Below are 115,343 nucleotides of genomic sequence, written 5' to 3' on the forward strand. Positions count from 1 at the left end.
TTTTCCGATGCACTCCTCTTTTTTCCAACCATATATCTCTTCAAATGCAGGATTGACGGCAAGCAGCTTTTGGTCAAGGCTGAATACTGCAATCGCATCTTGAGCATGTTCAAAAAATAAATCCAAATAACCGTCTTTCGAGGAAAGAGTCATGCTCATAACCTCTTTTTCAATGAGCAGCTTTTTCATTTGGGGGCCGATTTTTACAGTGATGATGAAGAGTAGCAGCACGACAATAAGAAATAAGAAACTGAAATGGATTACTAATTTTAGATCTCTCGTCGGATGGAAATATGGACCTATGATCTGTAATAATACGATCAATTCAATAGCCGTTAAGACCATCATGATAATGTGCAAGTATTTGTCGCTAAAGACGAGAGACATGATAATAGGAAAAAACAAAAAGAAAAGATAGGGAAAATCTGCGTCGACAAACAGCAAGGAAAGAATATAAAAATTGCTTCCCATGATAATTAGCCAGCTAATTATTTTTTGGTTCGGTTTTCCAAAATGCAGAAGACCAAAAAGGCTGAGGTTGAATAGAGCTCCAGCTGCAATTGGCAGTACATATAACGGTTGGTCATAGAAAGGTGAAGCGAGTAGTTGAAGGAGAACGATAAAACTGAAAGAACCGACGAGATAGTTATTTTTTTTAGAGTGAAGGGCGTGACCGTTTTCCATTGCTGCACCTCGGAAAGTAGTAGTATTATAAGTATCATACAACATTTGTTTTATAATGGAAACAGAAGTTTCAGAAAAAGAAAAGGGGAATGAGAGATGCATCAATTTAATGAATCAAGAACGACTGAATTATTAAAAAGACTAGTTGAAACCCCAAGTCCATCGGGCTTCACTGAAAAAGTCATGCAAGTCATCGCCGACGAACTTGGGGAAATCGGAGTCCCATTTAAACGGACGAATAAAGGCGCTGTTATCGCAACTTTGACAGGGAAGGATGATTCACGTCATCGTCTGTTGACAGCGCATACGGATACGCTTGGAGCGATGGTGAAGGAAATCAAAGGCAATGGAAGGCTGAAATTGGCGATGATTGGCGGGTTTAACTGGAATGCGGTGGAAGGTGAGTATTGCCATATACATACTGCTTCCGGAAAGGACTTCCGCGGGACGATTTTGATGCATCAGACCACAGTCCATGTCTACCGGAATTCTGGAACGGCAGAAAGGAATGCCGACAATATCGAAGTGCGGATCGATGAGAAAGTGACGAACGCTGCCGAAACGAGAGCGCTTGGCATTGAAGTGGGAGATTTTGTTTCGTTCGATCCAAGATTTGAAGTGACGCCAACCGGTTTTGTCAAATCAAGGCATCTTGATGATAAAGCGAGTACTGCCCTTTTGTTGGAGTTGATACGTTCATTGATGGAAAATGAAACGGAACTTCCGAATACGACTCACTTCTACATCTCGAACAATGAAGAAATCGGTTATGGCGGGAATTCAAATATCCCGAATGAAACCGTAGAATATATCGCTGTCGATATGGGGGCGATTGGTGACGGGCAAACTTCTGATGAGTACACCGTATCGATCTGTGCGAAAGATTCAAGCGGGCCGTACCATTATGCGCTGACTAGGCATTTGACGGATCTATGTGAAAAAGAGAGTATACCGTTCAAGTTAGATATATATCCTTATTACGGATCCGATGCCTCTGCAGCAATACGTGCGGGCTTCGATGTACGTCATGCACTGTTCGGTCCTGGTATCGAATCCTCGCATGCATTGGAAAGGACTCATGTCGATTCATTAAGAGCGACATCACAATTGTTGCATGCATATGTACTATCAGAAATGTTGAACTAATAATTGTTGGAAGGTGGCCTCGGTATGGAGACCCATTATTTATTTTCAAGTTTACCGATCAAGAGAGTGGAAGGGGTTTTACCCGATATCGTAACGGATATTGCAGTCGATTCGCGCTCAGTCAATGCAGGAGGCGTGTTTGTCTGCATAAAAGGGTTCACTGTGGATGGACATGCATTCGTTTCGAAAGCGATTGAAAATGGAGCAAGAGTGATTGTGGCTTCCAGTCCTGTCGAAGCTGATTTGGACAAGGTGGCGGTCGTCTACGTGGAAGACACGTCAAGGGCAATCTCTTTGCTGGCGCCCCGCTTCATGAACTTTCCTTCAAAACGTATGACGATGATCGGCGTTACGGGAACGAACGGAAAAACGAGCGTTGGCAATATGCTCCATTCCGTATTGCAACATGCTGGTGAAAAATCTGCAGTGACGGGTACAATTGGCTTCAATTTGGACGGTGTTTTATTTGAAACTGAAAATACGACAGCGGATGTGCTGACGACACAGCAAATGATCAAGCAAGCGGCTGATGCAGGGTGTTCCACGATGACGATGGAAGTTTCTTCTCATGGGCTTGTGGAAGGAAGACTGGCGGGCACCGAATTTGATATTGCGGTCTTCACGAATTTATCGCATGACCATTTGGATTTCCATGGAACGATGGAGAATTATGGGCATGCAAAAGGACTTTTATTTGCGCAGCTTGGACAGGACCTTGCGCAGGCGAAGTACGGCGTCGTCAATGCGGATGACCCCTGGGGAGAGCGAATGAAGGAAATGACCTCCTTCCCGGTATTTACATACGGAATTCGCAATGATGCTGATTTCCGTGCAATGGACATCAACATGACTGTCGATAGCACTTCATTCTATTTGGAATCGCCGGTTGGAGGCTTCGACGTCACGATGGCGCTTATTGGAGAATTCAACGTCTATAACGCTCTCGCGGTCATTGCGGCCTTATATGCAAAGGGACTTGAGATGGATGTAATCCTCGAAGGGTTGGCAGTCATTCCTTCTGCAAAAGGCAGGATGGAGAAAGTCGATACGGAGTTGCCGTTGACCATTTATGTCGATTACGCACACTCACCTGATGCAATCGAGAAGGCGATCCAAGCAGTGTTGCCTTATAAAGATGCCGATAGCAAATTGATATTCGTCATTGGGACAGGCGGTAACAGGGATCGTATTAAACGTCCGATCATGGCAGAGAAGGCATCGATTGCCGATTATGTCGTGCTGACGACGGATGACCCGAGAGATGAGGCATACGAAACGATTTTGTCCGAGCTTGAAGCAGGCATGCAGCACAATCAATATGCGTGCATCGGGGATCGAGAGGAAGCCGTCCGTCATGCCGTTTCTGTCGCGGAGGAAGGGGATATTATCATCTTTGCCGGAAAAGGCCATGAAGACTTTCAAATCATCGGCAGAGAAAAACTTCCCCATTCCGACGCAGAGATCGCATTGGATGAGGCGGAGAAGAAGTTCGGCAGAGGTTATATAGAGAAATAGGAAAATGAAGAGCTATCATATGAGATAGCTCTTTTCCTTTTAGTAAAAGACTTTGCGCAATGGAGAAAAAATTGTTGAAAATGATTTGCAATCTGTCTATGCTTAGAAAAGTGGAAAAGAAGGAGTTCAGACAAAATGGAAAAACCTATACATGAAGAGATTGCATCACGGCGTACGTTTGCAATCATTTCCCACCCGGATGCCGGGAAAACGACGATGACAGAAAAACTGCTCTATTTCGGCGGTGCCATCCGTGACGCAGGTACCGTAAAAGGAAAGAAGACAGGAAAATATGCAACATCAGACTGGATGGAAATTGAAAAGCAACGTGGAATTTCAGTAACTTCTTCCGTGCTGCAATTCGACTACGACGGAAAGCGTGTCAATATTCTCGATACACCTGGACACGAAGACTTCAGTGAAGACACATACCGTACATTAATGGCGGTAGATGCCGCTGTCATGATGGTCGATTCGGCAAAAGGTATCGAACCTCAGACACTCAAACTATTTAAAGTCTGTCGGATGAGAGGTATACCGATTTTCACGTTCATGAACAAAATGGACCGCCAAGGGAAAGAGCCTCTCGAACTGATGGAAGAGTTGGAAGAGGTACTCGAAATTGACTCATATGCGATGAATTACCCGATCGGCATGGGCAAGGAGTTCATCGGTGTCTATGACCGTTACAATAATCGCATTGAGCAAGCTCGTGTCGAAGGAGACAGTCATTTCCTTCCTTTAAATGAAGAAGGGGAGCTTGCAGTCGAGCATCCGATGACGGAAACTTCCTATTATAAGCAAGCGCTTGAAGACGTACTGCTCTTAAATGAAGCAGGCAATGAGTTTGACGTGGAAAGAGTCGCCAAGGGAGAATTGACGCCTGTGTTTTTCGGCAGTGCCTTGACAAATTTTGGAGTGCAGACATTTTTGGAAACATTCCTTCAGTTTGCACCACCTCCGCAACCGAGGAAAACGAAGGACGACCAGCTTATCGATCCGAATTCAGAGGAGTTCTCCGGGTTCATTTTCAAAATCCAGGCGAATATGAATCCTGCTCACCGTGACCGGATCGCTTTTGTACGGATTGTATCGGGCGGATTCGAAAGGGGGATGTCGGTCACAGTCCCACGAATTTCGAAAACGATTAAACTATCACAGACTACACAATTTTTAGCTGATGACCGCGAAACGGTAAATGAGGCAGTTGCAGGGGATATCATCGGTCTATATGATACGGGGAACTACCAAATCGGCGACACTGTTGTCGGAGGGAAGTCAAATTTCCTATTCGAAGCGTTGCCGCAGTTCACGCCAGAGCTGTTTGTTCGTGTCACAGCGAAAAACGTCATGAAGTCGAAGCATTTCCATAAAGGAATCCTTCAGTTGGTCCAAGAAGGCGCAATCCAATATTACAAGACGTTGCATACAGAAGAAGTTCTATTGGGCGCCGTCGGTCAACTCCAATTCGAAGTGTTCGAGCATCGTATGAAAAACGAATACAACGTGGATGTCCACATGGAGCATATCGGCTCCAAAGTCGCCCGCTGGATTGAAAATGAAAGCGATGTGAAAGATTCGATGACGGGGCAGCGTTCCATGCTCGTGAAGGACCGTTATGACAATCTCGTCTTCTTATTCGAAAATGACTTTGCACTACGTTGGTTCGGTGATAAATTTCCGGATATTCGACTGTACAGCTTGCTATAAATACTCTGTTCAACCGGGAGACTCGATATTTCAAGTCTTCCCGGTTTTTTGTTTGTTGGAAATTAAATGAGAGATGGTTTTAATGATTCGAAGGTCCCGAAATGACAATAAAAGTCGGGAAATGATTGATAAATTCGGGGAAATGATTGATAACCTCCGATGAATGATCGATATCCCTAGGGAAATAATCGATACCTGTATGGAAATGATCGAAAACTTTCCGAATCTGTTTATGAGGGATAACCGAGGCTCGGAATTGATGTTACCGTCATCTTTCAATATGATAGTAGTAAGCGTTTTGCAGACGAAAGGGATGTGCAAATGAAAATCAGTGATTTTTCCATAAAACGACCTGTCTTTACGATTGTGACGATTTTTTTAGTCATCATCCTAGGGGCAGTTTCCTTTTTCAAAATTCCGGTGACGCTCATTCCAGAGTTGAACCCACCGGTAGCAGTCGTCGTCACCAACTATCCGGGTGCCTCTTCCACGGAAGTGAGTGAGAAACTGACAAAGCCGCTGGAGGCAAGCTTGTCTACTGCCCCTGGCTTGAAATCAATGCAGTCGTCTTCACAGGAAGGTGCCAACTTCATTCTGCTCATGTTTGACTGGGCTACAAAAATTGACGATGTGCAACTGGATATTATGCAACGAATCAACCAAGTGCCTATACCTGAAGGCGCTGATGCCCCGAGGTTCATGAAATTCGACCCTGCACAGTTTCCGGTCATCCAATTATCACTTCGAACAAATTCAGAAAAAGCCGATATACGGGAAATCGCCGAGCGTCTCGAAACGGAGCTGCGCAGGACGAAGGGGGTCGCCAGCGTTACCGTAACAGGTAAATTGGTGGAAGAGGTCCAAGTCATTTTGGATCAGAAAAAGCTTGAGAATTTCGGACTTGTTCAGTCGGACATTGTACAAGCAATCCAAGCGAACAATGTATCGATGCCCGGAGAGCCGATTGAAACGAACGGCGGAAAGCAACTGACGACAAGAATCATCAGTTCATTGACGACCATCGATGATATTAGAGAAATCATGGTAGGCGTCAATCCAATGACCGGAGGAAAAGTGAAAGTGAAAGACATTTCGGAAGTTGCTTTGCTTGAAGCGAAAGCAACTTCCGAAACGAGGGCGAATGATCAACAGGCAGTTCTCATGTCGGTTCTGCAGGAATCAGGTGCAAATACGGCAACGGTGTCGACAGCTTTCAAAGATGCATTGGATCGTTTACTTGCCCAGGAGGAATACGAAGGTGTCGAGGCGGATGTTTTGTTTGACCAAGGTGACTATGTGAAACTTGCCGTCGGAAATATCGGCCAATCGCTATTGCTTGGCGGACTATTTGCGATGATCGTTCTGTTTTTATTCCTACGGGGAATCAAAAGCCCAATCATTATCGGCATTGCAATCCCTTATTCTGTCGTCGTTACATTCGTGCTCATGTTTTTCGCTGACTTCTCGCTTAACATCATGACGCTTGGCGCGTTGGCGCTCGGAATCGGGATGTTAGTTGACAATGCGATTGTTGTCATCGAGAATATCGAACGGCATATAGCGATGGGGAAAGATCGTACAGAAGCAGCAAGGGATGGGGCGAAAGAAATCAGTGGAGCGATTACGGCTTCAACGTTGACGACGCTCGCCGTCTTTGTACCCGTCATTTTCATCAGCGGCTTGATTGGGCAGATCTTCACGGAATTCGCGTTGACAATATCATTCAGCCTATTTGCATCCCTTGTCGTCGCATTGACGGTCGTACCGATGATGGCGAGTCGGATGCTCACAAAGCCCACGGGGAATATCGAAGCGAGAAGGCGCCGTTCGAAGACGTTAAACAGGTTTGAACGATCGGTCAAATGGTCACTGCGCCATCGTGCATTCGTGCTAGTAATGACACTCGTCCTTCTACTAGTCAGCGGCTTCGGCTTATTCAAGGTCGGTACGGAATTCCTTCCGCCTACAGATGAGGGGTTCTTCAGCATTTCTATTAAGATGCCGAATGGCGCATCGTTGTCATCTACAAATGAAGTTGTGAAAAAGATTGAGACCAGGCTGAAAGAGGAAAAAGATATTGACGTTTATGTAAGTCTGATCGGAGGTACGCAACAAAGCATGGCGCAAGGGGGGTCAGAATCGGATCGGGCCGAAATGTATGTCAAGCTTGCACCCCTTAAGGAGAGGAAGCGTTCGGTATTCGAGTTTGTTGATGCTGTTCAACCCGATGTGCTTGATCTCGTAGGTGAAGAAGCAAACGTAAGCTTTGAAATGCAGACCGCAGCTGGATCCAGTCCGAATACATTATCCTTTACATTGAAAGATACGAATGAAGCAAGGTTGAACGAATCGGTTGCTAAACTTGATAAAGAGCTGCGGAAAATGGATTCGGTACTTGAAATATCCAATAATCTTCAAGATACAGTCGAGGAAATCCATATTGAAGTAGACCGTGAAAAGGCAGCCGGCCTTGGACTGGCACCTTATCAGATAGCGCAAACCGTAAATTCGATTACACGCGGGCAAGCAGCTTCACAATTCGTTGATAAAAAAGAGAATGTAGTATCGGTCATTGTCCAATATGATGAAAAGTACCGCAACAGCATTGACAGGCTGAAGCAAATTAAGTTGAGAACTCCATCAGGAACTTTCATCCCGCTGAAGGATGTCGCATCGATTTCCATTGCAGAAGGGCCGGTTTCCATCCAGCGGGTTGACCAGGCCCACTCTGTCTCCTTCAATGTAAAGTATGAATCGTCATTCTCTTTAGGGGATATGACCGATAAAGTGAATGGAATCGTGAAGAAGATCGATTTGCCGGAAGAGACGGAAATGTCTTATGGGGGCGATCGGGAACTGTTCGAGAGTGCGATCGATGATATGCTTATGGCGATTGTTCTCGCCGTAGTTCTCGTCTATATCGTAATGGCTGCACAGTTCGAGTCTTTCAAGTATCCATTTGTCATCATGTTCTCTGTGCCGCTCATGGTGATTGGGGTGGCGTTAGGATTATTCGCCACGAATACGCCTATCAGTGTGACTGCTGTCATCGGAATTCTTGTCCTTGTCGGCATAGTCGTCAATAACGGAATTGTTCTCGTCGACTATATTAACCAACGGAAAGAGAGCGGGATGTCTTCTTACGACGCCATTATCGCTTCTGTGAGGGATCGTGTACGTCCTATCCTGATGACCGCCTTGACGACGATCCTAGGGCTGTTGCCATTGGCGCTCGGCATCGGCGAAGGGACGGAAATGAATCAGCCGATGGGGATTGCTGTCATCGGCGGGTTGATCAGTTCTACATTCCTTACGTTGTATATCGTTCCGATCATCTATAGTTTGTTCGATCGGCAAACGAGAAGACGTGCGATTGAGGTTGAATAGATCTAAAAACTCCGGAGATGACTCTCCGGATTCAGACTGTAGACAAAAGGGTTGGAAATCATAGATTTCCAACCCTTTTGCTTAAAAATGTAAATTTTAACTGTCAGTATACTGAAATAACGTTGATTTCCGTTCCGGGCGGACGCTTTCCGGGGGGCTTGCCCTCAGCCTCCTCGTCGCTTCGCTCCCTGCGGGGTCTTCACGTTGCGCTTATCCCCCAGGAGTCGCCGCCCTACACTCCAATCAACTAGAAATCCTTTAAGATATGGGGATTATTTCAGCCTCCATAGCCGGCGCTCTCCACGTCCAACTAGCCATCTTCTTACGATTTAAGGCAGCAAAAGTCAGCATCGCCTGCATGAGCATTCTTTTACGTTAGTTTCAATTTCCTTGTTTGTCTGCGATATATTGAATGAATGTCATCTTGATTAGTACCACAGGATCTAAGTTAGCTCTCCCAGTGGTTGAATACAGATCTTCAACTTATGGATAGATTAAGGAAAAATCAAGGGCGGCATCCAGTTTGCGCACCAGATGGTCATCAGGAACCAACTGCTCTATTGACAGCATTTCCAACTGTTCGCGTTCTTTAATTTGATTCCTTGTCATCATATCCATCACCTCATTCAGTTATTAGATAACACCGTTGATTGGAGCGGAGAGCGGCGACTCCTGCGGGAACAGCGCGAGCTGAAGACCCTGGACTGAGCGAAAGCCGTTACGTAGAACGGCTTTTGCGAGCACAAGCGAAGCGTTGCGAGCATAGGCTGCCTTAATTTCTGCAAAGAACGCAGAAATACGGCAAATCGAACCCTTCGTTGTTCGATTGGCTGAAGCCGTGCCCGCGGAAAGCGTCCGCTCGCAGTGCAAATCAACATTGTAGCATTATCTCTATTTTAAAAGAAAAGAGACTGTAGGCAAACACTCAAATTCATGGAGTTTGTCTACAGTCTGAATCCGGAGATGCCTCTCCGGATTTTTATAATTTATTCGTAGCGAATAAATTGTTTCCAGATATCTTTGATGGTATAATTCTTTGTAAGCACTCAACAACCAAATATTTCTTTTGACAGTTGTCAAAGGGGAGTAGCTATAGGGCAACCTATTTCATAGTCGTCAATACATGGCAAGCGCCATCGGTTATGATAGCAGATATTCACTTAAAAATTTCTGACTTAGCGAGACCTTTGCCTTTTATTAGGTGAGGGTTTTTTTATTTGGAGAAATAAGGAGGAAATCAATTGGAAGCAATATTACTGGAATACGCATGGGTACTTGTTGTATTGATTGCACTTGAAGGGTTATTGGCTGCGGATAACGCTGTCGTTATGGCTGTCATGGTAAAGCACCTTCCGAAAGTTCAACAGAAAAAGGCATTGTTCTACGGTTTGCTTGGGGCATTTGTCTTCCGTTTTGCTGCTTTGTTCATGATTACGTTTTTAGTGAACATTTGGCAAATACAGGCGCTCGGAGCAGCATATCTCTTATTCATAGCTATCAAAAGCTTAGTAGATAGAGGGAAAGATGACCACAATGGTGTGAAGAAACAACGAAAGCAATCGGGCTTTTGGATGACGGTTTTCAAGGTCGAGCTAGCAGATATAGCATTTGCCCTTGACTCGATGCTTGCTGCAGTCGCACTGGCTGTCACTTTGCCGGAGCTAGGTGATTTTCATATTGGCGGAATAAACGGTGGCCAATTCGTCGTAATGCTCCTAGGTGGAATCATCGGCTTGGTTATTATCCGTTTTGCCGCCAGACAGTTCGTCGTGCTTTTGGAGAAATTTCCTTCCCTTGAAACGGCCGCATTCCTTATCGTCGGCTGGGTTGGGGTCAAATTAGTCGTAATGACATTGTCACATCCGAAGCTACAGATCATTGATGAGGCATTCCCGCATTCGACAATCTGGAAATCGATCTTCTGGGGTGTCCTTTTAGCGATTGCTATTGGCGGTTATTTGACTGCAATGGCAAGAAACAGGAAAAAAGTGTAAGTAAAGCGGCCGGTACATGGCGAAATGTACCGGCCGATTATTTTTTTGTAGTTGTTTTCTTTCCTTTTGAGCGGAAGTTCACTAAAATGAAAAGACGATTCCCTCACTTTAGAAAGGTTCTGATTGCATGAAACTTACAAGGGAAAATCTGCACAGATTCACACCCGCTCAAGTTATCGTCTTTTATTATTTCTTGGCGATCGGGTTTTCCTTCCTATTGTTGAATTTGCCAGGCGTTTATCTGCCGGGCGTCGAGGTCAGCTTCATAGATAGTTTATTCACGGCGGTAAGTGCGGTCAGTGTGACAGGCTTAACACCGATAAGCATAGGAGGCACCTATTCCGTCTTTGGGTTATGCATGCTCATGCTCGTCCTGCAATTAGGTGGAATCGGCATCATGTCGATTGGTACATTCTTCTGGCTATTGGTTAAAAAGCGAATCGGCCTGCGTGAACGTCAACTCATCATGGTCGATCATAACCAATATTCGCTGGCAGGAGTCGTCGGCCTCATTAATCAGATTGTCCGCATTATATTTTTGATTGAGATTACAGGCGGCATCATATTGACATTGTATATTAAGCGGTATTACGACACATTCAGTGAAGCTCTGCTGAATGGGATGTTCATGTCGGTTTCCGCGACGACCAATGCCGGTTTCGATATTACGGGTTCGTCGCTGCATCCATATTTCGATGATTACTTTGTACAAACTGTCACGATGATTCTTATAATCCTCGGTGCAATCGGTTTTCCTGTGCTGATAGAAGTGAAAAGCTTTTTCTCGAAAAAAGTGCCGAATTTCCGTTTTTCCCTCTTTACGAAAATTACAACCGTCACATTCGGACTGTTGCTCGTATGGGGGGCATTGCTCATTTACATTTTGGAGTCATTCCACTCCTTTAAGGGGCTGGCATGGCATGAAAAGATCTTTGCCTCCTTGTTTCACTCTGTTTCTTCGCGGTCGGCAGGATTGACGACCTATGACATTACACAGTTCAGTGAAGCTACGGATATCTTCATTTCATCACTAATGTTCATAGGGGCTTCCCCGAGTTCAGTAGGCGGGGGAATCCGGACAACGACATTCGCCATCGCGCTACTGTTTCTAATCAATTTTGCGCGAGGCAACAATGTCATTAATATCTTCCGAAGGGAAATCAAGCTTATAGACGTCTACCGCTCTTATGCAGTTATTCTGCTTGCGGCAATGATGGTTATGACGGCGTTGCTTATTTTGCTAATAACCGAGAAGGATATTCCGGTCGTCGCACTCCTTTTTGAAATTACTTCTGCATTTGGTACGTGCGGCATGTCCCTTGGAATTACATCTGATCTATCGGTAATTGGCAAGTTAATCATTATGGTCCTCATGTTCATAGGACGGGTCGGTCTCATTTCGTTCCTGTATACATTAGGTGGAAAGACGAATAAAAAACCGTACACATATCCTAAAGAACGCGTCATCATTGGATGAAAAAAGCATCTTTCCTCATTGTATAAAGGAGGAAAGATGCTTTTTATGTTTAGAGGACTGCTTTATCCATTGTTTTTTCAATAAAATGAAATTGCGGATTCTGTCCTTTGCAGAAAAACGTGACAAGATAGCCTTCTTCTTTCACAGAACCATATTCATATGAATCTGTCGGCCGGATGCAGATCGGTGTGATGAATGTATGCTTCCGGATATTCCTTTCGGTAAGCCGGGTAGGCGTTGAAATACTGCTCAGCAGAACTTTATCATCCAGCACCGACCGTTCAATTGCAGTCAGTGCTTCAGGTTCCAACTCTTCACGCCACCAAATGTGTCGCGGTTGGAAAGTATGGTGCGCCAAATAATCGATTTTCATTAGACTTTTAACAATGCTCATATCTGCTTGTCCATACTCTAGGAGGAACTCCTCCAATCTTGTGTACAAGTCCTGAAGCTGATGGCCGATCCTCGACCAGCCCTTCGTTTCCCAGAACGTACCGAATTGCTGGAAGAAGTCAAACGGTGTTTCAAACACTTCCGATACAAGATACTCAACTGTTCGCGGCATGCGGTTGTCATTCCAATACTTTTCTAGCACATCCTCGGTCTGTTTGATTCTTAAGATATCATCGAATGTCAAGACGTTATTGGATAAGATTTCATACGGGGCTTCATCGATATACGTATAACCGAATTGTTCAGCCTGAATGCGCAATCCAGTCCCTCTTAATAGCTTGAGGAAGCCTAATTGGAGCTCTTCCGGACGCATGGCAAAGACATCGTTGAACGTATCCCTGAACGAATCATAATCCTCTTCCGGCAGCCCGGCGATCAAATCTAGATGCTGTGCAATTTTTCCGCCATTTTTCACCATAGTGACAGTTCTGGACAGTTTTTCAAAGTTCTGTCTCCGTTGCACGAGTTCGTTTGTCAAATCGTTAGTCGACTGTACTCCGATTTCAAAACGGAAGAGCCCTGCAGGAGCATTTTCGTTCAAGAAGTTGATGACTTCCGGACGCATGATATCACCCGTTATTTCAAACTGGAAAACTGTTCCCGGCAAATGTTCGTCGATAAGGAACTGAAACATTTCCATAGCATAGCTACGGCTGATATTAAACGTACGGTCTACGAATTTGATCGTCTTGGCGCCATTTTTCATCAAGTATCGAATGTCTTCCTTAACTGCATCTCGATTGAAATACCGGACGCCGACTTCAATGGATGATAAACAGAATTGACATGAGAACGGACAGCCTCTGCTCGTCTCAATATACGTCACCCGGTTTCCGAGGTGAGGTACATCTTCTGGGAATCTGAAAGGGGAGGGCAGTTCTCGCAAGTCCAGTTTCGGTCCGGGAGCGGTAGATTTCAGCCTTCCGTCCTCCAAGTAGGCGACTCCTGTCACTTCTTTGAGGCTGACTTTCCCTGCATGGTAATCGAGAAGCTGTTTAAAAGTCCTTTCTCCTTCACCGAGGACAATGAAATCGATTTCAGGGACTTCTTCCAACCACTTGTCAAAGTCATACGTTACTTCAGGCCCACCAGCTACAATGACAAGATCGGGATTTGTTTTTTTGAGAATCCGGATGACCTTGATTGACTCTTCAATATTCCATATGTACAAACTGAATCCGACAATAGTAGGTTTCTTTTGATAAATGTCTGATACAATATTTAAAACAGGATCTTTTATTGTATATTCCGCCAATATAGGTTCATATTCCGGCATTGCGTATGATTTCAAATACCGGATCGCGAGATTTGTGTGAATATATTTTGCATTTAATGTTGTGAGAACTATGTTCATATTCTTTCTCCTTTGATATAATACTAATTATCGATAATTTAGACACCTATTTTAGTCGAAAACTACTATTTTATTACGAATAACAATATGGAATAATCAGAATTGAAGATACTTCTTTGAACTGTAGTTCTAAAATATGCTTTTATTCGCATGAAATCTTGTCTTTTCACATACTGTTTGGTAATAGGTACAGGAGGTATCAAATGAGTGATTTCGATAGTACTTTAAAAAGCTTGTCATTCCTGTTGGATGACAGTTTTCGACCGAGCTTGGTTTTACATGTAAATGGAGATATTTATTACGAAAATGAGCCATTTAAAATGCAATTCGACATAACGGACAAAAGGAATATCAGTGAAATCATAGATTCGACATCTATGTGTGAATGGACAGGATTTACAGAACGTGCAAAGACTTCCGAACAGATCCTGATGGAAAAATTGTCGGTAACATTATGTTTCGATGAAATCTTCCCGAGTGAACTGCAGTTATTCTATATCCCTGATATGAAAAAAATTATTGTGAAGTTTGATTTACAAGAACCTTGCAAAATTCCTTCTTTAAAGACATATTTCAACGCGTTCAGGCAATCATCCGATTTTCTGCTATTGGTAGATCAAGACGGAAAAATCCGTGATGTTAATGAAGTGCACAGCGTGTTTATCAATCAAACACGAAAAGAGTTGGTTGGTCAAAGTATTGGCAATGTCCTTTCCATAATAGATCCTGAAAATGATGAGTCCGTTCACGATCTTCTTGAAAAGGTGAAAGATCAAGGCTTTGTCGAGTCAATTAAAACGTACCAAAGGTCAGCAGAGGATACAAGATACTATCATATTACAACCTACTACGATAAAGAAACAAATATATTTATTTTCCAAATGTCAGATTCCACAGAAAAAGAGAATTTGCAAGTGCAGCTGGCCCATTCAGGATCATTATCCGCCGTCGGACAAATTGCTGCAAGCATTGCTCATGAAATAAGGAATCCAATTACCACTTTGAAAGGATTCACACAGTTGCTGAAAGTATCGGCAACAGACGATTCAATCCGCTATATTTCCGTAATCGAAGATGAAATCGAAAGAATGGAAACCATTCTTGGGGAGATGCTCGTGTTGTCGAAGCCCTCTGAAAAAAAGAAAGCCGTCTTCTCTTTGGAAGTATTGGTTGGGGATATGGTTTCAATACTATTGCCGAAAGCGGTAATGGATGGAATCGAAGTTGCTCAGTCTGTAGAACTGAGCAGCAATCCACATATTTTTGGCGATCCGGATAAGATGAAGCAGGTTCTTTTAAACTTGTTTAAGAATGCATTGGAATCGATGCAGGTCGGGGGGAAGCTTGCCGTTCACCTCACAGAATCTGACGGAAAATTGATTTTATCCATAACAGATACGGGAAAAGGGATGACTCGCCATCAGGTGAGCCAAGTGTTCATGCCTTTTTTCAGCTCAAAGCCGGGCGGAACGGGATTAGGACTGCCTTTTGTTCTGAAAACAGTCGAGGACCACGGCGGAACGATTGCGGTAGATAGTCAAGTGGACGTAGGTACAAAATTCATATTGACATTCCCTAAAGCAAAAGAAGGTGCTCCGTATCCTTTGAATAGCAAGCAGTCCATCGTCTCTTGAATCAATTCGTTTTGACACATTCGTCCATTTGTAGCTATAATAGTGTCGAGACGCTGACAGGAAAACAAAAGGTGGATCCGAACTATGTCAAATGATACGGAACGTGCATTGAAATTATTTATCGTCCTTTCAAGGGCAAGTAAGGTTGTCTTGGAAGAAGCGAATAAACTGATAGAAACATATAAGCTGAATCCAACAGAGTTTGCTGTCTTGGAGCTTTTGTACCACAAAGGAAGGCAGCCAATTCAAAAGATCGGACAAAAAATCCTGCTTAGCAGCGGATCCATGACATATGTCGTGGATAAGCTTGAAAAGAAAGGGCTAATTGAACGCGTGTATTGCACTGAAGATAAACGGATTACGTATATGTCAATTACAGCCGCGGGGAATGAATTGATCGAAGAGATTTTTCCGTCCCACGAAGGGAAGATCAATGAATTGATGTCAGTCCTTTCTAAAACGGAACAGGACACGGCAATTGAACTCCTGAGAAAACTAGGGCTATCCATTAAGAACCTTTCATAATTTCATGCATAGAATACGCCGAACAGGCATAACCTGTTCGGCGTTTGTCATTCTGCTATTCAAATTATTGTATTGTCTGTCCCATACTCAAGAAAGCTGATTTGTATTCTTCATCTGGATTGTCGAATAGGGTAAGTCTGACGACCATTCCATCCTTTTCAAAAACGACTCCCGTTACTGGTCCCGTTTCCGTATCCACCTTGAATGCTTTTGCATTTTTGATGCCCTTATCCTCGAGATCCGTATATACGTCCGTCAATTCTTCAGGCTCCGCTCCATTGCTAGAGGCTTTTAATACCTCTTGCATATTGTCAGTGAAATAATCATATGCTCCATCTTCGGCAGGTTGTGTTTCAATGCGCATAAAAGCTTCTGGATTTTCATCTGCATACAAGCTATCCCGTCCAGGTTCTTCACTTGTTAACGTAAAGCCGGGCAATACTTCCATTGCATATGATTGGGCATCGCTCTCAGTCAGCACTGCATCCGTCATATCTGTGGCGGACTCCTCATTGCCATCGTTTGCAGAACCTGCTCCTGCATCAGGGGTTGACGTGCCATCCGTTGAATTGCCGTTTGTTCCATCAACAACTTGTTCAGGTTCATCCGTTTGGGCTTCCTTTTGATCCGTGTTATCGGTTCCACAAGCTGTCAGGAGAAAAGCAGCTGCAAATCCTGTGCATACTATTTTCCAATTGAATTTCATTGAAGATCCCTCCTATTCATTTATCCCGCATTAACTGTAAGTAATTCTCTCCCGCAAAGGGGGGGAGATTAACTGCCAGTAAATGCCCGATTGGTTCAACTAACACTTAGTGGGGGAAAGAATCCCCTTGAGTGAGTTTCACTTTATTGGACGTAGTACAATGGAAAATGTTTCATTCATCACTGCCGTGGATAATTGTATAGCGTTTATGATTGACGACAGTTTTTTCCTCCATTTGCAGCTCGTCGAAATTTTCCATGTATGTCAAATCGACGATTACAGAGTTCTCATTCACTTTCTCCACAATACCTTGCAAGCCATCTTTAAACTCTATAATATTTCCCACTTCTGCGATTTTCATAATCAAACAGCTCCTTAAACAGATTATCTTTTATAGTTTGCCTTAAAAAGTCCGTGACGTAAAGTGTTTCATTCTAAAATAGTATTTTCATTTTGCCTGCATAAACTAGAGGTAGTGGAACTTTCTGTTGGTGGAAGGTTCGATATATTTCAATAATGCCTTCAATTGAGTTACTTGTTTTATCTGAAATCGTGTATAATTGTTATTTAGGTATATCTACACTCGGGAGGTATTGCGCATGAAACATATACTGGAAGTTCAAATTGAGACAACGCGCAAGGAATTGATTACCATAGCGGGCGAAAAGGGCTTATCTTCAATGGAAACATTACTGATAAGCGAAATGCTCGATAGATTGATCAATGAGTATAATTCCCTGGAAGAGATGCCTGGACTAATGGAATGGATAGAAAAATAGAAAGGGTGGTATTTTGATGGTGACAATTAAGGACTTCCGAAATGAATTAAACCAAGCGGTAATTGGCAGAGGTAAAGAATTCGATCTAATGCTTATCGCACTCTTACAACGGGGACATGTTTTGTTGGAAAGTGTTCCAGGTTCCGGTAAAACAATGATGGCCAAAAGTTTTGCCAACGCTTTCAAAGGGGATTTCAAGCGTGTGCAATTTACCCCGGATGTGTTGCCATCGGATGTGACTGGCATCCGTTACTTTAACCCCCAGTCTCAGGAATTCATCCTGAAGGCCGGTCCAGTCTCAACGAATATATTATTGGCGGATGAGATTAACAGGGCGACTCCCCGGACACAATCAAGCCTTTTGGAATCGATGGAAGAAAGGCAAGTGACAATCGACGGTGAAACGCTTTCCTTGCCGACACCATTCATGGTTATTGCAACACAGAATCCAATTGAATCGCAGCAAGGAACATTTCCTTTACCGGCAGCACAGTTGGATCGATTTTTATTCAAGCTGAACATTGATTATCCATCGTTTGAAGAAGAGCATGATATCCTGCGGCAATACGGCAAGAACCCTGGAGAGATAAGGACGAATGCGATCATCGATGCTGAAACTGTCGGAAGCTGGGCTGCTGAAGCTGCAGAAGTGACAGTCCATGAAGATGTCGAAAAGTATATATTGAAAATTGTACGTGCCACAAGAGAGCATCCTTTCCTGGAGCTTGGTTTAAGTTCCCGGGCGGCTCTTGCTATCCTTCAGGCTGCCAGGACGAAAGCGTATATTGAAGGCAGGGATTACGTCACTCCAGATGATGTCAAGTACATCCTTCCTCCAGCTGCGTTACACCGGATGGAACTATCTACGGAAGGGGTATTGACAAGAACGATTGAAGAAGTGCTTCAGGAAATTATGAATTCCATTACAGCACCGCTCGAGGCGACAGTCTAATGAAGTGGATACGCTATGAACATGGGTTCAGATCGATTCACCAAGGAATGGCAATCACCGGAGTTTTTTTCATTTATGCCTTCGTCTATTTGCAAGTCTGGCTTGCCGCTTGTTTTGCAGCGGTATTTGCAATGCTCGCTTTTCAGAACGTTTATTTTTCAAAGGTTGGACAGCATCTCTCAGTAACATTTCGAGCAAAGCAGAAACGGATTTTGATTGGCGAAAGCGAAGAACTCATCTTGGAGTTCGAAAATGGAAAAGTGCCGGTCTGGAATGGGACGTTGACCATTTCCATGGAAGACGCGGTCGCGCCGAGTTCGGATGACAAGAAACACTACAGCGGAATATATGATTTGACAGTTCCTTTTGCGATAGGCGGTAATAAAAAAGTGGAGATCCGAATTCCTCTCGAAGGAAAAAAAAGGGGCATGTCCAGAGTGACGAGGGTCATGTTAGAAATCCCGCATTTATTCGGAGACGGATTTGTCAACATGGAGCTCAATGAACCGATTTATTATCAAAGTTTAGTGTACCCGAAGGTGACCTCACTTGGCAGGGAACTGAAATCATCACCTTACAAACCGGGCGAAACTGAACAGAAGCAGTCGCTATTCCAGGACGAATTCCAACCGATCGGCACAAGGGATTACATCCCGACGGATCGTTTTGATCAGATCCACTGGACCGCAAGTGCCCGGATGCAGAAGTTGCAAACAAAGGAGTTTCTGCCTGTCAGCTCGCAAAGTGTCGTGCTCATGATGAACGCGATTGAAAAGGACAGAGGATTTTTAGACTTTGAAAAAAAGGTGGAGCGCCTCGTTTCGTATGCGGATTACTGCATGAAAAATGATATTCCGTATTCCATAGCGATTAATATACGGAGTTTTGGAGCAAAACCTTATTTACTACTGCCGAGCGGATCGGGTAAAGTGCAATTTCAAAAAGTGATGGTCATGCTTGCGAAAATATCGGATAAGCATGCAAAACTGCCTTTCGAGGAAATGCTTCAGCATATGGAAAGGCATGGTCAGCTACCGCAGACCGTCGTTTTGATTACCCACGAGAATGACCGTGTAAAAGCACTGGCAAAACAATGGACAAAACGCTACGAGGTCATCTTGGATAATTCCTACGAAAGGAATGAAAGGATTTGGGACAATCAACATATGAAAAAGACCGGAACCGATTCAGCCTATCTGAACGTTTAATTGTCGAAATGTTTCTTCCTGCCTATCTCTTCATTTTCTTTTTAGGGGAAACCGGCTCCATCATGCCCTATGTATGGCTGCTCATGTCAATCCTCGGAGGAATCATATCCTTTTTCCTGTTTTACAATCGGGATTATTCACTTGGATACGGCGTAGGATTAGCATTGGCAGTTACGGCGCCGTTTCTGCTGTTCAATGCTCCGCTGATGAATATGCTGATTTTCTTTGTTTATGTTCTATGGAGGATTCAAGCCAATTTTAATGGATCCAGAATACAAGGGTGGCCATTCTTAACTGTAAACACACTTGTTTTTGTCGTTCTTTTTTTCCTGGCACGTTTGCTTTTCGCCTATAATAGCCCTGAAGTTTTAATGAAACAACAAATCATCCTGTTCCTTGTAACATCCTTCCTTTATTTTTTCATACGGATGATCTCAGTTACTGTGAACAGCAGGCAATTAGGCAATTTTAAGGTGAGGGAAGCGGGCAGGGTTTTCGGTTATATTATCGGATTAGGATCACTTGTATATATTGTCGTCCTATTTGCATTGGATCCAGTGAGAAGGATTATTATTAGTGTAGGAGGATTTCTCTTTGGAGGAGTACTGACTCTTTTCGGAAAAACGATGGAGCCTATCATTGAGTATTTCAAATCAGGCGCAGAAAAGTTTATCGAAGAAAATTTGGTGGAACCCGAAAGCGGATTCGTTGACTTTGAACTGCAAGATGAAATGAATACGTACGGAGCGACATCTTCCATTTTCGAATACACTTCATTGGCAGTAGCATTTGTCATTCTCATTACTATAGCTATTCTTCTCATAAGGCGAAAAGGGAAGAAACGTGATGTGGAAAAATTAGAAAACTACTCCTTTTCCTTTAAAGGTAGAAAAGCAAAACCCGAAGAGCAACGTCAGTTATTGTATGACTACTCCTCTGCACGGGATGAAGTGCGGGAGACCTTCCTGCAATTCGAGAAAGAAGCGCAAAAAAACAATCTCAGCCGCATGCATGGGGAAACAGTGATAGAATGGTTCGCACGGATGGGTTGGAAGCAAAATGATTTGATTTTATCGATTTACAATGATGTTCGTTATGGTTCTCGAACTCCTTCGGAAGAGGAGCATTCGACATTCATCCAAGAGATTGAACACATTAAAAAATCTTTTTTTGAAAAAGAGGTTTAAGAAGTTTTGAAACGGGGGACATTATAATTGAACACAGCAACATTCTCATTTCCCCCTTTTGAGGACGGACCCTTTACAGGATCTGTCCTCCTTTTTTTGTCCTAAACGCTTATAATGAATATTGTGAACAAAAATGGAGGGGATCACTTGAGGAAAGAGAAGATTGCATTTATCGGAACTGGGGTCATGGGCAGCAGCATCGTCAAGCATTTATTGAATGCAGACTATGAAGTGACAATTTTCACCCGCACAAAGGAAAAAGCGGAAGTGCTCATTGGGCATGGCGCAAAATGGGCTGAAACTGCGGGACAAGCGACTGCAGCCGCAGATGTGGTTTTAACGATGGTCGGATATCCATCCGATGTGGAAGAGGTCTATTATTCAGCGGATGGGATTTTAGAGAACGTCAGACAAGGAATGATTCTCATCGACATGACGACGTCCAGTCCTGCGCTAGCCAAACGGATTGCCGCTGATGCCGAAGTGAAAGGGGTTTCCTCAATCGATGCACCCGTTTCTGGTGGGGATGTCGGTGCACAAAACGGGACACTCTCCATTATGTGCGGAGGGGATAGAGTGACTTTCAGAGAAGTTCATCCTCTCTTGCAAGTATTCGGGAAACAGATTGTCTATCAAGGGGAAGCTGGCGCCGGCCAGCATACAAAAATGTGCAACCAGATTGCTATAGCGACCAATATGATTGGTGTATGCGAAGCGCTTGTCTATGGAAAGGAAGCTGGACTTGATGCTGAGACGGTCCTCCAATCCATTTCTTCAGGAGCTGCCGGTTCATGGTCACTTTCAAACTTGGCTCCACGGATGATCAAAGGGGATTTCGAACCTGGTTTTTACGTAAAGCATTTCCTGAAGGATATGAATATCGCCTTGGCGGAAGCGGAACAGATGAGTTTGCATTTACCGGGACTGCAACTCGCGAGGGAAATGTACAATGAGCTTGTTGCAGAAGGATATGGTGAAAAAGGAACGCAGGTTTTATACAAACAATATAATCACGTATAGGCAAGTCGTCTTACGCCCACAACGAATAAAAAAGGCTGTTCCAGCGAATCAGACTTACTGATTGCTGAAGCAGCCGGCTTTTATTTTCCGTCCAAATAGGAAGATCTGAAGGATTGTTTATTCGATACTTTAGGACGTTTCGGAATGAACGTTTTTTGCTTTGTCCTCGATGGCGCTTTTTGCTCCCCGAGAAAATCGATCAATAATTCCTTAGCAGTTTTTAAATTCATTCGCTCTTGTGGATTACGGAAAGTTTGGTCTTGTGCTCCTAAATGGGGAAGGGACGTGAAATCGTCTTTTTCCGGTAAGGTGTGAAAGAGGAATTCGCTGCACTTTACGAGAACAGTGGAGCTTTGCTGGCTGAGCTGAGGATTGTCGACAAAATGCAAGCCGATTTTTTTAGCGTCGCCCGACTGAAGCAGCCGTTGGATCGCATTGTTTTTTAATGAATAAAGTTCACGATTATTCGTTGCTGTTTTGGCATGTCGGTTTATAGTGTAAATTGCGATGGCGAGTTGACGCACCGTATCTTCCTTTTTCAAATGATTCCTCCTCTTTACGATATAGATATCATTCAACCCTATCATACTGCTTCTCAAAAATTTTTCAAAGCAATTTGTATAAGAAAACCGAAATTTTTGCGAACGGCTATTTTTTTGTCGAATATAAAGGTATACTTGTAAAATAAAGTAGAAAAATCTGTTTCGGCGTCTATAAACAAAATTATTGTACATAGGAGCAGCGACATGCATGGAGGCATTCATGGACAATAACAGACTGCAAGATGAATTGATGATGGAACGCAACACGAGAATGGAATTTGAACATAAGTACAAATCTGTCATCGATCATAACTTGGACCCAATTATTACAATCAATTTAAGTGGACGTGTTTTACATGCAAATATCGCTGTCCATAAAGCATTCGGCTACAGGTTAAAAGAATTGACGGGTCGTGCAATCATCGATTTGATCGGTGAAGAAAAAAATAATGACTTTAATGACTTTCTAGCACGTGCGTTTTCCGGCGAGTCAATTGAAATGGAAGGAATCAAGTTCTTTCATAAGCGGGGCAAATATCTATCTGCTTATGTTAAGGCGATCCCTGTTGCTATACGGGGAGATATACAGGAAATCCATTTAATTTTAAGGGATACTTCCTTTCATCTCAAAAATAATGAAAGGTTATTATTTCTTTCCTATCATGATCAATTGACAGGGTTATGGAACCGGCGTGCATTGAAAGAACATTTTTATGCTGACGCTGATTATGCCTTTCGATGTGATGAACAGCTCTCCTTAATCCATTTGGACTTAGATCGCTTTAATACAATCAATGATTCCATCGGTAGAAACGGTGCTGACGAAATTCTGAAGATGATTGCGGATCGGATTAAACTTGCTACTCCTACAACGGGAAAACTATATAGAAATGGCGGGGATGAATATATCATCCTGCTGCAAAACCATTCCATCGAAAAAACGGAAAAGCTAACACAGAAAATCATGAGTGATTTCACGAAACCCTTCTATTTTAATCATCAGGAATATTTCATTTCGTCCTCAATCGGTATATCGGTCTATCCCGAAGACGGAACGGAGTTGGAGGAGCTGCTTCAGAAAGCCGAGCAAGCCGTTCGTTTCGTCAAAGAGCGTGGCCGTTCCCATTATCGTTTTTACCGGGAAGAGATGAATACGGCTTTCACTGATACGGCTTTAATGGAAGCCCATCTGCGCCGAGCAATTGAATTTAATGAGCTTGAACTCCACTATCAGCCGCAAGTGAATTTGAAGACGGGGGAAATCGACAGCTTCGAAGCGTTGTTAAGATGGAATAATCGGAAGTTTGGGTTCGTCTCACCGGCCCAATTCATTCCACTGGCAGAGGAATCAGGTCTGATCCATTCTATCGGTGATTGGGTGTTAGAGGTTGTATGTGCCCAGTTGAAGGAATGGCAAGATAAGCAGTTCCGGCCTGTTCGAATTGCGGTGAATATATCTCCTAAGCAATTTCAAATCGGTGCATTTGCCGAGAAAGCAAAACAGTTTATTGATAAGCATGGGATTCATCCCTCCTCTTTCGAAGTGGAAATTACTGAGTCTGCCTTGATGAATATGAAAGATACGCTCTCGACCTTACAGAAATTGAAAGAAATCGGTGTGACGATTTCAGTCGATGATTTCGGAACTGGTTATTCTTCACTCAGTTATTTAAAGCAATACCCTATCAATATTATTAAAATTGATCGTTCGTTCATCAAAGACATTGAATTGGATGAAAAGAATGAAGCGATAGCTAAAACAATTATTAATCTAGCCCACAACCTAGGCATGCAAGTCATTGCTGAAGGCGTAGAGAAAGATTTGCAGGCGAAAATTCTAAAAGAGGCCGATTGCCATAAGGCACAAGGTTTTTTATTCAGCAAAGCGGTTCCTGCCTCGGAAATCGTGGAAAAATATTTTGCGTAAGGTGATAGATGGCTTTCTTCTAACGCGGGCATTTGCCTGCTAGAGGAAAGTCTTCTTTTTATCTAGTAGTCGTCCGGTGGATAGCTATGTTACAATTATGAGTGAATATTCATTCATAAGAAATGGGGGATTTTCATGTTCACAGACAAAGTGATTATCGTGACAGGCGGATCAAGCGGCATGGGGAAATATATGGCGAAGAAATTTGCCGACGAAGGCGCAAATGTCATTATCACAGGACGGGACGAAGACAGATTGGAAGAGGCGCGGAAAGAAATCGGGGAACGTGCACATACTTTTCAGATGGACGTGCGTAACATTGAAAACGTGCAAGGAATGGTTGACTTTGCGGACGGAAAGTTTGGGAGAATCGATGGGCTCGTTAACAATGCCGCTGGAAACTTTCTCGTTCCTGCAGAAGAGCTTTCGCCGAATGGCTGGAAGGCTGTTATTGACATCGTGTTGAACGGAACCTTCTATTGTACGAGTGCAGTCGGCAATTACTGGATTAAAAAAGGTCAAAAAGGGGCTATTTTGAACATGCTCGCAACATATGCATGGGATGCGGGTCCGGGAGTTGTCCATTCGGCTGCTGCAAAGGCTGGCGTGATGTCGCTGACTCGCACGCTTGCTGTAGAATGGGGACGGAAATTCGGATTCAGGGTGAATGGAATTGCTCCAGGTCCGATTGAGCGCACAGGTGGAGCGGAACGATTATTCCAATCCGAGGATGCGGTGAAACGAACGATCAATTCAGTCCCATTAGGACGTGTAGGCAAACCGGAAGAAATTGCGGAACTAGCCGCTTTCATCATGTCAGACAAAGCCTCCTACATGAATGGCGAAATCGTCACACTAGACGGCGGACAGTGGTTGAATCAGTATCCTTTTTAAATTAGAAAGCTTCCATTGATATGGAACGTATTTTATTCCTTTACCCGCACATCCTAATCCCAATTCGTGCATAGGGAGGGTTTTGTCCATATGGGTATATGGATCATTCCGTTAGGGATTGTCTTTGTTATTATCGGCATCATCGGATGGAAAGCGGTTAGTAAATGGGATGCAATAGCTGCAACATCGTTCGATCCACAGGACCATAGAATAAAAGAAGCGGTGGAAGACCATCCATTCTCATTAAATCCGATCATCTGGGTCATCGGAGTGGCATCGCTTTTCATACTGTTTGTCATTTTCTTTTACTGGGCCTCTTCCATATAGGAAGAGGTTTTCTAATGGAACATTTTTCATAATTCGGTGGGATGTTCACTGACTCTTATGGTATGATAGGGTTGTAGAAGTGTTATGACAGCTTATGATCAGAAGGAGCGATTTTTTAATGATTTCTGTAAATAACAGGGATTTTCTACAGGTGCCGATTGCCGATTATTTGATTCCTGCCGAAAAAGTGGCATGTGTACAGGTCGGTAATAACGCGGAACACGCCCTTCTCGTCCTTACGAAAACCGGTTATTCTGCAATACCTGTCATTGATGTAAAGAACCATCTAAGGGGACTTCTAGGGATTGGAATGATCACAGACTCCATCTTGGGATTGGAACGGATCGAATATGAGAAGCTGGCAGATCTGAAAGTAGATCAAATCATGCAAACGGATATCCCAGCTATTAAAACAACTGATAAATTCCAAAAAGGATTGGATTTACTCATTAATCACACATTCCTATGTGTCACTGAAGAAGATGGCACATTTGCGGGTATACTAACGAGAAGAGTCATGTTGAAAGAATTTAAAAGATATCTGTACATGAAGTAATTTTGTCCAAGGATTATTCCTTGAATAGAAGGCTCCAATAGGGGCCTTTTCCTATTTCTCGGCTTTTTTGGTGGAAAGGAGAACAGTAATGAAATTACATAAAAAGACTAATCGTCCGCTCGTCCTCATATCTGTTATGTTGGCGATGTTTGTCGGTGCTGTTGAGGCGACGATCGTTTCAACGGCGATGCCTGCCATTGCGGGTGAGCTTGGAGGCTTTTCGAGGTATAGTTGGATTTTTTCCGCCTATTTGCTTATGAGTACCGTTACGGTCCTTATTTATGGAAAGTTAGCCGACTTATTCGGCCGAAAACCGATATTCTTCATAGGCTTATCAATCTTCCTATTCGGTTCCATTCTCTGCGGATTTGCCACATCGATGGAAATGCTCATTGTTTTCAGACTGATCCAAGGCTTAGGAGCAGGGGCTGTTATGCCGATAGCAACAACTATCGTCGGAGATATTTACTCCACTGAGGAACGCGCGAAAATCCAAGGGTATTTATCGAGCGTTTGGGGAATATCGGCAGTTTCTGGCCCGGTCATAGGAGGTTTGATCGTCCAATATTGGGATTGGAAATACGTTTTTTGGGTCAATGTACCATTGGGTTTGTTGGCGATGGTAGGTATTTACTTTTTCCTTCAAGAACCGGCGACCGAAAGAAAAGTGGCAATCGATATAAAGGGAGCCGCGCTATTGACGACATCGTTATCAATTATCCTATTCTGGCTTGTGGAAGGCGGACAAGCCTTTGGCAGATTTTCAACGACAAGCCTTCTCCTCATCATTCTAGGCTCCGGGCTCTTTACATTGTTCATTTGGATTGAAAGGAAAGCGGTAGATCCTATGATGCCGTTCGCCATCTGGAAGAACCCGGTTATTTTGTATGCCAATCTTGTTTCATTGACTACGGGTGTAATTCTGATTGGTGTATCCTCGTACCTGCCCACTTACGTAACTGGCGTTATGGAACAGTCTGCTATGGTAGCTGGGTTCACATTGACCGCCATGTCGATCGGGTGGCCGATTGCATCTTCCATTGCTGGCCATTTGCTGATCAGGTTCGGAACGTTCAAAGTTTCCTTTGCAGGTGGCATCTCGCTTGTAATAGGTTCAATGATGTTTGTTTGGATGACGGGCGAATCAGGTCCTTTATGGGCCGCATTTTCAAGCTTTTTCGTAGGTATCGGAATGGGCTTGACAAGCACATCCTTCATCGTAACAATTCAAGGGGCTGTAAGCCGTGAACAAAGGGGATCGGCAACTGCCGCGAATATGTTCATGCGTAATTTCGGAAATACGGTTGGCGCAGCTATTTTTGGCGCAGTTTTGAATGGGTCATTGATGTCGACGTTCCGAGCGAAAAATCTCGATTATGAGGTGAATGATATAAATTTATTATTGACAGAAGAATCAAGGTCGACAGTACCCCATACAAAATTGACTATATTACAGCAAGCGCTGGATGGATCTTTGCAATGGGTGTATGTGGCTGTTCTCGTTTTTGCAGTGATCAGCCTGCTGCTCATATTGCGGATCCCGAGGGGAAAGGTGGTTCTTCATGACGACAACTGAGCTGGAAATCATAAAAGCTTTGGCGGAAGAAGGAAATATGCGCAAGGCGGCTGAACGTCTTTTTCTATCTCAGCCAGCTTTGTCCCAACGCCTGCAGACGATAGAGAAAGATTGGGGAACGATGTTATTTATCCGTTCACAAAAAGGGCTGGAGCCGACTCCGGCGGGTGAGCTTGTGATTGCTTTCGCAAAGGAGACGATCCAGAAAAAAGAGGAAACCGCGGAGATGATCGCCTCTTTGGCGGATAAAGTACACGGTACCCTTAAAATCGCCTGCGCTTCCATTGTAGGGCAAACATGGCTGCCACAAGTGTTGAAAGAATTTGTCAGCATGTATCCGGATGCGAAAATTTCCTTAATGACGGGCTGGAGCTCGGAAATTGTGAAAGCACTCTATGAAGGGGAAGCGCATGTAGGGATCGTGCGAGGACAGGTGGACTGGAAGAGCAGGAAATCCTATTTATTCAGGGATCGTCTCTATCTGGTCGATCAAGAAATTACATCGATTAATGAACTGGTGGAAACAAAGCGGCCGTTCATTCAGTTTAAAAGCGACTCCAATTATTATATGGAAATCCAACGGTGGTGGCAGCGTCATTTTTCACAATATCCGAGAAGGCAAATTACCGTCGATCAAATTGAAACATGCAAGCAGCTGGCATTGAACGGAATCGGCTATGCGATTTTGCCTTCCATCACACTGGCGGGAGATGAAAAAGTGAATAAAATTCCTTTGCTGAATAGCGAAGAGGAATTCGAACTGACGAGGGATACTTGGTTGATCGGTTATGATTCCACCTTTGAACTGAAGCAAGTGAGCGCCTTTACGGAAGTCCTTGATGCACATGCCGAAAAGTTAAGAAAAGAATTGAAGTAAAAGGAACTTTCCTAATTTTGCTACGTACTAATTAGAGAAGGTATACAGAATATTGGCGGTGTCCAATTGGGGGTTGCAATATGTGGAAGAAACAGTGGGGAATCATACTTGCCATACTAGTTTTTTGCTTGTTTTTGCCGGGAATCCAGGCATCCGCTGCACCTGAATTGAAAGTCAAGGTGACTGCGGGATTTGATGGAAAAGCGAAATACGGCAAAGGAGCGCCAATTACGGTCGAAATCGAAAATAACGGAACTACCGCATTCATCGGTGATATGGTCATTGATACACAGCAGTCATATGAATCCGGCGTCGGTGAAGTATTTCCAGTGGATATCCAGGCGGGAGATACGAAAACCATAACATTCATCAATCAGAAAATGTTCGATTTCAATATGTATGGAATGAATGCTAAGTCCATCTTCTTTTACGAAGGAGGGTGGAAAAAAGGCAAAGAGATCGACCATAAAGGAAGCCAGCAGATTACAGTTGCAATGTATCACGACGATACAAAAATACTAACTGCTTTCACAGACAACATCGACCGTTTATCCGCTTTGAAGGGGATGCGATTAACGAACTTTCCGGGCACTCAAATGATTGATGCTGCTAAAATTGCAGCGTTGAAGCTGCCGGAAGAAGCTGCCGGTTGGGGACCTACGGATATGATCATCGTGGACGAATATCCGATTGCAGACATGTCGGCAGTTGAGCAGGAAGCGTTACTGAACTGGGTCCGCTCGGGCGGTATTATCATTTTTGGAGGCTCTGATCATTTAGCGGCGGAGTCTGGTATATTTGCAGAGCATTTGCCATTGACGCTGAATGGAAAGAAGACAATCGGCCCGGAAGCTTTCAATGAGTGGGCGTCTAGAGAAGATTTTGATAAGGAAATCGCGATAGCTTCAGCTGTTTTAAATCCCGATTCGAAAGTCGTATATTCCAAGGGATCGGATATTCTATCCGCTTCCAAACCGCTCGGCAAAGGGATTGTAATGCAAACGACGTTTTCTATAGGAGATGAGCCCTTTTCAAAAATGCATGGAGCTGCGGCAGTATGGAAAACTTTGCTCGATACGGCAAGTCAAGCAGCGACTGCAAGTGGCATGATGCCATATTATAACGATCCGATGGAATCATTGCGGTGGACTTTAGGAAATTCGAATGAACTATTTCCTTCCTTTAAAGTTTCTGCACCATTTCTTTTCGGCGTGATCCTCTTCTATATTATTATCATCATTCCGGTCTTATATATCGTATTAAAAAGGAAAGACAAGCGAGAACATGCCTGGTGGATTATTCCTGCGATATCCGTTGGAGTCTCCGTTTTCATCTTCGCATATGGGGCGCGTGATCGGATCGGGCAGGCTCAACTCCAGCAAACTTCGATCTTCGACGTGGAACAGGATGGCAGACTGACCGGCTATTTCGTTGAATCGATTTTGACAAACAAAGCGGACGATTTTATTTTCTCCGCACCGAAAGAAACGACAATGTCGACCTACACTCCTTACTCGATGGGACTGTTCGGACGTTCTTCAATGGGGGTGAATTCTCATAAGCGGGCAATTCTTGAGAGAAGTGCTGCCGGTTCTACTTTGCATCTTCGCGATATCGGCTATTGGGATGTCTCGACAATTTACGGGCAAACGACGTTAGAGGAAGTCGGAAATTTCAATATTGATTTGACAGTGAAAGACAAACAGTTAACAGGTGAAATTACAAATAATTTTCCGTTTCCAGTGAACGACCTAGCTATCTGGTCCGGAACAAGCAGAATAAAAGTCGGTGATCTGGGTCCTGGCGAAACACTGAAGGTGAATGAAACATTGAAGTCCTCGACATTGGTTAGAAAACGGTCTTCCAACTCAATGCATATGGGGCCAATGCCTGCAAATACCGATGACTTGACGAAAATAAGAAAAGACAGTCTTATCACATTCTCAGGTGAGTTCATGAGCAACGATCCGAAGCCGGCGCTTATCGGCTATACAGATACAAAACTCGTACCGATTGAACTCGCAAAAACAAAGGCTGCGACAGATTCTTTGGCATTGCTTTCGCAGACGTTCACACCGAAAGTCGAGTTTAGCGGAAGCTTTACAGTAGACCCTGAAATGATGACGATGAACCTTCTTTCCGAGGCGAACAACATACAGGCTCATCCTGTTGGGTATGCGGCGAATACGTATTATTTTGACGAAGATACGTATATCCAAACGTGGCAAGTGCCCGAGGATTTAGTGAAAAAAGTATCCGTTTGGAAATCAATGGACATTTCGAAAATACAAAAACAGTTATACACACTTCAAATTTGGAATGTAAAAACGCAAACGTATGAAACGCTTGAATCCGAAAGGAAACTGACGTTGGATTCAATTGATGACTATATTACGGCTGGTGGAAAAGTCACATTCAAGATGGAGTTCATTAATAAACAACACGGCAATGAAGGGCAAACGCCTTCTATCCATTTGCATGGCGAGGTGAAGAGATGATTGAGATTAAAGGTTTGACGAAGAAATATGGTCAATTCACCGCCCTTGATAATTTGAATTTAACATTGGATGAAGGAACTGTCTTTGGATTTGTCGGTGCAAATGGTGCCGGTAAATCCACGACATTCCTAATCCTTTCCACATTGTTGCAGCCTACTTCTGGCGATGTGATTATCAACGGGGTAAGCGTGCGGGAAAAACCTGCAGACATTCGTAAGCTGATTGGCTATATGCCGGACTTTTTTGGCGTGTATGATCAGTTGAAGGCTGAAGAATACCTCGATTTTTATGGCGCAAGCTACGGAATTCCTGAAGAGGAAAGGAAGAAACTCATCCCGCAGCTGTTGGAACTGGTGAATCTTTCGCACAAAAGCGATTCCTATGTCGACCTGCTGTCACGGGGGATGAAGCAGAGATTATGTTTGGCCAGATGCCTTATCCACGATCCAAAAGTGCTCATTTTGGATGAACCGGCATCCGGGTTAGATCCGAGAGCGCGAATAGAAATGCGCGATATTTTAAAAACGCTGAAAGGTATGGGGAAGACGATTTTAATATCTTCGCATATTTTGCCTGAATTAGCTGAGATGTGTGATGAAATCGGAGTCATTGACAATGGCAAACTGATAGCGCATGGTTCAGTTGCGGAAATACAGAAAAAGCTGCAAGGCGAAAAAACGATTACAGTCCGTTTAGCGGAGCAATCCGCCGAAGCCATCTCATTTTTTGAAGAACAGCCTTTTGTCACTTCCATTGAAAAGCTTGCAGGAGATGAAGGGATCTCTTTCATTTATAGAGGTGAGGAAGCGGAGCAGATCGATATGCTGAAACGTGCAATCCTCAACGATTTGCCGATTCTTTCCTTCATGGAGCATGTCACGAACTTGGAAGATGTCTTTATGGAAATAACGAAAGGGGCCGACTGAAGATGAATTTTACTAATCCAGTTCTTTTTAAAGAGTTGAAACTCAGATTTCGGTCATTCAAAGGTTTCAATGGCATCCTATTCTTTCTGTTGGCGATGTGCATTTTTGTCTTCGGTTATATTTTTCTGACGCTCAATCTGACAGGAACATCCTATTTTAGGCCGAGTCAAAGCTTTGTCCTGTTTGCCTTCCTCTCCTATATTCAGCTAGGACTCGTATTGTTTACAGCTCCAGGCTTGACGGCAGGTTCAATCAGTTCGGAAAGGGAGAAACAAACATTGCCGATTTTATTGACGACATCGCAAAGCTCTTTTCAGATCATTTCCGGTAAGATGCTATCCTCGGTCGCTTTTTTACTGTTGCTAATCGTCGCAGGGCTTCCGGTTTACAGCTTGGTCTTCTTATTCGGTGGAATCTCACCAGGGGATTTCGTGAAGATCTTCCTGTTCCTATTTGTGACATTACTTGCTATCGGCAGCATCGGCGTCCTGTTCTCAACGTTAATCCGAAGAACGGTTGTCTCGATGATTGCAACATACGGTACAATGCTATTCCTGTCGGTAGTGACCGGGTTTCTGTTCATTATCGTCATACAAATGAAAGCATTTAATCAGATGGGGACTCCGGTGACATCGCCTTCTTATTTAGGACAGTTTTTAGCTTCCATTAATCCGGCAGTGTTATTCGCGACATTCCTATCGCCTGAAATAAATCGGTCGATCACCGAAATGACGAAGATCGATTTTCCAATATGGGCAGGCTATTTGATTTTTTACGGAATCGTTACTGCATTGGCTCTTTTCATAGCTGTAAAGAAATTACGTGTAAATATGAAACGATTAAAATGATGGGGTGAGGCAGATGGAAGGGAAATCAGCATTACATCGATATGTCGGAAAAGCGCTCGCCTCATTGCGACTCGAGCGATCTGTCCATATGCTGCAAACAGGGCTTTTCATGACTGCTTTGTTGTCTACATTGTTCCTTGCTGCTTCCAGATTGTTCATATTGCCTCATTATGAATGGATTGCCTTTTGGATCGCTGTAGCTTCTCTGGTTGCATCGCTCGTCGTACTTTTCCTAAAGAACGTCCGCCAAGAAGAGGCTGTTTGGAAGCTTGACCAATATGTACCGGACAATTTGCTCGTCACCGCTTTAGACGATCGCATCCAACAGTCGGACTTTGCGCATGCGATAATGCAGCGGGCGGAAAGTGCGATGGGGATTGCTTATCCGCAATTCAAGAAACGGGATAAAAAATATGTAAATGGGAAAATGCTGGCAGGTTTTCTAATTCTGCTCACAAGTTCCGTCTTCTTACTCGTTTTTCCTTCCATAGCTCAACAAGAAGCGAAAGCCGTTGCTAAGGAAAAGGAAATCATAGAAGAATTGAAGAAGGAAGTCGCGAATCTCATGAAGAAGGAAAAAGATCCTGAGAAGAAAAAGGATTTGGCAGAACTTGCGGAGAAACTGAAAGAGGCAACTACGACCGAAGAAACATTAAGGGAATTAGTTAAAAAACAAAAGGAATTTAAGTTGAAGGAACAACGATTGGCCGAAAAGAAGAATGCTTCTGAAGACGGTTTGAGTGATTCCGAGGAAAAGGAACTCGAAGAACTTAAATCGATTGTTGACCAACTCGCACAGCAAGCAGGGAAAGCGCAGAGCGCATTGAATAAAATCGGAAAAGCCCCTTCATTGCCGGCTTTGGCGAGTGCCGGGACTCCCCCTTCAATAAGCAATGGTCCAGTTGGATCTAACGCCAAGCCCGGTACTGGACAGTCCCAAGGTGGTGGGGGAGGAGAAAGCCAAGGTCAGGGCCAAGGTCAAGGTCAAGGCGAAGGTCAAGGTCAAGGCGAAGGTCAAGGCCAAGGAGAAGGTCAAGGCCATGGCGAAGGTCAAGGCCAAGGCGAAGGTCAAGGCCAAGGCGAAGGTCAAGGCCAAGGCCAAGGCCAAGGCGGAGGACAAGGCGGAGGCCAAGGTCAAGGCGAAGGTCAAGGTCAGGGTCAGGGTCAAGGCCAGGGTCAAGGTCAGGGCCAAGGTTCAGGGTCAGGAGCAGGAACTGGCAAAGGTGGACGCGATCTACTATCAATTCCGTCCGATCGAATGGGCAGGTCCAACGATCCTTCTGTAGTAGGCGGTAAGCTCGGCGAAGGAGAATTCATCGAAGAAAATGAACGCGAAGGCCTTGTTGAAAGAGGGGCAGTACGGCCATATCAAGAAGTGGTTGGCAGCTATAAAGACGCCTATTTAAGAGGATCGGATAAAATGAATCTCCCTGCAGATTTACAGCGGGTCCTTTCCGATTACTTTTCATCAATCGAATGACAAATGGATAGGAGTTGTAAGAATGTCATTTACACCAGAGCAATTCGAAGAAATGAGCACACGGCTTGCAGAAGTACGGGAAGAAATCGGGAAATTCATTGTAGGACAACACGAAGCAGTCGAATTCTCGATCTATTCCATTTTAGCGGATGGGCATGCCTTGTTGGAGGGGCTACCAGGCTTAGGAAAGACGATGCTGATCCGGACGATATCCGAGGTTTTGGACCTGTCTTTTTCCCGTATTCAGTTTACACCGGATCTTATGCCAGCCGATATAACAGGAACGAGCATTTTAGAACGGAGTCCGGAAGGGGTTCAACGTTTTGTTTTCAAAGAAGGGCCGATATTCAGCCAGATGGTATTGGCGGATGAAATTAACCGTGCCACGCCGAAGACGCAAAGTGCTTTGCTTGAAGCGATGGGAGAAAAAACAGTTACTGTACTAGGCGAAACCCGGAAGATGTCAAGGCCATTCTTCGTCCTTGCCACGCAGAATCCGATTGAGATGGAAGGAACATATCCACTGCCTGAAGCGCAGATGGACCGATTTTTATGCAAGATTCATCTTCCTTATCCCGCAAAGGAAGAATTGAAGGAAATTATGCTGAGGACAACCGGAGCGAAAAGGGTTGCCATCAAAAAAGTGATGGATACGGAGACAATTATTTTGGCACAAGAAATGGCGAAATCGGTTATCATTGCGGATGAAATGCTGGATTACGCGGTCGATCTAGTTTCAGCGACACATCATCGAACGGATGCAGAAGATGATTGGAATCAATTTGTCCAATATGGAAGCGGTCCTCGTGGGCTGCAATCCATTATCCGTTTGGCAAAAGCAAGGGCATTGATGGCGGGTCGTTTCCATGTATCGATTGCGGATATAAAAACAGTTGCCAAACCGGCGTTGAGACACCGGATCCTCATCAATTACGAGGGGGAAGCGGAAGGAATCGATGTTGATAAGCTTATCGATCGTTTACTAGAGGATATACGCCAAGGAGCGCAAGTCTGATGAAAGAGGACCTCTTCCCTGACCGGTTATCCAAACGATTAGGTGCGTTAGTCATACTTTCCAGATCAAGACGGCTGGGACATCATAAAGGGACACATCGTTCCAGTAAGACGGGAACATCATTGGATTTTTCAGATTTCAGGGAATATCATCCGGGAGATGATTTGCGTCATATTGACTGGAATGTGTTCGCTCGTACGGATAAACCGTTCATCAAGCAATTTTTGGATGAACAAGAAATGCGGGTACATATACTCCTCGATTCCACCAAATCGATGGGTTCGGATGGAAAGTGGGATTTTGCACGTCAATTGGCAATTGGATTAGCTCATATCGCATTAAAGAGCGGAGACACCGTTTCATTTTCCACATGGTCTGCCAGCCAGAATTATCTCTTCCGGAAAAAAGGTTCAATGCATCGTTCTTCATTCTCAAAATACGTATCGCAATTGCAAGAACCTGCTGTCGAAGGTGAATTTGCGGATCAAGCGTTGAAGCACATCCCGAAAGCGATGACTGTCCTCTTCCTAATTACTGATGGATTAGAGCAGTTGGATAAATGGGAGCGGCTGTTCAGACGATTGCCAGGTCTTTGCAAAGACATCAGGATCTTAACAGTCCACTCGCCGGCAGAAGAGCACCCTGCTTACGAAGGGGATGTACGCTTCGTTGATGTGGAAAATGAATCTGTCGTTGAAGTGTCGATGAATCAAAGGATTGTCAAAGAGTATAAAGAAAAGAAGTTGAAACATGAAGCAGAGCTCACGGCATTGGCGAGAAAATATGGTATCCAGATTTTACGCACGGAAGTTTCGGAAGGCGTGATGGATAGTTTTACAAAAAAGATGAGACATGCCGGTTGGTTGCGATGAAAGGGGACGGCTAAGTGGGGTTCGATCAAGTTAGTAATCTATGGACGGCAATTTTCCCATTGGCCGTCCTGCTTTATTATTTTTTTCGTAAAAAGTACGTAACAACGACGATTTCGTCGACATTGTTTTGGGAAAGATCGATGCGGGAGACAAAGGTTTCTCCATACTTGAAAAATCTACAACGGAATGCCTTGTTTTATTTGCAGATGGCGGCATTATTGCTGTTGCTGTTCATCTTGCTACGTCCCTTTTTGCCGAAGGACACTGTGGCAGATGGTCATACGGTGTTTGTCGTTGACACTTCCGCGAGCACGGCTGCCGTTGACGGTGACCGTTCTCTATTGGAAAAGAGTAAAGCGAAGATGCGGGCTATCGTCGAAAAGCGAAAGGGTGAATCATTCTCCATTGTTACAACGGGGAAGGAACCTTACTTATTGCTGCGGGAAGAGACTGATGAACGCAATGTCTTGGAGGCGATTAACGGGATCGGTTTGACTTACGCACATGAGCATCTTGGACGATCCCTTGATTTTGTAAGATCAATCGCTTCACAGTCAGGGGCGGATGTCCATATTTTCACCGATTTTCTTGATCGTTCACTCTTCATGGAGAGTGAAAGCAGCATTACATGGACAATTCATAATAGGGAAAACCCGATAGACAATATTGCAATTGCAAAATTCGGTGCCATACATACTCCAGATGGGACAGAGGCCATTGTCAAGCTGTCAAATCAAAGAGGCTTTAAACAGACGGGCAAGGTAATTGTCAATGATGGGTTGACGGGCGCTAGATTGGCTGAACAGGATTTTTCTATTGAAGAAGAGGCGGATACCCTCCTTTCATTCAAGGAATTGCCAATGTTGCCGGCGTTCCATGTTCATATGGAAGTGGAAGATGACTATGCTGTAGACAATGATGCATTTATCGTCATCGGCGGAGAATCCTCGGAAGTGATTGTTGACAATCAATTGCATGAATTGGTCAAGAAAGCGTTTGAAGCGATTGGGCTGACCGTCAGTTCAGGATCTATCAATGAAATGACATCGGCAAAAGACCATTCAATGATTGTTACGAATGAGACTTCTTTTTTGGAGGAAGGGTCAGAGCCGATTTTGTTGATTGGCAGAAATGATTCAACGACAGAACCGGTTTCAGGTGTGGTGGAGTCGTCCAATGATGCATTGCTCTCAATTGCTCCGATTGATGATGTGTATGTAAGCGCGCTTTACCCTCCATTCGAAGGGTTTTCGACGTTAGCTGCCATCGATGGTAAACCGTTCATCCAGCGCTCTCCTAGAGGCGATATAATTATCTTGACGGATATCGGTTTGACCGATTGGCCGCTGCACCCATCATTCCCTCTTTTCTTTTGGAGTTCGATGGAAATGCTTCGATCTGGAAGTGATAGTGCCGGAACATTCACCCCGAATGAAAGAAGAGCTTTATTGACCGGAGGTGGGTCGGAAGGGATAGAGATTTTTACAATGGATGATAAGTATGTTGCATCATATCCGGCAGGTGGAAACTTTGTCGCCCCTGCAAAACCGGGAATTTATAAACTGATGGACAGTGGGACTGAGCGGTACTTATCCGTACAGTTGGAGGAAGGTGAGAAACTGGTTGCCTTTGGACCCAGCTATAAACTTGGTACCGGTCCTGCAGGTGATGCAGAAATAGAAGAAGGTAAACAAATGATCGGGTGGCTATTCCTTCTACCAGTCCTCCTTCTTTTAGTAATTGAGTGGGAGGTGCAGCGACGTCGTGGATATCCGAATTGAAGAGCCATTATGGCTTTTGCTGCTTGTACCGTTAACTATTTATATGGCGTATGCTTGGAAGTCCTCGAATATGCGTTTCGCGCGGAAAGGGACGATTCTATATGCTTTAAGATGCCTTGTAATCCTTTGTATAGTATTCGCCCTCACTGTTCCTTATGTTCTCTTGCCGGATGACGAGGAGCAGATCATATTCGTCGTTGATCGATCCGTTTCGGTGGAAGAGGCAGGTCAAGCTGCCGAACAATGGATTTCGGAAAGTTTGAAGGAGAGAAAAGCGAACCAATCCGTCGGTATTTATTCATTTGCGGGAGCGTTCCGTACAGACAGCCGGTTAACAGCTGCCAAATTAGAAATGCCGAAGTTGGACCCGATTGAATCGAATGGTGCAACGAATATTGCAAATGCGGTTGACTTATCCGCTGCAGTGGCTAAAGCAGGATTAGCGACGAGAATCGTTCTATTGTCCGATGGGCTGGAAACGGAAGGGTCCATCGAGGAACTGTTGCCGAAATATGAGAATAGCCATGTTCAAATCGACACGGTCGTATTAAGGCGATCAAATGACGCGGATGCCTCCATCTCATTATTCGAGACGCCCCGAACTGCCTTTGAAGGCGAACGGCAATTGTTGCGCGTGGAAGTCGAGTCATCCACTAAGACGGCAGGTCAGTTGTTGGTGTACTTGAATGACGAAGAAATCATAAGTGAAACGGTTGCCCTTGATGAAGGTGCGAACCAGTTTGCATTTCATCATGAAGCGAGGGGGACGGGGCTGCTTAAGTATGAGGCAAAGCTGATTGTTCCGGATGATGGTCTTCTGGAAAATAACCGGATGCTTTCGGTCACGATGCTTGAGCAATCTCCGAGAGTGCTTGTCGTGGATACCGAGAGGAGCCCTTCCGTCATACCGTCGCTTCTTGACCGAAACGCGATGAACGTTGATGTAATGGATGCTGAAAAATTACCGGAATCATTATCCGGTTATTTAGGATACAGTGCAATCATTTTTGACAATGTACCTGGACATCTTGTCGGAGAACATAAAATGACTGTCATTGAGCAGGCCGTTAAAAACTTCGGGACAGGATTCATGATGGTCGGTGGCGATGAAAGCTATGGGTTGGGCGGCTATTTCAAGTCGCCGATCGAGCGTTTATTGCCTGTGGAAATGGAGGTAAAAGGGAAGGAGCAGCTTCCGTCACTAGGACTTGTCATTGCGATGGACCGTTCCGGCAGTATGTCAGGATCGAAAATCGTCATCGCGAGGGAGGCGGCTGCGAGGGCGGTGGAATTGCTTCGGAATGATGACACGTTCGGCTTCACGGCGTTTGACCATGAGCTCTGGGAAGTCATTCCGGTAGGGCCTTTACGGGATAAGCAAGAAGCGATGGACCAGATCTTGTCCATTCCTGCGGCCGGTGGCACAGATATTTTCCCTTCAGTCGCAAAAGCCTATGAAGATTTGTCCGATCTGAAGCTTCAACGGAAGCATATCATCCTGTTGACGGATGGCCAATCATCCATGCCGCCTGACTATGAGGAAATTATTGCGGAAGGCAAAAAAACGAATGTAACATTATCGACTGTGGCGATCGGAACTGACGCTGACAGTGTGCTGCTCGAGGAGTTGGCTGAACTCGGCGGAGGTCGATTTTACAACGCAGTGGATGAGTCGACGGTTCCAGCAATATTGACACGGGAAACATCTATGCTGACGAGGACGTATATCGAGGATGATCCATTCTATGTTTCGCTGAGCAATGTTCCGGAATGGACATCCATCTTCGCGGAAGGCGTCCCACAGATGAACGCATATATCGCGACGACTCCGAAGGGAACTGCGACAATTGTTGCGGAAAGCCCGAAGGAAGATCCAGTCATTGCGGAATGGATGTACGGGTTGGGTCGCACGGTTGCGTTTACATCCGATTCCACAGGGAAGTGGTCAGGTGACCTGGCAAGATGGGAAGGCTATTCGGGCTTTTGGAACACCGCTGTCGCTCGATTGCTGCCTTCCTATGAAGAAGTTCCATATCTGATCACCCATGACCGAGGCGGCACGTATACGATCACCGACAGTTCACGGAAGTCGGCGTTTTTGGACGTCGTGATTGTGGATGAGCAGGGGAGAGAAGTGCCTTTCCAGTCGGAACCTCTGGCACCTGGGAAATTGAGGGTTACACTGGATGCTGAACCAGGCCTTGTCTTCTTCGGAATTTCTGATGATAAGGGTGGCTTATTCGAAGCGGGAGTTTCAGTCCCGTACAGTGCGGAATACAAACCATCGGAACCGAATTACGCATTGCTTGAGAAAATTGCCGAGCGGACAGGCGGGGAGCATCTCGAAGATCCAGCGCAAGTTTTCCGCCCCCATCCGTTTAAGAGCGGAGATCGGAAACCGATTGCAGATTGGCTCATTCTGTCGGCAATGATTTTGTTTTTCGTCGACATTACACTGCGCCGCTTCGGAATGTTTTCAAGTTTGCTTGACCGGAAAGGGAAGAATGAAGTAAATGAGGCTCCACCGGTCAAACAAGAAGATTATGTCGCCGAGTTATTGAAAGCGAAAAGGAAGCGGTAAAAAACCCTTGTCTCCCATTTGGGGGATAATGGTTTAGACTGTAGACAAAAGGGATGGTAATCGAATTGATTCCCATCCCTTTTGTCTTTTTAGAAGCATTGACACAACAACGGTAGACTGACGCGACGTTGATTTCCGTTCCGCTCGCAGCGCAAATCAACATTGTAGCTTTATCTCGATTAAAAAGAAAAGAGACTGTAGGCAAACACCCAAATTCATGGTGTTTGTCTACAGTCTGTAACCCTTGTCTCCCATTGGAGGCAAGGGTTTCCTTTATGTCCTCGTCGAAGCGAGGAGAAGTTTGTTCTTCTTGGACCAGACAGTCGCAATTCCGAAACAGACGAGGAGAATGGCGGTGCCGAGGAAATAAGGGAATGTAATATTGATATCGAAAATAGATCCAGCGAGAGCCGGACCGACCATATTCCCTAAACTCATATAAGCATTCATCATCCCCGCCGCATACCCTTGCTCCTCACCGGCAAGCTTCGAAACAAGCGTATTGACCGCTGGCCGGAGCAGGGAAGTTGCCGTCGAGAAGATCGTTGAGACGAAAAGGATTGTCCAAAATAAATCGACAAATAGAATGGCCATCATTGAAATAGCTGCTACGACCAAATTGAAAAGAATGACACGCATTTCCCCGAATCTTTTAAACAGCGGATTGATGACAAATGTCTGCACAATAACACCGACAAACCCTCCGACTGTAATCAATACCGCAATTTGTGAAGGGGTATAACCATACTTGTGGTCCACATACAAGGAAATCGTCGATTGGAAATTCGCGAGTCCGAAGGAAAAGACGAACATGACGATCAACATGACGAAATATGGGGTTGTCGTTGACTTTTTCAATTGCTTGAACAGATTTTCCTGCTTTACGACTGCCTTTTCGGCTGAAACGACAGGCGCGGGATTAGGTAAAATGAAAATTGAAAGAATGGCTGCAAATATAGCAGCCCCCGCTGCGAAATAAAACGGGAAAAACAGACTGATCTTCGATAGGAATCCACCGATTCCCGGACCAATCATGAAGCCGAGTGACATGGATGCTCCAAGCAATCCCATGCCTCTGCCTCGTCCTTCCAACGTAGTGATATCTGCAACAAACGCCATCATCGGTGGGATGATGAACGCCGCCCCCATGCCGGAAAAGAAGCGGGCTGCAAATAACATCCATAGTTCGGTCGATAAGCTGAACGCAAATTGGGCAGAACCGTAAATTAACAATCCGAAAATGATGATTTTCTTTCTTCCGTGCCGGTCTGATAAATCCCCGGATATCGGTGAAAAGATGAACTGCGCGAACGAAAAGATTGCGATCAGGAATCCGAGCACTTTTCCCGCAACTCCGAATGTGCCTAGAAACTCAGGCATGATTGGGATAATGAGACCGATGCCTGCCATAGCTATGAACATATTGAACATCAAAATGTATAACGCCAAGTTATTTGTTTGCTTCTCAACCAAAGGCAATCAGCCCCTCTATCTATTTCCTGTTATTGAAACATCTTACCATATAAACACAATAACACTTAACGGAAACGCCTCCTCAAGCACACAGAAAACGCCCTTAAACAATATTGCTGTTTAAGGGCGAAAACGATTCACTTCATGTCCATCTTAAATTCCAGGAAAAGCTCATTATAAATACCTAATAATTCTAGTCCTAAATTTTTATACACTTCCAAGTGGGCTCTCGTCTCGATGTCAGGATAAAAACGTTCATCCTCGACAACTTCCGGATCCATCAAGTCAAGCGCAGATAAATTGGGCGTAGAGTAGCCGACATAATCGGCATTTTGTGCTGCGATTTCAGGGTCTAACATGAAGTTGATAAAAGCGTGCGCACCGTCAATGTTTTTTGCGGTTTTCGGAATGACGATATTATCGAACCATAAATTCGAGCCTTCCTCTGGAACAACATAATCGATATCTTCGTTTTCATACATCATATCAGCTGCCTGTCCCGACCATGTCAAAGCCACAGCAGCCTCATTATTGATCATTAGCTGAGTGACTTCATCGCCGATGACCGCTTTTACATTCGTACTTAATGTCTTCAATTTATCCGTGGCTTCGCGAAGCTCTCCAAGATTTGTCGAGTTTAGAGAGTAGCCCAATGAGTTCAGTCCCATGCCGATCGTTTCCCTGGCACTATCGACAAGGATGACGCGCTGTTTAAGGGAAGGGTCCCAAAGGTCATCCCAACTTTTAAATGATTGTCCTTCGAGCAGCGTTGGATTATAAGCAATGCCTACCGTCCCCCAGAAGTAGGGGACGGAGAACTGATTGTCCGGATCGAAGGGCAGATTCAGGAAATATGGATCGATATGTTTAATATTCGGGATTTTACTGTAGTCAATTGGCAGCAGTAGATTTTTTTCCTTCATCATCTCAATCATATATTCAGATGGAACGGAAATGTCGTATGCCGTGCCGCCTTGTTCGATCTTACTCATCATCCCTTCATTCGAATCGAATGTTTCATAAATGACTTTTATGCCGGTCTCCTCTTCGAATTGCTTGATAAGATCCGGATCGATATATTCTCCCCAATTATAAACAGTTATCGTGCCAGTGCCCGATTTACTCCCTTCGTTCAACTCGGCATTGATGAATAGCAATATGCCGGATACGATGAGAATGAGGATTGCTGATTGGATAATAGACTTCATTTTTTCACCCCCGCGAGAGGCATTTTCGTTTTGCGGTTAATTGCATAGTAACCGATCACTAATGCGACTGTGACGATAAAGATGAGTCCTGATAGGGCATTGATCGTCAAACTGATGCCTGTTCTCGCCATTGAGTAAATTTCAACCGACAATGTAGAGAATCCATTTCCAGTTACGAAGAACGTTACAGCAAAGTCGTCAAGCGAATACGTCAAAGCGAGGAAGAATCCGGCAAAAATTCCCGGTTTTATGAATGGAAGGATGACCCTTGTCATAACATCTTTCCTAGACGCACCAAGATCGAGTGCTGCGTCTATCAATGAAGTGTTCATCTCAGATAGCTTTGGCAATACCATAATGACAACAATCGGAATGCTGAAGGCAATATGGGAAATCAATACTGAAGCAAATCCGAGCTTCACACCGATCATCGTAAATAGAATCAGGAATGATGCGCCGATGATGACGTCAGGGCTTACCATCAAAATATTATTCAGGGAAAGCACTGCATTTCTCATTTTTTTATTGCGCATGAAATAAATTGCCAATGCACCAATCACGCCTATGGTTGTCGATAATAATGCGGACAGCAATGCGATGATGATTGTATTGAGGACGATGATAATCAACCGTTTATCCTCAAATACTGCCGCATAATGCTCCCATGTGAATTCTTCGAAATTGGACATGCCGCCGCCCGAGTTGAAGGAGTAGAAAATCAGATAGAAGATTGGGGCATACAGGATAATGAAGACAATCGTCAAATACAGTTTTGGAAGTTTACCTAGCCTTTCCATTGTCCGACGCCCCCTTTTCTTTACCTTTTGTTACAAGCATAATGATGAACATGAATACGATGAGGAATACGGCGATCGTCGAGCCCATTCCCCAGTTTTGCGTCACTAGGAATTGCTGTTCAATGGCTGTTCCTAATGTGATGATTTTATTTCCAGCGATTAGCCTTGTAATCATGAACAATGACAAGGCAGGGATGAAAACGACTTGAATGCCTGACTTCACTCCATTTGTCGTCAATGGCCATATGACTCTCCTGAAGGTTGTCCAAGAGTCAGCACCGAGATCGCGTGACGCATCGATCAATGCAGGATTCAATTTGTCCAGTGCATTGAATATCGGCAAAATCATGAACGGAATGAAAATGTAGACCGATACGAATACGAAGCTGAAGTCGGTGAACAGGATTTGCTGCTTGCCAATGCCGACAGCTTCCAAAAATGCATTCAACGGTCCATATAGACCCATCAACCCGATGAAGGCATAAGTCTTCAGTAAAAGGTTGATCCACGAAGGGATGATGATGAGCAGAAGCCATAGATGCTTATGCTTCGTCTTCGTGAGCAAGTACGCCGTCGGATAGGCGATTAGCAACGAAAAGAAAGTAATAAGGAATGCATACCAAAACGAGCTGATCGTCAATTTTAGATAAACGGACGTAAAAAAGTTACGGTAATTTGCCAGCGTGAAGTTGCCCGCCAAGTCGAAAAACGAGTAATAGACGATCAATGCGATCGGCGCCAGGACGAATAATAGGATCCACGCTGTATAAGGAATTGAGTAGATCGAGCGCAGGCGGGACTTATTCATCAGCGTTCACTCCGTAGGATTCAAGCCTTGCATCGTAATCTTCCTCAGATTCGTTCAACCGCATGACGTGAATATCTTCAGGATCAAAATCAAGACCGATTTTCTCGCCGACTTCCGCTTTCTTCGTGGAATGGACAAGCCATTCATTGCCGTCCTGATCGTATGTCGATAGTTCATAATGAACTCCTCGGAACAACTGTGTATCGACTGTTACATTCAATTTCCCTTTATCGACAGTCGTGATTTCCAGATCTTCGGGGCGAAGGACGATGTCGACTTTCTCATTGGGCTGAAGCCCCGCATCCGCACAGTTGAATCGTTTTCCTGTAAACTCGACGAGGTAATCCTCAATCATCATCCCAGGAACAATATTCGATTCACCAATGAAGTCTGCGACAAAGCGGTTGATCGGTTCATCATAGATGTCGAGAGGGGTGCCGGATTGTTGGATTGCACCCATATTCATGACGAAGATTTCATCGGACATGGCGAGCGCTTCCTCCTGATCGTGTGTAACGAAGACAAACGTCTTGCCAAGACGCTGCTGCAACTCCCTTAGTTCGTACTGCATTTCAGATCTCAGCTTCAAATCGAGAGCGGACAATGGCTCATCGAGCAGTATCACTTCAGGGTCATTGATGATGGCGCGTGCTATCGCAACCCTTTGCCGTTGACCACCGGACATTTCCGTAATTTCCCGGTTTTCGTAGCCCGCCAAGTTGACGAATTTCAGGGCTTCTTTCACCCTTGTATCGATTTCGTCCTTTTTCACTTTTTTGATGCGTAACCCGAATGCGATATTTTCATAGACATTCAAATGGGGGAATAGGGCATAATCCTGAAATACTGTATTTACTTGACGTTCATTTGCGGGGACGTTGTTGATCTTTTTTCCATTAAAATGAATGGAGCCTGCGGTCGGCTCGATAAACCCCGCTATCAAACGAAGAATTGTTGTCTTCCCACAACCGGAAGGACCTAATAATGTATAAAATTTCCCGCGTTCTAATTCAAATGAGACATTATCCAATACGGTAGTCCCGTCGCCGTATTTTTTCACGACATTTTCAAAACGGATAATCGGCTGATTTGTCATTTGTGGTATTTCCCCCTTCATAAATAAGATTCTGTCGCTACGAGGAGTAATTCACTCGGACCTTTGTTGGCATTCGATAGTCGATGATGATCGGACGCTTCATAATAGACCGAATCTCCCTTTACAGCTGTGAAAGTCCTGCTTCCGAGCTCGATTTCCACTTTGCCGGAAATGACATAGATGAATGTTTCGGCAAGTGAAGGTTCAAATCGTTTGAATTCTCCATTCCTCGAGAATGTGATAAAGATTGGTTCCATTTCGTTTTCATTTGAACGTGGAACGAGCCAGCGGATGCTATACTTTAATTCATCATTGACATAAGTGGTTTGATCGGCTGGCGAGAAGACGACTTTCATGTTTTTCTTCGGTTCATCAAAAAATTCCTTCGGTGTTGTGCCTAGCACTTCCAAGAGGGAAAATAGCGTTTCGATGGAAGGAGAGGTTAGTTCCCGCTCCAATTGAGAGATGTACCCTTTCGTCAGGTCGGTTCTCTCTCCCAATTCCTCCTGGGTCAGCCCTTTTTTTAAGCGCAGGCTTTTGATTTTACTCCCGATATGCATGGCCGTCAATTCCTTCCTTGGATCATGGAGTTTAGTATTACTGTACTTTCTGTTTACTAGAAACCTACTTCATTATACAAAATACTAGTTGGAAATCAAGATGTTTAGTAAAAATGCCGGAATCCATTTTCAGGATTCCGGCAAGGTGCTGTATCTATTGGTCAAGCATGTCAAGTTTATTCCGGCGCCGCCTTCGCAAATACATCTTGCCGAAAGTGGAAATGATCAAATAAGCCGACAATCCGATGCCAGTAACGGCAGTAATTAACGAAATCCATTCGAAGATCGTGTAGGAGGGATACTCCTTCCAGCCAGAAGGAGCCTCCCAGTCAGGAATGACAAGGTTCATGCCGTATATTCCGGATATGACTGTAAATATTGTCAAAATAAATAGGAGCATATTCAATCGACCGGCTTGGTTATTTTCCTGGCTCTTATATAATTCCTGCAACGTATTGCTCACTTCATTGAAAAGGGGATCGATGAGAAAGGTACTTCTGAACATCTCCGCCAATTCCTTGCCTTCCGACCGGGTGCTGACTTCTTTGAAATAATAGGACGATGAAAATACACTGATGAGCTGAATGAGTGACCTGACGTAATACTCGTCCTTCTTCCAGTCGATTTCACTGTATTCAAATGAGACGCGCAATAGCATGATTTTATAGAAATAATGAAGCAGGAGATTATAATAGTGGGTTCCCATGAATTGGGATAATTCATTCGTTAATTCATCTGCCGGCCGATTGGTCACGACAGAATAGCCATGCTCAGTCGCTATCATATATAAGTGCGGCGCCCAACGGTCATGCAGCGAATGCGATAAGGAACGCCGGATGTAGTCAGGGTTCGTTGCTGAAATGAAAGGAACTCCATCGGGTCTTCTGCCATTTAAGTTGCCTATTCGATACAGTTGCTCTTCTGTAATGGTTGCCCCTGTTTCCGCGATGAGAAAAGATGAAACAAACATCCTTTCATCCTCAAAATAGGGAAGTGAGCCAAAATGGCCTTTCAATTTCTTTTCGTGTAAAACTGCCTTCTCCATAAAAGGGCATAAATATCCGAATAAGTAATCACGGATGGAGAAAGTTTGTCCTGTTTCAGGGATGATGATCATCGCACCCTTGCTTTCCTTCAAATTCGGTTCAATTGCCCGAAAATGTTGAATGAAATCAAGGACGTCGCTTAAGTCCGTGGGTATGTCCTTCATATTAACACGCAACGCAAGGAACGCGATTCCGAACGGACCGAGAATGACATCAATGCTCCGTATATGAAACTCATACTGTTCATCCCTTATCTGCATGATATGATCTTTTTTGATAACTGAAGTGTACCGGTGGAACCCTTTTTTATCAGGTGAACCGGGGAAAAGTTTATGTTCGATATATGGATAGAAGTATTGTTCGAGTTCTTTGCCAACAACTTCAATTCCATAGCCGTACATTTCGGTCTCATGGTCGGCATCTTCATCGATATGAAAATAAGTGTATCCATTCGATTTCAAGCTATCGATTGTTTCCTGTCTTTTCAGCTGATCAAATCCAAATGGCAGAAGGAATGACATATGGGAGCGAATTATATTCAGTTTTTCCACATTCTGTTGTATTGGCATTGCATTGCCTACCTTCAGTCATTTTTGATAACAAGTCACTTACTATAGCATTTCCTTAGTCGATGCGGGACTAAACATTTCATCCCGAATTCGAATCTTTCGGCATAGAATAAGCTGTGAGATTTTTTATACGGAGGAGGATAAGTAATGAAATTGCATGAGCACATGCCTGAACTGTATGGTGCAACGACTTGGCTGAATGGACGGTGTGATAGAGAGGATCTCATTGGTGTAAAACCGACACTCATTCATTTTTGGTCCATCAGCTGTCGTGCATGCAAAGAAAAGATGCCGTATTTAACCAGCTTCCAAAACCGATATAAAGATCGATTGAATATGATTGCTGTGCATATGCCTCGATCGGAAGAGGATAGGGACTTACAGCAAATCAAGAAAGTTGCTGCACAGCACGGCATGACTCAATCGATTTTTGTTGACGATAATTTAACTTTGACGGAGGCGTTCGGTAATCAATTCGTCCCTGCATATTATGTTTTTGACAAAGAGGGCCGTTTGCGCCATTTCCAAACGGATCAAAGTGGTATGAACATGCTGAAAAAACGCATCGATAGGCTATTGAATGAAATGAAGAGATGAGGCGGCCGACAATGGGGTCGTCTTTTCTTTTTCCTGTGAAAATTATGTGATACACTAATTTCATCCATGAATCGGATTGGAGCGGAATTATATGAAAAAGGAATTTGTCATCATTGGACTAGGACGATTTGGGGGAAGCATTGTCAATGAATTAGTAGAATTGGATGCAGACGTCATGGCGATTGATATTTCGCCCGATCGGGTCGACGAATTTGCGCATATAGCAACAACTGCAGTCGCGGCCGATACGACCGATGAATCTGCTCTTCGATCACTCGGGATCCGGAATTTTGAGCATGTCGTCGTGGCAATCGGGGAAAATATTCAAGCGAGCATTTTGACAACGCTCATCCTGAAAGAGATCGGCGTTAAAAGAATCACTGTAAAAGCGCAGAATGATTACCATGCAAAGGTTCTACGAAAAATCGGCGCGGATCAAGTCGTACACCCTGAACGGGATATGGGGAAGCGGATTGCGAACAATTTGGTTTCCAATAATATTTTGGATTACTTGGAGCTGTCTGATGAATATTCGATTGCGGAGATTCGCGCGAATGAGAAACTTGCCGGTTTTACGCTGATCGAACTCGATATCCGAGCAAAATACGGCGTTAACATAGTTGCGATAAAGCGCGGTGCACAAATTTTAGTATCGCCGCAAGCCATTGAAGAAATCCAGTTGAATGACATTTTGATTGTTATCGGATCTGATTTAGATATCCATAGATTTGAGAAAAAGGCCCTTCATTGATGAATGGTCTTTTTTTATATAAATAAACCGGATTTCCACTCCAGGCGGATGCTTTCCGTTGGGCGGGTTGTTAATGCCGGTGTAAAAACAATTGCTAATTGGATATTGGAAAGAAGTAAGATTAGAATCCAGCATAAATATGTTGAATAGTAATGATGTTCATCAACAAACTCGGCAGGTTAGTTGAAGAAGGAGGTTTTTTTACGATTGAGTTGAATAAGTTAATATATGTAAACTGTTTGTACAGAAGGAATGCTTTACTTCAAGTCTGGGGGTAGGAGGTGGGGAAACTGTACGGTGATTTCAATTCAGTTATTGTTGCTATGCTGTGTTTGTGGATTGTATTGCTTTTATTTCAAAGACTGGCTATCCGCTTAAAGAATAGTTGGAAGAAAGATATAGCCACTACATTTTTCCAAAGTGTATTCATCTTAATTTTACTTCCTATACTAGCTAATTTCATTAGACCCTAAAATGTTATTACAGTAACAATGCTGCTGTACTTAAAGGTCTTTAAGTAGGGGATGGATGATATGGAACAATTAAAAGGAAAAATTGCGGTTATCACGGGTGCAAGCCGTCTGAGCGGGATTGGAGCTGCGATTTGCAGGGAGTTAGCTGAATCGGGTTATCATATATTTTTTACTTATTGGACTGAATATGATAAAAAAATGCCTTGGAGCATCGAATTAGATGAACCCATGATTTTAAAAGAAGAATTATTAAAAAAAGGTATTAAGGTATCGTGTATGGAGTTGGATTTAACTCAACATGATGCACCTGAACAACTACTAAATAATGTTTCCGAACAACTTGGTAATCCTGATATCTTGATTAACAACGCAGCCTACTCAACTAACAATGATTATTCTACTGTAAATGCTGAAGAATTAGATAAACATTACATGGTAAATGTGCGTGCAACTACACTTGTAAGCAGCAGATTTGCTCAAAGGTTTGATAAGAAATCAGGTGGAAGAATAATAAATATAACTTCAGGTCAGTTTCAAGGACCAATGCCTGGCGAATTAGCATATGCAACAACAAAAGGAGCAGTTGATGCGTTAACGATTACGTTGTCGGCTGAACTAGCCCCTTTAGGAATAACGGTTAATGCAATAAATCCAGGTCCAACTGATACAGGTTGGATGACAGAAGACATAAAAAATGAATTAAAACCGATGTTTCCTTTGGGTAGAATAGGAGAACCGAGAGATGTTGCAAAGACTATAAAGTTTCTAGTGAGCGATGAAGCAGATTGGATTACAGGTCAGATTATTCATTCAGAAGGTGGATTTAAGAGATAAATGAGACTAAAAAATGCTTTGGTTCTAGAGGCTTTTTTGTTGTATTAAATTCTTAGATGAAATTCTCTGGGGACCTTCATCAATGCCAAGCATTGATGAAGGATCTTTTTTGCAAAAAAACACCCTCAAGTCAATAAAGACTTGAGGGCGTTAGTACGATCATACTTCCATTACAACCGGAAGTACCATCGGTCTGCGTTTTGTCTGGTCGTAAAGATAAGGTGAAAGGATATCGATGATGTCGCTTTTCAATGAACCTGCCTCTGCAGGTGAGTTTGCGAGTTTCCTATTCAATTCCTTTGAAAGGAGATGCTGCGCTTCGCTGATCATCATTCCGGATTCTCTCATATACACAAATCCACGTGAAATGATATCAGGTCCCGAAACGACTTTGTTGCGCTTTTTGTCGACAGTCGCTACTACGATAACCAAGCCGTCTTCCGAAAGGATTTTACGGTCTCGCAATACGACGCTTCCGATATCTCCAATGCCGCTGCCGTCGATGTACACGTCTCCTGAAGGGACTTTCCCGGCAATTCGTGCACTATCTTCTGTCAAAGCGAGCACATCACCGTTGCTCATGATGAAGACGTTGTCCGGTTCGACGTCGCAACCGATGGCAAGTTCTTTATGCATCTTCAACATGCGGTATTCGCCGTGAATCGGCATAAAATATTTCGGTTTGATCAAGCGGAGCATCAATTTCTGCTCTTCTTGTGAGCCGTGGCCTGATGTATGGATGTTATTCAGTGCGCCATGAATTACTTCTGCACCGGCGCGGAACAATGCATTGATCGTTTTATTGACACTCAACGTATTACCAGGAATCGGCGAAGACGAAAAGATGACTGTATCGCCTGGTTGGATCTGTACTTGACGGTGTGTTCCATTTGCAATACGGGATAGTGCAGCCATCGGTTCTCCTTGGCTTCCCGTACAAAGGATCATCACTTCGCTGGCCGGTAGCCGATTGAGTGACTGGGTGTCTACGAATAACTCTTTTGGTGCATTAATATACCCCAGTTCGCGTCCAATCGTGATGGCATTGTCCATGCTTCGCCCGAATACAGCAATTTTCCGGCCATATCGTTCAGCCGCTTCAATTACTTGCTGCAGTCTGTGAATATTGGAGGCGAAAGTCGCGAAGATGATCCGTCCATCGACTTTCCGGAAGATTTCATTCAAGCTATCGCCGACTTTTCTTTCTGACATCGTAAAGTTCGGAACTTCAGCATTTGTACTGTCGGATAGAAGGCAAAGCACGCCATCGCTTCCGAATTTCGCCATCTTGGCGAGGTTCGCCGGTTCCCCCACAGGAGTGAAATCGAATTTGAAATCACCTGTATGTACGATATTGCCTGACGGCGTTTTGACAACGACTCCGAATGCGTCAGGAATACTATGGGTTGTCCGGAAGAAGGAGACGGAAGTCTTCCTGAATTTGAATACGTCATCTTCCTTGAACTCGATCATCTTCGTCGTTCTGAGAAGGCCGTGTTCTTCAAGCTTATTACGGAGCAGCCCGAGAGCCAATTTACTGCCATAGACGGGAATGTTGATTTTGCGAAGCAAATAAGGGATTCCGCCGATATGGTCCTCGTGACCGTGGGTAATGAATAGACCTTTAATTTTTTCGATATTTCGTTCCAAATAGGTATAGTCCGGAATGACGTAATCGATTCCGAGTAAATCGTCCTCAGGGAATTTGATGCCTGCATCGATGAGGATGAGTTCGTCCTGAAATTGTACACAATATGTGTTTTTACCGATTTCTCCAAGTCCGCCTAGGGCGAAAACGGCAGTTTCATTATTCTTTATTAGTTTCATATTTCTCAGACCTGCTCTAGCTCAAAATGAGGGGATGATTGCTCATATTCGAGATGTTGGCCTTCCAGTAGCTGAATAAGTTCAATATTGTACTCCCGGTTCTTTAACTTTTCGCGGACGGATTTTTCTGAATCGGCTTCAATGTACAGTTGTTTTGTGTTTTCACGAATTGGCACTTGTGTTGCTTTTTCTTGGTAATAGACTTTGTAGATCATGATAAACTCTCCTTTTTACGTTCATTTGAATCTTTCTCTTCATCTTAGCATGTCAGTTGTTTAAAATAAACTATGATGAACTTCTTCATCTACTATGTAACAGCAGCTCCTTTGAAAAGAAAAGCCCGCCAATTATGTTGGCGGGCGTATGTCTATGCGATCGTCTTTTTGCCGAGTATGCCATTGAGCCGTTTTAACCATTTACGTTTGAGGCGCTTGTACATGGGCATATCACTCCTTAAAGACATTATACAGGAGTTCGAAATTTCTGTCAAGTTTCAAATTATTCCCTTTCAAAAGGAGTGGCGTCCGGGATGATTTTGAATGGTGCAGAAGGATCGATATGATCGTAGAACATGATTCCATTCAAATGATCCAGTTCGTGTTGGAACGCGATGGAGGAAAGTCCCTTGAGTCTCATCTTGAATTCCTTGCCTTCCGGATCGAATGCTCTCACAGTTATCCGCGCATACCTAGGCACGAAGCCCGCGACATCGCGGTCCACGGAAAGGCAGCCTTCACCGGATGTCAAATATGTCCGTTCCACTGAATGGCTGACGATCTTAGGATTGACAGCAATAATACTGAGCGGTTTCTTGCCATCCTCTTCGATATGCAAAGCGAAGATTCTTTTTGAAGCATTCACTTGCGGGGCTGCAAGGCCAATTCCCGGACGCAGGCCATATCGTTCACAAATTTCATCGTCTTGACTGTTAATGACATACTCGAGTATGTCATTACAAAGCTTTTTTTCTTCAGCCGTTAAAGGGAATGACACTTCCTCGGCAACTTTACGGAGTGCCGGATGGCCTTCGCGAACTATATCTTCCATTAAAATCATTACGTATTCTTCCTTTCGATAAATCATGCTGTACTCCTATTATAAGCCAACGGGGAAAATAGGGTAAAGGTTTTTGTGCATGCTTGAAAAGCATTATGGATACAGTTATAGTGAAACACAGATTGGAGGAAATATGCGATGAATAAAACACTTGTAAGCTTAGTTGCTATGGGCATATTAGCATTATCCGGCTGCAGTATCGGGCAGTCGACTGAAGAGCAGCTTTCTGAAACTTTGACAAAAATGAATGAATCCGAAGCTGTATATCGTGACACGCAAAGCAAATTGACCGAACTTGAAAAAACTGAACAGAAGACGTTCACTGAAACGATGGAGTTAACGAAAGAAGACGTAGAGAAACTGCGTTCCAAAATTGATGAATTGGAGAGTCTGTTAGACGATAGACTGGCCCATTTGGAGAAAGAGGAATCAGCCATAAAGAAAGCGGAAGAACTGGCCGGTGGACTTGATGCAATTGCAGAGAAGGCATCCGATTCTGAACGTGGTCAAATTCTGGAATTGAAAGACGCGGCATTAAAGCGATATGCTCTTCATTCCACTTTTATAGACGAGTATAGAAAACTAGCTTCCATTCAAAGAGAATTTTACGGTATGCTCTCGTCTGAAGATGTTAAACTGGAAGACCTGAAACAGAAGGTGGAAGAAGTGAATAGTCAAAATGATGTTGTTCAAAATGCAATAGCGGAATTCAATGAAGCGACCAAAGAAGTTAATTCACTAAAAGAAGATGTGTTTTCAAGTTTAGAACAAGAACAATAAAGGAAATGGGTAAAGTGGAGGCGAATGCGACTCCACTTTTTCTTATTGTTAATCTATTATAATACAGTTAGTATATTGTAGTAGTACAGTAGCGGTATTTGCTATAATTTTGAATATGCAATCTTTCGCTGATGCTAAGAATAACAGTGATTGACCTACTAGTCCTCTTTCAGTATACTGATTAGTGAAGACGGTTGTACCATTATTAGAAACACTTAAAAATAATACAGATATAAAGGAGAGGTGCCGATATGGCTGCAAAACAAGTAAAGCAGTTCGATCCGGTGAAAACGCTTCATTCTATTGAAGAACAGTTTGAAATGTTCCAGATTCTGAATGAAGAAGGCGAGATTGTGAATAAAGACGCGGATCCGAATTTGTCTGATGACCAATTGACGGAATTGATGACGCGGATGGTTTATACAAGGATTTTGGATCAACGTTCTATTTCATTGAACCGTCAAGGAAGGCTTGGATTCTACGCTCCGACTGCAGGTCAGGAAGCATCCCAGCTTGCATCCCACTTTGCACTTGAGAAGGAAGACTTCATCTTGCCGGGCTATCGTGATGTCCCGCAGCTCATATTCCACGGTTTACCATTACATATGGCATTCTTATGGTCCCGAGGACATTATTTAGGAAGTGCTTATCCTGAAGGGTTGAACGTACTGTTTCCGCAAATCATTATCGGCGCCCAGTACATACAAGCTGCAGGTGTCGCTCTCGGATTCCAAAAACGTGGAATCAAAGCAGTAGCAATGACGTATACCGGTGACGGCGGTACTTCTCAAGGAGATTTCTATGAAGGGATCAACTTTGCAGGAGCATATCGTTCGCCTGCGATTTTCGTTGTTCAAAACAACCAATATGCGATCTCGACTCCCCGTGAGCTGCAAACTGCAGCGAAAACACTTGCTCAAAAAGGTGTTGCGGCTGGAATTCCAAGCATTCTTGTCGATGGAATGGATCCACTTGCTGTATATGCTGCAACACGCGATGCAAGGGAACGCGCCGTCAATGGAGAGGGCCCTACGCTGATTGAAACAATGTGCTACCGTTACGGTCCGCATACGATGGCGGGAGACGATCCTACCCGTTACCGTACATCTGACACCGATAACGAATGGGAAAAACGTGATCCGCTCATTAGATTCCGCAAATATCTTGAAGCTAAAGGAATTTGGAATGAAGAGAAGGAAAACGAAGTTATCGAGCGTGCGAAAGAGGACATTAAAGAAGCCATTAAGAAGGCGGATGCGGCACCAAAACAAAAAGTCACTGATTTCATGAAAATTATGTACAAAGGCGACATGCCATTCAACTTGCAGGAGCAATTTGAACTGTATACAGAGAAGGAGTCGAAGTAACCGATGGCACAAATGACGATGATTCAAGCAATTACCGATGCAATGCGCACGGAGCTGAAAAATGATGAAAACGTCCTCGTCTTCGGTGAAGACGTCGGGGTGAACGGCGGTGTTTTCCGCGCCACAGAAGGGTTGCAAAAAGAGTTCGGCGAAGAGCGTGTCTTTGATACGCCGCTTGCTGAATCAGGTATTGGCGGGCTTGCAGTCGGTTTGACGCTGACTGGTTTCCGTCCGGTCATGGAGATTCAGTTTTTTGGTTTCCTATATGAAGTGATTGACTCGATCAGCGGTCAATTGGCACGTCAATCTTACCGTACAGGTGGAAGATACAACGCGCCGGTAACGATTCGCTCGCCATTTGGCGGCGGTGTTGCGACGCCGGAAATGCATGCGGACAGTTTTGAAGGAATAGTAGCATCTCAACCTGGCTTGACAGTAGTTATTCCTTCTACGCCGTATGACGCAAAAGGGTTGTTGATTTCAGCGATCCGCGATGAAAACCCGGTTGTGTTCTTAGAGCATATGAAACTTTACCGTTCATTCAGACAAGAAGTTCCTGAGGAGGCTTATACGATTCCTTTAGGAAAAGCAGATGTGAAGCGTGAAGGTACAGACCTTTCAATCATTACGTATGGTGCGATGGTGCACGAAAGTTTGAAAGCTGCAGAAGTACTCGAAAAGGAAGGTCATTCTGTTGAGGTAGTCGACCTGCGTACAGTACAGCCATTGGACATCGAGACGATCATCGCTTCTGTTGAAAAGACTAATCGTGCAATCGTAGTTCAAGAGGCACAAAAGCAAGCGGGAATCGCAGCGAATGTTGTTTCCGAGATTACTGAACGGGCAATCTTGAGCTTGGAGGCGCCAGTTTTGCGTGTAACAGCTCCTGATACCGTTTATCCGTTTGCGCAAGGTGAAAATGCTTGGTTGCCAAATGCAAATGACATAGTGGCAACAGCAAAGAAAGTATTGACATTCTGACAGAACGTTTAGTTCTTACAATATGAAAGGGTGAATCTTGTGGCATATGAATTCCGTTTACCTGATATCGGGGAAGGGATCCACGAGGGTGAAGTCGTAAAGTGGTTTGTCGCGAAAGGCGATAAAATCAATGAAGATGACACACTTCTTGAAATCCAGAACGATAAAGCAGTTGTGGAGATCCCATCCCCTGTAACGGGTACAGTAGAAGATATTCTTGTTGAAGAAGGAAAAGTCGCTGTAGTCGGTGACGTCTTAATCCGTTTTGACGCTCCTGGATATGAAAGCCAAAGCGAAGAGGAAGAAGGCAAAGAAGGCACAGAAGAGACGGAAGCCCAAGTCCAGGCTACTGCCGAGGCAGGCCAAGAAATCAACAAAGAAGGACAGAAGCAGGACCGTCCTGAACCGAAACCAGCTGCTTCTTCCGCGCAAGAACAAACGGGCGATGCTCCTTCCCAACGGGTCATTGCCATGCCTTCCGTTCGGAAGTTCGCTCGTGAACAGGAAGTCGATATCCGCCAAGTGCAAGGGACAGGGAAAAATGGCCGTGTACTGAAAGACGATATCGAAGCTTTCCTAAGCGGCGGTCAACAGCAAGCATCTGAAGTCCCTGAACAGACTCAAGAAGCCGCAGTTGAGCAAACGCAAGAAAAAGAAGCGAAACCTGCAGCTCCTGTTATGTTGGAAGGCGACTTCCCAGAAACGCGTGAAAAAATGTCGGGAATCCGGAAGGCGATTGCAAAGGCAATGGTCAATTCCAAGCACACTGCACCACATGTAACGCTATTGGATGAAATCGATGTAACGGAGCTCGTTGCTCATCGTAAGAAATTCAAGTCAATCGCAGCTGAAAAAGATATTAAGCTCACATACCTTCCGTATGTTGTGAAGGCGCTAGTATCTACATTGCGTGAGTTCCCTCAATTGAATACATCACTTGATGATGAAAAAGAGGAAATCATTCAAAAGCATTACTATAACATCGGTATTGCTGCAGATACGGACCGTGGATTGCTAGTCCCTGTCATCAAACACGCAGATCGCAAATCGGTATTTGCGATTTCAGAAGAAATCAGCCGACTCGCTGAAAAAGCGCGTGATGGTAAATTGAGCCCTGCTGAAATGAAAGGTGCATCTACCTCTATCACGAATATCGGTTCTGCAGGTGGACAATGGTTCACACCGATCATCAACCACCCGGAAGTTGCAATTCTCGGAATCGGCCGCATTTCTGAAAAGCCGATAGTAAAAAATGGTGAAATTGTTGCCGCACCTATGTTAGCATTATCATTGGTATTCGATCATCGGGTGATTGATGGTGTTACAGGACAGCAGGCACTGAACCACATTAAGAAATTGCTCGGTAATCCAGAACTTTTATTAATGGAGGCGTAAGCATATGGTAGTAGGAGACTTTCCAATCGAAGTGGACACACTTGTTGTAGGATCCGGCCCCGGAGGATATGTTGCGGCAATCCGCGCAGCTCAGTTAGGACAGAAAGTCACGATCGTCGAGAAAGAGAATCTCGGCGGAGTCTGTCTCAACGTAGGTTGCATTCCTTCGAAAGCCCTCATTTCAGTAGGGCATCGTTACGCATCCGCAAAAGATTCCGATGATATGGGAATCACAGCGACTGATGTTAAGCTTGACTTCTCAAAAGCACAGGCTTTCAAAGACGGCGTTGTCAAAAAGTTGACAGGCGGCGTTGAAGGACTTCTCAAAGGGAATAAAGTGGAAATCGTCAAAGGAGAAGCATACTTCGTTGACGCGAACACTGCGAAAGTGATGGATGAGACATCTTCCCAAACGTATAAGTTTAAAAATGCAATCATTGCTACTGGTTCACGTCCGGTGGAGATCCCTACATTCAAGTATACGAAACGGGTCATCAATTCCACAGGCGCGCTTAACTTGGAAGAAGTTCCTGGGCACCTAGTCGTCATCGGCGGCGGTTATATCGGAACGGAACTTGGTTCAGCGTATGCTAACCTCGGTTCCGAAGTGACGATCATTGAAGGAGCCGATGACATTCTTGCTGGCTTCGAAAAACAAATGACGCAGATCGTTAAAAAAGGCTTGAAGAAAAAAGGCGTTGAAATCGTAGTGAAAGCATCTGCCAAAGGTGTTGAAGAATCCGACACAGGCGTTGTTGTTACGTACGAAGCAAAAGGTGAAGAACATAAAGTCGAAGCTGACTATGTTTTAGTAACTGTCGGTCGCCGTCCGAATACAGACGAAATCGGGCTTGAAGAGATGGGTGTCAAATTCCTTGAGCGCGGTCTGATCGATGTGGACAAGCAGTGCCGTACAAGCATTCCGAACATCTATGCAATCGGTGATATCGTCTCTGGACCACAACTTGCACACAAAGCTTCTTATGAAGCGAAAGTTGCTGCAGAAGCGATTTCAGGCGAGAAATCCGAAGTTGACTATATGGCCATCCCAGCAGTCTGCTTCACAGACCCTGAGCTCGCAACAGTTGGCTTGAATGAAAAACAAGCTAAAGACGAAGGCTATGAAGTTGTTGCGGGCAAATTCCCGTTTGCTGCAAATGGCCGTGCCCTTGCGCTTAATGCAACTGAAGGATTCGTCAAACTCGTATCACGCAAAGAAGACGGACTTCTGTTAGGTGCACAAATCGTCGGTGAAAACGCATCCGACATGATTGCGGAGTTAGGTCTTGCAATCGAGGCTGGTATGACGTTGGAAGATATTGCAATGACTATCCACGCACACCCGACACTCGGAGAGATTTCCATGGAGGCTGCGGAAGTGGCTCTTGGTAAACCGATTCATATGATTACTAAATAAGTATGATAGATGATAGCGTCTGAGGGCATGAAGCCTCTCAGACGCTTTTCCAATTCTTGCACATCACTTCGTTTGAAGGTGCATTCCAAATCATGATAGGATGAAAACAATCACTTGGATAGTCAGGATTAGGAGAGGATATGATGAAGAAGAGTTTGCTATACATACCGCTTCTCTCCATGTTGCTATTGGCATCATGCAACGAAGAAGCAACACCGGAAAACAAGAAAAAGGATGAACAATCAGCACAAGTGGAGGAGAATGCGGAACAGATCGAATCAAATGAAGAACAACAGAAAATTGATGGGGATGCTGAATCACAAGAGGAAGCTGAAACGGTTGAACAAATCCCACAATACGAGCTGAACCCGAAAACATTCTCTATTCAGCCTATCGGAGATGCGGATCCGAAAGTTGTACTCCTTACAATCGATGATGCACCTGACAAAAGGGCACTAGACATGGCGAAAATATTAAAACAACTAGACGCTCCCGCCATCTTCTTTGTCAATGGCCACTTTATCGCAACTGACGAAAAGAAGGCGATCCTAAAAGAAATTCATGATATGGGATTCGCGATTGGGAATCATACGAAGACACATGCGGATTTGAAAACGTTGTCCGAGGATGAGCAGCGTGAAGAGATCGTCTCTGTCAATGATATGGTGGAAGGAATTATCGGTGAACGCCCGCGTTTTTTCCGAGCTCCGTTCGGTATGAATACCGACTTCAGTAAAACTCTTGCAATGAATGAAGGGATGCTCGTAATGAACTGGTCATATGGCTACGATTTCGAGAAAGAATATATGACGAAGGAAAAAATTGCGGATATTATGGTGAATACGGAACTTCTCCGGAACGGCTCCAACCTGCTCATGCATGACAGGGATTGGACTGCTGATGCATTAGAAGAAATCGTTAACGGTTTACGGGATAAAGGCTATGGATTTGTAGATCCGGATCTGATTAAAGGGTTGGATGATGGACACCAAGGGGAGTAAGGGGGAGTTCGATGTGAACTGGAATACGAGAGTCACAGAATTGTTGGGGATTGATTATCCGATCATTCAAGGGGGATTGGCATATCTTGCTTACGCGGAGTTGGCTGCAGCAGTTTCGGAAGCAGGAGGACTTGGCCAGATTACAGCAATGAGCTTGGATTCACCGGAAGCGTTGCGTGCAGAAATCAGGAAGCTCCGGGAGATGACAACAAAGCCGTTTGGCGTCAATTTTGCAATTGGTCAGCATGGACGTCCGTATAAGCACATGCTGGATGTCGCTTTGGAAGAGAAGGTAAGTGTTCTATCGGTAACAGGTGGAAATCCGTCGCCTTTCTTTGACCATATCGGCGACGCTGATGTGAAGAAGCTCGTATTGGTCGCTGCCAAAAGACAAGCGGTCAAGGCCGAATCGCTCGGCGCGGACGCAGTGATGGTTGTCGGACATGAAGGTGGCGGCCATTTAGGTCGTGATGATATCGGTACCATGGTGCTAGTTCCCCAAGTGGTGGATGCAGTGAATATCCCTGTCATCGCTTCTGGCGGCATCGGGGACGGGAGGGGCTGGATGGCAGCGCATGCATTAGGAGCGGAAGGGATTGAAATGGGTACTCGGTTCATAGCGACAAAAGAATGCGTCCATGCTTCAATGGAGTACAAACAAGCCCTTCTTCAGACAGAAGAAACAGGTACTGTTGTCATTAAACGTTCACTTGGCACGCCGGCAAGGGCACTCTCTGGAAGTTGGACTGACGAGATTTTACGTATGGAAGCTGAAAATGCGGATTATGATAAACTGAAGGACTTTATTAGCGGGGGCGCCAATCGCCGATTCATCCATAATGGAGATGAGGAAAGCGGTTTTGGTTGGGCTGGACAGGTTGCAGGAATGATCAAGGATGTACCGACCGTGGCGGAATTGATCGGCCGGATGGTAACTCAAGCTGAAGGTATTAGAAGAAAATGGGCATAACGAAAGGTGCGATAGGTAGTGGATTATAATTATCCTCTCAGTCATCATTGGACGACTGAAGAAATCATTGATGTCGTCGAGTTTTTTCAGGCAGTGGAAAAAGCGTACGAAACGCAAATTGCTAGGGGAGAATTCATGGATGCCTATAAGGCGTTCAAAAAAGTCGTTCCTTCCATGGCAGAGGAAAAGACAATCTTCAAGGAGTTCGAAGAGGCGAGCGGCTTTAATAGTTATCGTATTGTCAAAATGGCAAAGGAAGGCCGTGAAGGAGATTCCTTAACGGGTAAATGAAAGGGGGGCGGATGCATACATATGCATCCACCCTCTTTTTACTTACCGATGACGATGTCGTAAATAGGGAAAATCAGATCAATTGTTTCTTCGGCGAAATTAATGAACTCTTCTTCCGAAAGCTTCGTTGCTGCGCTGGAGGGTAAATGTCTGCCAATGATGAATTCGGCCTTTTTAACAGTTTGTAGCCTATCCAATAAGCTTGCAATGCCTTCTAACCCAATTTCATTCACTTTGAAGGCTTCTGGCTTCATATGGTCGCCTGAAATGACAAAGTCATCGGGCAAGGCAGTAATTGAAGTTAAATTCTTGCTAAGCCTCTCCGCAATTCCCTTCTTATCAGGATTTTCGTAAATAACAGCTAAAATGATGAATAGATGGGTTCCCCATAACCCAATCTGGAAATGAGGAAGCGCTTTGTATCCTCGCTTAGCAGGAGCAAATGCAACCCAGCTGTCGTTCGGCGGATTGACAGTCCTCCTGGCATGCTTCGCAACATGGGGGTAAAACTCTCCTGTCCCGCGTGAAGACAAGTATGTAGAAATTTCTTCGCCGATCAATTCGAACTTCGGTTGGATCTGAGTTTGAAGCGCATGCATTCTATGCTCCAATCCCTCGATTGAAAAGACATTAAAGTCATCTATAGTCCAAAATCCTTGTGCCAATTTAATCCCTCCGTTTCAATATCCACGTTTATCGTAACAGAAAATGGGGAACAATCTTATACAAGAAGGCTTATAACTAACCAAAGCAACTCGGACAGCATAAGTTAGAAGTAAGTAAATGCATCGTTGAAGAAAACTACATTAAAAGGGGTGTTAGTAATGAAACAAGTCGTCCACATTATCCGTAAAGCCGAAATCGAAAAGGAATATGTGAAGCTTCTGCATCTTGAGTTGGATTATGAGCTGGCAACACTATATGATGCCGTTCAAGAGAATGACTCCAAACAAGTGGAGAAAAGCAAAACGAGACTCACTGAAATACATGGTGAGTTGGAGACTTTCAATGCTTTTGCTTAACAGAAAGTCAGTGAACCGAATTAGGCACCTGCACTGAGACTCTTCAACCTGGGGGGACAGTGTAAAGGTGCCTTTTTGTTTGGAACTAGGCAGTATGCTATAATAAACTAATATGCATGTAGATGATGAGGTGTTGACATGAATTGGGGAGCTGTTGACCGGTATGCAAAATCGTTGATAAAAGAAGCCGGACATAAAATACGAATTTCGTTTTTCAGTACGATCGATGTTGATTCGAAAGCGGAAGCGAATGACCTTGTGACAAATATCGACCGCGAAATAGAACGGTTTTTCATAAACCGGATAAAAAAGGATTTCCCTGATCACCGGATATTGGGGGAAGAGGGCTTCGGCGACAAAATCGAATCGCTTGAAGGGATCATTTGGATGCTGGATCCGATTGATGGCACGATGAATTTCATCCACCAGAAAAGGAATTTTGCGATTTCTCTTGGTATCTATGCTGACGGTATCGGCATGCTCGGCTATGTGTATGATGTGATGAATGATGATTTTTATCACGCAGTTAAAGACGAAGGTGCGTACTTCAACGATGAAAGGCTTCCGGTGCTTGAGAACACACCACTAGCAGAAGCGATCATCGGCGTGAATGCCAGCTGGGTAGCGCCGAACCGGAAAATTGAAAATGGACCGATTGCGGCAATGGTGCAGAATTGCAGGGGGACAAGGTCATATGGCTCGGCAGCTATTGAGCTTGCCTATGTATCATCGGGTAGAATCGATGCATATCTGTCCTTGCGGCTATCTCCATGGGATATTGCAGGAGGCATGATCATTGCTCAGGAAGTGGGGGCGGTCACAACAAATTTGAAAGGTGAACAACCGCATTTGCTCGGACAAGACACGTTCATAGTTGCCAGACCGGGTCTGCACGATGAAATCCTAAGGAATTATATTAAACTTAAATAAAAAAGGGGCTGCCCGTTTGCAGTCCCTCTCATTATTTAGTTAAAGAATGCCTTGTTCCCGCATTTTTTTCTTTGTTTTAAAACCATTACCCATGACAAAAATCAAAGCGATGGCGGCGATTATGGCAACGGGGACACTACGCATACCGACTGCAATGCCGATTCCGCACATTGCTGCGACTGCGGCAAGGGAATATAGGACGAAAACCCATTTAATATCCTTCAATATGAAACATCTCCTGAATAAAAATGTTTTTTAATATTGTTCTTATGTGCTATAATAACACAGTTAATCATCTGATAAAAGATAACGGAGTGAAAACATGACAAATCATCGTAATGATTTACGTAATATAGCGATCATTGCCCACGTAGACCACGGAAAAACAACGTTAGTCGATCAACTTTTGAAGCAATCCGGAATTTTCCGGTCAAATGAACATGTAGAAGAGCGTGCCATGGACTCGGGTGACATTGAACGTGAACGTGGTATTACCATCCTGGCAAAAAATACAGCAATTGAATATAAAGACACGAAAATCAATATTCTTGATACACCCGGACATGCTGATTTTGGAGGGGAAGTTGAGCGGATCCTTAAGATGGTTGACGGTGTCGTGTTAGTCGTCGACTCCTATGAGGGATGTATGCCGCAAACCCGATTCGTATTGAAAAAAGCATTGGAAACAAACTTGAAACCGATTGTTGTTGTAAATAAAATTGACCGTGATTTTGCGCGTCCCGAAGAAGTAGTCGACGAAGTGCTCGAATTATTCATCGAATTGGATGCAAATGATGAGCAACTTGAATTCCCGGTTGTCTATGCTTCTGGTTTCAATGGAACAGCAAGTCTTTCACCGGACCCTGCGGAACAGGAAGATACATTGCGCGTTCTATACGACGCGATCGTTGAACAAATTCCTGCCCCTGTCGATAACCGTGAAGAACCTTTACAGTTCCAAGTATCACTACTCGATTACAGTGATTATGTAGGTCGTATTGGTATTGGACGCGTGTTTAGAGGCACGATGAAAGTTGGCCAGCAAGTAACGGTCATAAAACGTGACGGATCAACAAAAAATTTCCGTGTGACGAAGATGTATGGATTCCTTGGGTTGAAGAGAATTGAAATCCAAGAAGCTTATGCAGGAGACTTGATAGCTGTTTCTGGAATGGAAGACATTGATGTCGGTGAAACAGTTTGCCCGATTGATCATCCTGAGGCATTGCCGGCAATTCATATCGATGAGCCAACACTGCAAATGACATTCCTAGTCAATAATAGTCCTTTTGCCGGAAAAGAAGGCAAATGGGTGACAGCGAGAAAAGTTGAAGAGCGGCTTGAACAGCAATTGCAGACTGACGTTTCATTACGTGTAGAGCCGACGGATTCACCTGATGCGTGGGTCGTGTCGGGACGTGGGGAGCTTCATCTTTCCATCTTGATTGAGAATATGCGTCGTGAAGGATTCGAACTTCAAGTATCGAAACCAGCAGTTATTATCAAAACGATTGATGGTGTACGTTCAGAGCCTGTCGAACGCGTACAAATTGATATACCGGAAGAATATACCGGTGCAATCATTGAATCGATCGGCGAGCGTAAAGGTGAAATGCAAGATATGATCAATAACGGCAATGGACAAGTCCGTTTGATTTTCCTTGTGCCTGCACGTGGTCTGATCGGTTATTCTACAGAATTCCTTTCGCTTACTAGAGGATACGGAATCATTAACCATACATTTGATTCCTACAAGCCTGTAGCGTCAGGCAGAGTCGGCGGCCGGCGTCATGGGGTACTTGTGTCAATGGAGACAGGTACAGTGACCGGTTATAGTATAATGCAGTTGGAAGACAGAGGAGTCATGTTTGTCGAGGCGGGCACGGAAATTTACGCTGGTATGGTAGTCGGTGAAAACAACCGTGATACAGACTTGACGATTAACTTGACGAAAGTCAAACATGCGACTAACGTCCGTTCTGCAACCAAGGACCAGACTGTGACGACGAAAAAGCCGCGGATTCTTTCATTGGAAGAGGCTTTGCAATATGTTGGAGACGATGAGTATTGTGAAGTGACTCCGCAGTCGATTCGTCTACGGAAGAAGATCCTTGATAAAAATGAACGGGAACGTGCTGAAAAGAAGAAAAAACTCGGTGAGTGATCTATAATAGTAGGCAGTAAAATAGAATGCGTACAATCGCTTTGTTGAGAAGGGAATGTGCTACATGAATGGTACTATCGGGGATGCAGAAACTATTGCAGCCATGTCACCAGTCGTTCGGATGATTTATGAGCTGACATCTTCTTCAGTAACTGGGATTTTGTTGTTCGCAGTTGTTTTCATCCTTTCCGCCATTGTTTACAAGTTAGGTTTTGCTCGGAAAATCAAATTTTGGCAAAATGTTGTCGTATATAGTTTCCTGTTTTTAGGATGTATCATTTTGACGTTTTTCGCCATATTCCTTCCGATTGTGGAAGGCCTTATTGTTGCAGCGCTCATTTTGATCATCTATAGACTGCGCAGGATGAACGAACATAAAGAAAACTCCACCGTTTGACGGTGGAGTTTTCTTGTTGTCGTCTAGACTCCGGGCGCTAGCTGCTCGGGTCATAAGGTAAAGCTACTGCGTGGCCAAGACCGCCACTTCGTATCTTTGTCTTATGCCTGTCGCAGCTGAGCAAGCACCCTTCGCTTTTGTTGTTAAAAATTCTCTTCTGCGGAATGTGAGCTGCGGTGGAAAATGAATTTTCCGGTAGAGAGTCTAACGTTTGTTTGCTCTGTAATCCGCTCGCTGCATTTTTCACACATATACGTATTGATCGGATGATTCCTCAATTTCTTCGCGAGAGGGGCATCATCTATAAGCTGTCCGATTTCATCGCAAAGGACACATTTGACTCGCATAACCTCAGCTCCTTTGAATAAGGTTCAGTATATCAGCCGATGACAATCTCAGTGACTTTTCGTAGTGGCCGTTCGATATTCGACCCATCCTTCAAGAGCAGATGGGCTGGCCCGTCTTCAGTCAATGGCTTGCCGTCCTGGCTGAATTTAAATAAGAAATTGCTAACTTCCGAAACTGGATAAGTTTCTTCAGTTCCGTCCAAGGTCAAAAAAGTGATTGTTTTTGCGTCTTCGGAAGGAACCGCATTTTTAACAAAATGATCAAGTGAAATGCCGAATGTTCCGGTCACCATTTTTTGTCTATCGAACTTCTTTTCCGTTTTTAGAGTTGGCGGGAAAGTAGCACCTTCCATGATTTCACGGGACCAATGCTTGCCCATGCTTCTTTTATACTCTTCTTCTTCATCTCTCTCGACAAACTCTTCCGTAAAAAAAGTAGTTAAGTCGACTTTGCGGTCATCGAAGATCCAAACTGTCGGATCGAGTGTAATCACATGCTTGACATTGCCTTTAATAGTAATGATCGATTCCAAATGAATAGCCTCCTACAATACTAAATGAGCGTTTGCATATAGTTCTTAGTATAACGCTTCTGATTGAATGTGGAAAGCCATTGAATTTAGACAGCCAGTCCATAAGGGAAACGCTTGCAATTTGCCTTCTTGAAAGATACAATTTATTCATAATCACCACGCAAGGATAATAGGTGAATGGGGGCGTCCTCATGGATATTGAATTACAGGAAACCTATCAGGAAAAAGCTTTGAAACAGCTCCAAGCTGATGCGGATAAAATTGCACAACTCATAAAAGTACAGATGGATCACTTGACGATGCCTCAGTGCCCACTTTACGAGGAAGTGTTGGACACACAGATGTACGGCCTATCCAAGGAAATTGACTTCGCTGTCAGACTTGGCCTGATTGAGCGTGAGAAAGGGAAGGAAATCCTTTCATTGCTTGAAAAAGAGATGAATGTCTTGCACGAGTTATATACAAAAAAATAAACGAAAGACTCAAACTCATCATAGGTTTGAGTTTTTTATTTAACTTGCTTCAGCTTTATGCTCGAAGCAAGTTATAGCCTCCGGCGGATGTGACAGATTTTGAAGGGAGTTATGGAAAGTAGTCTAAGTGCGCGACGTCCTGTCGCAACGACTGCATGACCTACATCCTGTCGCCTTCAAGCGCAATTCAAAATCTGGACGCAATTTCACCGAGGCAAAATTGATAGAAAAGTTGAGGGAAGTCCGATGGGAAGATACTTTAAAAAAATGTTACGGAGCTTTGATTATCCACTATTTGCTGTATATCTAGTTCTCTGCCTTTTCGGGTTAGTGATGATCTATAGTTCTAGTATGGTATGGGCGGTAAATGTATATGATTATGAGCCTGATCATTTTTATAAGAGACAATTATTCAATCTAGCAGTTGCCATACCAGCTTTCCTGTTTGCAGCCTTTTTTCCTTTTCAAAACTATAAACGAAAGAAATTGATGATCACTTCGGTTGTTGTCATGTTTATACTCCTTGTGCTCGTCCATTTTCTTGGCTCCGGCGATCATGTCGGTGCACAAAGCTGGATTAAGCTGCCCGGATTCGGAAGCATCCAGCCTTCAGAAGTTGCGAAGCTCGTTATCATCGTATATTTCGCAAGTGTATTTGCAAAGAAATATGAAGCGGGAACCCTCGACTACATTAATAAATCAATCGGGCCGCCCGTCAGCATTCTTATTTTAGCAATCGGATTGATCATGATGGAAACGGATATTGGTACTTCTTTCATCATCATTATGGGAGCTCTATCTGTCATTGCAGCAAGCGGCATAAAATTGAAGTCTTTCTCGAAATTGAGCGGCGTTTTATTTCTAGCTCTGATTCCTGTTGCAGGAATTCTATATTTGTTTCGAAACACAATCATTACGGATGGTAGGAAAGGACGAATTTTGTCGTTCTTGAATCCGTTTGATTATGCGCAAGGCTCTGGCTATCAAATTGCAAATGGCTATATCGCAATTGGAGCAGGTGGCATCAAAGGTCTAGGTCTAGGAAACTCCATTCAAAAAATGGGCTATTTGCCGGAACCGCAAACGGATGTCATCATGGCTGTCATTTCGGAGGAAACCGGTATTTTCGGAACGATCATTGTCCTTGGTGGATTAGGGTTCATCGTCTTGCGGGCTCTTTACATTGCGATGCATACGAAAGATCCTCAAGCGCGAATGCTTGCGGCTGGAATTGGGAGTGTCATTGGAATTCAAACATTCGTCAATATCGGGGGCTTAACAGGACTAATTCCCTTGACCGGGGTTCCCTTGCCTTTTATTAGTTATGGCGGAACTTCAATGATTCTGTTATCTTTGTCATTAGGAATATTGATGAATGTGTCAATGTTCGTAAAATATCAAAAGAACAAATAGAAAAGGAAGTGCTGTCATGGTGGAAATGGGTCAGATTAAGAAAATCCTCGTAGCGAACCGTGGGGAGATCGCTATACGTATTTTTCGAGCGTGCACCGAATTGGAGATACCGACTGTCGGGATTTATTCGGCAGAAGATCGGGGTTCTTTCCACCGTTACAAAGCAGATGAGTCCTATTTAGTCGGGGAAGGCAAGAAACCGATCGATGCGTATTTGGATATTGAAGGAATCATCAAAATCGCAAAATCATCTGGTGCGAATGCTGTCCATCCTGGATACGGTTTCCTTGCGGAAAACGAGGAATTTGCGCGCAGGCTTGAAGAAGAGGGAATCATTTTTATCGGACCTACGTCCAAGCATCTTGATATGTTTGGAGATAAGGTGAAGGCGAGGGAACAAGCCATTAAAGCGGGAATCCCAGTCATTCCAGGAACGGATGGACCTGTTTCCACAGTTGCTGAAGTTTCGTCGTTCGGCGATGAATACGGGTATCCGATCATCATCAAGGCGTCTTTAGGCGGCGGCGGCAGGGGGATGCGGATTGTAAATTCCGCTGATGAAGTATTTGAGGCATTTGAGCGAGCGAGATCCGAAGCGAAATCAGCGTTTGGATCGGATGAAGTGTACGTAGAAAAATATATTAATAAGCCAAAACATATTGAAGTTCAAATTTTAGGTGATACATACGGCAATGTCGTGCATCTGTATGAGCGGGATTGCTCGATTCAACGCCGTCACCAGAAAGTTGTAGAGATTGCTCCGTCGATTTCCCTGGATGACCAACTGCGCCTTGAAATTTGTGAAGCCGCTGTCAAACTGGCTAAGAACATTTCGTATGTCAATGCGGGGACAGTTGAATTCCTTGTAGCGGACGGAAGTTTTTATTTTATCGAGGTCAATCCGCGTATTCAAGTGGAGCATACGATTACTGAAATGGTGACGGGAATCGATATCGTCCATGCGCAGATCCAAATTGCGAATGGCGGCAATCTCCATGAAGGTGAAGCAGCGATACCACACCAGGAAGATATTCCACTGTTCGGTTACGCAATCCAATCCAGGGTAACGACGGAAGATCCATTAAATGACTTCATGCCTGATACCGGCAAGCTGATGGTGTACCGGTCGGGAGGGGGCTTCGGTGTCCGTCTCGATGCAGGGAATGGCTTCCAAGGAGCTGTTATTACGCCTTATTATGATTCCCTGCTCGTCAAAGTTTCGACATGGGGCACATCTTTCAGAGATGCAGCTGCAAAAATGGATCGGAACTTGCAGGAATTCAGGATAAGGGGAATTAAAACAAATATCCCGTTCCTTGAGAACGTCGTTCGACATGAAAGCTTCCTGACAGGGAATTATGATACAAGCTTCATCGATACGACACCTGAATTATTCGAATTCCCGGTTAGGAAAGACCGTGGTACAAAAATCTTGAATTATTTAGGGAATGTAACTGTCAATGGATTTCCAGGAATAGAGAAGCAGTCGAAACCGTTATTCCATTCTGCCAGAAAACCTGTAGTTGACCTTCTTGCACCTCCTGCTGCGGGTACAAAGCAGATACTGGATGAAAGAGGACCTGAAGGGTTGATTCAATGGATAAAGGAGCAGGATGACGTTCTTCTAACGGATACGACGTTCCGTGACGCTCATCAATCTTTGCTGGCAACCCGTGTCCGGACTTCGGATATTACCAACATCGCGGCTGAATCAGCAAGGCTGATGCCAGATCTGTTCTCGTTTGAGATGTGGGGAGGAGCGACATTTGACGTTGCGTACCGCTTCCTGAAAGAAGATCCATGGGAACGGCTCATGAAGCTGCGTGAGCAAATCCCGAACGTATTATTCCAAATGCTGTTCCGTGGGGCAAATGCGGTCGGTTATTCGAATTATCCCGATAACGTCATTCGGGAGTTTGTTAAAACAGCAGCAGAATCAGGTATTGATGTATTCCGGATATTCGACAGTTTGAACTGGATTAAAGGAATGGAAGTGGCGATTGACGAGACTCGTCAGGCAGGGAAAGTGGCAGAGGCTGCGCTTTGTTATACAGGGGACATCCTCGATGATTCCAGAGCGAAATATTCAGTGGCATACTACAAGGAAATGGCGAAGGAGCTTGAAGCGGCGGGCGCACATATTCTCGCTTTGAAGGATATGGCTGGACTTTTGAAGCCCGAAGCTGCCTATCGTCTTATTTCCGAATTGAAGGCTACTGTTGACATTCCTATCCATCTGCATTCCCATGATACGAGTGGTAATGGCATCTATATGTACGCAAAAGCAGTTGAAGCCGGGGTGGACATCGTCGATACGGCGCTAGGCTCAATGGCAGGCTTAACGTCACAGCCATCTGCAAGTTCCTTATACTATGCATTGCAATATGGAAAACGCCAAGTGAAGGCAGATGTCAGCGCGTTGGAATCATTATCCTATTATTGGGAAGATGTCAGGAAATATTATCAAAACTTCGAAAGTGGCATGGTGAGCCCGCATTCCGAGGTATACGTACATGAGATGCCGGGTGGACAATATTCCAATCTACAGCAGCAGGCCAAGGCGGTCGGTCTTGGTGAGAGATGGGAAGAAGTCAAAGAGATGTATTCGCGTGTCAATATGCTTTTCGGCGATGTCGTAAAAGTGACACCTTCCTCCAAGGTAGTTGGGGACATGGCATTATTCATGGTGCAAAACGATTTGAATGAAGAAACCGTTATCTCACGGGGACGGTCCATCGACTTCCCGGAATCGGTTATTGAGTTTTTCGAAGGCTATATCGGCCAGCCGTATGGAGGCTTTCCAAAAGAATTGCAACAGGTCGTTCTGAAAGGGAGGACGCCGATCACTGTTCGTCCGGGAGAACTTCTGGAGGACGTGGATTTTGAAGCGCTCTTGTTGAAAACTGAAGAGCTTCTCGGCCATCCTTCCACCATGAAAGATGCTCTTGCCTATGCACTCTATCCGAAAGTGTTTGAAGAATATTCCGTGATGAAAAAGGAATTTGGAAACATTTCCGTCATCAATACACCGGAATTCCTCTATGGGATGAGGCTCGGCCAGGAAATTGAAGTGGAAATCGAAAGAGGGAAAACACTAATCATCAAGCTTGTATCCATTGGCGAACCACAGACGGACGGCACTCGCATCATTTACTTCGAGTTGAACGGCCAGCCTAGGGAAGTCATCATACAAGATATCAATGTGGAATCGGATGTCGCCCGCAAACAAAAAGCGGATCCTTCAAATGACTCCCATATTGCTGCCACCATGCCGGGAACTGTCTTGAAAGTTGCGGTTTCTAAAGGGGCAAAAGTAAGAAGAGGAGAACATCTGCTTATTACGGAAGCGATGAAGATGGAAACAACAATCCAAGCACCATTCGACGGAACTGTTAAAGAAATCCTCGTCTCCCCAGGCGACGCCATTTCAACAGGCGACCTCCTACTGGAACTGGAACATTAATGAATGAAAAACACCCGCCTGGAATCCCCCAGGCGGGTGTTTCAATTTTCTTACTGTCTACTCCTCGAAACAAGAAGCACCATATACGTTAATAATCCGAACAGGAGAATTACGAACAATGAGTGGGCCAAAGCCAAATATAGATTAAGTCGTGTCAAAATTACAGCTCCACCCGCCAACACCTGCAATGTCACAAGAATGAAAGCAGTGATCCAGCCCCAGTAAATGACTCGCTGATTTTTATAATGGCGGATTGCATGGAAGGCAATAACCCCGAGCCATATGAAAATCAATGCGGCAGCTGTCCTATGGCTCATCTGCACCCATTCCCAGAAGTTCCCGGGCAAGGAGAAGTCTCCATTCCTGCACATCGGCCAATCCGTGCAGCTCAATTCGGATTCTGTATGACGCACAAGCGCTCCGGTGTAAACGACGATATATGAATAGATGGTAACCCCGATCGTGTGGAATCTGAGCATCTTTCCGATTGCCAATTTATCTGTGTCGAATTTCTGATCAACTTCAAAGACTAGCAATGTAAGAAGAAAAACAGAGGCAAATGAAATGAGCGATATTCCGAAATGCAATGCAAGGATGAAGTCGCCTTGCCCCCATAAAACTTGCGCCGCTCCAATCAAAGCCTGCAAAATCAGGAAGAATATTGCCAAGAAGGAGAGGAGTTTTGTCTCTCGCTTATGACCGATGGCCTTCCATGACCAAATCGCCAGGACGACGATCAATATACCGACCGATCCAGTAACGACACGATGCGAAAATTCAATTAGGACTTCCGGTGTGATTTCATCGGGAATCAATTGACCGTTGCACCCCGGCCAATGCCTCCCGCAACCCATTCCGCTGTCTGTCTTCGTAACAAGAGCCCCGCCCAACAGGATTAAAAGCATTCCGATCGTGGACGCGACTCCAAACCATTTTAAATATCTATTAAATCGCAAACAAGACACCTTCTTTAAGAAATGATGACCAGTATGAAAAAAGGCCCCGTTCGTTGATGATAGCGAAAAAAGGGTTAAAAAACAACGCCTAACGGGCAAATAGGGCTTGGACTATCGCTTTTTCACAAATTGTTCATAAAATAGACCCTTTAACTTCACAAAAGCCATACGGAAATGATTTACTATAGATAGGGCAAAACAATTCATAATGACAGTATACTTCATATATCGGGGCAATTTCTGGTTATGTATAGAAATTATTGCCGTAATTCGATATAGTTAAGTATAGCGGTCCTTGCCGACTTCTTTGAAAGGAGGGTACATATGTCAAACGGTCGAGCGATTTCTTCATCCGTTGAGCCGGATATCGAATCGACTTCCATCTTGAAGGATTTTTTAGCACTTATTAAAATCGGTATCGTAAATTCAAATTTGATTACAGCTTTTACTGGTTTGTTTCTCGCTTTCCAATTTACGGGAAAAAGCTTCATTAGCAATCTTGATTTGTTATTGTATGGGCTTTTCGGTACCGGATTGATTATTGCAGGCTCGGCGGCTTTGAATAATATCATTGATCGGGATATTGATCCCATAATGACAAGAACAAAGTCACGTCCAACGGTCACCGGTAGATTTAAAGCACCGGCTGTCTTGGCACTGGCGTTCACTTTCATTGCATTGGGCGAAGTGATGTTATTCGCTGCGTCACCGGCGGCAGGACTATGGGGACTTGCAGGTGTGTTCAGCTATGTTGTACTCTATTCAATGTGGTCGAAAAGAAAGTATGTCAGCAATACGGTTGTAGGCAGCATCTCTGGAGCCATACCGCCATTGATCGGTTGGGCGGCAGTCGAACCGTCACTCGGCATGGGTGCATGGGCGCTGTTCTTAATCATGTTTGCATGGCAGCCGCCGCATTTTTATGCGTTGGCGATGCGCAGGACGGAAGAATACCGGGCAGCCGGCATTCCGATGCTTCCAGTCGTGAAAGGCTTTGAACGGACAAAGAAATCTATTTTAGGGTGGATTCTTCTATTGTTCCCCTTGCCATTCCTGCTGGCCGAGCTTGGAATCGGATTCATAGTGCTGGCAACAGTCCTGAATATCGGTTGGTTGTATTTCTCGATTAAAGGGTTCAAAGCGAAGGATGATTTGAAGTGGGCGACATCCATGTTCATATTCTCCTTGAACTACATGACGATCCTTTTTGTCGCAATGATCATTTTTTCGATATTCATCTAACCGTGGGAATTCTTTCTTTTGACAGGAATTCATTATAGAGAGGTCAACAGTCCTCATTGAAGAAATCATTTTTTAGAAAGAGAGGTATTAGTTAGCGATGATGAAAGGACTCAAAAAGTGGCGTCTCTTTTCTCTCTTGGCTGTACTGACAGTTTTCCTTGCAGGATGTGGACAAGAAGAACTATCAACTCTACTGCCTGCTGGACAAGTCGGTCAAGACCAGTTCAACTTGCTATTATTGTCGTCAGCAATCATGTTGTTCGTCATTCTCGTTGTAGTAGCAATTTACTTAATTGCGTTGGTGCGTTTCAGACGTTCTAAATTAGGTGAAGACCATATTCCTGAACAAGTCGAAGGCAGTCATAAGCTCGAGCTTGTATGGACGATCATCCCGATTCTATTGGTCTTGCTACTAGCTGTCCCGACAGTATACTATACGTATAAACTTGGGGACGTTTCGGCAATGGGCGCTGTAGATGAGGATGGAAATGCTGAAAACCTAGTCGTTGATGTAACTGCGAAACTTTACTGGTGGGAGTTTGAATACCCTGACCTTGGTATCGTGACTGCACAGGAACTGGTAGTTCCGATGGATGAAAAAGTTTACTTCAACTTGATTGCTGCAGATGTGAAACACTCCTTCTGGATTCCGGCGGTCGGTGGGAAACTTGATACGAACGTAGAAAACGTCAACAAATTCTATCTAGTTTTCGAAAAAGACTCCAAGAATTTAAAAGACGGCGTATTCTATGGTAAATGTGCTGAGCTATGCGGACCATCCCACGCTTTGATGGATTTCAAAGTGAAAACGATGCCACGTGCAGAGTTTGATCAATGGGTAACAGCAATGCAAGCAACAGGTGAAAAGCAAGTAGTTGCCAATCCGGCTGGAGAAGAAGTATTCCAGCAAAGCTGTATCGGATGTCACGCGACTTCCGGTGTTGGTGAGACGGGAGCAATCGGACCGAACTTGGCGACATTTGGTGATCGTAACCGTGTAGCCGGTTTCATGGATCATTCAAAAGAAAGTCTGATTGATTGGATCAAATATCCACAGAAACATAAACCGGGCAATAAGATGCCAGGATTCGCCGATCAGCTTTCCGATTCGGAATTGGATGATTTGGCAGAATACTTAATGGGATTATCTGTTGAAAAATAATCTTTTGTGATTTTGAAGAGGAGGTAAACAAAGTGAGTTCAGTTGCTCAAAAAAAGGGTTTTGGCGCAACGCTATGGGACTGGCTGACTACAGTCGACCATAAGAAGATCGGAATCCTTTACTTCCTTGGTGGCGGATTCTTCTTCGTAGTCGGCGGTATCGAAGCGATGTTGATTCGTTGGCAGCTTCATAAGCCGAACAACGATTTCGTCAGTGCGGGACTGTTCAATGATTTGATCACGATGCATGGAACGACGATGATTTTCCTAGCGGCCATGCCTATATTATTCGGATTTATGAACGCGATAGTACCCCTGCAGATCGGGGCACGTGACGTAGCGTTCCCGTTCATCAACTCCTTAGGATTCTGGATGTTCTTCTTCGGAGGTCTATTCCTGAATCTATCGTGGTTCTTCCAGCAAGTTCCTGACGCGGGATGGACTTCGTATGCATCTCTGTCAATTGCATCAGAAGGCCATGGTGTTGATTTCTATGCTATCGGTCTCCAAATTGCCGGGGGCGGTACGCTCATGGCGGGAATTAACTTCCTTGTAACGATTATTAATATGCGTGCACCGGGAATGACGTACATGCGTATGCCGTTGTTCACATGGACAACATTCGTGGCGTCTGCAATGATCCTATTTGCATTCCCTCCATTGACTGTCGGTCTATTCTTCCTGACATTTGACCGCATGTTCGGTGGGAACTTCTTTGACCATACGATGGGTGGTAACACGATCATCTGGGAGCATATTTTCTGGATTTTTGGTCACCCTGAAGTTTATATTCTTATCTTGCCTGCTTTCGGTATCTTCTCTGAGATCTTCTCGACATTCTCTCGGAAGCGACTCTTCGGATACCCATCAATGGTCTTCGCGACTGTATTGATCGGATTCCTTGGATTCATGGTTTGGGCTCACCATATGTTTACAGTTGGTCTCGGACCGACTGCGAACGCAATCTTTGCTGTAGCAACGATGGCAATCGCTGTTCCGACAGGGGTTAAAATCTTCAACTGGCTATTGACAATGTGGGGCGGAAGCATCAGGATTACAACACCTATGCTGTACGCGCTCGGTTTCATCCCCTCATTCGTAATGGGTGGGGTGACGGGTGTCATGCAAGGTGCGGCTCCGCTTGACTATCAATTGCACGATACCTATTTCATCGTAGCTCACTTCCACTACGTAATTGTAGGTGGGGTTGTTCTTGGGATATTGGCTGCAACACATTATTGGTGGCCAAAAATGTTCGGTACAATGCTAAATGAAGCACTTGGTAAAGTGACATTCTGGTTCTTCTTCATTGGCTTCCATCTGACATTCCTTATCCAGCACTGGTTAGGCTTCTGGGGAATGCCGCGCCGTGTATGGACGTTCATGGACGGTCAAGGATGGAACTCTGCGAACTTCATTAGTACGATTGGTGCATTCTTAATGGCGATTGGTATCATCGTACTCGTTTACAATGTGATCGTTACATCTGTTAAGAATGTGAAAGTTGCAAACGATCCTTGGGGAGATGGCCGTACGCTTGAGTGGGCTATCGAATCTCCGCCGATCTATTATAACTTCCCGGCAACTCCGCTCGTCCGTGGTCTTGATACTGTATGGATCGAGAAGATGGAAGGGAACGAAACAGGTCTTACACCAGCTGAACCGATTAAAGACATTCATATGCCTAACGGTTCGATCATCCCGCTTCTTATGTCGTTAGGTCTTTTCATCGCTGGATTCGGAGCGATGTACCGCACTGAAGAATCATGGGGTCTGCCTGTCTTGATCTTTGGTCTACTATGGACATTCGTTGCAATGGCAGCACGTTCATTGCAAGATGACACGGGCTACTATATTAAAAAAGATGAGATTCTCCGTGATCTAAAACGAAAAGGGGGTCAAAAATAATGGATTTGAATAAAAAATTCACTCCTGAAACTTGGCCCGACCATCCGGAAAGAGCGACACTTGAAGCGAAAAACAAATTTGTCGGCTTCTGGTTGTTCCTTGGAGGAGAGACGATCCTCTTCGCTACCTTGTTTGCCACATACATTGCGTTGAAGAACTCCGGGCCAAGCGGTTTTGGTTTCTCGACTCAAGAGCTTTATGAATTACCGCTTGTCTTTGTCATGACGATGCTATTATTGACTTCTTCATTGACGAGTGTGTTCGCCATGTACCATCTGCGTAACTACAATTTCAAGAAAATGCAGCTTTGGCTTGCTATTACTGCATTTTTAGGACTTGGCTTCCTAATGCTTGAAGTTTATGAGTTCTCGCACTATGTTGGCTTGGGCTTCACATTTAACAACAGTGCTTTCAGTTCCGCTTTCTACACACTTGTCGGAACGCACGGTTTCCACGTGGCTGTTGGCCTTGTGTGGATTACATTGTTGATTTTCCGTAATGCGAAACGCGGTCTGAATCTTTACAACGCAACGAAGTACTATACGTTCTCATTGTACTGGCACTTCATCGACGTCGTTTGGGTATTCATCTTCACTGTAGTCTACTTGATGGGAGTGATAGGTTAAGATGGCAGACGTTCAAGTATACAAACGTACACCTGCAGAGCAGCAGCTCGCACAACGTCGTTCTAAAAAAGCCATGCGGGATCAGGTTATGATGTTTTCGCTTATGATCTTCCTGACGCTTATCTCGTTTTCCATGGTTGTCGCACATGAGGCTGGCGTTGCAGGGTTCTCGAAGTACTTAATCATTCCGATGGTCATGCTGTTTGCAGCTGTCCAAGTCGGATTGCAACTGTATTACTTCATGCATATGAGTGAAAAAGGACATGGCATTCCTCAGATGTTCATGTACACAGGAGCTCTTTTAGGCTTCCTTATCCCTTTGACATTCGTAACAATCGTTTGGTGGTAATTACACGAAGAAAGAGCCTGTGGAATCATTCCACAGGCTCTTTTTTATATATCACCGGTTTTTGTATCCATTCGTCAAATTCTCTTCAAAAATGTGGGAATGTCAAAGTTCGTTCATTGTGTTCGTGCGATGTACGATTTATAATGGAACAAGACACATACATTTAAAGGAGTGATGGCATTTGATGCCTTTAAGCATATTCGGATTTCGTGCATTATGGAGTCCTTATTTTTTCTTATCGATCGTACTGCTTATTGTATTATATTTTCTATTGACCAAAAAGTGGAGGCATTGGTTTGAGGGGAGTGAACCCGTTACCAAAAGGGAAATCAGCTATTTTCTCGCTTCGATGATTTTGCTATATATCTTGAAAGGCTCGCCGGTCGATCTTCTTGGTCATATACTGTTTTCTGTACATATGACACAAATGGCGCTTCTGTTATTGGTGGTAGCTCCGTTTTTAATCGTCGGCATCCCGCACTTCATTTGGAAGAAAGTCCTTGGCGTTAAGATTATTGATAAAATCGTAAGGTTCTTTACGAAACCGGTAATCAGTTTGATGGTGTTCACCGTCATGTTCTCGTTAAATCACTATCCAATGGTATTGGATTTCATTAAATTGGACGTATTTTTACACGCCATCTTCTCCATTACGTTATTCATATCGGCAATATTCCTTTGGTGGCCGCTTTTGAACACATTGGAGGATCACCCGCAGCTTCATGGATTAAAGAAGATCGGTTATGTCATATTGAGCGCTATATTGATCACGCCTGCCTGTTCGTTGATAATCTTTGTTGATGTACCCGTCTACAATACGTACAGCAGCGGGGAAGCATGGCTACAAGCGATGGCCCTTTGTGTTCCTGCTGGTACGCTTGCGGGACTATCCATCTCAGGTCCCGAATTATTTACAAACATGCCGACCTTGTATGATCAGCAATTGGGCGGAATCATTATGAAAATCATCCAGGAGATTATCTATGTTGTCGTCATTGGTAAGATCTTCATTAAATGGTATCGTGAAGAGCAGTTGAACGCAGATGAGATTACTAAGAAGGATCTACTGGAAAGACAAAGCATGACGATGCACGGTTGATCCGATTCGATAAACCAACGAAAAACCGGCGAGGAAATTAATTCCTTGCCGGTCTTTTTGTTATCAAATTTTGAAATTCACTTTGATGATTCCTGCTTCGCGTGCTGTGTTGAATAGGATGACAATCATCGGACCTATAAAGAAACCGAGTACACCGAACAGTTTCAATCCGATAAACATGCCGATCAGCGTCGGCAGTGGAGATAAGCCAATCTGATTTCCCATCACTTTTGGTTCAACAGTTCTTCGTATGATCAATAGAATCGCAGCCAACACGGCCAGCTTGGTTCCCATACCGATATCCCCACTTACAAACTGATATAATGACCAAGGGGCAAGTATGATAATTGAACCTAAAATCGGGATGACATCAATGATCCATATGACAATGGACATGATCAATGCATATTTTGGCGCAATGATCAGCAATCCTATGAATGCTGCAGCGAGGATGATAAAGCTGACGAGCAATTGGGCTTTCATAAAGCCGAAAATGACCGAATTCAATTTAACTGTCATATAGCGGACTTTTTTTGCTGTTTCATCTGTAAAATGTTTGTAAACCATCTTTTTTAAATCAGGCAATTCAAGCATGAATAGGAATAGCGCAATCATATATACAATTAAGCTCACTAAGAAATTTGGAATTTCAGATGCAAGGGAAACGATCTTATCGGAATTGAATAGTTCCAATAACGACTTCCGAAAAGAATCCAAAATATCATTGAACCCGTCTTGCGCTGATCTGACGACATCATCAGGCAGCCCGGAAGTATACACAAAAAGTTTACTTTGAAAATCGATCCACACTCCGGAAAGCTTGTTTAAATAATCAGGAGCATCTTTTGTGAATTGTATAAGTCTGCCTATTAATGAAGTGACCGTATAATAGATACTGACTGCAAGAATCGCCAATATGAAAATGAAGACGGATATGACGGATACTTTGCGTTTCCATTTAAACTTTGTTTCGGTTAGCTTTACTAGTGGCTCAAAGAGGAGAGCCGTAAGAAGGGCTAAAATAATCGGTATGGAGATAGGGAGAATAAAAATAAAGAGCAATATGCTTATGATGAGCAACGCGAATAACATAATATTCCTTTTTGTAAGCCAACGGGACAACGGTCATTCCTCCAAATAATTCATTGTCCTCATTATAACCAAAATTCTGAGGAATGAATAGGTAAAAAAAGCCGCAGAACAATAAGTTCCCCGACTTTCAATGATTAGTGCTTATTTTGATAAGATATATGGTTTCAAATCTTCCAGGACAGCTTTTAAAGTTGCTTCACAGTCTTTGATAAGTCCTGCAGGGAAATGTTCACCCTCGCCATATTCTACACCATGTGGATAGTAGTGCTTTCCAATAACAGGTTTTTTAAGATGCATGATAGCATCTCGAGTGTCAACGTCTCCATCGGGAGTGAATCCGAATACGCGTAAGTAGTAAGTGCCTTCCTTGATTACGTATTTCTTATCATATGTTACGCGCTCATAATCCCATTGTCCAGCTCGTACAAGATCGTGTTTCAGCATGATTTCGTCAAGTAGTGACAATTCGGCAACAATGCCTTCAATTCCTGTATTTTCAATATACATCGTACAAGTCCTCCTTCATGATCATCCAGTCAAATGCCTATACTTATTTATCATAGAACAAATTACAGTTAGTTGCAATGACAACATTGTGTCATAAGGGCTTCGTTCAAACACCTGGGCAGTTGATCATCTACGCAATGAAAGATCGAATTCAAGAGATGAGAATTTCTTTTTTTACTTGAAAATCGCTGTACTTGACTTATACTCAAATTACTACGATATAATCTAGTATTAAAAATGTTTTTAGGATTTTAGTTATTTTTTTGGGGGCGAGAAGACTTGAAAGTATTATGGAAAATTGCATTATTACTGGTTGTCCTTCTCGCGCTGTTTTATGTGATGGGAAGCAGGGTCCAGGAAAATGAACCTCTCGAGTCTCCGGTTAAACATGGAACAGCAATACCGGTTCCTAATAAGGAATTTGTTGAAATGACTGCTGGTCCGAAGCGGCCTGAAACGGGGCTGTCGATATTTGTGGGGAAACCTTCTGAAAAACTGGTTAAAGCAATGGGGCAACCCGATCGGATTGAACCATCCGCTTACGGTTATGACTGGTGGGTCTATTCAAATGATGACGTTCGAATGATGGCGGGAGTTGGGGAGGGAATTGTCAATCAGGTTTTCAGTGCAGACACTGATTCAGATCTATCGCCAATCGTTGTAGGACAGAATATTAATGAAGTGTTCCGCTTTTCAATTATAGAGTCTGAAGTTAACGTGGTGCTTAATGAAAATATTTATACGTTCACGCTGAATAGTCAGGATCTGAAGGACAGAATCCTGCTTAAATATGAGGACCTGTATGCGCAGGTTTATGTAGATGCCGAAGATGAGATTATTGAAAGTGTCCGATTCATCGATCCAAAGACGCTCGTCGTCCATCAGCCATATGACATGGAATTCATGGGGGAACTTGTTACAGCCAACAGACCGTCATCGACTGTTCAAATGGAGGTTGACCGTTCGATGGAAAGGCAAATAGTCGAATTGACGAATATTTATCGGGAGCGTCATGGATTGAACTTGCTGAATAATGATTATTGGCTTTCCGTTCTAGCCCGGAACCATAGCAAGGATATGGCAATTGAGAATTATTTTTCGCATGAATCACCGTCTGCCGGAAACCTGGCAGAGCGATTGAAGAGTTTTGAAATTGAACATAAAAAAGCCGGGGAGAATATTGCCGCCAATTACGTGGATGCTATCGAAGCCGTCCATGGTTGGCTAAATTCTCCCGCGCATCGTAGTGTATTGCTGGATTCAGAGGCAACTGATATCGGCACTGGGGCGTACGGAAAGTACTACACGCAAGTATTGGTGAAATCCGACAGGAAAGAAAACATGAAACCGGGTTATATGCAAAAGTAATTCACGGTAAGATCCAAGTTCCTTTTTCATCGGAAGCGATACCTCTTACATAGAGAGGTATCGCTTTTTTCATTGCGTAAATGGCCGCGCGTTTTTGAATGACGGGATGAGCAGTTTCCAAAAGCGGCAATAATTGATGGATTGTTAAAGTGTCTAATTTTTTGGCGTTTGATCCGGATCGAGGATCACTTGTCATGACTCCAGGGACGTCTTTGAAAAATTCCACGTGAGACGCTCGCAATGCACCCCCTAGGGCAATGGCTGTCAAATCGCTGCCGCCTCTGCCTATCGTCATGACCTGGCCGGATTCGTTGATGCCTTGGAACCCGGGAATGATGACGCATCCGGATTCCTGTAAGCTATCGACAATCATTGTTGGATCAATATCGCTGATTGTTCCATCCCCAAAATCGCCGGATGTCCAAATTCCTGCCTGTATTCCATGTAAGATTCTGTTCGGGATGCCTGCCTCTTCCAGCTCGGCTGACATAATAGCGGATGCGATCAGCTCTCCGCATGAAGCAGCAAGATCGCTCGCCGCTTTTGAATAACTGAATGCGTCAGTCAGTCGCAATAACCGATCCGTAGAGTATGGTGCGTCTCCTCTTCCGATTGCCGAAACGACTACGACGACATTTTGGTGGTTTTCCAATCCGGATTTAATATGACCGATGCATAAATTCCTTGTTTGTTTGTCTTTCATGGCCACTCCGCCAAATTTTTGAACTATCATTCAAGCTCCCAACTTTCTTCGTGTCGTTCGTTGCATTTCCTTCATACGATAAAGTATGGTTCGCTCTCAATATATTCGCTATTCGTGAAAATTGTTCGGGAAGGGGAGGGGGCTTCTGTTACTATCTGAGATCTTGAAAGATTGGCCCTGTATGGTTTCGGGAAGTGTCGGGGTGACGGTTTGCGGCATTACCGAGAGGTCTGGAAATGTGAAGGAAGGATTCATTTTCGTCGCGAGGAAAGGTGCCCGGGATGATGGGATTCTGCATGTCCAAGAAGCGATTGCACGCGGTGCTATCGCAATCGTCTTAGATCGCAATGAAAGCACGGCTTTCGACGATATCCAGGAAATTACGCTTATCAAAGTGCCGGATGGGCGAAAGTTCATTTCGCATGCCAGTGCCAAGCTTGCCGGAAATCCGTCCGAATCACTTAAAATCATTGCGGTGACAGGGACAAATGGCAAGACGACGGTTACGCATTTTATCGGCCAATTATTAACGATGTTAGGTGAGCAGGCGGCAGTCATCGGGACGACAGGAATCTTCATGAATGGCAGGAAAGTCTTGCTCGATCTTCCTGAAATGACAACATTGCAAGCGGAATTTTTACACCCCCTGTTGAAGAAATGCTTAGAAGCAGGCATGGAGTATATAGTGATGGAAGCTTCATCCCTAGGTCTATCGACATCCAGATTGGATCACTGTAAAATTGATATCGGTGTGTTCCTAAATATCGGGGTTGATCATTATGAAGAGCATGGCAGCAAGGAAGCCTATCTAGCCGCAAAAAAACGGCTTGCAACGTTGGCTAGGAATCTTGTTGTCAATGGAGACGATTTGCAATGTGTAAGATTAGTCGAAGATGCCGACAGGCCGATTCATTTTTTCAATGAGCTGATGGCGGCGGGAAGGTTGATACCTTGCAACTTATATCCAACCTGTTTACCGGGTAAGCATAATCGATTGAATGCTATTGCGGCTGTAACTGTCATGAACATACTCAATTGGAATCCATCTGTGACATTGCCTCTATGTGACAAGCTTGTTTTGCCGGAAGGGCGCTTGCAATGCTTGCGGGATAGAGAAGTGAATGTCTATATCGATTACGCACACACGCCTGATGCTCTTCAAACAGTATTGGCTTCACTCACCGAAGAGTCTACAGGCGAATTGATCACCGTATTTGGCTGCGGAGGCAACCGTGACCGCGGTAAGCGGCCGCAAATGGGAAAAGTGGCTACAGCCTATTCAACGAAAGTTATTATTACTACTGATAATCCGAGGAATGAAGAACCGTCTTCCATAATAGAGGAAATTCTCGCTGGAATCAGCTGTGAAAAGGAAAAAGTTTATGTCGAGATGGACCGGAGAGCGGCAATTGAAAAAGCGATACGATATGCCAAAGCAGGAGATGTCGTTTTGATCGCTGGGAAAGGGCATGAGAGAACGCAGCAGATCGGGCAGGAACTTCTCACATTTTCCGATTATGAAGTCGCGGAAGAGGCATTGCGAAAGAAGAATTAGTAAATCAGGTCGGAATGCATGCACATAGTACGCTTAATTTGGTATGATTAGTTGGAATGGAGGGAAAGCACTATGATGATGACAGATGAATGGATGTCTATCATTGAGCAATCAGAAACACTCTCCGACATGTTGCTTTCTTCTGAAATCGTTGATGAATACAGAAGAGCGAATCATGCCGTTTATTCCGACAAAACGTTGGCAAAAGCGATCTATGATTTTACCAATATGAAGGAGCGTTACGAAGAAGTGCAGCGTTTCGGCAGATACCATCCTGACTATAAGACAGTCATGAAAGATATACGAATACAAAAAAGGGAATTGGATATGAATGAGCAAGTCGCCGCTTTGCGTCTTGCGGAAAATGATGTGCAAAGACTGTTGAATGAGGTCAGTGCAATCATCGCAGGAGCGGTATCCGATTCCATCAAAGTGCCGGCCGGGGATAGTTTTTTTGTGGATACATCTTGCGGGGGCGGATGCGGCACGGGAGGAAGTTGTTCTTGCTCAGCGTGACTTAAGGAGATCAATTTAGGCTGCCTTAATTTCTGCAAAGTACGCAGAAATATGGCAAAGCGAACCTTTCGCTGTTCGATTGGCAGCTGTTCCTACTCAGCATAGGCAGATAGCTTATGCATCAATAAATGAAAAACGGTTGTCTGTCATGAACAGGCAACCGTTTTTATTATGAATTTTGTTGGATGACTTCCATTGCAAGTGCCGGCTTATCAGTAATGAAGCCAGCAGCTCCGGCGATAAGAAGTTTTGCAATTGTATCCCTGTCACTGACATGAGTATAGTAAACTGCAACATTCAAATTGGAAAGAAAACTGATGAAGCCTTCAGCTGTCATTGGAAATGGACCCATTCTTTCAGCAATGCAGAACAAGTCTGCACGGGGATTGTACAAATGACCGAATTTACTTGAAAAGGATGCATACGCTTTTTTCACTTCGTCATTTCCCGCACCGAGGGCCACTTTATTTTGCGCATAAAGATTGAAGCGATCCGTTTGCTCATCAAACGCGCTCAAGACAATCACACGCTCCTCTGATCCGGTTTCCTCTAAAAGGCGCCATAACTTGGAAGGCATGAGACTGCCTTCGTATGTATCCGGCGAATCCTTAAGATTAACAGCAATCAGCATATGAGGATAGGCAGTCAGCAATTCACGCAAACTGATGATTTTCTCCCCTTTTCCACGAAAAGGAAAAGCCCCCATCTCATCTTCGAACATATAGCCTGCATCGGCTTTTTTCAATTCATCTATAGTATAATCGGAAATCCTGCCGGAGAAATCAGTTGTTCGATCTGCAGTTTCATCATGGAAGAGTACGATTTCTTCGTCTTTTGTCAGTCGGATGTCGACGGCAAATCCATGGACGCCAAGCTCTGCTGAATTTGAAAACGCTGCCATCGTATGCTCAGGAGTGCTTGTCATTCCACCACGATACGATAGGACGACAGGGTCCTTGAACTCAAGAGCTTCCTTCCGGGGGCGGGGTTGGGGTTTGGCAACTACTTTAGATGCAGCCCAAGCGGCTACTCCGGCCGCCCCTACTGTAAGAGCCACTTTCGTTTTTCTTCCCATTTTCGTATCCTCCTCTTCTATCAATCAATTACGCCTCGGCGTAATTGCGTCCAGATTTTGAATTGCGCCTGAGGGCAACAGGATGTCGGTCATGCAGTCGTTGCGACAGGACGTCGCGCACTTAGACTGCCTTCCATAACTCCCTTCAAAATCTGTGACATCCGCCGGAGGCTGACTTGCGAAAGCAAGGTATTCTTTTATGCTATCCTCATTATAATGGAAAAAGCGGAAGATGTCAGCAATGTTCGGTTGCAGCCCATTTCTCTACTATGGTATTGTATGGGGTAGGAAAAGAGGGGAAAACCATGATTGATCGACAAGGGATAATTGTATATCTCCATCATTTGAAACAGGCGAAATCATTACGCAAGTATGGCCATGTCCATTATATTTCCAGAAAAATGAAATACGTTGTCATCTATTGTGATCAAGTGGACGTTGATGATACAATCCGTAAACTTGAACGCCTACCGTCCGTTAAAAAGGTGTTGCCATCGTATCGCCCCTTCGTTAAAACGGAATATGAAAACGCTAAACCTGACAAGGCGAAGGAATACGATTACAAAATCGGTCTTTAATTTTAACGATTTGTTTATTGTAGAGGCGGGACAAGATGATTAAGACGCAGTATTCCTGTTATATACTGATAGAACAGTTTGGTCTCTGCAAATTCGGAGGAATGCTTCAATCCGATGAAGATAGGTTCCTGTCCTTGTTCCAAGGAAGTTTCCTCGAAGAGTAGCCTTCTCTTTGATTTGGACTCGCCTTTTTGAGAAATGCCTTCCCTGCATATGTATACCGGCATGAAATTACTGTTTCGGGCCGGGCGAAATGCGGCTGCCAGGGAAATTGCTTGTCCGCTATTGGTTTTTGAAGAAAAAATGAAGGTTCTTAGAAGCCGGTGTTGATTCGTCTCCATCAGTTCCATCAGTTCGTAGACGTCTCCATACCCTTCGCCTAATTCAATAAAGTACTGTTGCAACATAATTACACTACCTTTCAGCATTCGGAATTAAGTTTATCTTATCATTTTTAACCGCTTTAAACATCCCTGGCAATTGAGGTGCAGCAATTGAAGATCATACTCCGCATAGTCGGCCTATTAGTCATCCTGAATTCCGTTTTACTCTATATGCATTATAATCAGTTGGCGGATGCAAGCGGGACGCCGGCTAAGGAACCCAGGTACATCCAGGAAATTGAAGTGATCAACAGGACGGACGCTCTTTACGTCAGACAGCATTTTCATAATTTGGACGGAGGACGTCACGAAATCATTTTGCCGAAGGAAAGCCGGAACGCTTCCTGTTATTTAGAAATTGAGACGTCTTGTGTGAGAATCAATGAAAACGCAACTGCGATCTTGGAAGGAGAGGAGAACCGGCAATCCATTTCCTACGAAATCCCGAAGACCGAAAAAATGGCCAGTAGAAAACTTTTCAGAGAACCGTTCGCCTCTTTGCGAAATGCGAGGCTGGATTCTACTATTCTCCATGTTACAGATGAGAGTGGAATCGGTGGTATGTGGGTCAGTGGACTGGAATTGATAGGATCTAAGAGAATGGACATGGTCGACTATTCTTTATTCAAGGGAAATGGCAAGGTATCAGATCTCTATTGGCAGCAAAAGGAATTGCCTCAAACATACAAGGGAAGGCGGCTCTCTATTTTCGGCGACTCGATCGATACAGCCATAGCCGATCAAATAAATAGCGAGTTAGCGAAATTGAATATCGGCAATATCATCATCTTGTTAGATAAGAAAGGGGAACCTCTTCAAACGCAACGATTTTTCAGTACACAGCTCGAGGAGACGGAACTATCCGACTTAGTTTTGGAAAGAGGTGTACGTTCGAAATTCGCAATTTCCGACAGGGAGCGCCTCGTAGCGGGATTAGCCGCATCTATCTCCATAGATGCACCGACGGGTACAAATGAGGCCAAGAAGGCATTCGAAGTAGTAAAACATTCTTTATCAGCAGATCAGTATGAACGTTTGCGGTCCCGCTTGGCGGAGAAGCAGGGTGAGCGCTTGGATGCAGCCGAGTTGGATAATTTAATCGGAGAAGTTTGCGGTTATAAGACCTCATTCGTACAAAAGAACTCGATCGGAGAGTACCCGTTCCTTTTGGAGGATACACGGATGATCACAATGAACGGTCAAGCACAAGAAGACATTCAAGCCTTACGTATGGACAAGAATACGTTGTATCCGGCAAACAAAGTTTTGACAAGGTACGGCTATTCACTATCTGCGAATGACAGTTCAATCTATATAGAAAGTGCTGAGGAGAATTTCAGATTCTCGTTGCGTGATCCTTTCTATGTCTTGAACGGAAAAAGATATGAATTACGTGAGAAGCCTTTTATATTCATCGATAATGAGGTTTATTTTGAGGAGGACGCATTAAGGCGTCTATTCCATCTTTCCATACAGAAAGATGAAGATACAATCATCGTCAAATCCATGACGGGAGGGGAATCGAAATGAGAGTCGTATCCGGTTCCAGAAAAGGGATACCATTAAAATCATTGCCTGGCAATTTGACAAGACCGACTTCTGATAAGGTTAAAGAGTCGATTTTCAATATGATCGGTCCATATTTTGATGGTGGAATCGCTGTGGAGCTGTTTGGCGGCAGCGGCTCCCTTTCCATCGAATCATTATCAAGAGGAGCAGACCTAGCTTATATTTTTGAAAAAAATCCAAAGGCATGCTCCATCATCCGTCATAACGTGGAAAAATGCAGATTCACCGAACAAGTACATATTAGTAGAAATGATGCAAGGAACGCTATTCGGGCGTTGCCCGCCGATATTCAAATTGATTTGCTATTCATTGACCCGCCATATGCTGAAGCAAAATTCTATGAATTGGCGGAGGAAATGGCGCAAGCCGGCATGTTATCTGAAAGAGCAATTATCATTTGTGAACATGACAAGCAATTGACGCTTCCGGATGCCTATCAGGAGTATCAAAAGATGAAAAATCCGATTTATGGAAACAGTGCGGTTTCCATCTATATGAAATGAGGGAGCATCAATGACAAAAATAGCAGTTGTGCCTGGCAGCTTTGATCCGATTACAAATGGACACTTGGATATTATCGAACGGGCGGCAAAAGTGTTTCCGGAAGTGAGAGTTGCTGTTATGAACAATTCGTCCAAAAATCCATTATTCACAGTGGAAGAAAGGATGGATCTAATCAGTGCTGTCACATCGAAATTCCCGAATGTCATCATCGAGTCTTCATCAGGTCTACTAATCGATTATGCCCGTAAGGCAGGTGCTTCCGTAATCGTTCGTGGTTTGCGGGCGATCTCCGATTTCGAATATGAAATGCAGATCACCTCCATGAATAGAATGTTGGATGAGAGCATCGAGACATTTTTCGTCATGACGAAAAATCAATATTCATTTCTCAGTTCGAGTATTGTCAAAGAGGTTGCTCGGTATGGTGGAGATATATCAGCCCTCGTGCCTTCGGTTGTGGAAAAGGCATTGCGTGAAAAATACATAGATTAATAAGGTTTAGGAATGGTTATGACATGAATAGTTGTCATAACCATTTTTCATAGTAAGAAGTATAAAATGATTGGCACGGTGATGACACTCCATATTCTGCTGAGGAAATATGGGAATAGGGGAGTGTCGGCGGTTTTTGCAATGACGAAAACTTGCATATGGATGCTTAAGCCATTCAGTGAAATGATTGCAGCGATTAAAAAAGGGAATACTGGGTTAGTGAAAAAATGATCGGTGGCCGATTGGACACCTGAGGTCATTTCAAATAAGGCCAGCAGGAATGTTTTTGTGATTCCTAAGTCGATAGTGAAAGCCTTCGAAATGGCAGTCGTCAAGACATTTCCAAGGGCTGAAAAAAAGATTACGGTTGTTGCGACAAGAATGATGACCGTGGAGCTCTCCTTTATTGACTCCAAAAAAGGCGAGCCTGCACGTTTTTTTGGCAGTTGCAGTTGTGAAGAATCCATGTCCTGCCGCCCCTTTTTCATGGCTGTCAGTGCAAACAGCAAGAAAAGTATATTAGCTATATGAATGGTGGCCAAAAGTTTCCATCCCGATGATGTATCGCCAAATAGCTCAGTTCCCACAAAGCCGAGTATGAACATGGGACCAGGCGCATGACAGGCTGCTAATAAGTAGCCGCTTTCACGTCTGTTCAACTCCCCTATTTTGACCATCTCCGTAACGGTGACCGCGCCGACGGGAAATCCTCCAAATGAACCGAGGACATACGCCTTCATATATCGTTTCCAACTTTTCTTTGACGGATTTTCTATTGGCACTTTCAAAAGCCACTGTGTCAAAATGATATAAGGCAGCAAATAAGGCAGTAAAGCGTGCACAAATAATTGTGCTCCGGCTTCGGCACCGTCATGTGCGATGCCGGGCTGTAGTATGAAGAGGATGATTAATCCCCAAATGACTGCGATGCTGATCATATTTTAATTTGATGTAGGATAACTAGGACGTAATTCATTCATGTTCCTCCTTCAGCGATGATGGATCAAAACGTTCTCGTTTTTGCTTTATACTGGATATTTTCGGTGGTACACTAGTAACTAGCCAGATTTTCATGTCTAGCTTGGTGCACTAGCTGCTTGAATCTGTGCAAGTGCCCTCAGCTTTTCTTGTTATATATATGTCCCATCTGTACAGGCTATTAATGGAGGTGTGTGGGTATGAAGATGAAAAGGGTTGGATTGTACGCAGTCGTTTTGCTAATTCTATTGTTTTTATTCATTTATCCTCTCGATGCATACATATCGAAACCAGGTGGAGCCTATGACTTGGAGCCGATTGTAGAAGTCGAGGGGGGGGACAAGGATGATGTAGGAACCTTCAGCCTAATGACAATTTCGATAGGGAAAGCGACTCCTTTTTCCTACGTTGCTTCAAGATTTTCCGACCGGATGAAGGTATTGCCGATTTATAAAGTGAGAAGGGAAGGGGAGAATGACAAGGAGTATAACATACGTCAAAAAAAACTCATGTCAGATTCCCAATTCAATGCGATTACGGTCGCATTTAGCAAAGCCGATATCCCAGTCGATATTACGTATGACGGTGTCTTCGTCGTATCTGTCCTGAAAGGCGGAGCGGCCGATGGCAAGCTTCAGACGGGAGATAAAATTCGATTTGTCGATGGCAGGCAGTTGACTGAGGCTGGACAGTTCGCATCTTCGATTTCAGGAAAAAACGAAGGCGATAAAGTGACGGTCACCATCGAACGGGATGAGAAGCTCAGGGATGTTGAAATCACTCTACGTGAGATCCCAAAATCCGAAGGCCGCATCGGTTTAGGTATTGAATTCCAGGAGGACCGTGAGCTGTCAACTGATCCCAGAGTGGATATCCACACTGCCGATATCGGAGGACCGTCAGCAGGCCTTATGTTCACTTTGGAAATTATGAATCAGCTGCTTGATGAGGACTTAACGAAAGGATACAAAATCGCTGGTACCGGAGAGATGTTAGCCGATGGAACAGTCGGCCGTATTGGCGGAGCCGATTTCAAAATCATGGCGGCCGACCGTGAAGGAGTCGAAATCTTTTTCGCACCTGACGACTATTTACCCAATGAAGTTCGAGCTAAAAATCCAGGGATCATGACGAATTATGAGGAAGCGGTTAAAACGGCAGAAAAAATAGGCACGAAAATGAAAATCGTACCTGTAACCACGATAGATGATGCCTTGGATTATTTGAGAGACTTGAAAGAGAAATGATCTTCCATAATCGGCGATGTGTGATAATCCAAGCCAGTCTTGGCAGCACTCGACCCATCTCCTAGAGCTAAAGCATAAATATCGGATGCGGTTATGTCCATATCCAATGAAGGGTCGGAAAATGATGCGACTTTGCTTATAAGGGGCAAAGAGAGTTCCTTTTTCCGCACATTCAAGTAGGCACGCCCTTCATTGGTCATCCCGAGCAATCGCAAATAAGTAGGCTTTTCCATTTCAGCCCGCCTCGTTTTCGTAAAGCCGGTAAGTATATGTGTCAGCATCCTTTGTATCCTAGTCCATGTATAGCGCTTTGACTTCACTGCATCCATAAATGATTGAAATGAATCATGTGATTGTGCAGCGCGGAAAATGAGGTTTTCGATTCCTTCCGAAACATCGGCAATCGCACGTAGCCGGGAAGGTCCATCTCGTAAAATTACAAAACGAAGAAATGGGTAAAAGCTCTCCCAGTTGCCGAATACCGCTCTTTCCGTCTGCCATTCATACAACAATTGTTTTGTAACTGGCGGAATGAAATCGGAAACTTCATCAAGGGTTTCCGAGCCGAAGAATGATTTCCGGATGCCTGTCGCACTTGCAATTTGTTGACGATCCAATGAATCATCATGGTAGCCGGCCCCCATCCGTTTGATCGTCATGGCCTTCATTGATGAGCCGATCGACCGTGCAGCTTCCATATAGTGGAACCCTAAAATATTATTCGGCATAGACAGGTCGGCAACTGAAAGTGAAGGTTGTTCTGCGAGAATTGTCTTGTACGCTTGATTCAGCGCCATCGGATAGCTAACACCTTCAGAAACCGCTTTTTTTACAGCCGTTTCATATTCTTGGGCATGACGGTCAATCAGCTGCAAGCTATTTTGAAAAGGCTCTATAGTGCCGTCTTCGCTTCCGAAACAAAAAGCGCTGCATCCAGCCGCGTCAAGCAGCTCGATGGCCCCTTGCGCAAATACAGGGGCGTTTCCTGTTGCAAATCGGTATGGAAGCTCGAATACAATGTCAACGCCGGATGCGAGTGCCATCTTCGTGCGCGTCCATTTATCGACAAAAGCCGGTTCCCCCCTTTGCAGGAAATTGCCGCTCATAACTGCGATGACGATATCCGCGGCAGTTTTCGATTTTGCCTGCTGTGCATGGTAGACATGACCATTATGCAAAGGATTATATTCAACGACGATGCCTGTGGCTTTCAATATGTTCACCCCTTCGATATAATCTAATTGAATTATACGTTGTCGTGATTTAGGTGACAAGAAAATATCTTGACATCCCTTTTTATCCATTATATAATCAACAGTGTTGTCTTGAGGTGATATAGACGTGAAATGGTCAATTCATCAACTACAGAAATACAGACAAGGAGCATTGCCGCTTGACGAAGCGGTCAACCTTGACTCCGTCAAAAAACGGAATCCGGAAATCCGGGATATTAAGCCTGTCCACGTAACGGGAAGCTGCATCATCGGTTCGAAAAAACTGACTTGCCATTTCCACCTAGAAGGTGTAATGACATTACCTTGTTCACGAACATGGGAAGATGTCGAATTTCCATTTTCAGTGGAAACAGACGAGCAGTTCAGTTGGGACGAAGCCACACTTGCTACGGATGATAATATACACCCGGTAATCGGTGAAGTTATCGATCCGACGCCCGTTTTTGAAGAGTTGGTTCTTCTGGAAGTGCCTTTGCAGATTTTCAGTGAAAATGCTGACGAGATGCTGAGCGCCGAGGGTAAAGGGTGGTCTTACACGACCGATGAAGAACACGAAGAGCGGCTCCGTGAGGAAAGGGAAAAGAAAGTTGATCCGCGATTGGCGGGGTTAGCAGACTTTTTCAATACCGACAAGGAATAGGCGAAACGATACTAAGGAGGTGCCTCAAATGGCAGTACCAAAAAGAAGAACTTCAAAAACAGCTAAAAGACTTCGTCGTACGCATTTCAAACTACAAGTTCCAGGCATGACAACTTGTGACAATTGCGGCGATATGAAACTTGCGCACCGCATTTGCAAATCTTGCGGTCATTACAAAGGAAAAGACGTAGTAGGGGAATAATATTCTCTGCTTAAAGACCACCGTGAGGCCATGGCTCCGGTGGTTTTTTATATTATAAAGCGGAGGGTGGCGTTTAGCCTCGACAGGCGTTGGTGGGCTAGAAAAAAAGGCGCTTCTTGCCTTTTCTTTCAAGACTGAAACGACCCGAGAGGTAGCCGCCCGGAGCTGGATTGTACAAAAGCAGAGGGCGCTTGGTCAGATGCGACAGGCATAAGGCGAAGATGCGAAGTGGCGCTTTTTGCCACACAGCATCTTTGACTTATGACCCGAGCATCTAGCGCCCGGAGCTAGACGATGCAAAAGCGTAGGCGGCCTGCCTAGATGCGACAGGCATAAGGCGAAGATGTGAAGTGGCGGACTTTGCAACGCAGCATATTTGACTTATGACCCCGAGCATCTGGCCGCCGGAGCTAGACGATGCAAAAGCGGAGGGTGAGTCAAAGGTCCCGAAAGGACGATAACTTTTGAGAAGTGACCGATAACTACTCTGAACTGACCGATAACTCGATGGAAATGAACCATAACTAACGGGAAATGATCGATATCCAACAGGAAATGACCGATATCTTTCAACCAACTACCTAAGGAGGGATTTACATGTCCTATAACATTGAAATCACTGATGGAATCGCAACTTTCATTATTAATCGTCCTGAAATGAGAAATGCAATTAACCATGCGGTCATGGATGGTCTCGAAACCTTTTTAACAAAAGTAGAAACTGATCACAGCATAGCGTACGGAGTCATAACAGGAGAAGGCGGCCGTGCATTCTGTTCAGGAGGAGACCTGTCGGAATTCCACGGGTTCCGCATCGCCAACGAAGCCTATCCAATGCTGAGCAGGATGGCAGGATTGTTATATAGACTGTCGACATTGCCGGTACCAGTAATAGCACTCGTCAACGGGGCAGCTGTCGGTGGAGGTTGTGAAATTGCAACTGCATGCGATTACAGACTCGTCTCTGCAAACGCAAAGGCAGGTTTCATTCAAGGTACTCTCGCGATTACAAGCGGTTGGGGTGGCGCATCACAACTGTTTGTTAAAATGAATAATCATGATGCAGCGTTGAAATTATTATCTGAAGCAAAAGTACATACAGCACAACAGTTGCAAACAATCGGATGGGCAACGGAAGTTTATGATGGGAATCCGCAAGATGGGTTAGAGAAATTCATTTTCAATATGAATAAAATACATCCATCCGTTCATAGAGCATATAAGAAGATAGCGATTTCAAACTGGAAGCAAAGCGGACTCAAGGAACGAATGCTTGAAGAAGCCGCTCAATGTGCACAACTTTGGGAAAGCGACGCCCATCACGAAGCCGTTGCAAACTTCCTGAAGAAAAAATGATTTAGCTAGTGGAATTAGACTGGAATCCGATATATCGGGAATTCAAGGTCAGATAATGATAGGAATTCAGATAAATAGTTGAAAACGGTTTCATTCATCGTATAAACTAGTAATGGGGAGAAGTTCAAACAATGCAACTAAGGGGGATGCCTATATGAATAAGATACTTATTGCGAATCGTGGGGAAATCGCACTGAGGATCATGAAGACATGCAAGCGGCTCGGCATCAAGACTGTCGCTGTCCATTCGGAAGCCGATGGAATGATGCTGTTTGTGAAATACGCAGACGAAGCCTATGTAATCGGACCAGGTCCTGTACTCCAGTCCTATTTGAAAGCGGATGACATTATCGGTATCGCATTGAAAGTGGGCGCTGACGCCATTCATCCAGGCTATGGGCTGCTGTCCGAAAATGCTGCATTCGCCCGTAAAGTCAGTGATGCAGGCTTGACGTTCATCGGCCCCGACGCTGAAACGATTGAATTGATGGGGGACAAAATCGCTTCACGAATGAAGATGAAAGCCGCTGGCGTACCTGTTGTCCCAGGAACCGATGAAGGGGTCGCTTCTTTGGAAGACGCGGTAAAAGCGGCAGAAATGATCGGCTATCCAATCATGCTGAAAGCGAGTGCTGGCGGTGGGGGCATTGGAATGGTGCGTTGTGAAAGTGAGCAAGCGCTCAGTCAACAATTTCAATCCGTAAAAACCCGTGCAAAATCCTATTTCGGAGACGATGTTGTTTTTCTTGAAAAGTTCGTAGAAAATGCACGTCATATCGAAGTGCAGATATTCGGTGATGACAAAGGCAACATCGTCCATCTGTTCGAGCGGAATTGTTCCGTGCAAAGGCGCAATCAGAAGGTCATCGAAGAATCTCCTTCCCCTTCATTGTCAAAAGAAGTGGGAGAGCGGCTGTATGAAGCTGCTGTCGCTGCCGGGAAAGCCGTCAACTATCGGAACGCGGGAACTGTGGAATTCATTTTATCCGAAGATGATGATTTTTATTTCCTTGAAATGAATACCCGTTTACAGGTAGAACATCCCGTTACTGAAGAAGTGACCGGCTATGACCTTGTTGAATGGCAGATCGAAGTGGCGCAGGGCAATGAACTGCCCGTCAAGGATCAGCGGCAGATTAAAAGCACGGGTCATGCAATTGAATTCCGTATTTATGCGGAAGATTCCACAACATTCATGCCCTCACCAGGTACAATCCGTAAGATGGATTGGAATGATTCGGCCAAAATACGCATCGATTCAGGTTACGAGGAGGGCGGAAGCGTTACGCCGTTTTATGATCCGATGATTGCTAAAGTGATCGTCCATGCAGAGGGTCGACAAGCAGCAATCAACACAGCGGAAGAATTCTTCAATTCCTTTACAATTGAAGGGGTTAAAACGAATATTCCACTTTTTCAAAAGTTCCTAGGGTCTAAAGAATTCGAACACGGAAATTATAATACGAACGTTTTAGCAGATTGGTTGAGAACTCAAAAGGAGGAAGTGGAAAAATGACACAAGTAAAAGCTGCAATGGCAGGTACAGTATTTACAGTTAACGTTGCGGAAGGTGATGAAGTACAGGCGGGCCAAGTGGTCATCGTTCTTGAATCGATGAAAATGGAGATTCCAGTAGAAACGGAAGTTGGAGGCAAAGTGACATCCATTAATGTCCAAGTCGGCGATTTCGTGAACGAAGAGGATGTACTTGCGGTTATCGGGGAATAAGGACAGCTGGTTCGTTAAATCGGCAGCCTGAAGGGTGAATGTGATCGGGAGGGGAAGAACGATGACGAATACGACAGAACAGACTGGTTATAATGAGAAATTGCAAAGTAGGGTAGAAATGGTGATGTCGGGGGGGCATCCGAAATATCATGAAAAATTGAAGGAGCAGAACAAGCTGTTTGTACGCGATCGACTCAAGCTTCTTTTTGACGAAGGCAAGTATATGGAGGATGGCCGCTTTGCAAACTGTGAAGTTGACGACTTGCCTGCTGATGGTGTCGTTACAGCAATGGGGCAAGTGAATGGGCAGACTGTTTGTGTCATGGCGAATGATTCAACAGTGAAAGCCGGTTCATGGGGATCAAGGACGGTTGAGAAAATTATCCGCATCCAAGAGATTGCCGAAAAGAATAGAGTTCCGATGTTGTACCTTGTCGATTCTGCGGGGGCTCGGATTACAGATCAACTTGAGATGTTCCCGAATCGCCGGGGGGCCGGGAGAATCTTCCATAATCAGGTGAGACTATCAGGTTTCATCCCGCAAATCTGCCTTCTGTTCGGACCTTCAGCGGCCGGGGGAGCATACATCCCAGCATTTTGCGATATTGTCATCATGGTGGATGGCAATGCGTCCATGTATTTGGGATCTCCGCGAATGGCGGAAAAAGTGATCGGCGAGAAAGTGACGTTGGAAGAGATGGGTGGCGCAAGGATGCATTGTTCCATCAGTGGATGCGGTGATGTCCTTGTAGAAAGCGAAGAGCAAGCAATCAGCGAAGCTCGTCGTTATCTAGGCTTTTTTCCAGCTAATTTCACTGAGAAGCCATCTGTTAAAGATATAGTCGCGGCCAAAGCGGGAAGATCACTCGAAGAAATCATCCCCGAAAACCAAAATGCGCCGTTCGATATGTATGAAGCAATTGATGCGTTGATTGATGAAGGCAGTTTTTTTGATATTAAGAAACTATTCGCTCCGGAACTAATTACAGGACTTGCGCGTATTGAAGGCCAGCCTGTCGGAATCATCGCAAACCAACCGAAAGTGAAAGGCGGCGTCTTGTTCGTCGACTCGGCTGATAAGGCGGCCAAGTTCATTACGTTATGCGATGCATTCTCGATTCCTCTGCTTTTCTTAGCGGATGTACCGGGATTCATGATCGGTACGAAAGTAGAGCGCGATGGCATTATCCGGCACGGTGCTAAATTGATTATGGCGATGAGCTCGGCAACTGTCCCTAAAATATCCGTCGTTGTCCGGAAAGCTTATGGTGCCGGACTTTACGCAATGGCGGGTCCTGCATTCGAGCCAGATGTTTGCATTGCGTTGCCGACAGCGCAAATTGCAGTGATGGGACCTGAAGCTGCAGTCAATGCGGTCTATTCGAATAAAATCGAAGCGATTGAGGATCCGAAAGAGAAGATTGCTTTTGTGCAGGCAAAACATAAGGAATATAAAGAGGAAATCGATATTTACAAGATGGCTTCCGAGCTGATCATCGATGAAATCATCGCTCCAACAGACTTGCGGAATGTGCTTGCAGACCGTTTCCGTTTTTATTCGACAAAAGAACTTCCTTTGCCACCTAAAAAACATCCTGTGTATCCTGTATAATCGAATATAAGGTAGAATTAGGGCGCCTTTTAAAAGGGCGCCCTTTTTAAAAGGAGGATTTGCATGGAGGTTGTAATCGCTGGAGCGGGTTCTATCGGTTTGCTTATAGGCTCTTATTTGGCGGAAGCGGGTTTAAAGGTCGTGTTTTTTGTGAGAAGGGAAGAGCAGGCGGCTCTCATCCGGCAACAGGGAATCACTCGTGTCAATGGTGATCGGTCAGAAAAAGTGGTGGAAGTGGACGCGCAAACAGACGTCGGAAAACTGCCGGAGCATGCCCCTTGGATAATCTCGACGAAGTATGAAGGGGTAGCGCCAGTCATTGAGGTGATTCTCAATAGAAAAGTAAAGAATCCGGTGATGTTCGTTCAAAATGGGTATGGTCATTTCGATTTCATCCGCACAACTTCAATGTCGGATGTGTTTTTTGCGGCTGTCGAGCATGGTGCAGGCAGATTGGATGATCGGACTGTTTCCCATAACGGCGTTGGTCCCATAAACATAGCTCCTTATCGAGGCGATGAAACAAGTTTTGATTTCCTGCAATCTGTCAGCTCGGCTGTATTTCCTGTGGCTTTTGCGGAGGATGCGCATCATATCATTTTACGTAAAGTGCTGATCAACTGCATGATTAATCCGTTGACGGCAATTTTGCAAGTGAGGAACGGTGAGTTAGCCAGGAATCCTCATGCCAAAATACTTTTTGATCAGTTATATGATGAAATTATTGCTGCCTTTCCGGAAATGAAAAATGATTTGCCGAAAAACGCTGTGGAAGGAATATGTCTAAGAACAGAGAAGAACAGGTCTTCCATGTTTGCGGATCGGGAGAATGGAAATCCTATGGAGATCGAGACAGTCGTATCATCTGTCCTTCAAATGGGTGAACGGCGCGGCGCCCGCTTGCCGCTGTTGGCAACGCTTGAGAAATTACTGCTAGCGATAGATAGGAGATGATCGGCGATGGTAAATGTCTTCCTGTCAATTCTCTTCGGAATTCTTGTTGTATGTCCATTTATCATTACGATCGTTTTCCTGATCATTATGAGGCGAATGGGGAAAGCGCCTGCAGCGGTCATTAGGAATGCAGCGGATTTCACAACCGCATTTTTATTTTTGTCGGTATATATCACATCAATGACCATTTTCGGTAAAGGGACGGGTTTCTATCTAACGTCCTCCGCCATTCTCATCGCCATTTTCGTTGCAATTGTTGAAAGGGTGAAGGAGAAAGAGTTTAAAATAGGGCGTGTTATGCATAAAACATGGAGATTGTTTTTTTTATTGCTCTCTTTTTCCTATGTCATTCTTCTTGTAATGGGTATTACCTTTAAAATACTGGAATATGTAAAATGACGGGGATTTCATTCATGTGGCAAGCGTATATTTTTCATTCCGAGGAATGAGAATGATATACTCTGTTCAAACCAGTAAAAAGGGGCATCAATGATGGAAATCAAGTCAATGGCATTGGATAATAAAAACAAGGTAATGCATTTTTACAATCATGACGAACAATTCATACATAATTTCTTTGACTATAGAAATGAAGACCGATCTTATCCCGACAGGCTGAAGGAGCTATCCGGCCGTCCGTTCCATAGGAAGGAACTTTCTTCTGTCATTCGTTCCTTCATGGAACCATTCGGCATTTCACAGAAAGCTTCAGCCCATCTCGAGGAGCTTTCCGAAAACGGAGTCGTTATCATCGGTGGCCAGCAAGCAGGCATTTTGACGGGACCTCTCTACTCCGTCCATAAAGCAATTACGGTCATCCTGCTTGCTGAGCAAAAAAGACAAGAGCTTGCCGTTCCCGTCATACCTGTATTTTGGGTTGCAGGCGAGGATCATGATCTGAATGAAATCAATCATGTCTATACGGAAAATTCTCATGGGATTACGAAGCATAAATATCCGGAGAAATTCATCCTGAAATTGATGGCATCCGATGCAACTTATTCCAAAAAGGAAATGATGGCATTTGTCGAGGATGTATTTCGTCAGTTCGGCGAAACGGAGAATACGAGGCCTTTGATGGAGGAAGTATTGGCCGCGGTCGAAAAGGAAGAAACATTCACAGGGTTTTTCGTCAGACTGATGAATGGACTTTTCCATGAACAAGGACTCTTATTCATAGACTCAGCGTATAAACCATTGCGTGAAATCGAAAAGAGCCATTTTGCCCAATTTATATCCGAATCCGATGAACTTGCCAGATTGGTCGTTGAAAAAGAAGCACAGTTTTCACGACTGGGACTCGGTAAACCGATCGAAGCTGAAGAGGATGCTTCGAACCTGTTCTATGTGCATGAAACTGGAAGAGTCCTTTTATCGAAAAAGGATGGGTGTTTTGTTAATGACAGCACAGGCATCCGATTCACAAATGATGAAATGATGCGGATCGCTGTCGAACAGCCTTGGCTGTTAAGCAACAATGTCGTAACACGTCCTATCATGCAAGACCTAGTCTTCCCAGTACTCGCATTCGTTGGTGGACCTGGGGAAATTGCCTATTGGGCTCTATTGAAAGAGGCTTTTCAATTGTTTGGAATCCGGATGCCGATCATTGTTCCGCGCGTTTCAATGACATTGGTATCCAAACGCGCAAAGCAGGCGCTGGAGTCAGTTTCACTGACGGTTGAAGATGTACTTGCAGGAAAAGTATTCGAAGTTCGTGAGCGGTTCGTCGATTCATTGCAGAATGAACGATTTGAGAGACTGCTTGCAGAGACAGAGATGCAATTGAAAGAGAAATATGAAGCACTGGCGGAAGGTTCAAGTATAGCGATGCGACAACTGCTTGAAAAGAACTTGAAATTCCATGAAAAACAATTGGATTACTTGAGGAAGAAGGCGGAAGAGGAGCTATTGATCCAACATGAAACGGCTCTTCGCAAATATAGCATCCTTGAGAATGAACTGCTGCCGGAAGGATCATTGCAGGAGCGAATTTTCACTCCCTATTTTTTCATGAATCAGCATGGCCAAGATTTGGTTCAAGAGTTGCTGCGTCAACCGATCAAAATGGATGGAACCCATCAGGTCATCTATTTATAAATGGAAACAGCGCCGATGCAGGCATTTTCAGACTGCATCGGCGTTTTTTCGGGGTTTATGATGCTTGGAATCTATGATTGACTGCAAGCTATATCTCAATGAAACAAGTACTATATACACATTTTACAATGAAAATAGATTTTGAGTGGAGGAATGTGGAGGGATGTGGTACATTAAAAACATATAGTGGGGTGAAGAGTATGTTCATGGGCGAATATCAGCACACTGTAGATACAAAAGGCCGTTTGATCGTCCCTTCAAAATTCAGGGAATATCTGATGGATGGCTTTGTGCTGACTCGTGGATTGGATAACTGCCTCTTCGGTTACCCTATGGAGGAATGGAAACGGCTAGAAGAAAAATTAAAGGCGCTGCCGGTTACGAAGAAAGATGCCCGCGCTTTTGCCCGATTCTTCTTCTCAGGTGCCACAGAAGTCGAAATCGACAAGCAGGGCCGTGTCAATATTCCATCCTCATTACTCGATTATGCGAAAGTCGAAAAAGACTGTGTCGTCATCGGAGTTTCGAGCCGTATTGAAATCTGGTCGAAATCTTCTTGGGATTCCTATTACGACGAGTCAGAGCAGTCATTTAACGAAATTGCAGAGAACATTATCGATTTTGACTTTTAACTTGATGATTCACCAAAAAATGGAAAGAAGGCGGTTTCAATGTTCGATCATACAACTGTATTACTTCACGAAGCCGTCGATGGGCTTACTATCAAACCGGATGGCATTTACGTCGATTGCACGCTTGGCGGTGCCGGACACAGTTTGGAAATTGTGAAGAAGTTGTCAACAAATGGCAGACTGATTTGTTTTGATCAGGATACGACAGCGATTGACGCTGCTAAAGTGAAGTTGAACGATTATTTGGAGCAAGTCACATTCATCCACTCCAATTTCCGAAATTTGAAAGACGAACTGGCAAAGATTGACGTGCATAAAGTGGACGGTATCTTATATGACCTCGGTGTTTCCTCACCCCAATTGGATACACCTGAACGAGGTTTCAGTTATAATCACGATGCCTTGCTTGACATGCGCATGAACACAGAGGCGGCGTTGACTGCATATGAAGTGGTCAATGAATGGCGATATGAAGATCTAGTTCGCATCTTTTTCAGGTATGGCGAAGAGAAGTTTTCCAAAGGGGTCGCCCGGAAGATTGAAGAAGCTCGCAAAAATGCACCGATCAAGACAACAGGCGAGCTTGTAGAGCTGATCAAAGAAGGAATCCCTGCTGCAGCGCGAAGAACCGGTGGACATCCGGCGAAAAGGGTTTTCCAGGCAATACGGATAGCAGTGAATGATGAGCTAGGTGCAGCGGAGGATTCCTTAACAGATGCTTTGACTGTCATGAATCCCGGTGGACGTATTTGTGTCATCACTTTCCATTCGTTGGAAGATAGACTTTGCAAGACAATCTTCAAAGAAGCGTCATCCATGCCGGAATTGCCGCCGAATTTGCCGATTGTGCCAGAAGGAATGGATCCCGAATTCAAATTGGTTACGAGAAAACCGATCCTTCCGAGTACAGATGAAATAGAAGTGAATAAAAGATCCCGATCTGCAAAGTTGCGGATCGTAGAGAAAAAATAGAAGGGGGAACTTGTCAATGGCATTGGAACAGAGAAGCTTTCAAATGAATACGATTCACGAGGTACATGCACCACAAACACCAAAAACGCATGAAACACAACAGCCGGAGAGGCGTTCACGAAAACTTTTCTCGACTGGGGAAAAATTTCTGTTCGTGCTGTTCGCGGCGGTTCTCGTACTTTTTTCTACAATGATTTTGCATACTCAAGCCCAAATCAACGATACAAACAAGGAAGTGCAATTGATCAATAAGGAAATTGACGAAACGGTAAAACAAAATACAGAATTGTCCATACAAGTGAGCGAGAAATCTACATACGAAGTTATTTGGAATAAAGCGAAGGAGCTCGGCTTGAACCTGAATGAGAAAAACGTGAAGGTCGTGCCTGGACGATGAAAAAGAAGTTTCGATTTCAATGGGGAGCCTTCCTGATGTTTCTGGTTTTTGGAGGGCTCTTTTTTCTTTTGTTCGGAAGATTGTTGAGCATTCAAATTACGGGACAGGCCGAAGGAAGACAAATGGCCGCTATGGCAGAAGCAAAATACGCGCGGGAGTCGATCCTGAAAGCTGAAAGAGGCAAAATCATCGACCGGAATGGTGAATTGATTGCATCTGATACGCTAAGCTACCGGTTGATTGCAATTTTGAGTGAAAAAGCGACAGAAAAAGGCGCTAAAAAGAAGAGGCATATCACTGATTTTGAGAAAGCTGCCGAATTGTTAAGCAGGTACATCCCGATGGAAAAAGAAAAGATGATCGAAATCAGGGATGCGGCAGTGAAAAGGAATACGGATACGTATCAAATCGAATTTGGTAAAGCAGGACGGGATATTAGCCATGAAACGATGCTCGCCATTAAAAAGGCCGCTGAAAAAGAGGGCGTTACAGGACTGCAGTTCATTGAAGATAAGAAGCGTTTTTATCCGAACGGAGATTTTGCATCGTATTTGATCGGATTTGCGATGAGAGAAGAAGATGAGAACAAGAAAGTTTCGACGGTCGGTAAAATGGGCCTTGAACAGACTTATAACAAGGAGCTTACCGGTACGGACGGAAAAGTGGATTATAAGACCGATATTTGGGGGTTCATCTTACCAAAATCCGAGAAGAAGATTGTAGCTGCAAAAGATGGACTGACGATTCAACTGACAATCGATAAAACAATCCAAAATTTCGTCGAGGATGCATTGAATCAAGTCGAAGAGAAATATTCACCTAAAAAAATGCTTGTCATCGTTGCTAACCCAAAAACCGGAGAAATCTACGCAATGAGCCAGCGGCCATCTTTTCATCCCGCGACTCGAGAGGGTCTGACGGAAAACTGGCTGAACGAAGCTATCCAGAACACATTTGAACCGGGCTCGACGATGAAGATCTTTACATTAGCCGCGGCCATTGAGGAGAATAAATGGGATCCTTTAGCTGAATACCAGTCTGGACAATATACGATTTATGATAGGACGATTCGTGACGTCAATCGGACCGGTTGGGGAAGAATTACATTCTTGGAAGGGTTTCAAAGGTCATCGAACGTTTCCATGGCCTATTTATTAGAAAGAATGGGCGACCGGACATTCATTGAATACTTACGTGGGTTCGGCTTTGGTGAAAAGGTGGGAATCGATTTGCCGCATGAAGTTCCGGGCATCATTTTGGATATCAATCCGAGTGAAAGGCTGACAACTTCATATGGACAAGGATCCACTGTTACTCCGATCCAAATGATTCAGGCTGCGACAGCCATTGCAAATGACGGTAAAATGATGAAACCGTATGTTATCGATAGAATTGTCGACCCGAATACGGGTAAAGTGGTGGAAGAACACGAGGAGGAAGAACGGAAATCTCCTATTTCAGCGGAAACTGCCAAGAAAACACGTGAGGTTTTAGCTTCTACAGTCACATCCGATGTTGGTACTGGTCGGAAGTTTGCTCTGTCTGGCTACTCAGTCGGCGGCAAGACAGGAACCGCTGAAATTCCAAAACCCGATGGCAGAGGGTATCTGGCAGGGGATGGAAATTATCTATATTCATTCCTCGGGATGGCACCTATCGACGATCCGCAGTTATTGACATATGTACTCGTCCAGCAGCCAAAGCTTGAAGCGGGCCAATACGGCTCCGATCCAGTCGCTGAATTATTTACATCCATTATGGAAAGTAGCTTGAAATATATGAATATACTCCCTGAAAATAGTGAAACATCATTGACGAAGTCATTGACGGACCACATTGGAGAAGCTTCGGATACAGCGATAACAACCCTTGAACAACAAGGATTTTCACCAATTTTGATCGGTGAGGGTGGCAAGGTGAAAAGCCAATATCCTGAAAAGGGAACGAAGGTGAGTGACGGTTCTATTGTGTTCCTTGAAACTGAAGGAGATACCACTCTTCCAAACTTTTCCGGGTGGTCGAAAAAAATGGCGTTATCATTTAAAATGTTATCTGGGCTTGATATCCGGTTGAACGGTGATGGATATGTGACAGAGCAAAGTCTATCTGCAGGTGCTATCATCAGCAAAGATGATCCTGTCGTGCTTCAGCTCAAATCACCGGAAGACCAACATACAGAAATCGAGCAGAATGAAGAGACAGAAGATGAAGAAGTCGAAGAAGTGGAAGAGATAATTGGTGGATGATGTATAGCTATCCCCGCCCTTTCATAGGTTGATAGAAAAACGAAAGGTGTGGGGCTCTGCGTAAATATGCCGATTTGCAATCGAAGAAACGGTTGCGGGCAGTTTTCATCATTTTTCTCATTTCCATATCCATGGTTATAGCAAAGCTCTTCCACGTCCAAATCATTAAACATGAATGGTTGAAAGCGCGTGCGGAAGAGAATTGGGATCGGGAAATTCCTTTTGGAGCGATCCGGGGGGAGATCCAAGATCGCAATGGTCAGTTGATTGTTGGGAACAAACTGGCTCCGACGCTTTATTTTATGCCCTCCCAAAACAAAGAACCGGAAAAGGCTGCCGCTTTACTAGCGGAAATTTTGCAAGCCGATAAAGAAAAACTGCTTGAAAAGATGACAAAAAAAACGTATATGAACAAGTTAGCGCCAGAAGGGAAAAACATCACTCAGGAACAGGCTACGGAAATTTCGAAGTTGCAAATTGATGGCTTGTATACAGGAGTGGATTTCGTCAGGAACTATCCCTATGGTGAAATGCTTTCCAGGCTGATCGGTTTTACTGGCTTTGATGGAACTGGCCTTGCAGGCATCGAATATGCATACGATGAGATTTTGCAAGGTACTGGAGACAAAATACGTCTCTATACAGATGCAAAGGCGATTCCACTTCCGCATGTTGATGATGGGTTCCAAACAGGTGAGAATGGTGCTACCTTAGAGCTAACAATTGATATCGAAATGCAGAAGGTCATGGAACGCGAATTGACGCAAGCGATGGAAAAACTTGATGCCGCCCAAGCGATTGGAATTATTATGAATCCAAAAACGGGCGAAATCCTATCCTTGGTTTCCATGCCGACTTTCCATCCAGCCGACTATCAGGAAACAGATCAGGCAATCTATAATCGGAACTTGCCTGTTTGGATGACGTTTGAACCGGGTTCTACATTCAAGATCGTAACTCTTGCAGCGGGTCTTGAAGAGAAAGTGATTGATCTCCATCACGATCATTTCAATGACACTGGTTCCACGAGGATTGCGAATGCAACGTTAAGATGTTGGAAACGATCTGGGCACGGGCATCAGTCATTTTTGGAAGTTGTCGAGAACTCCTGTAATCCTGGCTTTATAGAAATCGGCCAGCGATTGGGCGCAGAGAAACTCGATCGCTATATCCGCAATTTCGGTTTTGGAGAAACGACAGGATCAGGCATAGCGGGCGAAGCGAAAGGGATCCTTTTCTCAAAAGAGGCATTTGGCCCAGTGGAACAAGCAACAACTGCATTTGGCCAAGGGATTTCCGTAACGCCGATCCAACAAGTACAGGCGGTAGCTGCTGCCATTAACGGAGGATATTTGTATCGTCCGTATATTGTAAAGGAAATAAAGAATGATAAGGGTGAGACGTTGAAAACGTTTGAACCCGAAATGAAACGTCGCGTTATCAGTGAGGAAACTTCCGCCCAAGTTAGAGAAGCATTGGAATCGGTTGTTGCAAAGGGCTCTGGTCGAAATGCGTTCAATGATGGCCTCCGCGTCGGCGGGAAGACAGGGACTGCTCAGAAGGTCGTGAATGGCAGATATAGTGATGGCGATTATATTGTTTCATTCGTAGGGTTCGCACCGGCCGATGATCCCGAATTGCTTGTCTACGTTGCGGTTGACAGCCCGAAAAATTCAATTCAATTTGGAGGGGTCATTGCAGCACCGATCGTCGGCAGGATCATAGAAGAGATTGCACCTCTTGCCGGCATCGAAAAAAGGGAAGGTCAAATAGAAAAAGAATACCGATGGGGCGACGCAATCACACATCGTGTTCCGGATCTGACAGGCATGACAAAAGGAATGGTCGCCCGCCAGCTTGATACGTATCGTATAGAGTGGCATGGCGACGGTGATGTCATTAAGTACCAAATGCCGGTCCCCGATTCATTAATGTCGGTGGATGATGTTATTCATGTTTACACAGAAGAATAGATTAGCTCGAGGCACGTTTAAAGTGCCTTGAGCTACAATAAATACAATTACAGTTTCAAAACAAGTAAGGAGAACTTATTATGACACTCGTCACGACAATAACGGTTATTACCGTAGCATTTTTACTAACAGCATTAATCGGGACCGCAATCATACCATTGCTCAGAAGGTTGAAATTCGGTCAGAGCATCAGGGAAGAGGGTCCCGAAGCACATAAGAAAAAAGCGGGCACGCCTACAATGGGCGGCCTTATTTTCCTGAGTTCCATTATCATTACGATGGTTGTCCTCTCATACATATATGATGATGTACTGACTACACAGTCCATTGTACTGATGATTGTGCTTGCCGGTTTTGGCGTCATCGGATTTTTTGACGATTTCATCATCGTAGTCATGAAAAGGAATTTAGGATTGACATCTATCCAAAAGCTCATCGGCCAAATTATCATTGCAGTTATCGCCTTTTTCCTATTGAAAATGGGCCCGTTTGAAACGACAGTCTTAGTGCCGTTCACAGATTTTACAGTTGACCTCGGTATATTCTACGTTGCCTTCCTCATTTTTTGGCTCGTCGGGTTTTCGAATGCTGTCAACTTATCTGACGGTCTAGACGGGCTTGTTGCAGGCACTTCAACAATTGCTTTTGCAGCATTTGGCGTGCTTGGACTTGTTTATGAGCAATATGACATCGCAACGTTTGCATTTGTTGTTTCTGGTGCGATGCTTGGCTTCCTTTTGTTCAATATGAAACCAGCCAAAGTGTTCATGGGTGATACAGGTTCTTTGGCACTCGGCGGTGCGATTGCAATGCTATCGATCCTTGTGAAGCAGGAACTGCTGCTCCTTGTCATTGGAATCGTTTATGTAATTGAAACATTATCTGTAATGATCCAAGTGACAAGCTTTAAGTTAACGGGAAAAAGGGTATTTAAAATGAGCCCCATCCATCATCATTTTGAGTTATCCGGTTGGTCGGAATGGAAAATTGTTCTTGTTTTTTGGGGAGTTGCACTTTTTGCCGCGATGATACCCGTATTGTGGGAGGTGATGTAAATGAGAAAGTCAAATGAGTTCAAAGGCAAGAAAGTCCTAGTACTTGGTCTTGCCAAAAGCGGCCACGCTGCAGCTGATCTCTTACATTCACTTGGAGCATTCGTAGTGGTCAACGATTCCTCTCCGGAGAAGGGAAGCGAAGAAGCAAAATTGCTGAGGTCTAAAGGGATAGTAGTCATCTGTGGTGGACATCCGGAAGATATATTAGATCATGACTTTGACATTATCGTAAAAAATCCAGGCATCCCTTACCATAATCCGGTTCTTCAGAAAGCGGAGCAGAAAGGGATTCCGATATGGACTGAAATAGAGCTTTCTTACTTGGTTAGCGAAGCGCCAATCATCGCCATCACTGGTTCGAATGGGAAGACGACAACGACAACACTTCTCTATCATATTTTGAATATCGGAGGCAAAAAACCTTTGATTGCAGGTAATATCGGAACCGTAGCATGCACGGTCGCGCAAAATGCCACATCCGATGAAGTGATCGTTATGGAAGTATCTTCTTTCCAGTTGGCCGGAACGGAAAACTTCCGACCGAAGATCGCCCTCTGGACAAATTTATACGATGCACATCTTGACTACCATGGAACATCGGAAGAATATGCCTTGGCAAAGGCAAAGGTTACTGCTAATCAGACCGAAGAGGATTTCTTTATTTATAATGCCGATCAACCTGAAATGAGAGCGTATGTCGAACGTTCTGCAGCCCGGAAGATCCCATTTTCCTTACAAGGGAAACAGGCAGAAGGAATATCTGCGGATGACGAGATGATTTACTGGCAAGGCGAACCGTTTGTGAAAAGGTCGATCATCAAATTGCTTGGTCAACATAATTTGGAAAACATTTTAGCCGCAACGGCTTCTGCCATTCTAATGGATTGTGACAAAGAAACAATAGAAAATGTGCTAAGTTCATTTACAGGAGTCCGTCACCGCATGCAGTTCGTGAAAGAATTGATGGGCAGAACATTCTACAATGATTCAAAAGCTACTAACACATTGGCGACCAAAAGCGCTTTGTCTTCTTTCCAGTCGCCTGTTGTATTAATAGCTGGAGGCCTCGATAGAGGTCATTCATTTGAGGAATTAAGACCATATATGAGCAGGGTGAAGGCAGTACTCGCACTCGGCGAAACTGCCGATAGGCTTATCGATTTTGCATCTTCATGCGGAGTTCAACATGCGTTGAAAGCCGACTCGATGGAACAAGCCGTGCAAGAAGCATTTGCAATATCACTTGAGGGTGATCAAATCCTACTGTCTCCCGCGTGTGCAAGCTGGGATCAATACCCGAGTTTTGAAGAACGTGGAGATGCATTTATCGAAGCTGTCATGAAACTTTAAGTCAGCCGTTTACCACTTGACCAATAAGACGGAAGGATGCGTTCACTGGATCGGAAATTAAAAGCTGCCTTCGTCATATCGGCAGTATCGTTGTCATTGATAGGATTGGTATTTGTCCATTCGGCAGGCTCGTATTGGGGGCAAGTGCACTATGCAGATTCATCCCCCTTCATCGTTAAGCAAGGGATTTACATGGCTGTTTCGATAGCTGTGGCATTTATGTTGATGAAAGGGCCATGGACATCCAGTGAGTCTTTCTGGACCGCATTTTATTACATCACGATCCTCTTGTTAGTTGCGGTTATGATTCCAGGCATCGGTGCAGTACGGAATGGATCCCAGAGCTGGATTGCCCTCGGTCCGTTCAGCATCCAGCCTGCAGAATTCGTCAAAGTGGCACTCATTGGAAAGCTTGCTTGCAATATGAAACAATCGGCTGGGATGAGACCGTTCAGATTAAGCCATTTTGTTCTCATTCTACTGCCGGCCGCTTTAATCATGCTGCAGCCTGATTTGGGTTCTGCGGTGATCATGATCGTCTCGGCATTTGTCATATTGTTTTTGGCGGGATATCCGCTGTCGTTTTTCGGTATACTCGGATTTGCAGGTATAGGGGCTTTCGTTGCTCTCATTGCCGCAGCGCCTTATCGATTGGAGCGTATAAAGTCATATATCGATCCTTGGAACGATCCGCTAGGAGCGGGATTTCAAGGGATTCAGTCGTTGTTCGCAATTGCACCGGGAGGATTGTTCGGCCATGGCTATGGAAACAGCAGGCAAAAGTATTTGTATCTGCCTGAGCCGCAAAACGATTTCATCTTTTCAATCATAGCAGAGGAGACAGGTTTCATTGGAGCGACATTCATCCTCGTCCTCTTTTCCATACTCCTCTTGTCAGCATTTGGAATTGCAATCCGGGCGCATGATTATAAATCATTTTTAATGACAGCAGGAATGGCCTCGATGATCATCTTTCAAACATTCCTGAATGTCGGGGTCGTCTCAGGATTGCTGCCGGTCACGGGTGTGACATTGCCGTTCATCAGTTATGGCGGCTCGTCATTGCTGACGACATGGATGGCGGCTGGAACCATTTTGCATTTCGCTTTTTACAAACAAAGAGGTTGAAGGGAGGGCGGAACATGGATAAAGTGATAGACATCGAAGAGCGCATTCCTTCCATGAGGGAAAAACGGCGAAAGAAAACGAATAAAAAGTTTTTATTCATCATTGCCGTTTTCTGCATCGCCCTTCTTGTACTTTTATACTTCCAATCTCCACTTAGCAAGGTAGGGGAAGTAAAGATTAAAGGGGCAGCCCTTCAAAATGATCATTACTATTATGAAAAAAGTGGGATTTCCGAAGGGAGTTCATTCTGGGGATTTAAAGCGAAAGACGTAGAAGAAGAACTTTCGCAACTGGAAGGCGTCAGTAGTGTTGCCGTCACAAGAAAATGGATGAGAGATATCGAGATTTCCATTATAGAATGGAAAACCGTCGCGTATATGGAAAGTGCCGGAGAATATAGTCTATTGCTCGAAAACGGAGCACTAGTCCCAAGTCACGGCAATTATCCGAACGTGCCGATTTTGAATCATGTGGACAACCCTGAACTTCGGAAAAGACTGACAAATCAATTGATGAAAATGGATAAAAATGTTCTCCAATTGATTTCCGAAATCATCTATACTGGGACAGAGGAGAATCCCGATACGATTGTTGCATATATGGATGACGGCTATGAAGTCCATGCGGTTCTTCAGACGTTTGCAGAGAAGATGGATTATTATCCGGATATCATTTCCCAACTGGGAGGGCTTGAAAAAGGGATTGTCAATATGGAAGTGGGCATTTTCTTTACACCTTTCAGCAAAGTTTACGGAAATGGCGGTGTAGAAGAAGGGGAAGGTGATGAAGTTGGCGAAGAAAATGAGTGAGGATTACAAATCTAGAGGAAGATACATATTATATTCTTTCGTCTTTCTCATACTCGGTTTCATCTTCGCATTCTCCTATCGTACATTAGGGAAAGATAGCGGCGATTCGGCCCAGTCCCCTGCATTTCAACAGGAAGAGCAGTATCGGGAAGAATTGATCGTTCAAAAGGAGCGGAATAAGGAACTTGCCGATGAGATTCGTGCGAAGCAAGATGAAATCCGGGATTTTGAGCAATCCTTTTCAGAGAATGAAGAGAATCATACCGTTCTCGTCGAGGAAGCAAAAAATCTAAGGCTGCTTCTAGGCATCATTCCAGCTTCCGGTCCGGGAGTGCGTATTACACTAAAGGACGGCGATTATGATCCTGTCGAACAGAATCCCAATGATTATATCGTCCATGAAAGCCATGTGCTCCGTGTTGTAAATGAATTGAAGATTTCTGGCGCTCAAGGGATTGCCATCAATGGACAGCGCATCTCAGCCAATTCAAATATCAAATGTACAGGGCCGGTCATCACGATTGACGGCAGGACGCTTCCGGCTCCGTTCGTCATTGAAGCTGTGGGTGATTCCGAAATCTTATCGGCAGCACTGACTTTGGGCGGCGGAGTGATCGATGGATTGGTGTATGACAACATAGTCGTCTCATTGGAACAGTTAAAAGACATCAAGCTTCCCGCTTTACGGGATGAGGCATGAGTAATCAGGTAGAGGGAGGGTGTTCGTTGAAAAAAGCTATCAATTGGAAATTCACAATTGTCCTCCTGCTAATCGGTTTTATGATTGCTGTCCAATATAATACGATGGAACATCCTAAGGAACGTGATACGAGGGATATTTGGGCAATTCGCCAAGAGTTGGCGGAAGAGAAGAAAATCCATTCAGAGCTTCTTACTGAAATCCGTGATTTGGATAGAACGATCTCCTCATATAGGACGTTAAGCGAATCAAGCACGGGTCAAGCTTTGAGGGATACAGTGGACAAGCTGCACAAAAAGGCGGGAACAACAGACATTTCAGGTCCCGGCTTCACGATCGAAGTTCGCCCCTCGGTGGAGAGCGTAGCATATGGAATACCAATCACGAGTATTTCATCAGATTTACTGACACGTTTCGTCAACGAGGTGAATCGGTTTAAGGGCATTCATATGGAAATCGACGGAAAGCGATATACGATGATGAGCTCAATCAGAGTCATCAATGGCGCTACCACTGTAAATGGGTTGAATGTCACGACTCCGCCCTTTACAATAAAAATCATTTCTCCTACGATGTCCGACAGCGAGAAGCTCTATAATTATTTGTTAGCCTCATCCATCCATGATGATTTTTATCTTGATAATCTCGTGTTGGAAATCAATCCACCGGAAAGGGACGTAACTATCCGGGGATATCCCGACAAATTCAAGAATCTATATTTGAAAGAACTTCCGAAAGGGGAATGACAATGTGGCTGCCGCTGCTCGGGTTACTTCTAGGAATTTCGCTGGGACTGCTGACGGATTTACAGATCCCGCAGATTTACAGCAACTATTTGTCCATTGCCGTGTTAGCTGCACTCGATACACTTTTCGGGGGAATACGAGCTCATCTTCAACAGATCTATGATGACAAGGTGTTCATTTCCGGGTTTTTCTTTAATATCGTACTTGCGGCCGGTTTGGCTTTCCTCGGAGTGCATCTCGGCGTGGATTTATATTTAGCTGCCGTATTCGCATTCGGGGTGAGGCTATTCCAGAATATCGCTGTAATTAGAAGGATTTTGCTGACGAAATGGTCGGATCGAAGTAAGGTTTCTGAAACAAAAGTTCAGGAATGAAAGGAATTGATCGTCGGATGGAGAAAATATTTAGACAATACGACACTAATACAATAGAATGTAAGATAAGGACTGTAATGGGAGGTGCCGGGAATTGAGTCAATCTACAATTTATGTATCACTTGATATAGGATCTTCGTCAGTCAAAGTGCTGATCGGCGAAGTGGATGGCGGATCCCTCCATGTAATCGGGGTAGGTAACGTCCAATCGGCGGGAATTCGAAAAGGGACGATTATCGACATCGATGCAACTGTCCAATCTATCCGCAAAGCGGTGGAACAGGCTGAACGAATGACAGGCATGCAAATCCGGGACGTCATTCTTGGCATCCCTTCTAATGGCGTGCTGCTCCAAGATGTAAAAGGCGTTGTAGCCGTTAATTCGGAAAACAGGGAAATAACGGATGACGATCTTGACCGGGTCATGAAATCCGCACAAGTCATGTCGGTTCCTCCTGAAAGGGAAATCGTCAATATCATACCGAAACAATTCATTGTGGATGATTATGATGAAATAAAGGATCCGAGAGGAATGATCGGAGTCCGTCTTGAAATGGATGGCACCCTAATTACGACTTCCAAAACGCTAGTTCATAATATATTGCGATGCGTTGAGCGGGCAGGCCTCGTAATCCGTGAAATTTATTTACAGCCGCTCGCAGCCGGGCAATTTGCCTTGACGGAGGATGAAATGAACCACGGCACCGCATTCATCGATATCGGCGGAGGTTCAACGACAATCGCGATCTTCGGGGA

Annotated in this window: 108 protein-coding genes and 1 pseudogene (2 of these 109 only partly in view); 81 read left to right on the top strand and 28 right to left on the bottom strand. The window is 44.3% G+C overall.

Annotated elements, in window-relative coordinates; genetic code table 11:
- Positions 1 to 684, bottom strand: partial view of a two-component system sensor histidine kinase NtrB gene (locus M3193_RS00720; protein WP_251623719.1) — the 5' end (the start) only. It extends 930 nt beyond the left edge of the window; the window shows 684 of its 1,614 coding nt (coding positions 1–684); the start codon lies at positions 682 to 684; its stop codon lies beyond the left edge, outside the window.
- A gap of 96 nt (positions 685 to 780) precedes the next feature.
- On the opposite strand from M3193_RS00720, the gene M3193_RS00725 reads away from it, so the two are divergent.
- The 4 genes from M3193_RS00725 (at position 781) to M3193_RS00740 (ending at position 8,442) form a co-directional block, all read left to right on the top strand.
- Entirely contained in the window at positions 781 to 1,830 is a 1,050-nt protein-coding gene (locus tag M3193_RS00725; protein WP_251623721.1) for a M42 family metallopeptidase, read from the top strand.
- A gap of 24 nt (positions 1,831 to 1,854) precedes the next feature.
- Positions 1,855 to 3,345 carry a UDP-N-acetylmuramoyl-L-alanyl-D-glutamate--2,6-diaminopimelate ligase gene (locus tag M3193_RS00730; RefSeq protein ID WP_251623723.1) on the top strand — a complete coding sequence of 497 codons (1,491 nt, stop codon included), beginning with the start codon at positions 1,855 to 1,857 and terminating at the stop codon, positions 3,343 to 3,345.
- A 135-nt stretch (positions 3,346 to 3,480) separates the two neighbouring features.
- Positions 3,481 to 5,055 carry a peptide chain release factor 3 gene (locus M3193_RS00735; RefSeq protein ID WP_251623725.1) on the top strand — a complete coding sequence of 525 codons (1,575 nt, stop codon included), beginning with the start codon at positions 3,481 to 3,483 and terminating at the stop codon, positions 5,053 to 5,055.
- Between the two features lie 321 nt (positions 5,056 to 5,376).
- Positions 5,377 to 8,442, top strand: a complete 3,066-nt coding sequence (locus M3193_RS00740) for an efflux RND transporter permease subunit (protein WP_251623727.1) — start codon at positions 5,377 to 5,379, stop codon at positions 8,440 to 8,442.
- 402 nt (positions 8,443 to 8,844) lie between these two features.
- On the opposite strand, the pseudogene M3193_RS00745 reads toward M3193_RS00740, so the two are convergent.
- Positions 8,845 to 9,054: pseudogene (locus M3193_RS00745) on the bottom strand (IS5/IS1182 family transposase); the annotation flags it as partial.
- A gap of 629 nt (positions 9,055 to 9,683) precedes the next feature.
- Between M3193_RS00745 and M3193_RS00750 the strand changes: the two are divergent.
- Both M3193_RS00750 and M3193_RS00755 read left to right on the top strand, forming a co-directional pair.
- Positions 9,684 to 10,436: a TerC family protein gene (locus tag M3193_RS00750; RefSeq protein WP_251623729.1), complete on the top strand. Its 753-nt coding sequence runs from the start codon at positions 9,684 to 9,686 to the stop codon at positions 10,434 to 10,436.
- Positions 10,437 to 10,563: 127 nt separating this feature from the next.
- Complete coding sequence (locus M3193_RS00755) at positions 10,564 to 11,913, top strand: TrkH family potassium uptake protein (protein ID WP_251623730.1); 1,350 nt, start codon at positions 10,564 to 10,566, stop codon at positions 11,911 to 11,913.
- 49 nt (positions 11,914 to 11,962) lie between these two features.
- On the opposite strand, the gene M3193_RS00760 is transcribed toward M3193_RS00755, so the two are convergent.
- Positions 11,963 to 13,720, bottom strand: a complete 1,758-nt coding sequence (locus M3193_RS00760) for a B12-binding domain-containing radical SAM protein (RefSeq protein ID WP_251623732.1) — start codon at positions 13,718 to 13,720, stop codon at positions 11,963 to 11,965.
- Positions 13,721 to 13,923: 203 nt separating this feature from the next.
- On the opposite strand from M3193_RS00760, the gene M3193_RS00765 reads away from it, so the two are divergent.
- A complete protein-coding gene (locus tag M3193_RS00765) occupies positions 13,924 to 15,354 on the top strand; it encodes an ATP-binding protein (protein WP_251623734.1) in 1,431 nt (476 codons plus the stop codon).
- Positions 15,355 to 15,438: 84 nt separating this feature from the next.
- Positions 15,439 to 15,879, top strand: a complete 441-nt coding sequence (locus tag M3193_RS00770) for a MarR family winged helix-turn-helix transcriptional regulator (protein WP_251623736.1) — start codon at positions 15,439 to 15,441, stop codon at positions 15,877 to 15,879.
- A gap of 64 nt (positions 15,880 to 15,943) precedes the next feature.
- Here the strand turns inward: M3193_RS00770 and M3193_RS00775 are convergent, their stop codons facing one another.
- Both M3193_RS00775 and M3193_RS00780 read right to left on the bottom strand, forming a co-directional pair.
- Positions 15,944 to 16,585 (bottom strand): hypothetical protein, encoded by a 642-nt coding sequence (locus M3193_RS00775; protein ID WP_251623738.1) that lies wholly within the window; start codon positions 16,583 to 16,585, stop codon positions 15,944 to 15,946.
- Between the two features lie 172 nt (positions 16,586 to 16,757).
- On the bottom strand, positions 16,758 to 16,946 hold the full coding sequence (locus M3193_RS00780; RefSeq protein ID WP_251623739.1) for a YkvS family protein: 189 nt from the start codon (positions 16,944 to 16,946) through the stop codon (positions 16,758 to 16,760).
- 238 nt (positions 16,947 to 17,184) lie between these two features.
- Between M3193_RS00780 and M3193_RS00785 the strand changes: the two genes are divergently transcribed.
- The 5 genes from M3193_RS00785 to M3193_RS00805 all read left to right on the top strand — a co-directional run bounded on the left by M3193_RS00785 (position 17,185) and on the right by M3193_RS00805 (position 21,731).
- Positions 17,185 to 17,364 carry an aspartyl-phosphate phosphatase Spo0E family protein gene (locus M3193_RS00785; protein ID WP_251623741.1) on the top strand — a complete coding sequence of 60 codons (180 nt, stop codon included), beginning with the start codon at positions 17,185 to 17,187 and terminating at the stop codon, positions 17,362 to 17,364.
- A 16-nt stretch (positions 17,365 to 17,380) separates the two neighbouring features.
- Entirely contained in the window at positions 17,381 to 18,316 is a 936-nt protein-coding gene (locus M3193_RS00790) for an AAA family ATPase (RefSeq protein ID WP_251623743.1), read from the top strand.
- Complete coding sequence (locus M3193_RS00795; protein ID WP_251623745.1) at positions 18,316 to 19,524, top strand: DUF58 domain-containing protein; 1,209 nt, start codon at positions 18,316 to 18,318, stop codon at positions 19,522 to 19,524. The genes M3193_RS00790 and M3193_RS00795 overlap by 1 nt, the downstream gene beginning before the upstream one ends.
- Positions 19,467 to 20,711, top strand: a complete 1,245-nt coding sequence (locus M3193_RS00800; RefSeq protein WP_251623747.1) for a hypothetical protein — start codon at positions 19,467 to 19,469, stop codon at positions 20,709 to 20,711. Before M3193_RS00795 ends, M3193_RS00800 begins: the two co-directional genes overlap by 58 nt.
- A gap of 147 nt (positions 20,712 to 20,858) precedes the next feature.
- A complete protein-coding gene (locus M3193_RS00805; RefSeq protein WP_251623749.1) occupies positions 20,859 to 21,731 on the top strand; it encodes an NAD(P)-dependent oxidoreductase in 873 nt (290 codons plus the stop codon).
- 80 nt (positions 21,732 to 21,811) lie between these two features.
- On the opposite strand, the gene M3193_RS00810 is transcribed toward M3193_RS00805, so the two are convergent.
- Positions 21,812 to 22,273, bottom strand: a complete 462-nt coding sequence (locus tag M3193_RS00810; RefSeq protein ID WP_251623751.1) for a YkyB family protein — start codon at positions 22,271 to 22,273, stop codon at positions 21,812 to 21,814.
- 220 nt (positions 22,274 to 22,493) lie between these two features.
- Between M3193_RS00810 and M3193_RS00815 the strand changes: the two genes are divergently transcribed.
- From M3193_RS00815 to M3193_RS00880, 14 genes are all read left to right on the top strand, one after another.
- Positions 22,494 to 24,200, top strand: a complete 1,707-nt coding sequence (locus M3193_RS00815; RefSeq protein ID WP_251623753.1) for a putative bifunctional diguanylate cyclase/phosphodiesterase — start codon at positions 22,494 to 22,496, stop codon at positions 24,198 to 24,200.
- Positions 24,201 to 24,335: 135 nt separating this feature from the next.
- Positions 24,336 to 25,094, top strand: coding sequence for a 2,4-dienoyl-CoA reductase (gene fadH, locus M3193_RS00820; protein WP_251623755.1), 759 nt, complete (start codon positions 24,336 to 24,338; stop codon positions 25,092 to 25,094).
- Positions 25,095 to 25,184: 90 nt separating this feature from the next.
- Entirely contained in the window at positions 25,185 to 25,421 is a 237-nt protein-coding gene (locus tag M3193_RS00825; RefSeq protein WP_251623757.1) for a hypothetical protein, read from the top strand.
- 118 nt (positions 25,422 to 25,539) lie between these two features.
- Complete coding sequence (cbpB, locus tag M3193_RS00830; protein WP_251623759.1) at positions 25,540 to 25,977, top strand: cyclic-di-AMP-binding protein CbpB; 438 nt, start codon at positions 25,540 to 25,542, stop codon at positions 25,975 to 25,977.
- 88 nt (positions 25,978 to 26,065) lie between these two features.
- Positions 26,066 to 27,553 (top strand): MDR family MFS transporter, encoded by a 1,488-nt coding sequence (locus tag M3193_RS00835; protein ID WP_251623761.1) that lies wholly within the window; start codon positions 26,066 to 26,068, stop codon positions 27,551 to 27,553.
- Positions 27,540 to 28,430: a LysR family transcriptional regulator gene (locus tag M3193_RS00840; RefSeq protein ID WP_251623763.1), complete on the top strand. Its 891-nt coding sequence runs from the start codon at positions 27,540 to 27,542 to the stop codon at positions 28,428 to 28,430. The genes M3193_RS00835 and M3193_RS00840 overlap by 14 nt, the downstream gene beginning before the upstream one ends.
- 80 nt (positions 28,431 to 28,510) lie before the next feature.
- Positions 28,511 to 30,928: a hypothetical protein gene (locus M3193_RS00845; protein WP_251623765.1), complete on the top strand. Its 2,418-nt coding sequence runs from the start codon at positions 28,511 to 28,513 to the stop codon at positions 30,926 to 30,928.
- A complete protein-coding gene (locus M3193_RS00850; protein ID WP_251623767.1) occupies positions 30,925 to 31,854 on the top strand; it encodes an ABC transporter ATP-binding protein in 930 nt (309 codons plus the stop codon). The genes M3193_RS00845 and M3193_RS00850 overlap by 4 nt, the downstream gene beginning before the upstream one ends.
- Entirely contained in the window at positions 31,851 to 32,702 is an 852-nt protein-coding gene (locus tag M3193_RS00855) for an ABC transporter permease (RefSeq protein ID WP_251627114.1), read from the top strand. The genes M3193_RS00850 and M3193_RS00855 overlap by 4 nt, the downstream gene beginning before the upstream one ends.
- 13 nt (positions 32,703 to 32,715) lie before the next feature.
- A complete protein-coding gene (locus tag M3193_RS00860) occupies positions 32,716 to 34,182 on the top strand; it encodes a hypothetical protein (protein WP_251623770.1) in 1,467 nt (488 codons plus the stop codon).
- Between the two features lie 22 nt (positions 34,183 to 34,204).
- Positions 34,205 to 35,197 carry an AAA family ATPase gene (locus tag M3193_RS00865; protein WP_251623772.1) on the top strand — a complete coding sequence of 331 codons (993 nt, stop codon included), beginning with the start codon at positions 34,205 to 34,207 and terminating at the stop codon, positions 35,195 to 35,197.
- Entirely contained in the window at positions 35,197 to 36,069 is an 873-nt protein-coding gene (locus tag M3193_RS00870; protein ID WP_251623773.1) for a DUF58 domain-containing protein, read from the top strand. Before M3193_RS00865 ends, M3193_RS00870 begins: the two co-directional genes overlap by 1 nt.
- A gap of 14 nt (positions 36,070 to 36,083) precedes the next feature.
- Complete coding sequence (locus M3193_RS00875) at positions 36,084 to 37,850, top strand: vWA domain-containing protein (protein ID WP_251623774.1); 1,767 nt, start codon at positions 36,084 to 36,086, stop codon at positions 37,848 to 37,850.
- Positions 37,834 to 40,431, top strand: coding sequence for a VWA domain-containing protein (locus M3193_RS00880; protein WP_251623775.1), 2,598 nt, complete (start codon positions 37,834 to 37,836; stop codon positions 40,429 to 40,431). The genes M3193_RS00875 and M3193_RS00880 overlap by 17 nt, the downstream gene beginning before the upstream one ends.
- Positions 40,432 to 40,704: 273 nt before the next feature.
- On the opposite strand, the gene M3193_RS00885 is transcribed toward M3193_RS00880, so the two are convergent.
- From M3193_RS00885 to M3193_RS00915, 7 genes are all read right to left on the bottom strand, one after another.
- Complete coding sequence (locus M3193_RS00885; RefSeq protein WP_285851779.1) at positions 40,705 to 41,904, bottom strand: MFS transporter; 1,200 nt, start codon at positions 41,902 to 41,904, stop codon at positions 40,705 to 40,707.
- A gap of 137 nt (positions 41,905 to 42,041) precedes the next feature.
- Complete coding sequence (locus M3193_RS00890) at positions 42,042 to 43,112, bottom strand: ABC transporter substrate-binding protein (protein ID WP_251623776.1); 1,071 nt, start codon at positions 43,110 to 43,112, stop codon at positions 42,042 to 42,044.
- Positions 43,109 to 43,909, bottom strand: a complete 801-nt coding sequence (locus tag M3193_RS00895; protein WP_251623777.1) for an ABC transporter permease — start codon at positions 43,907 to 43,909, stop codon at positions 43,109 to 43,111. Before M3193_RS00895 ends, M3193_RS00890 begins: the two co-directional genes overlap by 4 nt.
- Positions 43,893 to 44,717, bottom strand: coding sequence for an ABC transporter permease (locus M3193_RS00900; protein WP_251623778.1), 825 nt, complete (start codon positions 44,715 to 44,717; stop codon positions 43,893 to 43,895). The genes M3193_RS00895 and M3193_RS00900 overlap by 17 nt, the downstream gene beginning before the upstream one ends.
- Complete coding sequence (locus M3193_RS00905) at positions 44,710 to 45,813, bottom strand: ABC transporter ATP-binding protein (RefSeq protein ID WP_251623780.1); 1,104 nt, start codon at positions 45,811 to 45,813, stop codon at positions 44,710 to 44,712. Before M3193_RS00905 ends, M3193_RS00900 begins: the two co-directional genes overlap by 8 nt.
- Before the next feature lie 17 nt (positions 45,814 to 45,830).
- Entirely contained in the window at positions 45,831 to 46,373 is a 543-nt protein-coding gene (locus M3193_RS00910; RefSeq protein WP_251623782.1) for a helix-turn-helix domain-containing protein, read from the bottom strand.
- Positions 46,374 to 46,527: 154 nt separating this feature from the next.
- Entirely contained in the window at positions 46,528 to 47,988 is a 1,461-nt protein-coding gene (locus M3193_RS00915) for a hypothetical protein (protein ID WP_251623784.1), read from the bottom strand.
- A 147-nt stretch (positions 47,989 to 48,135) separates the two neighbouring features.
- Here M3193_RS00915 and M3193_RS00920 point away from each other — a divergent pair, with 147 nt between their 5' ends.
- The 3 genes from M3193_RS00920 to M3193_RS00930 all read left to right on the top strand — a co-directional run bounded on the left by M3193_RS00920 (position 48,136) and on the right by M3193_RS00930 (position 50,643).
- Positions 48,136 to 48,585 carry a TlpA family protein disulfide reductase gene (locus M3193_RS00920; RefSeq protein WP_251623786.1) on the top strand — a complete coding sequence of 150 codons (450 nt, stop codon included), beginning with the start codon at positions 48,136 to 48,138 and terminating at the stop codon, positions 48,583 to 48,585.
- A 91-nt stretch (positions 48,586 to 48,676) separates the two neighbouring features.
- Positions 48,677 to 49,336, top strand: coding sequence for a potassium channel family protein (locus tag M3193_RS00925; protein ID WP_251623790.1), 660 nt, complete (start codon positions 48,677 to 48,679; stop codon positions 49,334 to 49,336).
- A 533-nt stretch (positions 49,337 to 49,869) separates the two neighbouring features.
- On the top strand, positions 49,870 to 50,643 hold the full coding sequence (locus M3193_RS00930) for an SDR family oxidoreductase (RefSeq protein ID WP_251623791.1): 774 nt from the start codon (positions 49,870 to 49,872) through the stop codon (positions 50,641 to 50,643).
- Between the two features lie 159 nt (positions 50,644 to 50,802).
- Here M3193_RS00930 and rnjA read toward each other — a convergent pair whose 3' ends face one another.
- From rnjA to def, 3 genes are all read right to left on the bottom strand, one after another.
- On the bottom strand, positions 50,803 to 52,470 hold the full coding sequence (rnjA, locus tag M3193_RS00935) for a ribonuclease J1 (RefSeq protein WP_251623792.1): 1,668 nt from the start codon (positions 52,468 to 52,470) through the stop codon (positions 50,803 to 50,805).
- A 5-nt stretch (positions 52,471 to 52,475) separates the two neighbouring features.
- Positions 52,476 to 52,685 (bottom strand): DNA-dependent RNA polymerase subunit epsilon, encoded by a 210-nt coding sequence (locus M3193_RS00940; protein ID WP_251623793.1) that lies wholly within the window; start codon positions 52,683 to 52,685, stop codon positions 52,476 to 52,478.
- Between the two features lie 283 nt (positions 52,686 to 52,968).
- Positions 52,969 to 53,526, bottom strand: coding sequence for a peptide deformylase (gene def / locus M3193_RS00945; protein WP_251627118.1), 558 nt, complete (start codon positions 53,524 to 53,526; stop codon positions 52,969 to 52,971).
- Positions 53,527 to 53,664: 138 nt separating this feature from the next.
- On the opposite strand from def, the gene M3193_RS00950 reads away from it, so the two are divergent.
- From M3193_RS00950 to M3193_RS00985, 8 genes are all read left to right on the top strand, one after another.
- Positions 53,665 to 54,306, top strand: coding sequence for a YkyA family protein (locus M3193_RS00950; protein WP_251623794.1), 642 nt, complete (start codon positions 53,665 to 53,667; stop codon positions 54,304 to 54,306).
- A gap of 251 nt (positions 54,307 to 54,557) precedes the next feature.
- The gene (gene pdhA, locus M3193_RS00955) at positions 54,558 to 55,673 is read left to right on the top strand and encodes a pyruvate dehydrogenase (acetyl-transferring) E1 component subunit alpha (protein WP_251623795.1); all 1,116 of its coding nucleotides are present in this window, start codon (positions 54,558 to 54,560) and stop codon (positions 55,671 to 55,673) included.
- 3 nt (positions 55,674 to 55,676) lie between these two features.
- Positions 55,677 to 56,654 carry an alpha-ketoacid dehydrogenase subunit beta gene (locus M3193_RS00960; RefSeq protein WP_251623796.1) on the top strand — a complete coding sequence of 326 codons (978 nt, stop codon included), beginning with the start codon at positions 55,677 to 55,679 and terminating at the stop codon, positions 56,652 to 56,654.
- Between the two features lie 39 nt (positions 56,655 to 56,693).
- Positions 56,694 to 58,049 (top strand): dihydrolipoamide acetyltransferase family protein, encoded by a 1,356-nt coding sequence (locus tag M3193_RS00965; RefSeq protein ID WP_251623797.1) that lies wholly within the window; start codon positions 56,694 to 56,696, stop codon positions 58,047 to 58,049.
- Between the two features lie 4 nt (positions 58,050 to 58,053).
- Positions 58,054 to 59,466, top strand: coding sequence for a dihydrolipoyl dehydrogenase (gene lpdA, locus M3193_RS00970; RefSeq protein ID WP_251623798.1), 1,413 nt, complete (start codon positions 58,054 to 58,056; stop codon positions 59,464 to 59,466).
- A gap of 143 nt (positions 59,467 to 59,609) precedes the next feature.
- Complete coding sequence (locus M3193_RS00975; RefSeq protein WP_251623799.1) at positions 59,610 to 60,467, top strand: polysaccharide deacetylase family protein; 858 nt, start codon at positions 59,610 to 59,612, stop codon at positions 60,465 to 60,467.
- A 13-nt stretch (positions 60,468 to 60,480) separates the two neighbouring features.
- Positions 60,481 to 61,437, top strand: coding sequence for an NAD(P)H-dependent flavin oxidoreductase (locus tag M3193_RS00980; RefSeq protein WP_251623800.1), 957 nt, complete (start codon positions 60,481 to 60,483; stop codon positions 61,435 to 61,437).
- An 18-nt stretch (positions 61,438 to 61,455) separates the two neighbouring features.
- A complete protein-coding gene (locus M3193_RS00985; protein WP_251623803.1) occupies positions 61,456 to 61,728 on the top strand; it encodes a UPF0223 family protein in 273 nt (90 codons plus the stop codon).
- Between the two features lie 38 nt (positions 61,729 to 61,766).
- Here M3193_RS00985 and M3193_RS00990 read toward each other — a convergent pair whose 3' ends face one another.
- The gene (locus tag M3193_RS00990) at positions 61,767 to 62,393 is read right to left on the bottom strand and encodes a YktB family protein (protein WP_251623805.1); all 627 of its coding nucleotides are present in this window, start codon (positions 62,391 to 62,393) and stop codon (positions 61,767 to 61,769) included.
- A 159-nt stretch (positions 62,394 to 62,552) separates the two neighbouring features.
- Here M3193_RS00990 and M3193_RS00995 point away from each other — a divergent pair, with 159 nt between their 5' ends.
- Together M3193_RS00995 and M3193_RS01000 are read left to right on the top strand one after the other, a co-directional pair.
- Positions 62,553 to 62,750 (top strand): hypothetical protein, encoded by a 198-nt coding sequence (locus tag M3193_RS00995; protein ID WP_060205169.1) that lies wholly within the window; start codon positions 62,553 to 62,555, stop codon positions 62,748 to 62,750.
- Between the two features lie 138 nt (positions 62,751 to 62,888).
- On the top strand, positions 62,889 to 63,680 hold the full coding sequence (locus tag M3193_RS01000; protein ID WP_251623806.1) for an inositol monophosphatase family protein: 792 nt from the start codon (positions 62,889 to 62,891) through the stop codon (positions 63,678 to 63,680).
- Between the two features lie 39 nt (positions 63,681 to 63,719).
- On the opposite strand, the gene M3193_RS01005 is transcribed toward M3193_RS01000, so the two are convergent.
- Positions 63,720 to 63,905, bottom strand: coding sequence for a YlaF family protein (locus tag M3193_RS01005; RefSeq protein ID WP_251623808.1), 186 nt, complete (start codon positions 63,903 to 63,905; stop codon positions 63,720 to 63,722).
- Between the two features lie 97 nt (positions 63,906 to 64,002).
- Here M3193_RS01005 and typA point away from each other — a divergent pair, with 97 nt between their 5' ends.
- Together typA and M3193_RS01015 are read left to right on the top strand one after the other, a co-directional pair.
- Positions 64,003 to 65,844 (top strand): translational GTPase TypA, encoded by a 1,842-nt coding sequence (typA, locus tag M3193_RS01010; RefSeq protein ID WP_251623810.1) that lies wholly within the window; start codon positions 64,003 to 64,005, stop codon positions 65,842 to 65,844.
- Positions 65,845 to 65,908: 64 nt separating this feature from the next.
- Entirely contained in the window at positions 65,909 to 66,241 is a 333-nt protein-coding gene (locus M3193_RS01015; protein ID WP_251623812.1) for a YlaH-like family protein, read from the top strand.
- A gap of 143 nt (positions 66,242 to 66,384) precedes the next feature.
- On the opposite strand, the gene M3193_RS01020 is transcribed toward M3193_RS01015, so the two are convergent.
- Both M3193_RS01020 and M3193_RS01025 read right to left on the bottom strand, forming a co-directional pair.
- The gene (locus tag M3193_RS01020; protein WP_251623814.1) at positions 66,385 to 66,588 is read right to left on the bottom strand and encodes a YlaI family protein; all 204 of its coding nucleotides are present in this window, start codon (positions 66,586 to 66,588) and stop codon (positions 66,385 to 66,387) included.
- A 32-nt stretch (positions 66,589 to 66,620) separates the two neighbouring features.
- Positions 66,621 to 67,121, bottom strand: coding sequence for a peptidyl-prolyl cis-trans isomerase (locus M3193_RS01025; RefSeq protein WP_251623815.1), 501 nt, complete (start codon positions 67,119 to 67,121; stop codon positions 66,621 to 66,623).
- A 191-nt stretch (positions 67,122 to 67,312) separates the two neighbouring features.
- Between M3193_RS01025 and M3193_RS01030 the strand changes: the two genes are divergently transcribed.
- From M3193_RS01030 to pyc, 3 genes are all read left to right on the top strand, one after another.
- Positions 67,313 to 67,594, top strand: coding sequence for a YlaN family protein (locus M3193_RS01030; protein WP_060205154.1), 282 nt, complete (start codon positions 67,313 to 67,315; stop codon positions 67,592 to 67,594).
- Between the two features lie 246 nt (positions 67,595 to 67,840).
- Entirely contained in the window at positions 67,841 to 69,007 is a 1,167-nt protein-coding gene (locus tag M3193_RS01035; RefSeq protein ID WP_251623816.1) for an FtsW/RodA/SpoVE family cell cycle protein, read from the top strand.
- Between the two features lie 25 nt (positions 69,008 to 69,032).
- A complete protein-coding gene (gene pyc, locus M3193_RS01040) occupies positions 69,033 to 72,470 on the top strand; it encodes a pyruvate carboxylase (RefSeq protein ID WP_251627128.1) in 3,438 nt (1,145 codons plus the stop codon).
- 50 nt (positions 72,471 to 72,520) lie between these two features.
- Here pyc and M3193_RS01045 read toward each other — a convergent pair whose 3' ends face one another.
- Positions 72,521 to 73,426, bottom strand: coding sequence for a COX15/CtaA family protein (locus M3193_RS01045; RefSeq protein WP_285851780.1), 906 nt, complete (start codon positions 73,424 to 73,426; stop codon positions 72,521 to 72,523).
- 324 nt (positions 73,427 to 73,750) lie between these two features.
- Here M3193_RS01045 and cyoE point away from each other — a divergent pair, with 324 nt between their 5' ends.
- The 6 genes from cyoE to ctaG all read left to right on the top strand — a co-directional run bounded on the left by cyoE (position 73,751) and on the right by ctaG (position 79,811).
- Positions 73,751 to 74,668, top strand: a complete 918-nt coding sequence (gene cyoE, locus M3193_RS01050) for a heme o synthase (RefSeq protein WP_251623817.1) — start codon at positions 73,751 to 73,753, stop codon at positions 74,666 to 74,668.
- 97 nt (positions 74,669 to 74,765) lie between these two features.
- Positions 74,766 to 75,830, top strand: a complete 1,065-nt coding sequence (gene coxB / locus M3193_RS01055; RefSeq protein WP_251623818.1) for a cytochrome c oxidase subunit II — start codon at positions 74,766 to 74,768, stop codon at positions 75,828 to 75,830.
- A gap of 32 nt (positions 75,831 to 75,862) precedes the next feature.
- Positions 75,863 to 77,737 (top strand): cytochrome c oxidase subunit I, encoded by a 1,875-nt coding sequence (locus tag M3193_RS01060; RefSeq protein ID WP_251623819.1) that lies wholly within the window; start codon positions 75,863 to 75,865, stop codon positions 77,735 to 77,737.
- A complete protein-coding gene (locus M3193_RS01065; protein WP_251623821.1) occupies positions 77,737 to 78,363 on the top strand; it encodes a cytochrome (ubi)quinol oxidase subunit III in 627 nt (208 codons plus the stop codon). The genes M3193_RS01060 and M3193_RS01065 overlap by 1 nt, the downstream gene beginning before the upstream one ends.
- Before the next feature lies 1 nt (position 78,364).
- Entirely contained in the window at positions 78,365 to 78,712 is a 348-nt protein-coding gene (locus M3193_RS01070; protein ID WP_251623823.1) for a cytochrome C oxidase subunit IV family protein, read from the top strand.
- A gap of 184 nt (positions 78,713 to 78,896) precedes the next feature.
- On the top strand, positions 78,897 to 79,811 hold the full coding sequence (gene ctaG, locus M3193_RS01075; RefSeq protein WP_251623825.1) for a cytochrome c oxidase assembly factor CtaG: 915 nt from the start codon (positions 78,897 to 78,899) through the stop codon (positions 79,809 to 79,811).
- Positions 79,812 to 79,874: 63 nt separating this feature from the next.
- Here the strand turns inward: ctaG and ytvI are convergent, their stop codons facing one another.
- Both ytvI and M3193_RS01085 read right to left on the bottom strand, forming a co-directional pair.
- The gene (gene ytvI, locus M3193_RS01080) at positions 79,875 to 80,933 is read right to left on the bottom strand and encodes a sporulation integral membrane protein YtvI (protein WP_251623827.1); all 1,059 of its coding nucleotides are present in this window, start codon (positions 80,931 to 80,933) and stop codon (positions 79,875 to 79,877) included.
- A 111-nt stretch (positions 80,934 to 81,044) separates the two neighbouring features.
- The gene (locus M3193_RS01085; RefSeq protein ID WP_251623828.1) at positions 81,045 to 81,410 is read right to left on the bottom strand and encodes a YugN family protein; all 366 of its coding nucleotides are present in this window, start codon (positions 81,408 to 81,410) and stop codon (positions 81,045 to 81,047) included.
- Between the two features lie 279 nt (positions 81,411 to 81,689).
- On the opposite strand from M3193_RS01085, the gene M3193_RS01090 reads away from it, so the two are divergent.
- The gene (locus M3193_RS01090) at positions 81,690 to 82,778 is read left to right on the top strand and encodes a CAP domain-containing protein (RefSeq protein WP_251623829.1); all 1,089 of its coding nucleotides are present in this window, start codon (positions 81,690 to 81,692) and stop codon (positions 82,776 to 82,778) included.
- Position 82,779: 1 nt separating this feature from the next.
- Here M3193_RS01090 and M3193_RS01095 read toward each other — a convergent pair whose 3' ends face one another.
- A complete protein-coding gene (locus M3193_RS01095) occupies positions 82,780 to 83,511 on the bottom strand; it encodes an aspartate kinase (protein WP_285851781.1) in 732 nt (243 codons plus the stop codon).
- A 151-nt stretch (positions 83,512 to 83,662) separates the two neighbouring features.
- Between M3193_RS01095 and M3193_RS01100 the strand changes: the two genes are divergently transcribed.
- On the top strand, positions 83,663 to 85,036 hold the full coding sequence (locus M3193_RS01100; protein WP_251623831.1) for a Mur ligase family protein: 1,374 nt from the start codon (positions 83,663 to 83,665) through the stop codon (positions 85,034 to 85,036).
- Positions 85,037 to 85,108: 72 nt separating this feature from the next.
- A complete protein-coding gene (locus tag M3193_RS01105) occupies positions 85,109 to 85,552 on the top strand; it encodes a YlbF family regulator (protein WP_251623832.1) in 444 nt (147 codons plus the stop codon).
- Between the two features lie 169 nt (positions 85,553 to 85,721).
- On the opposite strand, the gene M3193_RS01110 is transcribed toward M3193_RS01105, so the two are convergent.
- Positions 85,722 to 86,627 carry a glycerophosphodiester phosphodiesterase family protein gene (locus tag M3193_RS01110; protein ID WP_251623833.1) on the bottom strand — a complete coding sequence of 302 codons (906 nt, stop codon included), beginning with the start codon at positions 86,625 to 86,627 and terminating at the stop codon, positions 85,722 to 85,724.
- Between the two features lie 305 nt (positions 86,628 to 86,932).
- On the opposite strand from M3193_RS01110, the gene M3193_RS01115 reads away from it, so the two are divergent.
- A complete protein-coding gene (locus M3193_RS01115) occupies positions 86,933 to 87,205 on the top strand; it encodes a YlbG family protein (RefSeq protein ID WP_251623834.1) in 273 nt (90 codons plus the stop codon).
- Between the two features lie 14 nt (positions 87,206 to 87,219).
- Here the strand turns inward: M3193_RS01115 and M3193_RS01120 are convergent, their stop codons facing one another.
- Positions 87,220 to 87,612 (bottom strand): DUF7147 family protein, encoded by a 393-nt coding sequence (locus tag M3193_RS01120; protein WP_353056353.1) that lies wholly within the window; start codon positions 87,610 to 87,612, stop codon positions 87,220 to 87,222.
- Between the two features lie 87 nt (positions 87,613 to 87,699).
- Between M3193_RS01120 and M3193_RS01125 the strand changes: the two genes are divergently transcribed.
- The 3 genes from M3193_RS01125 to coaD are packed head-to-tail and all read left to right on the top strand — an operon-like array spanning position 87,700 to position 90,153.
- Positions 87,700 to 89,118 (top strand): hypothetical protein, encoded by a 1,419-nt coding sequence (locus M3193_RS01125; protein WP_251623836.1) that lies wholly within the window; start codon positions 87,700 to 87,702, stop codon positions 89,116 to 89,118.
- Entirely contained in the window at positions 89,115 to 89,660 is a 546-nt protein-coding gene (gene rsmD / locus M3193_RS01130; protein ID WP_251623838.1) for a 16S rRNA (guanine(966)-N(2))-methyltransferase RsmD, read from the top strand. Before M3193_RS01125 ends, rsmD begins: the two co-directional genes overlap by 4 nt.
- A 10-nt stretch (positions 89,661 to 89,670) precedes the next feature.
- A complete protein-coding gene (gene coaD, locus M3193_RS01135) occupies positions 89,671 to 90,153 on the top strand; it encodes a pantetheine-phosphate adenylyltransferase (protein WP_251623840.1) in 483 nt (160 codons plus the stop codon).
- A 47-nt stretch (positions 90,154 to 90,200) separates the two neighbouring features.
- On the opposite strand, the gene M3193_RS01140 is transcribed toward coaD, so the two are convergent.
- Complete coding sequence (locus M3193_RS01140) at positions 90,201 to 91,091, bottom strand: hypothetical protein (protein ID WP_251623842.1); 891 nt, start codon at positions 91,089 to 91,091, stop codon at positions 90,201 to 90,203.
- Between the two features lie 240 nt (positions 91,092 to 91,331).
- Between M3193_RS01140 and M3193_RS01145 the strand changes: the two genes are divergently transcribed.
- The gene (locus M3193_RS01145; RefSeq protein ID WP_251623844.1) at positions 91,332 to 92,378 is read left to right on the top strand and encodes a SepM family pheromone-processing serine protease; all 1,047 of its coding nucleotides are present in this window, start codon (positions 91,332 to 91,334) and stop codon (positions 92,376 to 92,378) included.
- Here M3193_RS01145 and M3193_RS01150 read toward each other — a convergent pair.
- Complete coding sequence (locus M3193_RS01150) at positions 92,351 to 93,592, bottom strand: nucleotidyltransferase (protein ID WP_285851782.1); 1,242 nt, start codon at positions 93,590 to 93,592, stop codon at positions 92,351 to 92,353. The genes M3193_RS01145 and M3193_RS01150 overlap by 28 nt on opposite strands.
- A 127-nt stretch (positions 93,593 to 93,719) precedes the next feature.
- Between M3193_RS01150 and M3193_RS01155 the strand changes: the two genes are divergently transcribed.
- The 22 genes from M3193_RS01155 to ftsA form a co-directional block, all read left to right on the top strand.
- Positions 93,720 to 94,253, top strand: a complete 534-nt coding sequence (locus tag M3193_RS01155) for a YceD family protein (protein ID WP_251623847.1) — start codon at positions 93,720 to 93,722, stop codon at positions 94,251 to 94,253.
- Between the two features lie 28 nt (positions 94,254 to 94,281).
- Positions 94,282 to 94,455, top strand: a complete 174-nt coding sequence (rpmF, locus tag M3193_RS01160) for a 50S ribosomal protein L32 (RefSeq protein ID WP_251623849.1) — start codon at positions 94,282 to 94,284, stop codon at positions 94,453 to 94,455.
- Between the two features lie 597 nt (positions 94,456 to 95,052).
- Positions 95,053 to 95,811, top strand: coding sequence for an enoyl-CoA hydratase/isomerase family protein (locus M3193_RS01165; protein WP_251623851.1), 759 nt, complete (start codon positions 95,053 to 95,055; stop codon positions 95,809 to 95,811).
- Between the two features lie 154 nt (positions 95,812 to 95,965).
- The gene (locus M3193_RS01170; protein WP_251623853.1) at positions 95,966 to 97,327 is read left to right on the top strand and encodes an acetyl-CoA carboxylase biotin carboxylase subunit; all 1,362 of its coding nucleotides are present in this window, start codon (positions 95,966 to 95,968) and stop codon (positions 97,325 to 97,327) included.
- On the top strand, positions 97,324 to 97,539 hold the full coding sequence (locus M3193_RS01175) for a biotin/lipoyl-binding carrier protein (protein WP_251623855.1): 216 nt from the start codon (positions 97,324 to 97,326) through the stop codon (positions 97,537 to 97,539). The genes M3193_RS01170 and M3193_RS01175 overlap by 4 nt, the downstream gene beginning before the upstream one ends.
- A gap of 61 nt (positions 97,540 to 97,600) precedes the next feature.
- On the top strand, positions 97,601 to 99,151 hold the full coding sequence (locus M3193_RS01180) for an acyl-CoA carboxylase subunit beta (protein WP_251623857.1): 1,551 nt from the start codon (positions 97,601 to 97,603) through the stop codon (positions 99,149 to 99,151).
- Between the two features lie 63 nt (positions 99,152 to 99,214).
- Entirely contained in the window at positions 99,215 to 100,105 is an 891-nt protein-coding gene (locus tag M3193_RS01185; protein ID WP_251623859.1) for a 2-dehydropantoate 2-reductase, read from the top strand.
- 6 nt (positions 100,106 to 100,111) lie between these two features.
- Positions 100,112 to 100,504 carry a DUF3397 domain-containing protein gene (locus tag M3193_RS01190; RefSeq protein ID WP_251623861.1) on the top strand — a complete coding sequence of 131 codons (393 nt, stop codon included), beginning with the start codon at positions 100,112 to 100,114 and terminating at the stop codon, positions 100,502 to 100,504.
- Between the two features lie 93 nt (positions 100,505 to 100,597).
- Positions 100,598 to 102,205 carry a bacillithiol biosynthesis cysteine-adding enzyme BshC gene (gene bshC / locus M3193_RS01195; protein ID WP_251623863.1) on the top strand — a complete coding sequence of 536 codons (1,608 nt, stop codon included), beginning with the start codon at positions 100,598 to 100,600 and terminating at the stop codon, positions 102,203 to 102,205.
- 200 nt (positions 102,206 to 102,405) lie between these two features.
- The gene (gene mraZ / locus M3193_RS01200; RefSeq protein ID WP_251623865.1) at positions 102,406 to 102,837 is read left to right on the top strand and encodes a division/cell wall cluster transcriptional repressor MraZ; all 432 of its coding nucleotides are present in this window, start codon (positions 102,406 to 102,408) and stop codon (positions 102,835 to 102,837) included.
- 39 nt (positions 102,838 to 102,876) lie between these two features.
- Positions 102,877 to 103,809, top strand: a complete 933-nt coding sequence (rsmH, locus tag M3193_RS01205; protein ID WP_251623867.1) for a 16S rRNA (cytosine(1402)-N(4))-methyltransferase RsmH — start codon at positions 102,877 to 102,879, stop codon at positions 103,807 to 103,809.
- Positions 103,810 to 103,825: 16 nt separating this feature from the next.
- The gene (ftsL, locus tag M3193_RS01210) at positions 103,826 to 104,206 is read left to right on the top strand and encodes a cell division protein FtsL (protein ID WP_251623869.1); all 381 of its coding nucleotides are present in this window, start codon (positions 103,826 to 103,828) and stop codon (positions 104,204 to 104,206) included.
- A 35-nt stretch (positions 104,207 to 104,241) separates the two neighbouring features.
- Positions 104,242 to 106,452 (top strand): penicillin-binding protein, encoded by a 2,211-nt coding sequence (locus M3193_RS01215; protein WP_251623871.1) that lies wholly within the window; start codon positions 104,242 to 104,244, stop codon positions 106,450 to 106,452.
- A gap of 74 nt (positions 106,453 to 106,526) precedes the next feature.
- Positions 106,527 to 108,425 (top strand): penicillin-binding transpeptidase domain-containing protein, encoded by a 1,899-nt coding sequence (locus tag M3193_RS01220; RefSeq protein ID WP_435372006.1) that lies wholly within the window; start codon positions 106,527 to 106,529, stop codon positions 108,423 to 108,425.
- A gap of 80 nt (positions 108,426 to 108,505) precedes the next feature.
- Positions 108,506 to 109,480 carry a phospho-N-acetylmuramoyl-pentapeptide-transferase gene (mraY, locus tag M3193_RS01225; protein WP_251623872.1) on the top strand — a complete coding sequence of 325 codons (975 nt, stop codon included), beginning with the start codon at positions 108,506 to 108,508 and terminating at the stop codon, positions 109,478 to 109,480.
- Entirely contained in the window at positions 109,481 to 110,830 is a 1,350-nt protein-coding gene (gene murD / locus M3193_RS01230; RefSeq protein WP_251623873.1) for a UDP-N-acetylmuramoyl-L-alanine--D-glutamate ligase, read from the top strand.
- A gap of 36 nt (positions 110,831 to 110,866) precedes the next feature.
- Positions 110,867 to 111,958 (top strand): putative lipid II flippase FtsW, encoded by a 1,092-nt coding sequence (gene ftsW / locus M3193_RS01235; RefSeq protein WP_251623874.1) that lies wholly within the window; start codon positions 110,867 to 110,869, stop codon positions 111,956 to 111,958.
- Between the two features lie 14 nt (positions 111,959 to 111,972).
- Positions 111,973 to 112,767: a cell division protein FtsQ/DivIB gene (locus M3193_RS01240; RefSeq protein ID WP_251623875.1), complete on the top strand. Its 795-nt coding sequence runs from the start codon at positions 111,973 to 111,975 to the stop codon at positions 112,765 to 112,767.
- Positions 112,742 to 113,467 (top strand): DUF881 domain-containing protein, encoded by a 726-nt coding sequence (locus tag M3193_RS01245; RefSeq protein ID WP_251623876.1) that lies wholly within the window; start codon positions 112,742 to 112,744, stop codon positions 113,465 to 113,467. The genes M3193_RS01240 and M3193_RS01245 overlap by 26 nt, the downstream gene beginning before the upstream one ends.
- A 26-nt stretch (positions 113,468 to 113,493) precedes the next feature.
- Positions 113,494 to 114,213 carry a DUF881 domain-containing protein gene (locus M3193_RS01250; protein ID WP_251623877.1) on the top strand — a complete coding sequence of 240 codons (720 nt, stop codon included), beginning with the start codon at positions 113,494 to 113,496 and terminating at the stop codon, positions 114,211 to 114,213.
- Between the two features lie 2 nt (positions 114,214 to 114,215).
- Positions 114,216 to 114,587, top strand: a complete 372-nt coding sequence (locus tag M3193_RS01255; protein WP_251627135.1) for a small basic family protein — start codon at positions 114,216 to 114,218, stop codon at positions 114,585 to 114,587.
- Between the two features lie 94 nt (positions 114,588 to 114,681).
- On the top strand, positions 114,682 to 115,343 hold the 5' portion of the coding sequence (ftsA, locus tag M3193_RS01260) for a cell division protein FtsA (protein WP_251623879.1). 622 nt of this gene lie beyond the right edge of the window; only the first 662 of its 1,284 coding nucleotides appear in the window; its start codon is at positions 114,682 to 114,684; its stop codon lies beyond the right edge, outside the window.

Source organism: Sporosarcina luteola (assembly GCF_023715585.1).
GTDB classification, from domain to species: Bacteria; Bacillota; Bacilli; order Bacillales_A; family Planococcaceae; genus Sporosarcina; species Sporosarcina luteola_D.

What these genes read in the sequence shown, in the direction of transcription:
- M3193_RS01215 (WP_251623871.1), top strand. Translation starts at nt 104,242, where the DNA reads ATGTTTCTGGTTTTTGGAGGGCTCTTTTTTCTTTTGTTCGGAAGATTG.
- fadH (WP_251623755.1), top strand. Translation starts at nt 24,336, where the DNA reads ATGTTCACAGACAAAGTGATTATCGTGACAGGCGGATCAAGCGGCATG.
- M3193_RS01110 (WP_251623833.1), bottom strand. Translation starts at nt 86,627, where the DNA reads ATGGGAAGAAAAACGAAAGTGGCTCTTACAGTAGGGGCGGCCGGAGTA.
- M3193_RS00775 (WP_251623738.1), bottom strand. Translation starts at nt 16,585, where the DNA reads ATGAAATTCAATTGGAAAATAGTATGCACAGGATTTGCAGCTGCTTTT.
- mraZ (WP_251623865.1), top strand. Translation starts at nt 102,406, where the DNA reads ATGTTCATGGGCGAATATCAGCACACTGTAGATACAAAAGGCCGTTTG.
- M3193_RS01035 (WP_251623816.1), top strand. Translation starts at nt 67,841, where the DNA reads ATGGGAAGATACTTTAAAAAAATGTTACGGAGCTTTGATTATCCACTA.
- M3193_RS00850 (WP_251623767.1), top strand. Translation starts at nt 30,925, where the DNA reads ATGATTGAGATTAAAGGTTTGACGAAGAAATATGGTCAATTCACCGCC.
- pyc (WP_251627128.1), top strand. Translation starts at nt 69,033, where the DNA reads ATGGGTCAGATTAAGAAAATCCTCGTAGCGAACCGTGGGGAGATCGCT.
- M3193_RS01180 (WP_251623857.1), top strand. Translation starts at nt 97,601, where the DNA reads ATGACGAATACGACAGAACAGACTGGTTATAATGAGAAATTGCAAAGT.
- M3193_RS01115 (WP_251623834.1), top strand. Translation starts at nt 86,933, where the DNA reads ATGATTGATCGACAAGGGATAATTGTATATCTCCATCATTTGAAACAG.
- rpmF (WP_251623849.1), top strand. Translation starts at nt 94,282, where the DNA reads ATGGCAGTACCAAAAAGAAGAACTTCAAAAACAGCTAAAAGACTTCGT.
- M3193_RS01095 (WP_285851781.1), bottom strand. Translation starts at nt 83,511, where the DNA reads ATGATAGTTCAAAAATTTGGCGGAGTGGCCATGAAAGACAAACAAACA.
- M3193_RS00910 (WP_251623782.1), bottom strand. Translation starts at nt 46,373, where the DNA reads ATGCATATCGGGAGTAAAATCAAAAGCCTGCGCTTAAAAAAAGGGCTG.
- M3193_RS01100 (WP_251623831.1), top strand. Translation starts at nt 83,663, where the DNA reads ATGGTTTCGGGAAGTGTCGGGGTGACGGTTTGCGGCATTACCGAGAGG.
- M3193_RS00760 (WP_251623732.1), bottom strand. Translation starts at nt 13,720, where the DNA reads ATGAACATAGTTCTCACAACATTAAATGCAAAATATATTCACACAAAT.
- M3193_RS01085 (WP_251623828.1), bottom strand. Translation starts at nt 81,410, where the DNA reads ATGTATATTGAAAATACAGGAATTGAAGGCATTGTTGCCGAATTGTCA.
- M3193_RS00780 (WP_251623739.1), bottom strand. Translation starts at nt 16,946, where the DNA reads ATGAAAATCGCAGAAGTGGGAAATATTATAGAGTTTAAAGATGGCTTG.
- M3193_RS01120 (WP_353056353.1), bottom strand. Translation starts at nt 87,612, where the DNA reads ATGTTGCAACAGTACTTTATTGAATTAGGCGAAGGGTATGGAGACGTC.
- M3193_RS01190 (WP_251623861.1), top strand. Translation starts at nt 100,112, where the DNA reads ATGGTAAATGTCTTCCTGTCAATTCTCTTCGGAATTCTTGTTGTATGT.
- M3193_RS01030 (WP_060205154.1), top strand. Translation starts at nt 67,313, where the DNA reads ATGGATATTGAATTACAGGAAACCTATCAGGAAAAAGCTTTGAAACAG.
- cyoE (WP_251623817.1), top strand. Translation starts at nt 73,751, where the DNA reads ATGTCAAACGGTCGAGCGATTTCTTCATCCGTTGAGCCGGATATCGAA.
- bshC (WP_251623863.1), top strand. Translation starts at nt 100,598, where the DNA reads ATGGAAATCAAGTCAATGGCATTGGATAATAAAAACAAGGTAATGCAT.
- M3193_RS00865 (WP_251623772.1), top strand. Translation starts at nt 34,205, where the DNA reads ATGTCATTTACACCAGAGCAATTCGAAGAAATGAGCACACGGCTTGCA.
- typA (WP_251623810.1), top strand. Translation starts at nt 64,003, where the DNA reads ATGACAAATCATCGTAATGATTTACGTAATATAGCGATCATTGCCCAC.
- M3193_RS00890 (WP_251623776.1), bottom strand. Translation starts at nt 43,112, where the DNA reads ATGAAGTCTATTATCCAATCAGCAATCCTCATTCTCATCGTATCCGGC.
- M3193_RS00765 (WP_251623734.1), top strand. Translation starts at nt 13,924, where the DNA reads ATGAGTGATTTCGATAGTACTTTAAAAAGCTTGTCATTCCTGTTGGAT.
- M3193_RS00755 (WP_251623730.1), top strand. Translation starts at nt 10,564, where the DNA reads ATGAAACTTACAAGGGAAAATCTGCACAGATTCACACCCGCTCAAGTT.
- M3193_RS00785 (WP_251623741.1), top strand. Translation starts at nt 17,185, where the DNA reads ATGAAACATATACTGGAAGTTCAAATTGAGACAACGCGCAAGGAATTG.
- M3193_RS01145 (WP_251623844.1), top strand. Translation starts at nt 91,332, where the DNA reads ATGAAGATGAAAAGGGTTGGATTGTACGCAGTCGTTTTGCTAATTCTA.
- rsmD (WP_251623838.1), top strand. Translation starts at nt 89,115, where the DNA reads ATGAGAGTCGTATCCGGTTCCAGAAAAGGGATACCATTAAAATCATTG.
- cbpB (WP_251623759.1), top strand. Translation starts at nt 25,540, where the DNA reads ATGATTTCTGTAAATAACAGGGATTTTCTACAGGTGCCGATTGCCGAT.
- M3193_RS00995 (WP_060205169.1), top strand. Translation starts at nt 62,553, where the DNA reads ATGAAACAAGTCGTCCACATTATCCGTAAAGCCGAAATCGAAAAGGAA.
- M3193_RS01105 (WP_251623832.1), top strand. Translation starts at nt 85,109, where the DNA reads ATGATGATGACAGATGAATGGATGTCTATCATTGAGCAATCAGAAACA.
- M3193_RS00730 (WP_251623723.1), top strand. Translation starts at nt 1,855, where the DNA reads ATGGAGACCCATTATTTATTTTCAAGTTTACCGATCAAGAGAGTGGAA.
- M3193_RS00920 (WP_251623786.1), top strand. Translation starts at nt 48,136, where the DNA reads ATGAAATTGCATGAGCACATGCCTGAACTGTATGGTGCAACGACTTGG.
- coxB (WP_251623818.1), top strand. Translation starts at nt 74,766, where the DNA reads ATGATGAAAGGACTCAAAAAGTGGCGTCTCTTTTCTCTCTTGGCTGTA.
- M3193_RS01240 (WP_251623875.1), top strand. Translation starts at nt 111,973, where the DNA reads ATGGATAAAGTGATAGACATCGAAGAGCGCATTCCTTCCATGAGGGAA.
- pdhA (WP_251623795.1), top strand. Translation starts at nt 54,558, where the DNA reads ATGGCTGCAAAACAAGTAAAGCAGTTCGATCCGGTGAAAACGCTTCAT.
- M3193_RS01140 (WP_251623842.1), bottom strand. Translation starts at nt 91,091, where the DNA reads ATGATCAGCATCGCAGTCATTTGGGGATTAATCATCCTCTTCATACTA.
- M3193_RS00895 (WP_251623777.1), bottom strand. Translation starts at nt 43,909, where the DNA reads ATGGAAAGGCTAGGTAAACTTCCAAAACTGTATTTGACGATTGTCTTC.
- lpdA (WP_251623798.1), top strand. Translation starts at nt 58,054, where the DNA reads ATGGTAGTAGGAGACTTTCCAATCGAAGTGGACACACTTGTTGTAGGA.
- ctaG (WP_251623825.1), top strand. Translation starts at nt 78,897, where the DNA reads ATGCCTTTAAGCATATTCGGATTTCGTGCATTATGGAGTCCTTATTTT.
- M3193_RS00925 (WP_251623790.1), top strand. Translation starts at nt 48,677, where the DNA reads ATGAAAAAGGAATTTGTCATCATTGGACTAGGACGATTTGGGGGAAGC.
- M3193_RS00870 (WP_251623773.1), top strand. Translation starts at nt 35,197, where the DNA reads ATGAAAGAGGACCTCTTCCCTGACCGGTTATCCAAACGATTAGGTGCG.
- ftsL (WP_251623869.1), top strand. Translation starts at nt 103,826, where the DNA reads ATGGCATTGGAACAGAGAAGCTTTCAAATGAATACGATTCACGAGGTA.
- M3193_RS01165 (WP_251623851.1), top strand. Translation starts at nt 95,053, where the DNA reads ATGTCCTATAACATTGAAATCACTGATGGAATCGCAACTTTCATTATT.
- M3193_RS01170 (WP_251623853.1), top strand. Translation starts at nt 95,966, where the DNA reads ATGAATAAGATACTTATTGCGAATCGTGGGGAAATCGCACTGAGGATC.
- M3193_RS01070 (WP_251623823.1), top strand. Translation starts at nt 78,365, where the DNA reads ATGGCAGACGTTCAAGTATACAAACGTACACCTGCAGAGCAGCAGCTC.
- M3193_RS01185 (WP_251623859.1), top strand. Translation starts at nt 99,215, where the DNA reads ATGGAGGTTGTAATCGCTGGAGCGGGTTCTATCGGTTTGCTTATAGGC.
- M3193_RS00975 (WP_251623799.1), top strand. Translation starts at nt 59,610, where the DNA reads ATGAAGAAGAGTTTGCTATACATACCGCTTCTCTCCATGTTGCTATTG.
- coaD (WP_251623840.1), top strand. Translation starts at nt 89,671, where the DNA reads ATGACAAAAATAGCAGTTGTGCCTGGCAGCTTTGATCCGATTACAAAT.
- M3193_RS00815 (WP_251623753.1), top strand. Translation starts at nt 22,494, where the DNA reads ATGGACAATAACAGACTGCAAGATGAATTGATGATGGAACGCAACACG.
- M3193_RS00770 (WP_251623736.1), top strand. Translation starts at nt 15,439, where the DNA reads ATGTCAAATGATACGGAACGTGCATTGAAATTATTTATCGTCCTTTCA.
- M3193_RS01175 (WP_251623855.1), top strand. Translation starts at nt 97,324, where the DNA reads ATGACACAAGTAAAAGCTGCAATGGCAGGTACAGTATTTACAGTTAAC.
- M3193_RS01065 (WP_251623821.1), top strand. Translation starts at nt 77,737, where the DNA reads ATGGATTTGAATAAAAAATTCACTCCTGAAACTTGGCCCGACCATCCG.
- M3193_RS01015 (WP_251623812.1), top strand. Translation starts at nt 65,909, where the DNA reads ATGAATGGTACTATCGGGGATGCAGAAACTATTGCAGCCATGTCACCA.
- M3193_RS00725 (WP_251623721.1), top strand. Translation starts at nt 781, where the DNA reads ATGCATCAATTTAATGAATCAAGAACGACTGAATTATTAAAAAGACTA.
- M3193_RS00835 (WP_251623761.1), top strand. Translation starts at nt 26,066, where the DNA reads ATGAAATTACATAAAAAGACTAATCGTCCGCTCGTCCTCATATCTGTT.
- M3193_RS00845 (WP_251623765.1), top strand. Translation starts at nt 28,511, where the DNA reads ATGTGGAAGAAACAGTGGGGAATCATACTTGCCATACTAGTTTTTTGC.
- M3193_RS01255 (WP_251627135.1), top strand. Translation starts at nt 114,216, where the DNA reads ATGTGGCTGCCGCTGCTCGGGTTACTTCTAGGAATTTCGCTGGGACTG.
- ftsW (WP_251623874.1), top strand. Translation starts at nt 110,867, where the DNA reads ATGCGTTCACTGGATCGGAAATTAAAAGCTGCCTTCGTCATATCGGCA.
- M3193_RS00825 (WP_251623757.1), top strand. Translation starts at nt 25,185, where the DNA reads ATGGGTATATGGATCATTCCGTTAGGGATTGTCTTTGTTATTATCGGC.
- M3193_RS00790 (WP_251623743.1), top strand. Translation starts at nt 17,381, where the DNA reads ATGGTGACAATTAAGGACTTCCGAAATGAATTAAACCAAGCGGTAATT.
- M3193_RS00735 (WP_251623725.1), top strand. Translation starts at nt 3,481, where the DNA reads ATGGAAAAACCTATACATGAAGAGATTGCATCACGGCGTACGTTTGCA.
- M3193_RS00950 (WP_251623794.1), top strand. Translation starts at nt 53,665, where the DNA reads ATGAATAAAACACTTGTAAGCTTAGTTGCTATGGGCATATTAGCATTA.
- rnjA (WP_251623792.1), bottom strand. Translation starts at nt 52,470, where the DNA reads ATGAAACTAATAAAGAATAATGAAACTGCCGTTTTCGCCCTAGGCGGA.
- M3193_RS00740 (WP_251623727.1), top strand. Translation starts at nt 5,377, where the DNA reads ATGAAAATCAGTGATTTTTCCATAAAACGACCTGTCTTTACGATTGTG.
- M3193_RS01000 (WP_251623806.1), top strand. Translation starts at nt 62,889, where the DNA reads ATGAATTGGGGAGCTGTTGACCGGTATGCAAAATCGTTGATAAAAGAA.
- murD (WP_251623873.1), top strand. Translation starts at nt 109,481, where the DNA reads ATGAGAAAGTCAAATGAGTTCAAAGGCAAGAAAGTCCTAGTACTTGGT.
- M3193_RS01020 (WP_251623814.1), bottom strand. Translation starts at nt 66,588, where the DNA reads ATGCGAGTCAAATGTGTCCTTTGCGATGAAATCGGACAGCTTATAGAT.
- M3193_RS01245 (WP_251623876.1), top strand. Translation starts at nt 112,742, where the DNA reads ATGAAGTTGGCGAAGAAAATGAGTGAGGATTACAAATCTAGAGGAAGA.
- mraY (WP_251623872.1), top strand. Translation starts at nt 108,506, where the DNA reads ATGACACTCGTCACGACAATAACGGTTATTACCGTAGCATTTTTACTA.
- M3193_RS00795 (WP_251623745.1), top strand. Translation starts at nt 18,316, where the DNA reads ATGAAGTGGATACGCTATGAACATGGGTTCAGATCGATTCACCAAGGA.
- rsmH (WP_251623867.1), top strand. Translation starts at nt 102,877, where the DNA reads ATGTTCGATCATACAACTGTATTACTTCACGAAGCCGTCGATGGGCTT.
- def (WP_251627118.1), bottom strand. Translation starts at nt 53,526, where the DNA reads ATGATTTTAATGGAAGATATAGTTCGCGAAGGCCATCCGGCACTCCGT.
- M3193_RS00840 (WP_251623763.1), top strand. Translation starts at nt 27,540, where the DNA reads ATGACGACAACTGAGCTGGAAATCATAAAAGCTTTGGCGGAAGAAGGA.
- M3193_RS00915 (WP_251623784.1), bottom strand. Translation starts at nt 47,988, where the DNA reads ATGCCAATACAACAGAATGTGGAAAAACTGAATATAATTCGCTCCCAT.
- M3193_RS00860 (WP_251623770.1), top strand. Translation starts at nt 32,716, where the DNA reads ATGGAAGGGAAATCAGCATTACATCGATATGTCGGAAAAGCGCTCGCC.
- M3193_RS00900 (WP_251623778.1), bottom strand. Translation starts at nt 44,717, where the DNA reads ATGAATAAGTCCCGCCTGCGCTCGATCTACTCAATTCCTTATACAGCG.
- M3193_RS00960 (WP_251623796.1), top strand. Translation starts at nt 55,677, where the DNA reads ATGGCACAAATGACGATGATTCAAGCAATTACCGATGCAATGCGCACG.
- M3193_RS00905 (WP_251623780.1), bottom strand. Translation starts at nt 45,813, where the DNA reads ATGACAAATCAGCCGATTATCCGTTTTGAAAATGTCGTGAAAAAATAC.
- M3193_RS00940 (WP_251623793.1), bottom strand. Translation starts at nt 52,685, where the DNA reads ATGATCTACAAAGTCTATTACCAAGAAAAAGCAACACAAGTGCCAATT.
- M3193_RS00930 (WP_251623791.1), top strand. Translation starts at nt 49,870, where the DNA reads ATGGAACAATTAAAAGGAAAAATTGCGGTTATCACGGGTGCAAGCCGT.